The following is a 96076-nucleotide window of genomic DNA, read 5'->3' on the forward strand; positions in this document are numbered from 1 at the left end:
CGCTCCAATCCAGCCGGCCCCTGCTGGTTTCCGCCCCGACAGGGATCGGCAAGACGGTGGCGGCGCTCTATGCCGCCCTGAGGTTCAGCCGCCGCCACGGTCTGTCGGTGTTCTTTCTGACCTCCAAGACCACCCAGCAGCGCATTGTCGCAGACACGCTGAGCCTGTGGGACGAGGCGCGGAGCGAGGAGGATGGATCGGGGCGTCCCTTCACCGGTCTGGTCCTCCGGTCCAAGGAGAAGATCTGCGCCAACGACGTGGTCTGCTGCCACCCCTCCCGCTGCGCCTACGCTCGAGACTTCTACGGCAAGCTGGAGAGCAGCGACCTGAGGAGGAGCCTGGCGGACTTCACCGTGATCACCCCCGATCTGGTATACCAGAGAGCGGTGGAGAACGAAATCTGTCCCTTCGAACTGTCGGTGGAACTCTTGCCGGAAGCCGATCTGGTGCTGTGCGACTACAACTACCTCTACGATCCGCGAATCAGCCTCAAGCGCCGTTTTTCCGGGGACAGCCGTGCGGCCGTGGTGATCATCGACGAAGCCCACAACCTGTATGGGCGGGCTCGAGACTACTACTCCCCCCGCCTGGACCTGGGAAGGGTTCGCAGTCTCAAGAGGAAGATGCAGGCTCTTGCGGGCAAGGCGGATGCTGCCCAGGCGGCCATCGAGTTCGGGTCCAAGGAGAGAGCCGAGAATGCCGGAGGAGAAGATGCCGGCTTCGCCCGGGACGTGGTGGACTGTCTGAACCGTTTGGAGTCCTACTTTGGAGAAGTGCGAGCCGACTTCCGAGAGAGTTCGGAAGGGAACCCCTTTCCCGTCCGCCTGGACAGGTCCTTCTTTGACGATCTGGGGGGCCGCCTCCACGATCTGCTGCGCCGCTACCTGCTGAATCCGAAGCGGCGTGCCGTTCCCCGCGGGGAGGACGAGTTCCTGGAAATGGCCCGCGGCCTGGAAGAGTTCCGCACCGTTCTGGAGATCGAGGGGGAGGAGTTTGTTCATCTCTACGATGAGACCGGGAAGTCCGATCAGCTCCGCATCTTCTGTCTGAATCCCGCCCTGCAACTCCGGAAGCGGCATCGGTCCTTTCACTCGGTGGTGGCCATGTCGGCCACCCTGTCCCCGCTGGAATTCTACCGGGACGTTTTGGGTTTCGAGCCGGACGCCAGGCTGCTTTCCCTGCCTTCCCCCTTTCCCCCGGAGAATCGCAAGGTGGTGGTGGTTCCCGAAGTTTCCACCCGGTACCGGCACCGGGCGGAGACCGCCCCTCGGGTCGGGCGGATCATCGAGCGGGTGGTGGCCATCCGGCCGGGCAACTACCTGGCCTTTTTCCCCAGCTTCGAGTTCCTGGGCGCGGTTCGTTCCTTTCTCCGCCCGGAGGGCTATCGCCTGCTGGTTCAGAAGAGAACCATGGGCGACCATTCCCGCAACGCCCTGTTGGAGGAATTCGCCGGCGGCAGCCGGCCACACCTGTTGCTGGGGGTGCAAGGGGGGATATTCGCCGAGGGCGTCGACTATCCGGGAGATCTGGCCATCGGGGTCATCATCGTGGGGCCGGCACTTCCCCGGGTCGGCCGCGAGCTCGACCTCACGCGGCGGTACTTTGAAGAGCAGTACGGCCGGGGCTTCGAGTACGCCTGCCTGTTCCCCGGGATGAACCGGGTGGTGCAGTCGGCGGGGCGAGTTATCCGCTCCGAGACCGATCGGGGAATCATCGTGCTCATCGGCCAGCGGTTCGGATACGAAAACTACATGAGCCTTTTCCCGGGGGATTGGTACGAGTCGTCGCCGGTCGAGCTGGTCTCCACGGCCTATGAGGCTGAATTGGTGCGGTTTTGGGGTGAGTGCCCGCCTGCAGCCGGTCCGGACCCGCTCCCCCCGCCGTCATTTGACAGCGGTGGGCGCATCGAATAGGATTCAGCGTTTCTTTGGCAGCGCAGTCCCCCGGCCGCGGCCGGGTTCAGCCCATTATCGAGAGGCTCCGGATGGCTGTGAGGAGAATCGCCAGTACCGTGCTGCCGACCGCCCACGGCAACTTCGACCTGCTCGGTTACGAGGCCGGCACGGGCGGGGTCGCCAAGCCCTACGTGGTCTTGTACAAGGGTGCCCTCACGGCAGCATCGGCGCCGCTGGTTCGCATCCAGTCCCAGTGCCTGACCGGTGACGTCTTCGGCTCGATCCGATGCGACTGCGGCGAGCAGCTCAGGTTTGCCATGCAGAGGATTCAGGCGGAAGGGCAGGGAGTGATCATCTACCATCCGGAGGAGGGGAGAGGGATCGGGCTGCTCAACAAGTTGCGTGCCTACGAGCTTCAGGACCAGGGAATCGATACCGTGGAAGCCAACCACAGGTTGGGGTTCGATGCCGATCAGCGCGACTATTCCGTCTGCGCCGAGATCCTCAAGGATCTGGGTATTTCCCGGGTGCGGCTGCTCTCCAACAATCCCGGCAAGCTGAAGGCGTTGGAGGATGCCGGAGTCCGGGTCCCGCAGAGGATTCCTATCGAGATATCTCCCCGAGGCTCTACCCGGAAATACCTCAAGACCAAGAAGGAGAAGCTGGGTCACTGGTTGAACCAGGTGTGAGGTGAAGGAATAGGCGGTGTAGGAGAGAGCCGATGGCCGGCAAACACGGCAGGGTCACTGCAAGTCGTTTCCTCCCAGGCCTGGCGGTTGCAAGTCTGGTCTGTCTGGTGCTGGCGGCCTGTTCCGGCTCCCGCTCCCCCTGCCTCCCCGGGATGGTGGCTCTCGACCGGCCGGCGCCGGAGTTCGCCGTACAGGACCGGGACGGCCAGGTGCACCGGCTGAGTGACTTCAAGGGCAAGGTGGTGCTGATCAACTTCTGGGCCACCTGGTGTCCTCCCTGTATCGAGGAAATGCCCTCCATGGAGTCGCTCCGCAAGGAGATCGACGAGACCCAATTGAAGATCATGGCCCTCAGCGTGGACGATTCCTGGGAACCGATCGACACCTTTCTGGTGAAATATTCCTTTGGTTTCGGAATCTACGCGGACTTCCAGGAGAAAATCGCCAAACTCTACGGCACCCACATGGTTCCCGAGACCTATATCGTGGACAAGCAGGGCGTCATCCTGTGCAAGGTGACCGGGGACCGCGACTGGATGGACCCCGCCACCATCGCCTTCCTCAAGAGTCTGATCGCATCGTAGCCTCTCCCGTCCCCAGGCCGGTTCCTCGCAGGCCGTCCGTCCCCAAACGACCGTCGGTGATCTGAAACAGGGCAGGAAACCTCGACTTCCAGCGCTGGTTGGCAGATGGAATGTACTGGCGGCTGTTGGCTTCAAGCGCGTGAACCCCGGGCAGATGCGCGGCCAGACCGGCGGAGTGGACCAGGGACAATCCCGGGCAGGTAAGGTCCTGAACGCAGAGGTAAGCCCCGTACTTCCGGGCGGCCGCGGCCAGAAGCAGGGACTGGGATTGTCCCTTGCAGGTCTTCAGGGCCACTCCGCTGTAGCCGACTTCGCGGGCAAGCCGAAAGGACTCCATGTCCACCAGGGCCTCGTCGGCCACCAGCGGAACCCTCCGGGCCGCCGGGTGCAGGCGGATCCTGGGAGGTCCGGCCAGATTGCGGGAGGTGGGCTGTTCGACGTATTGCAAACGGGCCGTCACTGACGGCGCCTGGTTCTCGATCTCTCGCAGGAAGTCCAGCAGGTAGTCCACGTCCCGGCATCCCTCATTGAAGTCCAGGGAGTACTTCCAATCCCGGAAATTCCGCTTTTCCTGGCTGACGCTCACCACCCGCTCGATATCCACCATTCGGTTCACGTCCAGGCGGAGGTCGCTCCCGTTCAACTTCACCTTGAAGTGGGTCAGGCCCTCGGCGGCAATCCATTCCGCCAGGGTTTGCGGCAGGCCGTCCTCCACCGCCGGGCCGCCATCAAGCGAATCGAGGGGATCGGAGGCGCCGACCGAGTGGTAAAGGTGCAGGTACGGGGCCGGGCTTTTCCGCAGGTAGCGATTCAGCCACTCCCCCTTGAAGTCTTCTCCCAGGTAGTAGCCGAGGTCCCGGCCCATGAACTCGGGGCCGTAGGCGTGGTAAGTGTTCACGCCGTTGACTTTCCCGAAGGCGTCGTGGATGGCCAGGTCGAATGGGCTGGCGACCACCAGAGCGCAGAGCTTGGGAATGGGTTCGGCCAATCGATTCTCGGTGCCGACCCGGGCGGCAACCCTGAGATAGAGCGGCTCCAGGCTGCGGTTGAGGTCGATGGGATGGGCCCTTCGGGGATGTTCGGCGGTGATGGAGGCGATCCGTTCTGCCAGCACTCGCATCGCTCGCAGTGACTGATCGTGGGTGACCCGGGAGGAAGGGAAGGCCCAGGCGTTGCCCATCGGCATCGAACTCGCTCCCCTGGCCTGCCTGCCGTGCCCGTTCCTGACCAGGACGGAGACATTCAAAAGGGTGAGGTGGGTGATGGTTCGACCGCCGAACTGGTAAGGCATGCGCAGTCGGAAGTCTTCGAAGTCGTGATCGACCTCCAGGACGTGAATGTCGCTGGCCCGAGGGGAGGAGGGGGTCTTGGGGAGGGTCACGAACAATTCCCTCAGGAAAGCGCCAGATCGCGATGGAGCACCTTGGCGGTGTAACCCTTCAGGTTCAGCATCCCGCCGATCTGGTTGGCTATCGCGACCGATCGGTGCCGGCCTCCGGTGCAGCCGAATGCGATGGTCAGATAGCTCTTGCCCTCGATGGCGTAGTTGGGAATCAGGAACAGGAACAGGTCCTCCAGGCGTTGGAGAAACTGCCGGGTCTGATCGAATGATTGAACGTAAGAGGCCACGGCCGGGTCGTTCCCGTTCTTGGGCTTGAGATTGGGCACGAAGTTGGGATTGGGCAGAAAGCGGACGTCGAAGACCAGGTCGGCCTCGGCGGGCAGGCCGTGCTTGAACCCGAAGCTGACCAGTGAAATGAGGAGGGCCGTCGAGTCCCGCTCCTGGAACTTGTCGACCATAAATCGCCTCAGTTCGTGAACGTTGAAAGGGCTGGTGTCGATGACCTGGTCGGCCAGTTTCCTCAAGGGAGCCAAACGGCGTCGCTCTTCGGCCAGGGCGGAGGCAATGGGCTCGTCTCCCTTGAGCGGATGCGGCCGGCGGGTCTCGCTGTAGCGACGGATCAGGGAGCCGGGAGTGGCCTCCAGATAGACCAGGGTGATGGCCAGGGACGTCTTCTTCAGGCTTTCGAAAAGCTGCGGGAACCGGGCCAGTTCGTCGCCCTCGCGCACGTCGATCACGATGGCGGCGCGCTTGATTTGCGCCCGGGCCTGGTTGCAGAGCTCGGCGAACTTGGGAATCAGCTCCAGGGGGAGATTGTCGACGCAGAAATACCCCATGTCCTCAAAGGCCTTCAGGACCGTATCTTTGCCGGATCCGCTCAGACCCGTGATGATGACAAAGGGACTTCCGGCTTGCATCGAGTGTCCTATCCCAGAAATACGCTTACCATCGCCGATGGAGGTTCCACCGGGAAACGGTCGGTAGGAGAGGCCCGTTGCGTTTCACACAACAAGCACCTTCTTGCTACCCCCATTGAGAACCTCCATCGGCCCTCCGGGTTCGGGCGGAACGGCGCCGTCTCCGTCGTCGCTCCTCCTCGCAATGAATCGCATTGGCTCGTCATCGCTCCTGGAATCCGGCGCCGTTGCGCTCCGAAAGATCGCAACCCTATTCCTGGGACAGAGCACGAGCCCGCATTTCTCACCAGGGGGCATGATCATGGCGCAGGAATTTTCCCGTCAGCGCGTGCTCGCGACCGAAGAGCGTAGCGGTCACTACGGTCGAGGGAGCCTGTGCGCGCTGAATGGAAAAGGACCAGTCAGGGCATGCCCAGCGCCGTCTGTTACCTGCAAGCCCTTACCATGGAGCCAATCAAGGTACTGAAAGATAAACTCCCGTTCGTCATGCTACCAGCGACCTGGTGAGAATTGCGGTCTAGGGTTCAATCAGCCCGAAGTTGCCGTCCTTGCGCTTGTAGAGGACGTTGACTTTCTCGGACTCGGCGTTTCGGAAAACCAGGAAATTGCCGTTGCCGCCGTTGACTTCCTGGACGGCCTCCTCGACGGTCATGGGCTTGGCGGCGACAGAGGTTGACTTGATGACCCGTGGGGCTTGCGACGGGGGCCGGTTCGAGCTCGGGGAGTTGGTGGTCGGGCGGGAGGCGGGGTGGCGCTTTCTGGTGAGTTTCTTTCCCTTGTGCTTCAAGGCCTGGCGTTCGGCCTTTTCCAGCACGGCGTTTATGGAGGCGTGCATGTCGTTGGTTTCTTCAAGTCCGTTGATGTCCAGGGATCTGGAATGCAAATGGATCTCCGCGATTTGCCGGTGCTTTTGTACCGTCAGGGTCATGTGAACGTGGATGGCTTCACCCAGAATCTTGCGGATCTTCCTGAGGTGCCCCTCGGTGAAATCCCGCAGCGCAGGAGTGACTTCAATGTTTCGCCCCGTATATGCCACTTGCATCGGGTCTTCTCCAGTGACTCGCCCGTGCCTGCTTCTCATTTGGAGCCGCCCGCTCCACCCGTGAGGAGCTGAGGGCGGCACCGCGGCGGGCGGCTCATTTATTGGCCTGTGCCGACTTGGGACGCGAGAGCGAATTCGTTCTGACACGGCGCTGATGAGTGCTCAGGATCTTCAGGTCTTCGCGGTACTTGGCCACGGTTCTCCGGGTGACCATGATACCTTCGCCGTTCAGTCTCCGCGTGATCTGCTCATCGGTCAGCGGCCTGGTCGGGTCTTCTTCCTGAATGAGCTGCTTGACTCTGCGTCGAGCAGTGGTCAGCGGAATGAGAGTCCCGGCAGGTCCTTGAACCCCCTCGGAAAAGAAAAAACGCAGCTCGTAGACCCCCTGAGGGGTTTGGGCGTACTTGTCGGCCACCGCCCGGCTGACAGTCGAGGGGTGGACGCCCACTTCTTCGGCGACCTCCTTGATCATCATGGGCCTCAGATGGTCGAGGCCGCGGTCCAGAAAGTCGGTTTGCCGCCGCACGATGGACTCGCAGACGCGAATGATGGTCCGCTTGCGCTGTTCGACGTTCCTGATGAAGCGGAGAGCGGAGGAATAGCGCTCTTTCACGTACTCCAGGCCTTCCTTGGAAATACCGCCCCGGCTGATCACTCTCCGGTAGCGCCCGGACACGCGCAATTGCGGCAGGTCGTCCTCGTTGACACTCACCGAATAGCCGTTCTCACCCTTGACGATGAACACGTCCGGCTCGACGACCCGGGTCTCCGGCTTGTTGTAGCGCTGACCCGGCCGAGGGTCGAGATCCTTGATGACCCCTATATGGGACAGAACCTGCTCGAGCGGCTTGTTCAGCGCTCTGGCAATTTCCGCGTAATGCTTGTTTTGCAGCCGCTTCAGGTGATTGCTGACGATCTCGATGGCGACGGACTGGTTCCCGGGCAGATGCTTCAACTGTATCAGCAGGCATTCCTGCACGTCTCGTGCTCCAACGCCTGCCGGATCGAAGGTCTGGATCAGCTGCAGGGCGCCGGCGATTTCCCCGGCGTTATGATTGCCGGTAGCGGAAATTTCTTCGATGTCCGCCGTCAGATACCCGTCCCGGTTGAGGTTGCCGATGATGGAGGCGGCCGCGTTGCGGACGGGCTCCGGGGCCACCGACAGGCTCAGTTGCCACTGCAGGTGGTCGCAGAGGTTGGTGGGTTCTGCCAGAAAGTTCTCAAAGGCAGGACGTTCGGCGACCTCGCCCGATAACTGGGTGCGATAGCCGGGATCCAGGTAGTCGTCGAAAAAGCTTCCAAAGTCGATGTGTTCAAAGGGATCGCTGGGCTCTCCGTTCTGGGAGTCGGTGATCTCGATGATCTCCTTGTCGGCGGGGTCGGATGCCCGCTCCTCCCCGGTGGGACCGTCCTCGTTCGAGTCCGTGAGCTCGGTGGCTTCTTCCAGCACCGGATTTTCCATCAGTTCCTGGGAGATCATTTCCGCAAGTTCGAGTTTATTGAGGGCCAGGACGCTGACCATCTGAACCAGGCTGGGGGTCAGCACCTGCTTTTGGGTGGGTTTGAGGTTGAGCCGCTGCTCCAGGAAAGCCATGGCGGTTATTCCAAGCGAAAGTTTTCTCCCAGGTACAATCGCTTCACCTCTTGATTCAAGGCCAACTCCTGGGGAGTCCCTGCCTGCAGGATCTTTCCGTCATTGATGATGTAGGCGCGATCCGTCACTCTGAGGATTTCCCGAACGTTGTGGTCGGTAATCAGGACCCCGATACCCTTGGCGCGCAGCCGATTGACGATGCGCTGAATGTCCAGCACCGCAATCGGATCGATTCCGGCGAAGGGCTCATCCAAAAGAATGAACGACGGAGAGATGACCAGCGAACGGGCGATCTCGACCCGCCGCCTTTCCCCGCCCGAAAGCGCATCGCCGAGGTTCTTGCGCACATGGATCAGTCCCAGCTCTTCAATCAGGTCATCCAGCCGTTTCCGCCTCTGAGCCCTGGTGTAGGGAAGCGTCTCCAGGATGGCCAGGATGTTGTCGTCAACCGACAGCTTGCGGAAGACGGAAGGCTCCTGAGGCAGATAGCTGATACCGCTCCTGGCCCGGAGGTACATGGGCAGATCGGTAATCTCTCTGCCATCCAGGAATACCTGCCCCCGGTCGGGAGACGTGAGCCCCACCAGGATGTAGAAGGTGGTTGTCTTTCCGGCTCCATTGGGTCCAAGGAGCCCGACCACTTCTCCCTGACGGATCCTGAGCGTGACGTCGTTCACAACCCGTCTGCCCTTGTAGGACTTGACCAGGTTGGCCGCTTTCAAGACTTGCATCCTGGCCTATCTGGACAGACGTTGCGTCGTGACGGCACGATTCTGGGAATTGCCCTCGACGGCAACGCTACCACCCCCAATATCGATTGTCAATCGAGCCCCGGTGGTGGAACCTCGCTCGTAATCCACGACTTGGGGCGACCCTCCCCATAGGACCACCCTGCGCTCGCGGCCGCGATATTCCGCCCATTGCGAGGACGCGGTGCGGTTGGGCTGAGCCATTCTGACGTTTCCCTCTGCCAGGGCCTTGTCCACCGATGTCTGTCCCTTTTCCTGCCGGAGAAAAACCTGAAGTCGGTCCGACTGCAGCCTGCCCTCCGGCGTGGTGGTCGCGACCCCCTCTTCGTACACGATCTTGCGGGCCCCCTCTTCGTAGGTCATCTTTTCGGACCGGACTATGGTGCCGGGGGAGGATTCTGCCTCGCCCGGGCGGTGGAACAGGTTGGTTACCCCACCGGTTGCAACCAACTTCCCCTCGAGGCGATTCAACCGGATGTCCTCAGCGTAAAGGATCCTGTCTTTCTGCCAGAGCCGGGCGTTCTTCCGGTAGCGTCCGATTCCCTCCCGGGTCCGATACTCCATGAACTGGGCCGAGGCAAAGACTGCCGGATGGGCGGCGGGGCCGGACCCGGTGCCGAAATAGGCGGATCGAACCTCGCCCTGCGCCTTGAGCAGATGCCGGTCCCGATGGAATTCAATCACATCGGCCTCGGTCTCACCCTGGGAATCGGTCACCTTGGGGCGTCCCTCCAGCCTGATGAGAGAGGAATCGACCCGGTGGGTGGCCGATTCCGACCAGGCTTGCCTGCCTGGCTCCCGATAGTGGAAGTCTCCGGTCTGCCGGATCTCCGACAACCGGTCGGTCTTTCCGTCGAAAAGAGCCGTCAGGTGGTGACTCCTGGTTTCCCGGACAGTTCCCGAGGCCGAGGAGAATTCCAGTCTTACCTCCCGGTCGGCGGTAAAACGCTCCAGCTGTTCCGAATTCTCTCCGTAGAACAGACTCAGGGCGCGGGCCGACAGCCTCCGCTTTTCCTCTCCGGGTCCTCCGGGGACCTCTTCCAGGGTGCTGGGTCCCAGAGCATCAACCCGGGAGAGGCGGCCGGTTTCAGGCCGGAAGTGAGCGTTTACTCGGGGGGAAGTCAGAATACGCCGCGTGGTCCTATCGGGAGGTTGGGAGGACTCCTCGGTTCCGGTCCGGGTCCCTGCCTGGGAAGGACCCGGCGCCTGGAATTGGACCCGGGCGTCTCCAACGGCCGTTAGCTGCCTGACGGACTGGGACCGGGGCGGAAGAGACACGGTGATTTGCCGGGCGGACAGCTCGCGGAGAGACCGGGCGGTCAACGGACGGGCCACGGCATTCCCCTGGGCGACGATCTTGTCGAGGCCGTCCGGTCCATCCCCGAAGAGGTAGCGGAGGCGGTCGGCCCGAACCTGGATCATGACATCGGGATCCAGGGACCTGGATCGAACCTGGCCCTGGGCCTGGATACGGCTCAAAGTCCAGGCCGGTCTGGCAAAAAACGCCCGCATCACGTCCGCGGTCAATTCGGTGGGGCCCTTTTCCACCCGAACGTTGGAGCGCAGCGCCACCCTGCCGCTCCGTTTGTGGAACTTCAAGCTGTCGGCCCGGATCCGCAGGAGATGATCCCCTTCATGCGCTGGCAGCACCGTCACGTCCACTTCGGAGGGCAATAGGATCACGCCGCTGCGCGGCTGGTAGACCAGTCCCTGGCTGCTTCCGCTCACCCGTCCCCGTTCGAAGCTCACGGCGGCCTCGCTCGTTACCCGATCCCGGGTCCGCGAGTAGGTCATGCGTTCCGCCCTCACGATGGCGGGTATCGACTCGCCGCCGCCGTTGTCGGGGGTATCCAGGGTGACGACCACATTCTCGAGAAAGACCACGTCCTTGCTGACATTGTCCACTTCGCAACGCAAGCTGGTAATGGTGTCAAACTGTCCTTCCTGCGTGCGAAAGACCTTGGCCTTCACCTGCTCGAGAAGACTCTTGCTGTCCCGGAGTCCCAGCTGGACCTTGGCCGTGACTTCAATGGTCGTCTTTCCCTGTTCCGAGTGGGAGACGCTGAACCCTTCGATCAGGTCGGTGGCTTCTTCCGGAAGCGATTCCACTTGCGGGACAGGCCGGGTTCCGGGAGTTCGGGTGCTCCGGTAGTAGCTGATGCAGACAGCCCCGACCACGCTCACCACCACCAGTAGCGGAATGATGCGGCCGAGCTTGAGCAAATTACGTCGCATCGGAAGATTGGTCCTCTATTCGGTCCGAATGTCTCGAACCACCAATTGCAGAGCCCTGAATCCCTGGTAAAGGTTCTCGGACAACTCGAACGCCAGCGAAACCACACCGCCGGACTCTTGAATGGATGGAAGCCGGTCCGCCATGTTCCATGCCACGGCATCCATGGCCTTTCCATCCTGCTCCACCCGAAACTTGAGATGCCTGCCCTTGAGGATGCGTGGTTCGGCGATGAGGGTCAGTTGCCGCGCCACGAACAGGGGGGCCGGATTCTCCTTTCCGAAAGGGGAAAGGCGTTGAGTTTGGCGATAGACCGTATCGTCCAGGTCGGACAAACAAACTTCAGCGTCCACGTTGAGTTGGCGTTCGCCAGGTTTGAAACCGCCGGCCGAGGCGGCATATCGGTTGATTCGCCGCCGCAGTTCGGACACTTTGGACGCGGGAAGCTGAAATCCGGCTGCCTGGGCGTGTCCTCCGAACCGATCCATCAGGTCCCGGCAGCTTTCCAGCGCCTGGAGCAAATGGAATCCCTCGGGAGCCCGACCCGAACCCGAACCCACCCGGTCGATCTTGGAAATGATCAGTGTTGGGCTCTGGAAGCGCTCTGCGATCTTGCTGGCTACGATTCCAAGTACCCCGATGTGCCAATTGTCGCCATCGATCACCTTGATCGGGGAGGCCACCAGATCCGGATCGGAAGCGATTTGGCGCTCGATCGCTCTCAGGATCTGCTCCTCGATGATCTGGCGTTCCCGGTTCAGCCGATTCATCTCGCCGGCAAGGCGCCTGGCTTCTCCCTCGTCGCTGGCGGCAAACAGCTCTACAGCTTCCCTGCTGCCTCCCATGCGTCCGACGGCGTTGATTCTCGGAGCCAATCGGAAGCCCACGTCGGTGCTGGTGATCGACCGTCCCCCCAGTCCGGCGGTTTCAATCAAGGATCTCAACCCCGGATTGGCGGGGGATTGGAGCCCCTCCAGTCCGAGTTTGGCGAAGACCCGGTTTTCGCCAATGAGCGGAACGACGTCGGCAATGGTGCCGATGGCCACCACCTTGAGGAAAGCGGGGAGGTGCTTTTCGTTGCCGGTCTTCATGAACAGAGCCTGAACCAGCTTGAAGGCGATCCCCACCCCGCAAAGGTGCTTGTCCGGGTAGGGACAGTCGGAACGCTTGGGATTGACTACCGCCAGAGCTTTGGGCAGACCGTTTTCCGGCAGGTGATGATCGGTGATCACGCAGTCGAGATTGAGGACTCGGGCACGATCCACGGCCTCGTAAGCCTTGATGCCGGTGTCTACGGTTACCACCAGTTGGACTCCCTCGCGGGCGGCCTTCTCCAGGATCGGAATCCTCATGCCGTAGCCCTCCACCAACCGTTCAGGGATGTGGTAGGAGCACTCGGCGCCCAACATCTCCAGGGCCTTCCTGAGGATGACCACGGCGGTGCTTCCGTCAACGTCGTAGTCGCCGTAGATCAGGATCTTCTGACGCCGGTCGATAGCCTCCCGGATTCGGTTGACGGCGAGTTCCAGGTCACACATGAGGAAGGGATTGTGGAGATGGCTGAACTGGGGGTCCAGAAATTTTTTGGCGAGTTCGGTAGCGTGGAGGCCGCGGTTCAGCAGGAGCGCTGCCAGAATCCCCGAGATATTCAGGGCCCCGGCCAACTCCCTGACCCGGGCGAGGTCCGGTTGGGCGATCTTCCATATCATGTTGTTTTCAAAGCCCTCCGCCGGCGCACTGGCGCCACCGTTCCGATTCACCCTGCGAATTCATTCTACACGAAAGCGGGGGGCCGCAGTCCCCCCACCGCATCAGCCTTCGCCTGACGGCGCTGCTTTGCGGCTCGCGTATGCCCCCCTCCGCATCAGCCACCGCCTGCGGCTCGGCTTCTGCGACTCCCCCTCAAGGGGGGAGTGATTCCTGAGTCATACATACGGAGCTCGAGTATCACTCCCCCCTTGAGGGGGAGTCGGTGAGACAAGGGCTCCGCCCGCAGTCGAACCAGTGGGGGGGCGGAATCGGCGAGATCGCCACATAGGAGAGTCAGCCCGCCTTCGAGCCGGAGGGGGCAGACGCGGCGCTGCGTGAGTGAATGTCGTCGGTACGGGCAGCAACGCGCTGTCGGCCTCGTTCGAGCATTGGGCAGCTGCCGGCGCTATAATGGAGACGCAAGCCGGCCGGTCCGGCGGTCGACCCCCTCGGCATGAGTCATGGCCCATCATCATCACCACCACCGTCCAGGTGAAGGGCGAACCGGCCGGGGGTCTTCGCCTCTCAGGGCGCTACGCATCGCCCTTCTTCTCACCACCACCTATCTGGTGATCGAGTTTCTGGGTGGACTCTATACCGGAAGTCTGGCGCTTATCGCCGACGCTGGGCATATGCTGGTGGATGCGGCGGCTCTGGGCCTGAGCCTGTTCGCTCTCTGGTGCGCGGGCCGGCCGGCCACGGCCTCCAAGACCTATGGGTATCACCGGGCAGAGATTCTGGCGGCCCTGCTGAATGGAGTGGCCCTGGTGGTGATTTCCCTCGGGATCCTCTACGAGGCCTACCACCGGCTCTTGAATCCCCAGGAGGTCAAGAGCGGATGGATGCTGCTGATCGCTTCGTTGGGGTTGGGCGTCAACCTGGCGAGCGCCTACTTCCTGCATGGTTCCCAATCCGCCAGCTTGAACGTTCGCAGCGCCTTCCTGCATGTGGCCGGAGACGCCCTGAGCTCGGTGGGAGCCATTGTGGCAGGCCTGCTGATGGCCTACAAGCAGTGGTACCTTGCCGATCCCCTGGCCAGCATCGTGGTGGCCTCCCTCATCCTCTACAACGCCTGGCGATTGGTCAGGGACTCGGTCAACATCCTGCTGGAGGCGGCGCCCGTGCACATCGACCTGGCTGCCGTGCAGGAAGAGTTGTGCCGGGTCGAAGGCGTCGACTCGATCCACGATCTGCATGTCTGGACCCTCACATCGGGGTTTCACGCCATGAGCTGCCATGCGGTGCTGTCCGGCAACCGGAGAACCCACCAGGTCCTGGAGCGCCTCAGCGCCATCGTGCGGGATCGGTTTCAGATCGAGCACTCCACAATCCAGCTTGAGGAGCGGAGCCTCGAGCATGAGGAGATGGGGACCTGTCATTCCGGGGTCCGTTGAATCTAGCCCGCATTTCTCACCAGGCCGCTGGAGGCATTACAAGAAGCAGATTATCTTCAGCATCTTGATTGGCACCATGTCAAGGGCTTGCGCATCACAGACGGTGCTGGGCATGCCCTGGCTTGTCCTTTTCCCCTCAGCGCGCACAGGCTCCCTCGACCGTAGAAACCGCTACGCTCTTCGGTCGCGAGCACGCGCTGAGGGGAAAGTCCTGCGCCATGATCATGCCCCCTGGTGAGAAATGCGGGCTAGTGTCCTGTCTCAGAAATAGGGCTACCATCTCCGATGGAGGTTCCACCGGGAAACGGTCGGCAGGAGAGACTCGTTGCGTTTCAGCCATGAGGCACCGTTGTGCTCAATCAATCCGGAACCTCCATCGGCCCTCCGGGTTCGGGCGCAACGGCGCCGTCTTCGTCTTCGCTCCTCCCCGCAATGAATGAGCGTTGGCTCATCGTCGCTGCTGGAATCCGGCGCCGTTGCGCTCCGAAAGACGGCAACCCTGTTTCTGAGACAGAACACCAGCCGTAAAAATAAAAGCAGCCAATGTTGACAGGACGTGGCGGCGGACGGAAAATTAAGGATTTTGAATTTCCTCTGATTTTCAATGACCGTTTCCGACCTGGATGTCCTGGACTATCGAGACCTGAAGCGGGTCATCGCCGGGTTTGCCGATTGTCCCCTGGGGTCCCAGCGGTTTGACGGACTGATTCCCGCCGGGGACCTGGAAGAAGTCCGCAAGCAACTCCGAATGGTGCGCGAGTGTCTGGAGATGCTTGAATCGGGGCAACCCTTGCGCTTCCACCGGGTGGTGGAGGTGGGCCCGATCTTCGGCAGGCTCGGGGTGCAGGGCGCCGTCCTGGATCCTGGCGAAATCCGGAAGGTTCTCGATCTGGCCGAGGTGGCCGTGGCCTGCCGCAAGGCTCTTGAGGCCGCCGATCGGCAATTCCCGGCTCTCTCCGGCCTGGCTTGCAGTCAGGTCGGCGACCTGAGCGGACTGATTTCCCAACTGGCCGGAAAGATCGATCCCACAGGCGAGCTTGAGGACGGGGCCAGTCCCCGGTTGCGCACCCTGAGGCGGCAGGTCGGCGGCCTCAGATCCCGCATCTGCCGTTCATTGGTCAACCTGCTGCGGGGAGGGGAGAAGACCGGCTCACTGCAGGATGAGGTGGTGACCGTCCGCAACGAGCGGTTCGTCATCCCGGTGCGCACCGATCGCAAGAGGACTCTTCCCGGTGTGGTCCACGGAAGCAGCTCCACCGGCTCGACCCTCTTCATTGAACCGTTGCAGAGTGTCGAGCTCAACAACCGGCTGATCCAACTCAAGGAACAGGTCGCTGAAGAGGTTCTTCGCGTCCTTCGGGCGCTGACGCAGGCCATCCGGCAGCATCTGCCGGAGTTGCAGGCGGCGGCCGGGTTTGTAGGCGTCCTCGATTTCAGCTTCGCCAAGGCTCGCTTCTGCCGGAAGTTCCAATGCGTTTTTCCCAAGCTCGACACGAGCCCGGTACTTGAGATCGAGAGGGGACGCCACCCCCTGCTGGAGATGCACCTGAAGGAGCAGGGACGGGAGATCGTTCCCGTTTCGGTGAATCTGGGGGAACGCAGCCAGATCCTGGTGATCAGCGGTCCCAATGCCGGCGGGAAGACGGTTGCCCTCAAGACCGTCGGCATGTTGACCCTGATGGCGCTATCGGGAATTCCCATTCCTGCCGTATCGGCCCGGATCGGCCTGTTTCGGCAGATATTCGCCGATATCGGCGACCGCCAGTCCATGACCGATGATCTGAGCACCTTTTCCGCTCATCTCGGAAAGATTCGCAGCATCCTGGAGGAGGTGAGTCCTCCGGCGCTGGTGCTGCTCGACGAGTTGGGTACGGGCACAGATCCGGGCGAGGGAGCCGCTCTGGGATCCGCCATCCTGGAGGATCTCCGCTCCCGAGGCATCCTGACCGTAGTCACTACCCACCTCAACGGGCTCAAGAGGTATGCCTTTCAGACCGACCGGGTGGTCAATGCCAGTGTGGAGTTCAAGCAGGCCGACCTGCGCCCCACCTACAGGCTGATCCAGGGGATTCCGGGCAACAGCAGCGGGATCGACATGGCAAGTCAGCTCGGACTTCCGGAGACGTTGATCGTCCGTGCCCGAGGGCTGGTTTCGGAACCGGAGCTGGAGATTGCCGGATACGCTCGGGCGCTCGGCCAACAGCTCACGGAGGCTACCCGGCTGCGGAGCCAACTGGAATTGGAACAGGCTGGGCTGAAGGATCAGAGGGCGGAGCTTGAAAAAAAGCAGCGGGAACTGGAAGAATCCATGAACCGGGAGATCGCCCGCTGCCGCAAGCAGGCGCGCCAGCGCTTCGAGAAAGAGGCGTCGCAACTCCTGGCGAGAATCCGGGACCGGTTTGAAGAAGCCAGGCTGCGAAGCGAAGTTCGCAGAAGGTCCAGGGACCTGGAAGAGGTCCGGGTCAACGGCTCGCGGCCGGCTGAAAGCGCCGGCCCCGGGTTGCCGGAGAGAGAGAAAGCCCCCGGGGAAGGAATTCGATCCGGAGTCCGGGTCCGAGTGGCCCGCCTGGGTTCGATCGGCACCATCACCGGACCTAGAGGAGACGGCGCTTGGGAAGTGGATGTGGGGGCCTTGAAGTGTGTGTTGAAGGGCGAGGAACTGGAGCCGGTGGGGCCGGACAGCGGTCCGCCGCCTCCGGTGACGGGAGGCTCCCGCGGGGTCTCGATCCGGTTACAGTCCGGGGAGTTGCCCTCCAACGAGATCAATCTGGTCGGGTGCACGGCGGACGAGGCCATTCGGAGGGCCGACAAGTTTCTGGACAGCGCGCTGCTGGCTTCCTTGTCTCCGGTTCGCCTGATTCACGGAAGCGGAATGGGCGTGTTGCGCCGGGCCATTTCCGAGTGGCTTTCCGACCAGGCCCATGTTTCCGAATTTCATCCGGCTGCATCCGATGAGGGAGGAAACGGAGTGACGGTGGTCTCTCTCCATGTCTGACCCGAACTGCGGTGGGTCCGGAACCGGTGAGAAATTCGAGCCTGGATTCCGGTGAGGTGAGCATGAACTTGGCCGGCGATGGAATAGACCGAGTGAAGAGCGCTGCCGACCTGGTGCAGATCGTTGGAGAGCATGTCCGGCTGCGCAAGTCCGGGAGCAACTTCATCGGGCTCTGCCCCTTTCACTCCGAGAAGACTCCATCCTTTCACGTCCACGTGGAACGGCAGTTCTTTTACTGTTTCGGCTGCCACGCCAAGGGAGACGTAATCCACTTCGTGGAGAAGATGGAGGGGTTGACGTTCGCTGATGCCCTTCGATGGTTGGGAGAGCGATACGGTATTCCGATAGACAGTCGGAGTCGCTCGAGCGAACGCAAAGCCGGCGAGCGCCGGACTTTGCTCGAGATTCAGGACAAGGCCGGCCGGTACTTCCGCCGGGAATTGACCGGCGGCGGCGCCCGCCAGGCTCGACGCTATCTGGAAGCTCGGGGTCTGACTTCCGAGTTTCAGAAACGCTTCGGTATCGGCTACGCCCCCAGGCGGTCGGATGGACTGCTTCAGGAACTGAGAGACGGGTATCCCCTGGATCAATTGCGTCTGAGCGGCTTGATCCAGCGAAATGAGCGGGATTCAAGGCACTTTGACCGTTTTCGAGGCAGGGTGATGTTTCCCATCTGGAACGAGGCGGGTAAAATCGTGGGCTTTGGGGGCCGGGCATTGGGAGAGGAGCAGCCCAAGTACCTGAACTCGCCCGAGACTTCTCTCTACAGCAAGAGCCGAACGCTCTACGCCCTCAACCTGGCGCGGGAATCCATTCGACGACAGGGCCGGTCCGTTCTGGTGGAGGGATATCTGGACTGCATCGCACTGCATCAGGCCGGATTTGAAAATGCGGTCGCCGTGTGCGGGACCAGTCTGACCGAAGACCAGGTCCGATTGCTTGGCCGCTTCACCAAAAAGGTGGTGGTGAATTTCGATCCTGACGAAGCCGGGGATTCGGCCACACTTCGATCGCTTGCCGTCCTGTCGCAGGGTGGTTTCGGCGTGCGTGTCCTGGCTCTGCCCGATCGGCTCGATCCCGACGCCTACATCAGGCGCCATGGGGCCGCCGCCTACAGGCAGTTGCTGGAGCGGGCGCCCACCGACTTCGAATACCTGCTGGCACGCGCTCGGGGAAAGTATCCCCTGGAGACCATCGAGGGGAAGGTTGCCGCCATCGAAGAGTTGTTGCCCTACCTGGCCCGCGTCTCCAACCGTATAGAGCGGGAGGAGAAGACCCGGCGGGTGGCGGAGTATTTCCAGGTGGAGGAAACCGCGGTTCGGGCGGAACTGCACAAGGCGGCCGGCGGCGGCCCCAGGAAGCTGGAGCTGGGACGCTCTCGCAAGCCTTCCCTGGGTCCGGCCGAGCGGCAACTGATCAAAGTCATTCTGGACCTCGATCGGAAGGCCGGCGAAATCGTGGAACAACTGGAGCGCTCGCAGGTTCACCTGGGAATGGAGTCGGAAGTCGTCTTTAGCGCCATGGTTGCTCTCTACAGGAAAGAGGGGCGGGTCGAGGCGGAGCGCCTGAGGGAGTCGCTTCCCGGGGACCGCGAGCAGAATTGGATCAGCGAGGCCGTTTTTGAGGAAGTGGACCAGCAGCAGGTCGACGGTTGTCTGGAGTGGCTGGCACGCAAGAAGGTGGAAGACGAGGTTGCCCGCCTGCAACGGCAGATCGTACAGGCTGACCGCGCCGAGGACTTTGAACTGGTTGCCAGTCTTGTTTCGAAAAAAGCCAAGCTCATCTTGTCCATCGCCGGCTGAAGGCGCTCACGGTTGCCTGGGCCTGCAGGGAGAAGGATGAGAAAAAGGATGGTCATGTCCAACATGGAAGAAAACGACGCCATTGAAAACCTCGAGCGCAACCTTAGTGTCAACCTCGAGGACAAGTACGACGAGGTCAAGCAGTTGATCGAACTGGGCAAGGAGAAAGGCTACCTGCTCTACGACGAGGTCAACGATCTGCTTCCCGGCAACGTGACCTCTTCGGAAGAGCTCGACGAGATGTTTGCCGTATTTCGCGCCCAGGGCATTGAAGTCATCGACGGCGATCCCAAGACGACAGGCACGGAGAAGATGGGCTTTGAAAGGGAGACCAACGAGGAGCCCAGTCTGGACTTGACCCCGGGCGTGCTGGACAAGACCAACGATCCGGTTCGGCTCTATCTGCGCGAGATGGGAACGGTCCCCCTGCTCACTCGGGAGGGGGAGGTGGAGATTGCGAAAAAGATTGAACGGGGCCAGTTGAATGTCCTGAAAGCCGTTTCTCGGTCACCCATCGCCATCAAGGAAGTGATCGACCTTGGGCTGCAGCTCCAGCGGCGAGAACGGTCCATCAACGACACCATTACCTTGAATGATGACGTGCTCACCCCGGAGATCCTGGAGGAACGGCTTCGGGAGGCGCTACGCAGCATCAGGCGGATGCAGCGCTGGCGTCGAAAGCACGATCAGATCCTGCAGGGATTGCAGAAGACGCCGAAGTCCAGGCAGGGACGCTCCTATCGAAAGCGGCGCTTTGAGTTCATGCGATACCGGGTTCGGATCTCCAAGGCCTTGCGGGAATTGGGGTTGACCCCCGCCGAGAATATCCGGCTGATCGATCTGATTCGGCGCCATGGGGACTGCCTGCGTCCCTTGGAACTGAAGGCAGCCCACCTGCAGCGGAGGATCTCCCACAGCCGAGGCAAGACGGTGGTCGCGCTCAAGAGGGATTTGAGCCTGATCAGGGAAGAGACCGCCGCCCTGGAGCGCGAAACTCAGACGCGTAGCATTGAGCTCAAGCGGACGCTCCAGGCCATCAAGGCCGGCGAGAGGTTGGCCAGCAGCGCCAAGCGGGAACTGGTGGAGGCGAATCTGCGCCTGGTGGTCTCCATCGCCAAGAAATACACCAATCGCGGGCTCCAGTTCCTGGACCTGATACAGGAGGGCAATATCGGCCTGATGAAAGCGGTGGACAAGTTCGAATACCGTCGAGGCTACAAGTTTTCGACCTACGCCACCTGGTGGATTCGTCAGGCCATCACCCGCGCCATCGCCGACCAGGCCCGGACCATTCGTATTCCCGTGCACATGATCGAGACGATCAACAAGCTGATCCGCACCTCCCGCAGCCTGGTTCAGGAATACGGACGAGAGCCGACCTCGGAGGAGATCGCTGCCCGGATGGACATTCCCGTGCAAAAGGTGCGCAAGGTCTTCAAGATCGCCCAGGAACCCATTTCACTGGAAACTCCCATCGGGGAAGAGGAGGATTCCCACCTCGGCGACTTCATCGAAGACCGTCAGGTCGTCTCCCCGGCGGAAGCCGTTATCAACATCAACCTGAAGGAGATGACCGAAAACGTCCTGCAGACGCTGACTCCCCGAGAGGAAAAGGTCATCAAGATGCGCTTCGGCCTGGACAACGGGAGCGATCACACGCTGGAAGAGGTGGGACAGAACTTTGCGGTCACCCGCGAGCGCATCCGCCAGATTGAAGCCAAGGCCTTGCGAAAGCTGCGTCATCCTTCTCGCAGCCGAAAGTTGAGACCCTTTATGGATGGCTCCACCCAGGAGTAGGCCGCCGGAACCGGTGTCCTGACTCGGAAACAGGATACGGCAACCTTACGCCTGAGACAGAACACAAGCGGTGGACCACCCCTTTTCTCCAGTTTGGGCCCATAGCTCAGTTGGTTAGAGCCGCCGGCTCATAACCGGCCGGTCGTAGGTTCGAGTCCTACTGGGCCCACCATTCCTCCCTGACAGATTCATTCATGCATCCGGTTATAGAAAAACTCATCGAGCTTCAAGAGCTTGAAACTCGAATCCGGCATGCCACCGGCAGGCTCGAGCAGCTACCCCGGCAGATAGCCGCCATGGAGGAGCAATTGGGTGCAATTAGAAGCCTGCTGGACCGCCAGGCGGTGGAGTTGGATCGGATTGCCGCCGAGCGGCGCCAGCTCGAAGGGGAAATACAGATCATCGAAGAACGGATTTCCAAGTATCGTTCCCAGCTTTCCGATGTGAAGACCAATGAACAATACAAGGCGCTCCTGCACGAAATTGACTTTCACGGTGAGCGAATCGGCAAGATGGAGGACGAGATCCTGGACAATATGGAAAAAGAGGAGGGTCTGCGGGAGGAACGGCTGCTGTTGGAGCAGCGGCTTCAGAAGGAAAGTGCTCAGGTCGCTCGGGAAAAGCAGGCGGTGCAAAAAGAGATCGAGGGGACAAGAATCGAGTTGGACCGTCGCCAGGGAGAGGCCGGTGCCCTGATTGCCCGGATTGCCCCGGAGGATTACGGCACCTATCGCAAAATAGCCACGCTGCGCAAGGGTGTGGCTCTGGCTCGAGCCGATGAGATCTGCCAGGGGTGTCACGTGCGGATTCGCCCGAGTGTGCTCGGTCAGGTCATGGCCGGGAAGCAGATCGTTTACTGCGACAGCTGCGGTCGCATTCTCTACTGGGATCCGGACGCATCGATCGAATCGAAATAGGAGGGGAGAAGCGGTTGAAAAGCCTGGTGGCCTACGTCGATGGCGGATCGCGTGGAAATCCCGGGCCTGCCGGCTACGGGGCTCACGTCCTGGATGGGGAGGGTCGGGTTCTGGCGAACCTCTCCGGCTGCCTGGGCGTCCGCAGCAACAACTACGCCGAGTACGCGGGTCTGATTGCGGCGCTCGACTATGCCCTCGCCAATCGTTTCGAGAAAGTGACCGTCTATGCCGATTCGGAGCTGATGGTGCGGCAGATCGGTGGGGTCTACAAGGTCAGGAGTCCCAACCTCATTGGTTCCTTCCGGCAGGCGCGCGCCCTGATTGGGCGGCTCAAGGCATTCTCCATCCGGCACATCCCTCGGTCCCGCAATCCGGAGGCTGACCGTTTGGCCAACCTGGCCATGGACAAGCAGGCCGGCAGGACCTGACTATCGGACGAATTGCAGGGGTTTGGATTCCGCGATCAGCTTCATCTCCCGGGCCAGCCGGTAGAAATGGAGCAACCCGTCCAGGTTTTGCTCGTCCAGTGAGTAATCGATGCACCGGGTAAGGTAGGAGTGAACCTGCTCGGCGGGCATCCGCAGTTGGCGTGATTGCCGGCGGACAATGTCGTCCAGGTGGGCTTGTCCGTAGCGGTAGGACTCCTCGAAGGGGGAACTGTCCTCCAGCCCGCTTTCGGCGCGGCATGCCCAGAAGGCAAACACGAAAGGCTTGCCGGTTTCCTCCAGCCAGGCTTCCGCCAGGTCGTAGCGGTACAGGCCGGCGGTATCGGCGGTCAGGGCGGCATCACCGATCAGGAGCGCGGCGTCGCGCCGCCGCAACATGGAGGCTAGATCCGGCTCATGGGAGTAGAGGGTCGGATCGAGTCGAAATCTCATCCGGAGCAGGATCCGGAGGAGGATCACCGAGGTTCTCGAGGATCGATCCAGGGCGACGCTCCTGATCCGGGCCCACGGCACATTACTGACCAGCAGGACGCTTCGGACGCTTCTCCTGGATGCCACTGAAAGGTTGGGGATGATTCTGAGATTTGGGATGCGCTGGTACTCGATGGCGGGGATCAGACCGATATCCGCCGTTCCGGCCGCTATCTTGTCGGCGCACAGCGCGGGCGGTGAGAATTCCAGCTCGAAACGGTGTTTCGGCCGGTTTTGGATAAAGCCCCAGCACAGCGGCAGCGAATTGATGTAGCTGACGATCGCGAGCTTGAGTTTCCTCACCCGTGCATTCTAGCCGCTTTCAGGAACCGGGGAAAGCGGCGATCTTGAATCGAGTCCGCCGGGCTGCACCCTGGCGATTCCGGAATCCGGAGGGGAGAAACCTGCAGTGCTGGAAGCATTTCCAGTATAATTGCAGTCAAGGAGTCGTTCAGCCTGGAGGCAAAATGAGCTACCGCAACAAGTTCCTGGTGATTCTGGTCTCAACCGTGCTGGTGTTCTATTCCGTGGTGGGAGGTCTGCTGGGGAGAGACGGTGGCGGCGACGGCTATGCGCCACTCAGCATCTTCATTGAAGTGCTGGGCAAGATCCAGGGCGTCTACGTAGAGGATCCGAATCTCTCCAAGGTGATGCACGGGGCCCTGCTGGGCCTGCTGGAGTCTCTGGACCCCTACAGCACCTATCTGACGGCTGAGGAATATCGCCGATACCGGAAGACCAGGACCAGCGGCGAAGGTGACATCGGGCTGGATCTATCCAAGGAAAGGTCGCTCGGCTATATCTGGGTCATTCACCCCATCGAAGGGAGCGCGGCGGAGGAATCGGGCGTGAAACCGGGCGATATCATTGAGTCCATCGATGGAGTCACCACTCGCAATATCGGACTGGTTCAGGCCGGCTACCTGCTTTCCGGGGATGCCGGTTCCGAGGTGCAGCTCAAGATCCGCAGGCTCGGACGATCCGAGCCTGTGCTGATGTCGGTTTCGAGGGAGCATAGTCAGCCCCCTTCGGTCCGGGGGCGCCTGCTGAAAGGCGACGTTGGCTACCTGCGAATTCCCCGCTTTGTGGAAGGAGTGAGCGCCGCCACGCGTGAAAAATTGAAGAGCCTGGAAGCCCAGGGGGCCCGCAAGCTCGTGCTGGATCTCCGAAATTGCGGGGGTGAGGCCTTTGAGGAGGGGGTTGGAGTGGCCAATCTGTTCCTGGACCACGGGGTGATCGCCTATTCCGAAGGGCAGAGGTCTCCCAGGAAGGAGTTCGTGGCCGATCCGGGCAAGGTTGCCTCGAGGTTGCCGCTGGCAGTGCTTCAGAACAAGGGCAGCGCCTCGGCAGCCGAGATCGTGTCGGTGGCTATCAAGGAAAACCGAAGAGGAGATATCGTCGGTGTCCGCAGCTTCGGAAAAGCCTCCGTTCAAAAGCTCTTTGCCCTTCCCGGAGGTGCGGCCGTGCTGCTTTCGGTCTACAAGTACTACTCTCAGTCGGGCCAGGTGATACAGGCCCGAGGCGTGGCTCCCGACCACGAAGTCACCGGGGCTTCGATCCATCCCACCTCCGGAAAGGCTCCCGATGGACCCGATTCCGGACCGAAAGAAAAAGACCTGCAGCTGAAAAAAGCCATCGAGATTCTCAACTCGCCTGCCGTCCCCAAGCGTGAGGCTGCATGACCCGCGATGAATTGTAGATTGCTGATTTCAGATTTTTGATCGGGCTTGAAATCGAAAACAGTCACAAACGACTTTAACTGTATGTCCTGCTGATACTTAAACGATTGCTTGGCACCTCTAACGGGACAATTCTGGTCCACACTGATCCACAATCCAAAATCAACAGAGCCTTTTGCAAAGTTCGGCTGCGGGACGGTTGCCGGGAATGGCCACAAAAGGCACAAAAACATCACCTGTGACTTTTGTGCTTTTTGTGGTTAGGCAGCATTGTTCACCTGGTCGCACCCGATATTGAAAAAGGGCAGAACCTCAGGTTTTCCAGCAAGGTGACCTGCTCCGCTACGAATTTTGCAACAGACTCAACAATCTAAAATCTACAATCCAACGTGTCCGCTCGTGGATAACTCTCCAATCAGGCGCTTCCCTTGAGTTTGGCCTGCGCCTCCTCCCTCAGCCCGTCGACATCGGATCTCATCTTTTTCATGGCTGCGGCATAGCCTGCCGGAGTTGCCGTGGGTGAGTTCAGGTAGTCCAGTACGTTCTGCTCGGCTCGTATGAAGGGCCGGCAAAACTCCAGCAGGTAGGGAGCGATGCGATTGGGGATCGAAACCACGCCGTTGCCGTCGGCATGAATCAGGTCCCCGGGATGGACCTGAAGTCCGCCCACGACCACCGGCAGGTGGAAATCCAGAAACCGGCAGTAACCGTGGGAGACCACGATGGAGGAAGCCCAGCAGGGGAATCGCAACTCACGGACCTGCTCGATGTCCCGTCCGGCTCCGCTGGTGATGATCCCGGTGAATCCGAAGGTCTGAAAGGCGGTGACCATCACTTCCCCGTAAGTGGCCGCCCGGGGCGTCTCGTCCATGTCCTGAACCACCATGATCCTGGGTGCGGGCAGGGAAGCGGCGTCCTGGATGAGCTGTCCCATTCCCCCATAGGAGTCTCCCTTGTCGGCCGGATAGCCGGAGCGGTAGGTTGCGGTGACGGCGTAGCCGACGACCGGAGGCAGTTCCGGATAGATGGCCTTGAGCGAGTGGTTGCTGAAGCCTGCGGCTCGGGAGCGCAGGTTGAACAGCTCGATGACGTTGGCGATGGTCGGCGAATCGAACTGCGTGAGTTCCTCCAGCCGACTGCCGCTGAGTGGAGACGTGCTGCCGGACGGTTGGTCCTGAGCGGATGGGTTCATGGCTGATCTCCTCCTTCAGCAGGAACTGCCCCCACGGATCGAGCATTGTCCTGCTCAACCGGAGGGGGCTGCCCTGCGCGATGATATGGCCGAAACCAGCCTGCTGAGACCGGGTTCGGGCCGCTGAAAAAGCCGAATGCCGGCAATCCCTGCAGCACCCTGCTTGAGACAGTCCAGGTAGTTGTGAAGATCGATCCCCCCCAGTGCGAAAATCGGTCGGTTCGATTGCCGGACGGCCTCTCCCAAGGCCGACGGTGTTACCGGAGATCCGTATTTTCGTTTGGAAGGGGTTGCGAACACGGGGCCGAAAACCAGGAAGTCGGCTCCCTGGCGGAGGGCTTCGTCCACTTCCAAATGGTTGTGGGTGGAGACTCCGATCAGAAATCCCCTTTTCGAAACCCGGCTCCGAACAGCATCGGCCGGCAGGGAGGCCTGCGCCAGGTGGACCCCGTCCAGGTCTGCCGCCAGCGCGATGTCCAAGCGGTCATTGATCAGGATCCTGGTGTTTCCGCCCCGAGCCATGACCCGCGCCTGCAGGGCGAGCCGGTACAGTTCCCGAGCGGGCAGGTCCTTTTCCCGAATCTGAAGAAAATCGACTCCCGCGCGGATGACTTGACGAATCTGTTGAAGAATGGGGACCTCTAAGGTCTTGCGGTCCGTGATGCAGTAGGTCCATGCCATCTATTTGGCGTTGAGCTGGGCCAGGGTTGCCTTGAAGTGAATGGCCTCCCACAGGCCGATGCCGATGTCGACAATTCCCAAACCGGACACGGCCCCCCGAAAATAGTTGCTGATCACCAGTTGCTTCATCAAGGGGAGGTAGTGGAGAAAGAGATTGCGTTCCCAATAGGGTGTCCAGGGGAAGATCACGAGGAAGAGGCCGAGCTCGAAGCAAAAGAATATAAAGACGATAACCAGGATCTTGTTAGCCATGCCCCGCCCTGCGGTACGGATCATTCACTGTGAAACAACGGATACTTCATGGCCGGTCGGGTACAAGGACCCCCTCCGGCTCGAGGGACGCCGCGATTGCCCCCTCCGGCTCGACTGCGGGCTGGCGCTCCCGCAACGCCGCGATTGCCCCCCTCCGGTTCGACTGCGGGCTGGCGCTCCCGCAACGCCGCGATTGCCCCCCTCCGGTTCGACTGCGGGCTGGCGCTCCCGCAACGCCGCGATTGCCCCCCTCCGGTTCGACTGCGGGCGGAGCCCTTGTCTCACCGAAGCCGAGCCGCAGGCGAAGGCTGATGCGGAGGGGGGCATATGTGACGCCGCAAAGCTACGGCTTCCTGAGACGCAGCGTTTGTTTCAAGTAAGTTCCTTCTTCCGGGTCGACTCCGGAGCCCGGATCCGCTGAATTCAGACCACAGACGCCCCGAAAGCTGGCTCGGTGGAGAGGAGTCGGTCCCAGCCGCATCAGGGCTTCCCGATGCTTCCGGGTGCCGTACCCCATGTTGTTTCTCAGGTCATACCCCGGGTACCGCGCGTCCAGGTTCACGATCAAGCGGTCCCTGGCGACCTTGGCCAGGATCGAGGCGGCCGCGATAGAGAGGGAGCGCCGGTCTCCTCCCACGATGGACTGCTGGGGCAAGGGAATGGGCACGACCATATCGCCGTCGCTCAGCAGAAAGTCCGGCCTTGTTTCCAGCTTTTCGACAGCCAGGACCATGGCTCTGCGGGTTGCTTCCAGGATGTTGATCCGATCGATGGTGGATGCGTCCACGAAGGCCACCGCTGACGCTTCAGCCGCCTCTCGGATGTCATCGGCCAGTTTCGACCTTTGCCGGGGACTCAGTGTCTTGGAGTCGTTGATGCCAGAGGGAATGCGCTGGGGGTTCATGATCACTGCGCCGGCACAAACGGGGCCGAACAAGGCTCCGCGGCCCACCTCGTCCAACCCGGCGATCCTGAGGAATCCTCGGTTTTGGGCGTGGACTTCGAATTCTAGATTGCAGTGGGTGGGTTGGCTGTGTCGGGTGGGGCGGGTGGATGCAAGCGGCAGGAGTGCCTCGCAGAATAAACCTGGATTGTCCGCAGGCTCCGGGGAAATCCTCCGAACTCCCTGCCGGCGGGATCGCTCCGGTTCAATAGTCTCTGAGTTCCTTGATTTTGGCTGCTTTTCCTCGACGGCTACGGAGGTAGTAGAGCTTGGCTCTCCGCACGCGACCTTTTCGAACCCGCTCGATTTTGTCGATGATGGGGGAGTGCAAGGGAAAGATTCGTTCCACTCCCTGCCCGAACGATGTCTTTCTGACGGTAAAGGAAGACCGGAGGTCGCCGTCCTTCCTGGCGATCACAGCCCCTTCGAACACCTGCACCCGTTCTTTCTCGCCTTCCCTGATCTTTACGTGCACCCGGACCGTGTCTCCCACCCTGAAATCGGGGTGGTCGGTGCGCAACCGGCTCTGTTCCAACTCGCTCAAGGAATGCATCAGACAATCCGGGGAAACGGGTTACCCCTCGAATTCCGTTTTCAGCAAGCGTTTATCCGCTTCCGACAAGCAGCCGTATTCTAGTAGATCGGGGCGGTTTCTCAAAGTCTTTTCTAGGGCCTTCCTTCGTCTCCAGAGTCTGATTTTTCGATGGTCTCCGGATAGCAAAAGAGGGGGGACGTCCAGGCCCTGGAAGTTTTCCGGACGGGTGTATTGAGGATGGTCCAGGATTGCGGGTTCCAGGATGCGATCGCCCGGATGGGTGGCCGCCGAGGGGCGGGAAAAGGATTCATTGAGGTTGCTGCGATAGTTGTGCAGCACGCCTGGAACCATTCTCACGATGCAGTCGATCAGCACGCAGGCGGCCAGTTCGCCGCCGCTCAGAACAAAATCGCCAATGGAGACTTCATCGGTGACCAGGTGGTCGGTGACTCGTTCGTCCACGCCTTCGTAGCGGCCGCAAATCAGGATGAGGTGCCGGCAGTCAGTCAATTCCCGGACCGTGTCCTGGGTCAGCCTGCGGCCCTGGGCCGAGAGCAGGACGATCCTGCAGGCCGGGAAGGAGAGGTCTTGGGAAGCGATGCTGCCGACGGCCCGGAAGAGAGGCTCCGGCTTGAGGACCATGCCCTCTCCTCCCCCGAAGGGCCTGTCGTCGACCGTCCGGTGGCGGTCACTGGTGTGGTCACGGAGGTTGTGAATCGCGATCGAAATCAGGTTTTTCTTGAGAGCCTGCCTGACCATGCCGAATTCGAACGGTCCCTGGAAGAACTCTGGAAAGATGGTGATGATATCGAATCGGAGGGGAGTCGTTCCGGACACCGGTTGCAGAATCCTCGGGACGTTCTTATGGGAGATCCTCGAGCCCTGGAGGGAGCTCGCAGATCAGCTCCTTTTTGGACAGGTCTACCCTCCGGACGATGTCCTTGGCAAAGGGAACCAACAGCTCCTTTTGGTCCCGCCTCAAGTTGAGCAGGAAATTGCCTCCAACTTCGAGCACCTCGGTGACTCTGCCAAGAATGTGGCCCCGGCTGTCTTTGGCAATGCAGCCTACCAGGTCGAACTGATAGTAGGTTCCATGGGGCAGGTCCAGGAGGTTTTCGCGATCGATTCTCACTTCGTGGCCGCGCAGACCTTCGGCGGTCCCGATATCGTCGATGCCGGAAAATTTCAGGATGATGCGCTGCCTGTGGAACCGGAATGCTTCCAGGTCCAGGGGGAAAGGGCAGTGGTCGTTCTTCTGCAGGTAGACTTTCTGGAGATGGTGAAATCTCTGGGGGTAATCGGTGAGCAGCTCGGCGGCCACCTCACCCTTGTTGCCCTGGGGCTTGATCACCTTGGCAACGCTTACGAGCCGGTTGCGCGACAAATGGTTCTACTCCAGGATCTCGAGTGTGAACCGTTTCTTGAGTTTCATGCCTGCTGCTCCCAGGATGGTACGAATGGAACGGGCCGTTCTCCCCTGCTTGCCGATCACTTTCCCCAGATCGCTGGGAGCCACCCTCAACTCGAGAACAGTAGTCTGCTCGCCCTCGATCGGTTTCACCACGACCTGGTCCGGATGGTCCACCAATGCCTTCGCTATCTCTTCGATCAGCTCCTTCATGGCTACCTCCTTGGTGAATCCTGGTCGACTCGTAGAACCACCACTTCAGGTAAAAGGGAGATGCCGTGGATTACCCGATCTTGCCGAGGAAGCTCTTGACGGTATCGGTAGGCTGCGCTCCCCTGGCTACCCAGAAGTCATATTTCTCCTTGTCCAGATGAATGGAAGCTGGATCGGTCTTGGGATTGTAATGCCCGAGTTGGTCGATATACCTGCCGTCACGCCGTTTGGACTTCTCCAGGACGACAATCCGGAAGGAAGGATGTTTCTTCTTTCCGGTACGGGCCAGTCTAATGGTCAACAATGCGTCTTCCTCCTTGCAGCAACAAATTGAAATCAGGTCAGATGAACATCTCCTCATCCTGGTGGACTTCATTCACCGGGTTGCGCTTGCGGCCGAACAGGGCGTTAAGCCCGCCCGACAACCCGCGTATCAGTGCCGACAACTCCCCGATGGGAGTCAGGATGCTTTCCTGGACAACCTTCGAAGTGGCTTCCATTCTCTTGATGGCGTGGGTGACCACTTCGTCGGCCTTGGAAATCTGCAGGCGGGCCCGATTGGTGGTCTCCTCGATTACGGAGTTGACGTCCCGAATCTGGCTCCGCACCGCTTCCGTGACTCCCGTCAGGTTTTCGGTGGCTGTCCGGGCGCTACGCAGAATGTCCTTGACCTCGCCAAGAACCTCGCGAAGCTCCTTGATGGCCGGGGTTCCCTGTTGTTCCACCATGGCGCGCATCCGATCGAGGTTCCCCCCCATTTTGCGAACCGCAGCCATGAGCACGAACATGGTTCCCAACTGGAGGCAGATGAAGACCGCCACCAGGATCAGCAGCACACCGACCAGATTTTCCAGATTTCCGCCGACTAGATTCTCCACGGTGCTTCTCCGGGTTTTGACGATGCGGTCAGCCGGTCAGGGCCGGACATCGGTTCCGCAGCCCCCCGCCTCTAGGACTCCGCCTCAGACTTGCCCTTTTCTTCCTGATAGGCCTGCTTGCCGGCCGCGATGGCTGCGGAAATCTGGTCTTTTTGGGTGCTGACGGCTTCCCTGCCTTTATCAAGGCCCTTGTCCAGATAATCGGTCACCTTCTCGGAAGTGACGCGGGTTGCCGAGGCGACCCGTTCCCGGCTGTCGGCCGTCCGCTGAGAGATGATATCCCGGGTTTCCCGGCCGGTGCGGGGCGCAAACAGCAGAGCTACGATTGCCCCGATGCCGCCGCCAACCAGGAAGTAAGCCAGTTTTGAACCGCGGCCTGTGCCTTCTCCCATTAACGTGTTACCTCCTCCTGTCGGGTCCTGCTGAGAGGTGTTACCGGATAGCTTGAGTTTAGCACAGTCTCCGGGTCCTTTGTGAGCCAAACACTGGCCAAAAAGAGTTATCCACCAGGGCCACTAAGGGGTTGGAGAAAGCCAAGGTTGCCCCTCAATCTTCGTGTCTATTCGTGGTTCGCCGTTATTGAGGGAACTTTTTGCAATATTCGTAGCGGGCAAGTTCTTTTGCCGGCACAGGTGATGTTCTGCCACTTTCAATTATCGGGTGCCACTTTGTGAGCAATACGGGTTCACCACAAAAAGCACAAAAGTCACAAAATGGATTATCTGATTTCGTTCTGCTCTTTTTGTGCCTTTTGTGGCCATTGCCGGCAAGGGTCCCGCTGCCGAATCTTGCAAGCGCCTACCGTGTATGATCGGCTCCGTCGTCCAGGGCGAGGGGCCGGGCTAAGCGCGTTCGTTCCCCGGAACCAATCGGTCAAGGCTGGGCGTCGGAGGGAAAGAAAAGCCGGGCCGGATGGGTCAACCGCATGGTGGGGGAAAGCGTGGCGCCGAGCCTGGCCTCGATCTCGAACAAGCCGCTGGGCCTCGGAGGGACTTCGAATTCAACCGCATAGAAACTGTCTGCCCATTCAAAGGCTTCCTGGAGAGTGCGGGGAATATCCCCTGTGGACTTGGAAAGGAAGAGCCGGCCCCCTGCGGCGCCGGTCACCTGCACCAGGCCGTCCTGGTAAGTGCGGTTGAGCGAGTCTCTCCCGGGATCCACGTGCACCACCAGCAGGGGGATGGGGAAACGCACCATGGCCGTCGACAGGCGAGAGATCTCATCCTGCAGCGCCCGGCCTTCAAAGCGGCGGCTGAGGTCCCTGCGGTCGCTGCGGTTGATTGGGGGGTTGCTGTATTCGGTTCTGTAGTTGGCCACATCGCTGTCGGTGACCAGAATGACGGCCACCCGGACACTGCTCTTGCGCATCAGGGCAGAGGAGAAGTCGGCCAATGCCTGGATGGATTCGAGAAGGCCGGCCTTGCCGAACTGACGACTCTGTCGGATTTTCTTCAACAGGAGCCGTTTGTCCTTGGTCGGATCCTGGATCACCGAGAGGGTTTCCTGAACTCCGATGAGCCCCACCCAGTACTCCGGTCCCAACTTCCTGACCTCTTGGGCCAGTGACTGCTTGGCGGCGTTTATGGGAGCCTGATCTTCGACCAGGTCGAAGGCCAGAAAGAGAAAGGTAGGGGTGCCCGGTTGCTCCTGCCGAGTAATCTGCAAGGGCTCCGGACCGGCGAAGATGGAGAGGTCCTCGCGGCCCATCCGCGGTTGAACCGGGGCTCCGTCTTTCAATATCCAGAAGGGAATACAAAAGCGAATGCCGTCGGCGCCGGGAGTCTTTTCGACAGGCAGGCCGGAGGGCGACAGCAGGAGGCAAAGCCCCAGTACCGCCAGCCATTTGGCTGATCGAATGCCTCTGGAAGGTACCAGCCCGCATTTCTCGCCGCAGAGCTGGGCACTGGCTTCGAAAGTATTGGTCTTTGGCACTTTGCGGCTTATTGAAACCCCCGGCCTGCGCCCGGAGTTGATCCCTTTGAATAATCCTGTCCCGCGGCAGCGTTGTGGGTCAGGGGAGAGCAGCATAGCTGCGGCTCAGGGTCGCCTGCTGGGCGAACCTGACGGAGCATGTGACGGTTTGCGTTTGGCTGCCAAGTCGGCGTCCTTCCGCGGGCGGAGGCAGGGCCCCGGGGTGGTGTGAAACCTGCACAGCCGCAGCCGCGTACGCGGCGAATCGGATGCGCCCTTCCCGTGCGCACCAACTCTCCAAAATCACGCCCATCACCTACCTCGCTCCCTGCACTTTCCTCGGGAGCCCGGCGACCCGGCGAGCACTGTGGCTAGAAACTCAAACGGAGTCCAAGCTGGACGATGCGTCCGCCGCGGGAGCCGATGATCCTGCCGGCGTTGCTGTTGGGATTTTCGTGGGACCCGATGAAGGTGTCGGGCCGGTTGAGGTTGGCGTGGTTGAGGGCGTTGAAGGCCTCGCCGATCAGCTCCAACGTCCAGTCCTCGCTCACCGGCAACCGCTTGCTCAGGGACATGTCGAGGTTCCAGAAGCTGGGGTTCCGCAAGGTTGGATGATAGCGCGACCCATTTCCCAGGGTGAAGTCGGCCGGCTGCTCGAAGGCCAAAGGATTGAACCAACGCCACGGCGAGCGATCCTCCAGGTGGGGATCGACCCCGGGCACCAGATTGACCCTCAAGGATTCGGCGACTCCGCCGGTGTTGTTGAACAGCGGTCTCAGCTGAATCGGAGTGCCGCTCTGGAAGATGCTCATGCCGCTCATGGTCCATCCTCGCCCCAGGGCGTTGATCCAATTACGGGAGCTGGAGAAACGGCGGCCTTCGCCGAAGGGCAGCTCATAGAGATAACTGGCTCGCAAGCGGTGGGTTCTGTCGTTGGAGGAAAGCGACTTTTCGGCTTGCAGGTTGGTCGAATTCTGGGGAGGCTTGCCTTTCAGCAGGTTGTCGATGGCCTTGGAATAGGAGTATGAGCCGGTGAAGCTGAGACCCCTGGAAAGCCGCTTGTCGACCCGGAGCACCCCACGATGGATGGCGTTCGATCCGGCAGGGTAGCCGTACCCATGGGCGATGCGGCGATACTGGGGAAAGGGTCGCAGCGACTGTCTGAAGTCCAGGTCGTTCAGTTGGTCCCGGAACTGCAGGGCGGAAGGGGGCAGCGGGTTGAGATTCACGTCGTTACCCATGGGGAGATGAGTCCCGCGTTCCCCGAAGTAGCCCACACGCACTGCGAAATCGGAAAAGTCTCTCTCGACTTCGAGCCGCCACTCGTGGACTTCGGGCGTTTCGGCATCGGGCTCGAAGTATGCGGCATCCTGGTGGTTGGCGGCAGTCGAAGTGAGGTCCGGCGGGTTGGCCACCTGAGGGAATCCTTGCCGGAGCAGCATTACCGGCTCCAACTGCCGGTTGGGCGAAGTGAGGAGCGGCGAGGCGTTAAACCCCAAGGTGCCCAGGTGGGTCGGGTCCAGTGGGAGGGAACCGGAATAAAGCCCGTAGTTGGCGCGTATGACCGTCCTGCGATCCCCCCAGGGGCTCACCGCGACGGCGACTCCAGGTTCCCAATTGAGCTGGTTAGGCAAAAAGGATCTTGGCTGGCCATCCCGGCCCGCGAAAACCAGGATCCCCGGTCGCCCGTTCTCTGGGTTCAGACCCTCGAAATCCAAGCTGGAGTGCCGGTCGAATTTTTCGCGAGGCGCCGCGTCGAATTCCAAATTCAACCGAAATGTCCAGGTGAGTTTGGGAGTGATCTGATATTCGTCAGTGACTCCCACCTCATACTGCTCGGATCGCAGGTAGGTGGGGTGCAATACCATCGACTGCTCGGCACGGTCGGGCATCCCCAGCAGGAACTGGGCGGCGGGGCTTCCCGTGTTGTTGATGCCCGGCAGCCCTGTCAGTTCGCCGGAAAAATCGAATCGGCCCGAAGGGTACCGGGAGCGAAAGCTGTTCAACTGTCGCCGGTAGGCCTTGCCGTGCAGCTTCAGATTGTGTTTGTTGTAGCGCAGGCTGATTGCTTCAGACAGAGAATAGTCGGCAATCTGGTAACGGGCCAACGCCCCGGGTCGGGTGCCGATATCGACAAAGCGGCCCAGGCTGAATCGAGGAAAGGCGCCGCTTCCCAGTCCGCTGATCCCGAGCTGTTCCGGGAAATGGGTCCGGTAGATATTTTCCTGGGCACTGGCCAGGGATCGATGCCGCGCCCACAAGGAGAACTGGTTGACCACTCGGGGCGAGACGCTGAAGGTGTGGCTGAACCGTCCACTCCGGGAGCCGACACGGCGCTGGGGCCTGCGCGGGTTGGCCGGGTTGTCGAAAATCGGGGAAGAGCCGTCGATCCCGCTGGAGAAGCGGCCGTTCCAGGTGAGCTTGTGCCTGGTTCCGACATCGTGGTCAAGCTTCCAGGCCGTTCCGTTGGGCGTGTTGGTTTCGGCCGCGTTGGTAAAAAAATTGTTCCGCAGGAATGGGCCGACGCTGGTGTTGGGATGGGGATAGTAGGTCAGGGCTTTCAGGGCGACCGGGTCCAGCCGCTGGGCCGGGATGCGGTTCCCCGGAAAGGGGTCGCGCAGGTACTGCAGATTGGACAAGGACACCGGTTGGCCGGGATCGTATTCGGGGTTGGGCCGGGTGGTGGCCGGGTCGTAGATCTGGACCGGGCGACCGGCGTTGTCGACCAGGTCGGAAAAGTCTCCCGAACGTTGCAGTGGCGTTAGTACGTCTCCCAAAAAGGGTCGCGAGATCCTTTCCCGGGTGCCCTCGTAGACGATGGAGAAGAAGGTCTGCCCCCTGCCGTCGTAGAGCCCCGGAACCGTGACCGGTCCGGTCAGGTTGAAACCGAACTGATTCCGCCGCAATATCGACTTGGTCCCGTTGGCCTGCCGGACCTCGTGGGGCAGGGCATCCAGCGCGTCGTTGCGAAAGTAATGGTAGAGGTTGCCGCGGTAATCCCGCGAGATGCGCCGGGAACCGTTGCCCTTCTCGCCGCCGGGGTAATCCAGCGTGATCCGTTGGATCTGGGCCCGGTATTCACGAATGGCCCTCCGCAGCTCGACGGGAACGGCTGGAGCCGGGGATGCCGACCCCACGGGCTCGAGGGGACCCAGCCCGGCAATGGTCCGCGGAGCCGAGGTCGCGGCGGCAGGTTGCGCCGCAGCCTTCTTCTCCTCCCCCAGAACGGCTGGCGGGGAAGAGGCCAGGCTGAGCAAAGCCAGGGCAAGAAGGGTCCCCGAGTTCCGCAAACAGAATCGATTGAGGTTGCTGAAATCCAAGATCAAGGCAGCTCGTTTTCGCACGCAATTCTCCACCAAACAGGCTAGTATCCACCAACTAACATCGGATTGTCAATAGTTTAGCGGGAATTCGGTTAAACCTGACGGCTCGGTCGCGATCGTCCGTGCCGGATGTTGTGGGGAGGAGACGCCGCCCAAGACCGCCGACACACACTCACGGAGCGCCGCGTTGCCCCCCCTGCGGCTCGTCTGCCGGCTCCGCCGAGCCGAATGGCGAAGGCTGATGCGGTGGGGAGCGATCCCGGACCGGCGCTCCAGGGCTCAATGAATCCGATGCCGCCGCAGCCGCTAAAGTGGCGAATCAGGTCCATCATTCCGGAACCAACCACCTCTCCCTGTCACAACAACTTGTCTCCCCCGACTCATCCGCCGGACCGGAGCTTTATCATCAGGGATTCGTTGGCCGGAGGGAAGCGGTAGTTCCCGAGATCATCGGGAGTCACCCATGCGAAGCGTTGGCATCCCAAAGCCTGAATTTCGCCACCGACGTAACGGCACTTGAAGAATTTCAGGCAAACGGTTTTCTCCGGATAGTCGTATTCAATGGTTTCGAACAACTCTCCTGCAACCACCTCAATGTTGAGTTCCTCCCGTAGTTCGCGGACCAGGCATTCCCGGATGGATTCCTCCTGCTTGCGCTTGCCGCCAGGAAGTTCCCACAGCCCGGAAAGATGGGAGCCCGGCAGCCTCTGGGTAATGAGCAGGCGCCCTTCCCGGAAGAGAATGGCGGCAGCGACTTCGACAGTGGGTTTCACGGGACGGAGGGCCTTGCGGCGGGTTCCCCTATGCTCTTCAGAGGCGATGGTTTGAGGTAAAAGGGACCTTGACCGGAATCCCAGTTTGTGATAATTTTCTCATGCTTTTTCGGCTTCCGGTGGCAGCCGTAAAACGGACTCGGAATCTGGTATGTTCCCGGCCGTTGCCGGGATGAGGTCGCGAATCGCTGAAATATGGAATTGGTGCAGCCAGATCTGTCGGTGCTAGTGGTTATTCTGCTGGTCCTGTCCCTCTATTTCATCTTAAAACGATCATTTTTCAATCCCATCAACAAGATATTGGAGGATCGGGAGGCGGCGATTCATGGTGCGCAGCGAAAAGCCAACGACAGGCTTGGCGAATTCGAGGAGAAGTCTCGCATTTATCAAGACCAATTGAACGCTGCCCGCCAGAAGATCTACCGTCAACAGGAGACCCTTCGCTCGGAAGCCCTCGACCAGAGAGCCGGAATTCTGGCCAGGGGACGTCAGGAGGCGGAGGGACTCATCCAGTCTACCCGAGACGAACTGCAAAACCAGGTTGCTTCCGCCAAGAACGACCTGGAATCCGACTTGACCAAATTCGCAGATGGAATCGTTAAGGCGATCCTGCGCTAGGTTGTCCTCGCCAGGATCTTTTCTCATCGCTCTGACAGGGGTGTCGCTTGCTTTCTGTCTGGTTCTGCCGGTTCCCGGGGCAGCGGCATCGGGCGGTGACGCCGCCGCCGCGGGCGACGATCACGGCAGCCCTCTTTCGAGCGTCTGGAAGTGGGGAAACTTCGTTCTCCTCTTCGGGGGACTGGCCTACTATTTGCGACGGCCGCTGCGGGAGTTTCTCCAAGCGAGGGCTCGGGGTATTGAAGAGGGGCTCGCCAGCGGCAAGCGGGCCCAGGAGGAAGCCGAGGCAAAAACGTCCGCAATCGAGTCTAAACTGGCTCGCCTGGACGAAGAGATCGACGGCTTGAAGCAGCAGGCGGCCCGTGAGTCCGAGGAGGAGAGGCAGCGCGTCATCGACAGTTCCCGGGCCGAGGCGGAAAGAATCGTGGCCATGGCCAGAAGGGAAATCGAGGTGTTGCAGCGTTCGGCGCAAGCGGAGCTCAAGGCTCACGTGGCCCGGTTGGCGGTCGATCTGGCGGAGGAACGGCTGCGAGGGGACCTGGAGCCGAGCCAGAACCAACACATTATTTCCAGGTTTGTTCGTTCTCTGAAGGAAACCCGGTCCTGACTGGGCGCGGGCGAAGCACTTGGGGTTGCGGGATGGCGACCATTGCCAATCGGTATGCCAGGGCGCTGGCGGACGTCAGTTTCAAGCTCGGCCGGCACGAGGCGGTTGAGCGGGAGTTGGAGCAGTTCGGGCGGTTGCTCGATGGCAATCGGGAACTGTCGGCATTTTACGAGGACCCCGCCATCAGCGCGGTCAGAAAAAAGGCCGCCACGAGGCAACTGCTTGCCAGGCTGGATTTCTGCAAGACGACCGGCAATTTCATTCACGTCCTGGTCGAGCGCGACCGGATGGGTCATTTCAAGGAGATGCTGGAAGCGTTTCGGCGGGGGGTCCGGGATCGCCTGGGGATCGTGGAAGTCGGGGTGACCACCTCGACCCAGATCGGCCAGCCGCTTCGGGACCAGTTGACACGGGTCCTGGAGCAGCTCAGCGGCAAGCGGGTCCAGCTCCACTTCCGCACCGACCCGCATATCCTGGGTGGAGTCATCGCGCGTGTGGGCGACACCATCTACGACGGTTCGGTTCGACAGCAGTTGCAGCAGATGAGGGAGCGTCTCAGCACGCAGGGTTGAACTGAGCCAGGGAGAGAACCCGATGGGAATCAAGGCGGAAGAGATCAGTCAGATCATTCGGGCGCAGATCGAGGAGTTCGACGCGGGTCCGGTGGTCAGCGAAGTGGGAACGGTCATTTCGGTCGGGGACGGCATCGCCCGGATCCACGGCCTGGAAAAAGTGATGTACAGCGAGCTGTTGGAGTTCCCCCACGGGATTTCCGGCATGGCGCTCAACCTGGAGGAGGACCAGGTAGGCTCGGTGCTGCTGGGAGAGGCTTCCGAAATCAAGGAAGGCGACCTGGTGAAGCGGACCAGGAAGATCATGGCGGTTCCGGTGGGAGAAGCCATGGTCGGCCGTGTGGTGGATCCCCTGGGGCAGCCGGTCGACGGCAAGGGGCCCATTCCAACCGATCGTCTCAATCCGGTCGAGCGCATCGCGCCGGGAATCGTGGACCGCGAGCCCGTCAAGCAGCCCTTGCAGACGGGGCTCAAATCCATCGACTCCATGATCCCCATCGGACGGGGGCAGCGGGAGCTCATTATCGGCGACCGCCAGACCGGAAAGACGGCCGTGGCCGTGGACACGATCATCAATCAGAAGGACGGCGACGTCATCTGCATCTACGTGGCCATCGGCCAGAAGCGCTCCACCATCGCCCAGGTGGTTCAGACCCTGGTGGACAACGACGCCATGGACTACACCATCGTGGTGTCGGCCTCCGCCTCCGAGCCGGCTCCCCTGCAGTACCTGGCCCCCTACGCCGGCTGCGCCATCGGTGAATATTTCCGCGACAGCGGGCGGCACACGGTCTGCATCTACGACGACCTCTCCAAGCACGCGGCCGCCTACCGGGAGATCTCGCTGCTGCTGCGGCGCCCGCCGGGCCGGGAGGCTTATCCGGGCGACGTCTTCTACCTGCACTCCCGCCTGCTGGAGCGGGCGGCCAAGCTGAACGATTCTCAGGGAGGCGGGTCACTGACGGCCCTGCCGATTATCGAGACCCAGGCCGGAGACGTTTCCGCCTACATCCCCACCAACGTGATTTCGATCACCGATGGACAGATCTACCTGGAAGCCGACCTCTTTCACTCGGGCATCCGGCCTGCCATCAACGTGGGGCTGTCGGTCTCCCGCGTGGGAGGCAGCGCTCAGATCAAGGCCATGCGCCAGATCGCGGGGACCTTGCGGCTGGAACTGGCCCAATACCGCGAGCTGGCGGCTTTCGCCCAGTTCGGAAGCGACCTCGACAAGGCATCGCAGGCCCAGCTCAACCGCGGGCAGCGATTGGTCGAGGTGCTGAAGCAGGGCCAGTACGCACCCCTGCCGGTTGACAAGCAGGTCATCACAATCTACGCCGCCACCAACGGCTATCTCGATTCCCTGGAGGTTGCCGACTGCGGGGCCTTCGAGGAGGCGCTCTACCATTTTCTGGACACCCACCATCCCTCCCTGGGAGCCAGGATTCTGGAGCAGGGGCAGCTCGACGATTCGCTGAGGGCGGAACTCGAGACTGTCCTGGATGAGTTCGGCCGGAAATTCGCTGCCGAAAAGACGCAGCCGGGTTCGAGCGCTGCCTGAGGGGAACATGCCCAACGTCCTGGACATCCGGCGCCGCATTCGCTCGGTCCGCAACACCCAGCAGATCACCAAGGCCATGAAGATGGTCTCCGCCGCCAAGCTGAGGAGAGCCCAGGAGGCCATCTTGAGAGCCCGGCCCTACGCCGGCCAAATCCTCGAGGTGGTCAGGAGCCTGATGGCCCGCTCCGAGATCCGGCGGCATCCCCTTCTGGAAGAGCGGGAGGAAAAGAGCATTCAGTTGGTGGTGGTCACCGCCGACAAGGGGCTGTGCGGCGCCTTCAACGCCAACATCGTGAAGGCGGCGGAAGGATTCATCCGGGAAAAGGGCGACCGTTCGCTCGACCTGTTCTGCGTCGGGCGCAAGGGCCTGGAATACTTCGGCAAACGCACCACCCCCATCCGGCACCGGCAGGTCAACCTCTTTCAACGGGTCGAGTACGCCCACGCCCGCCAGATCACCGGCAAGCTGGTTTCCCAGTTCCTGTCCGGAGAGCGCGACGCCGTCTACCTGCTCTACAACGAGTTCAAGTCGGTCATCCAGCAGCGGATCGCGGTGGAGCGGCTGCTGCCCATTCCGCCGATCGCGCTGTCTCCGGAGCAGAGTCCGGTCGACTACATCTACGAGCAGCCCGCGGCCGTGATTCTCAACACCCTTATGCCCAGGCATGTCGAAGTCCAGGTCTTTCGGGCCCTGCTGGAGTCTTCCGCGGCCGAGCACGGCGCCCGGATGACCGCCATGGACGCCGCCACCAACAACGCGGTGGAGATGATCGAGTCGCTGACCCTCACCATGAACCGGGCTCGCCAGGCGGGAATTACCAAGGAGATTATCGAGGTGGTGAGCGGCGCCGCCGCTCTGACCTAGAGTGAATTGTTGATTTTTGATTTCTGAGGTTTTTGCAAGATTCGCAGCGGGGCAGGACATCTTGCCGGTAAACCTGAGGTTCTGCCTTTTTCAATATCGGGTGCGACCTGGTGAAAAATGCTGTCTAACCACAAAAAGCACAAATAATTTTTTTTGTGCCTTTTGTGGCCATTACCGATAAACGTCCCGCTGCCGAATTTTGCAAAGGGCTCTTGTGATTGTTGAATGAGGGTAAGGACAACGGGTATTGCCTCAATTCTGCAATCCGAAATTCACGAGCTGAAGGGAATCAGGGCCTGGTGGAGCTACGGCTTGGAGATGGCCCCAATTCCAGGAAGGGAGACAAGCGATGAACATTGGCCGTGTGGTTCAGGTGATCGGTCCGGTTGTGGACGTGGCTTTCGAGGAGCAGAAGCTGCCCCCCATCTACTCCGCCGTCCGAATCACCAGCGAGGGTTTTGACGTTCCCGATCCCATCGATGTGATTGCCGAGGTGCAGCAGCACCTGGGAGAGAGTCGGGTGCGTGCGGTCTCGATGCAGCCCACCGACGGCATGGTGCGAGGCATGAAGGCCATCGATACCGGGGCTCCCATCTCGGTTCCGGTGGGCCGGGAGATGCTGGGACGCATCGTGAACGTCATTGGAGAACCCGTCGACGAGAAGGGACCCATCGGCGCCTCCCAGAGCTATCCCATTCATCGGCCGGCCCCCCTCTTCGACGATCAGGATACCAACCTGGAGATGTTCGAGACCGGCATCAAGGTGGTGGACCTGCTGGAGCCCTACCTCCGGGGCGGCAAGATCGGGCTGTTCGGCGGAGCGGGCGTGGGGAAGACGGTCATCATCCAGGAGCTGATCAACAACATCGCCACCAAGCACGGCGGTTTCTCGGTGTTCTCGGGGGTTGGAGAACGCACCCGCGAGGGCAACGACCTCTGGCTGGAAATGACCGAGTCCGGAGTCATCGACAAGGCGGCGCTGGTCTACGGCCAGATGACCGAGCCGCCCGGAGCCCGGCTGAGGGTGGGGTTGACCGGCCTGACCGTGGCCGAATACTTTCGGGACGAGGAGGGGCAGGACGTTCTCCTCTTCATCGACAACATCTTCCGGTTTACCCAGGCGGGCTCGGAAGTCTCGGCCCTGCTGGGCCGCATGCCCTCGGCCGTGGGCTACCAGCCCAACCTGGCGACCGAGATGGGCGAGCTGCAGGAGCGCATCACCTCGACCAAGAAAGGCTCCATCACCTCGGTTCAGGCCATCTACGTGCCGGCCGACGACTATACCGATCCGGCCCCGGCCACGGCCTTCGCCCACCTGGACGCCACCACCAACCTCTCCCGCTCGATTGCCGAGCTGGGGATCTACCCGGCCGTGGATCCGCTGGATTCCACCTCGCGCATCCTGGATCCCCGCATCATCGGGGACGAGCACTACAACACCGCCAGAGACGTCAAGCTCATCCTGCAGAAGTACAAGGATCTGCAGGACATTATCGCGATCCTGGGCATCGACGAGCTTTCCGAGGAAGACAAGTTGACGGTCTCCCGGGCCAGAAAGATTCAACGCTTTCTCTCTCAGCCCTTCTTCGTGGCTACCCAGTTTACCGGGTTGGAAGGGAAGTACGTACCGGTAGGCGAAACCATCCGAGGCTTCCAGGAAATCGTGGACGGCCGCCACGACGAGGTGCCGGAACAGGCCTTCTACATGGTGGGCGGCATCGACGAAGCACTGGAAAAGGCCGAAAAGGCCCGGAAGGCGGCCTGATTCCCATGGCGGACTCGACCTTCAAGCTCTCGGTGGTCTCCCCCGAACGCCTGGTTCTCTCCGAGGAGGTGGAGGAAGCCCAGGTCCCGGGCAAGAACGGCTACCTGGGCATTCTGCCCGGCCATGCCCCCATGATGACGGAGTTGGATATCGGCGAGCTGTCCTATCGCCAGGGGGATCGCACCAGCTACCTGGCAGTGACCTGGGGCTATTGCGAGGTATTGTCCGACCAGGTGATCGTCCTGGCCGAACGGGCCGAGCGGGCCGAGGAAGTGGATCGGGAGCGGGCCCAGGCCTCCATGGAGCGGGCCCGGAAGCGGCTGTCGAACCTGCAGGATCCCGACACCGATTTCCTCAGGGCCGGAACCAGCCTGCAGCGGGCCCTGATTCGGGTGCAGGTGAGCCAAAAAGCCTGAGACATTTGCTGTTTTTGCCATACAATGGAGAGGGTAGGACAAGGCGATAGAGGAGCGGCGGGCCAAGAGTAGCGTGGGGGAGGTGGCCAGCATCGACGAACCCGCGGGAAAGGGGACGCCGCCGAAACCCTTTGGCGATGGCCGTCGAAGGGTTGGTTGAAGGGATGAAGAATCCTTCAACTGTCACCCGGCAGAACGCGGGTGGAGCGCTATCAGGATGACGAGCCAGTGAGCTGGGACATCGGTGAGAGCGGCGCTCTCACCTTTTTTTTGGCCCGCTGCCGGATATTCACGGAAAGAGGTCTGTTCATGTCCATTCAATCCTTCTCGGTGATCGACTCCACGCTTCGGGAAGGCGAGCAGTTCGCCAAGGCCCATTACACCATCGAGGAGAAGATCCGGATCGCCAGGGCGCTGGACGCGTTCGGGGTGGAGTACATCGAGCTGACGTCACCGGCGGCTTCTCCCCAGTCCTTCGAGGACTGCAAGACCATCGCCGGCCTGGGCTTGAACTGCAAGATCCTGACCCACACTCGCTGCCACATGGACGACGCGCGCAAGGCGGTGGCCACCGGGGTGGACGGCGTCGACATCCTTTTTGGCACCTCCTCCTATCTGCGCCGTTTCAGCCATGGCAAGACGATTGACGAGATCATCGAAAGCGCTCGAGTGGTGATCGACTTTATCAAGCAGTCGGGCTGCGAGGTCCGGTTTTCCAGCGAAGATACTTTTAGAAGCGAAGAAGAGGACCTGCTCAGGGTCTACCAGGCCGTGGACGAACTCGGCGTGGACCGGGTCGGACTGGCCGACACCGTGGGCGTGGCCACCCCCCGTCAGCTCTATATCCTGGTGTCGGAACTGAAGAAGCGCCTCAAGGCCGACATCGAGTTTCACGGACACAACGACAGCGGCTGCGCCATCGCCAACAGCTTCACGGCCCTGGAGGCGGGGGCCACCCATATCGACACCAGCGTGTTGGGAATCGGGGAGCGCAACGGCATCACCCCCTTGGGAGGGCTGATTGCCCGACTCTACTCCTACGATCGGGACCTGGTCACCAAGTACCGGTTGGATCAACTGCATCGCCTGGACCGGATGGTCGCTGAAATCGTGGGAATCCAGATTCCTTTCAACAACTACATCACCGGAGAAACCAGCTTCACCCACAAGGCGGGGATGCACACCAAGGCCGTCATGCTCAACCCCGGAGCCTATGAGCCCATCGATCCTCAAGATTTCGGCATGGAGCGAACCATCAGCATCGGCCACCGTCTGACCGGCAAGAACGCCATTCAGAACCGGGCGCAGGAACTGGGACTGCACTTCGGAGACGCCGAGCTGCGGGAGATCACCCTGGAAATCAAGCGCCTGGCCGATGCCGGACCGCTGTCCACCCGCCGGCTGGACGACTTGCTGAGGAGCTGGGTGGTGGCGTAGAGAAGTTTGAAGTTTGAAGGATGAAGTTTGAAGGATGAAGGGTGAATGGTGGAGAGTGGAGTGCGAAGTTTGAAGTTAGAAGTGTGAAGTTTGAAGGGTGGCGTGTGGATAGTTATGTGATCCACACGGAAAGCATCCTGTCGGTCTCGGCGCAGTCATTCAAACAAGCACAGTCAGTTCATCAGGTGCTTGCCTGTTCCCGAAACCCTCCACTGACCACCCGTCCCCCTTCAAACTTCAAACTTCATCCTTCATATTTCAAACTTCATCCTTCAAACTTCACACTTCAAAGGCTACACTTTTTTCATGAGTCTTAAGCAATCTCGAATGTTGATGTTGCGGCGCACGGGGGTCACGGTTGCGACGGCCGTGCTTTTCCTTTTGGCGGCGCCGGGTCCGCTGCCGGGGCAATCCGATTTCCTGCGCCGATCGGAGGAAAGAGCCAGGGAGATTCTGAACAAGACCGTGGAGGCTCTCGGAGGGGAAGCCTACTTGATGGCCCAAAACATCGTCCGCAAAGGGAAGTTCTACCAGTTTCGCCGGGACGTTCTACGGGGCTCCAACGAATTTCGCACGGTGGTGGCGCCCCCCTGGAAACGGCGGGTGGAGTTTGGCAAGAAAGCCCGGATCGTCCACATCAACGACGGCGAGCAGGGTTGGAAGATCGAGTACAAGAACGTCAAGACCCAGACCGAGGAAGAGCTTCGCAACTACCGCATCGACACGAGGCACGACCTGGACCACATTCTCAGGTTCCGGCTTCGGGAGAAGGGCCTGAAGGTACGCTATCTGGGAAAATCGCGGACCCACCTGGAGCAGTTGGACGGGGTTCAGATCATGGATACCTCGGGAGACAAGGTCAGGATCTTCGTCAACTCCAGCACCCACCTGCCCGTAAGGATGGAGTATGAATCCCCTCCCCGCGGCAAGCGCTGGGCCACCGAAGACGAGAAGTTCTTTCACAACTACCACGAGATCGACGGTGTCAGAATTCCCTTCACCGTCATTTTGAATTCCAACGGGTACAAGGCCTTGGAGACACAGCTTTCCTCTGCGCAGATCAACGCCGACCTGTCGGACACCCTGTTTTCATCCCCTTCCAAAAAGTAGAGCGGGCATTTATGGGAGCGGCATTGATCAAAGGCACCACCGTCGTTTGCATACGAAGAAGCGGGCGTACCGCTCTGGCTGCCGATGGCCAGGTCACCCTCGGGGAGACGGTGATCAAGCAGGGCGCCCGGAAGCTCCGCCGCCTCTACAATGGCCAGGTTCTGGCCGGATTTGCCGGGTCCACGGCCGACGCCTTTGCCTTGTTTACCCGTTTCGAGGCCAAGCTGGAGGAGTTTCGGGGTAATCTGGCCCGGGCGGCCGTGGAGTTGGCCAAGGAATGGCGGACCGACCGGGTCCTGCGCCACCTGCAGGCGTTGCTGATAGTGGCCGACAAGGAACGGATTTTCCTGGTCAGTGGCAACGGCGATCTGATTGAGCCAGACGATGCCATCGCGGCCATCGGTTCCGGCGGACCCATCGCGCTGGCCGCCGCTCAAGCTCTGGTCAGGCACTCCGAACTGTCGGCCGCGGAGATTGCCGCCGAAGCCCTGAAGATTGCCGCCGGCATCTGCATCTACACCAACTCGTCGACGACCATCGAGGAGCTGTGAGGGGAATATGGTCATTTACTTGCCTGGAGCGGTGGAATCGGAGGATCAGGTGGAAGCGTTGGATGAGTTGACTCCCAGGCAGATCGTGGCCCACCTGGACAAGCATGTGGTTGGGCAGAAGGCCGCCAAGCGGGCGGTGGCCATCGCCCTCCGCAACCGCATTCGACGGCAAAAGCTCCCCGAGGACATGGCCGAGGAGGTCGTGCCCAAGAATATCATCATGATCGGCTCCACAGGCGTCGGCAAGACCGAGATTGCCCGGCGCTTGTCGAGGCTGGCCAACTCACCGTTTCTGAAAGTGGAAGCCTCCAAGTTTACCGAGGTGGGTTACGTCGGTCGTGACGTCGAGTCCATGATCCGTGACCTGGTGGAAATCGCCATCGACCTGGTGCGAGAGGAAAAGCTGGAGGATGTGGCCGACAAGGCTGAGCAGAACGCGGAGGAGCGGGTTCTCGACCTGCTGCTTCCCCCCGTTCCGCAGTCGGCCCGCAATTCAGCCTCTGCCGAGGAAAAGGCAAGGGCTCAGGAGACCTTCGCCAAGACTCGGGAGAAGCTTCGGGAACAGTTGCGCGGCGGCAAGCTGGATGAACGCATGGTGGAGGTGGAGACCCGCGAGAGAAGCTTGCCGGCCTTCGAGATCATTTCCAGCTCCGGCATCGAGGAAATGGACATCAACGTCAAGGACATTCTGCCGGGCATCTTCGGGCAGAAGACCAAGAAACGAAAGATGCCCGTTGCCGACGCCATGGACCATCTCATTCAGGAGGAGGAGCAGAAACTGATCGATATGGATCAGGTGACTCGCCTGGCGGTGGACCGGGTGGAGCAGAACGGCATCATCTTCCTCGACGAGATCGACAAGATCGCCGGACGGGAGGGGGGGCACGGCCCCGATGTCAGCCGCGAAGGCGTGCAGCGGGATATTCTCCCCATCGTGGAAGGGACTACGGTGAATACCCGCTATGGCATCGTGCGGACCGACCACATCCTGTTTGTGGCGGCGGGCGCCTTTCACGTCAGCAAGCCGTCCGACCTCATTCCCGAACTTCAGGGCCGGTTCCCCATCCGAGTGGAGCTGGATACGCTCACCGTCGAGGATTTCGTGCGCATCCTGACGGAACCCAAGAGCGCACTGATCAAACAGTACGTGGGCCTGATGGAAACCGAGGGAATCAAGCTCTGCTTCACCGAGGAAGCGACCCGCAGCATTGCCGGGTTTGCCGCCCTGGTCAATGAGCGGACCGAAAACATCGGGGCCCGGCGGCTGCAAACCATCATGGAAAAACTCCTGGACGAGATCTCTTTCGAGGGGCCGGATCTGAAACCGAAAGACATCACCATCGACGAGGAGTACGTACAGAAGATGCTGGCCTCCATCGTGGATGACCAGGACCTGACCCGATACATCCTTTAAGCTGCGCCGTGGGGAATGGCTCGGTCGTGGCTTAGTTGAAAAGGAGCGTGCTTGGCATCTCTTCGGCGGGCACTCCGTTCGCGACCGGTGCCCCTGATCCGCCGCCTACGCGGCTGCTACAGCGCCGGGTCCATACGACCCCGGGCTTCCGCCCGGGGCTACCCTAAGCCGCAGCTACGCTGCTCTATAAGGAAGACCCGTAGGAAACGTCACCTCGGCCATCCTGCGTCAACCGCGGCTACGCCGCTCTCCCCTCAACCACGACACTGCCGCGGGGATAGGATTTTCCGATAGATTTTCCCGGGACGCCAAGGCGGCGTCGGCGGGGCGCCGCTCCCAAAAATAGCTAACCTCGTCCATTGCCTTTCCCGTCCCTGCCCATGACCATAACTACATCTTCCGGCCCAAACCTGCGTTTGGGCAGTATTCTCCTATTTCTTTTCCTGACCTCGGCCTGCGGAAAGATTGGAGAGCCGCTGCCTCCGTTGATCCGTATTCCCCAACCAATCGCGGACCTGACGGCCCGGCAGCAGGGGGCGGAGGTGATGCTCAGCTGGACGTTGCCTCACTTGAACACCGACGGCAGCGCAGCCACCACACTGGCCTCGATCGAGATCTATCGGTCGATCCGGGAACCCTCCTCGGCTGCGGGTGCCAGGCCGGCCCCGGGAGACTTGGATCTCTGGCGGGTATTGAAGACCGAGCCTGCCCGGGGGCGGGAGGAGAATAGGAGCATCCGAGATCGCCTGAAGGGCCGGGACTTTTCCGAGGTGTTGGAGGGAGAGTTCAGCTATGCCGTCAAGGTCTTCAATCGGAAGGGGCAGACGGCGGGGCTTTCCAATATCGCCACCCTGTGGCTGCAGCCGGTCCCGCATCCTCCCGGCAGGCCGAGCCTGAACCCTGCCGAAGCGTTTGTCGAGGTTTCCTGGGCGCCGTCCTCCACCAATATCGATGGATCTCCGGTGGCTGCCGGAGTGGCATTCAACCTCTACCGCACTTCATCCGAGAGCCGTTCCACCGGGAGTCCCCTCAATTCGACTCCGGTAGCCGGGACCTCCTACCGGGATGGGTCGGCCCGTCTGGGTAAGACTTACCTCTACCGGGTGCGTGCGCTGCTGGAAACCGATCGAGGACGGGTGGAGAGCCGGGACTCGGAGGAGGCCACCTTGTTCCACCGGGACCTGTACCCACCCGGCCCCCCGCGGCAACTCACCCTGGTGGCGGGCCGGGAGTTCCTGAGCCTGGCCTGGCTTCCCAACTCCGAAGCCGATCTGGCCGGCTACCATGTTTTCCGGCGTCAAGGCCCGGGCGAGTTCCAACCCCTCACCACCACGGCCACCCAACGGACCTCCTACGAGGACCGGGACCTCCAAAAGGGTCCTGTCTATTCCTATCGGGTCACGGCCGCGGACCAGGCCGGAAACCAAAGCAGTTATTCGAATGTCGTAAGCGATACGTTAGAATAGCTGCCTGCGATCAAGCCAGGGAGCCGCCGCTTGTCCACCCATCCACCCCCCACTCCCGGGAAGTCCCCATTGGAAGATCTTCAGCGACTCAATCGGCTGGCCGAGTCCGGCGGGGGCAAGAAGCGCCTGGAGCGGCAGCACGCCGCGGGCAAGATGAGTGCCCGCGAGCGCATCGATCTCCTGCTGGACGCGGAGTCCTTTCAGGAGATGGACAAATTCGTGAAGCACCGCTGCCAGGATTTCGGGATGGAGGGCCAGGAGATCCTAGGAGATGGGGTGGTCTCGGGTCACGGCCGCATCGACGGGAGGCTGGTATACGTTTTTGCCCAGGATTTTACCGTCTTCGGCGGTTCCCTTTCGGAGACCAACGCGGCCAAGATCTGCAAGGTGATGGAGTTGGCGATGAAGGCCGGCGCCCCCATCATCGGTCTCAACGACTCCGGGGGGGCCAGAATCCAGGAGGGCGTGGTCTCGCTGGCCGGCTATGCCGACATCTTCCTGCGCAATACCCTGGCGTCGGGGGTCGTCCCCCAGATCTCGGCCATCATGGGTCCCTGCGCCGGGGGAGCCGTCTACTCACCCGCCATCACCGATTTCGTGGTCATGGTCAAGCAGAGCAGCTACATGTTCATCACCGGCCCTGAAGTGATCAAGGTGGTGACCCACGAAGAGGTCTCGAAGGAAGAGCTTGGGGGGGCCATGACCCACAACTCACAGAGCGGCGTGGCCCATTTCGCCGTCGAGGACGATCGGGAATGCTGCCGTTTCATCAGGGACCTGATCTCCTATCTCCCCTCCAACAACATGGAGAGCCCTCCGCGCAAGGAGACCCGGGATCCCGTGGACCGCTCCGAAGCGAGGCTCGACAGCCTGATTCCGGCCGAGTCCGATCAGCCTTACGACGTCAAGGAGATCATCGGCGCGGTGGCGGATGACGGACACTTCCTGGAAGTCCAGGCGCTCTTCGCCCGCAATATCGTGGTGGGATTTGCCCGGTTGGGAGGTCGTCCGGTGGGAATCGTGGCCAACCAGCCGGCGGTCCTGGCCGGATGCCTGGACATCGACGCTTCCATCAAGGCCGCCCGGTTTGTCCGGTTTTGCGACGCCTTCAACATCCCGCTCATCTGCTTTGAGGATGTCCCCGGGTTTCTTCCCGGGACCTCGCAGGAATTTGGGGGGATTATCAAGCATGGGGCCAAGTTGATCTATGCCTTTGCCGAGGCGACCGTCCCCAAGATCACGGTGATTACCCGGAAGGCCTACGGGGGGGCCTACTGCGTGATGGCCTCCAAGCATCTGCGTACCGACGTCAATCTCGCCTATCCCACTGCCGAGATTGCAGTGATGGGCCCCGAGGGCGCCGTCAAGATCGTCTATCGCAAGGAGTTGGCGGCGGCCGCCGATCTGGAGGCGGAAACGGCTCGGCGGGTCGAGGAATTCCGGGAGAAGTTCGCCAATCCCTACGTCGCGGCAGGACGGGGCTTTGTCGACGAGGTGATTCGCCCGCGTGAAACCCGTCGAAAGTTGATCAGCGCCTTGGCGATGCTGGAGAACAAGCGCGACACGACACCTCCGAAGAAGCATGGGAACATTCCTCTTTAGTGAAGTTTGAAGTGTGAAGTGTGAAGTGGGAAGGGTGGAGAGAGGTTAGCCGTGCCCGCAGTGGGGCAGGTCAATCGAGAAGGATTATAAATTGAACATGGATGCACAGGATAATCAGGACGCGACGCTGCTGCACACGAGGCTGACTCCGGCGATGATCGCGTACGGACTTGCGGATGTTTAGGACTGCAAGCCCACCGTCTCCAGAAAAATCCTGTGCATCCATATCAAAAAACGATCTGCCCTTGCGTGACTTTGAACCGGTTTCCAGCCACCAGGCGCAGGCGTTTGTTTCAGGTAAACCTCGCCGGTGCTTGAAGATGACCCGCGGAAAAAAGTTTGGCCTGTTGGCGCCTCTGGCCTTGGCGAGCGTGCTGGTCTGGGGCTTTCGGCCGCTTTTTGCCTTCGACTCCAGCCGGATAAAGATACTTTCCGACCCCAACCTGGACGTGATCTACCACACCCTGGCCCACTTCAACCTTCCGGGGGACCGCTTCAATCTTTTCTCCGAGGACTACGTTCGGCGGATGGGCCAGGCCAAGCGCGACCTGGAGGTGGGGGAGACTCGGCTGGATCGGGAGGCCGCGGCATTGGAGCAGCCTTACCGGCAACGCCCCCGTCTTCGCTTTCTGATCCAGGCACCCTTTCTGGCGGACGACCTTTCCTCCTTCAAGCAGGCCCTGGCCCTGATCGACTACGATTTCCGCACCCGGACCGTTCCGGTCGGCCCCAAGGGCCAACGCAGGAAGGAACCCTTGATGTTCGGCAACAGCCGCAGGTTGATTCCGGTCTTCAGAAACCACTTTCAAGCCCCCCAGGAGCGGGCGTTTGCCAAGCGGTTCGCCGGCTGCCTGGAGGAGGAGCTCTCGCGTTTCTACATGCTTTATCGCGAGGCCCGAACCGAGTGGGACCAACAAGGCATGCAGTGGTTCACCAGCTTTTGGAAGTCACAGGGCATGAGCATCCTGGAGCCGTGGGCTTCCAGGTCCGAAGTGACCCAATTCAAGGTGTTCCTGACTCCGGTGATGAAGGGGAGGGGGCTGGGCGTGCCGGTGGAACAGGGCGGCGAGGTTCTGTTTCACGTTCTGACCCCACTGCCGGAGAGCCGTCAGGAGGCAATGCACTCCTTTTTCGTGCTGCTCTATGAAACGACGCGCCGTTCCACCGACGCGCTGGCGGTCTTTCCCGGTTCCTCCAGCCCCTCCAACCGGGACTCCATGGAGTCGAGGGTCCGCAAGAATGCCGCCCTTCTTGCCGGCCACCTTTATCTGAAGGCCCGATTCCCCGGGGTCCACCGATCCTATCTGAACTTTTTCCTGAAACTGCCGGCCGGGAAGGCCTCCGATGTGGAATCGCTGGAGCCTCTGTTCGCTCGGCAATTCCCTCTGAACCCCGCCTCCCGAAGGCGGGTGGAGGCGTTCGTTGCCCGGCTCCCTTGAGCAGCCGTGCCATCTGCGACCATGTTCTCGAAGATCCTGATCGCCAACCGGGGTGAGATCGCTGTCCGCGTCATGCGTACCGCCCGCGAGATGAATATCGCAACCGTGGCGGTCTATTCCGATTGCGACCGTGCGGCCCTGCACGTGCGTCTGGCTGACGAGGCTCACGGGCTGGGTGCTTCTCCTTCGGTGGAAAGCTATCTGAATATGGACAGGATCCTGCAGGCGGCCGAGGCCAGCGGCGCCGAAGCCATCCATCCCGGTTACGGGTTTCTGTCCGAAAACGCCGAATTCGCCCGCCGCTGTCAGGACCGCGGGATCTGCTTCATCGGTCCTCCACCGAGAGCCATGGAGTTGATGGGGGAAAAGACGGCTGCCCGAAGATTGGCCGCACAGGCAGGGGTGCCGGTGGTGCCGGGCACCGGACCGCAGCTCGGAGATAGCACGGAAGCGGAACGGGCGGCCCGGGACATCGGTTTCCCGATCCTGGTCAAGGCGGCGGCCGGTGGAGGGGGAAAGGGGATGAGGCTGGTGACCTCTCCCGACCACTTGGCCTCGGCCCTGCGGGACGCCAGCTCCGAAGCTCGGAGCGCTTTCGGGGATGCGGCGGTCTACCTGGAGAAATACCTCCAGAGCCCCCGCCATATCGAGTTTCAGGTCCTGGCCGACAGTCACGGCAACACCCTTCACCTGGGAGAGCGGGAGTGCTCCATCCAGAGGCGCCATCAGAAAGTCATCGAGGAGTGTCCTTCGCCGGTCATGACCGAGGCCTTGCGGGACAGGATGGGCCGGGCCGCCGTCAGCATGGCTCAGGCGTGCGGATACCGCAATGCCGGAACCGTCGAATTCCTGGTGGATGAGCGACAGGACTTTTATTTCCTGGAGATGAACACCCGCCTCCAGGTCGAGCACCCCGTCACCGAGATGGTCACCGGGCTGGACCTGGTGAGAAAACAGATTCAGATTGCCGCTGGACAACCCCTGGGATTGAATCAGGAAGAAGTCTCCTGGCGCGGCGCCGCGCTGGAATGCCGAATCTATGCCGAGGATCCCGAGAAGGGTTTTCTCCCTTCGCCGGGGCTGATCCGGAGCTTGCGGCAGCCCTCCGGCCCCGGCGTCCGCGAAGACAGTGGTATCTACCAAGGGTGGGAAGTGCCCGTATTTTACGATCCGATGCTGTCCAAGCTGGTGACCTGGGCGGAAACCCGCTCCGAGGCCGTCAGCCGCATGGATCGGGCCTTGGCCGAGTACCGGATCTCGGGGATCAAGACGACCATCCCCTTCTTCCGGACCATCCTTGCCCATCCGAAATTTCTGTCGGCGGAGCTGAGCACCGACTTCATCGAAAAGTTCTATCGTCCCGACCGGTCTCTGGCCGGCCGGGAAGAGTTGCGGGAGGTGGCGGCTATTGGCGCCGCCCTCTATGCCAGCCGGGGTCGAGCCTCGAACACCGGCCGCGCCGACCCGCAGGAAAGCCCGTGGAAGTTGTGGGGGCGCTGGAACGGGCTGCGGAGATAGGCTTCGAGCGGAAGAGGGGAGGCGCCCGGTGGAGCGGGTCGTAGCCACTTACGAGCTGGTGCTGGAGGGGCGGCGCCGAAAGCTGCGCCTGGAACGTTCCGAGAGTGGCGCCCGGGTGGAGCTCGGTGGGAAAATGCTTGAAGTCGACGTCTCACAGTTGTCGGAAGATGCTTTTTCCCTGATTCTGGAGGGCCGATCCCACGATGTCAGCGTGAGTCCGAATGCCGGTGGATTTCAGGTGATCGTAGATGGAGAGAGTTTCCAGGTGGGTCTGGTCGACCCGCGACGGGACAGCCCCTCGGCCTCCGGGAGGACGGAAGCCGCCGGACCCGTGGCCGTGTCGGCCCCCATGCCCGGGAAAGTGGTCAGGATCCTGACGGCCGAGGGAGAAGAAGTACGCCAAGGGCAGGGGCTGGTTGTGGTAGAGGCCATGAAAATGCAGAACGAGCTGGGGGCTCCCAAATCGGGCAGGATTCGGGCCGTTCGGGTGGCGGAGGGCCAGGCGGTCAACGCGGGCGAACCGCTGGTGCTGGTGGAGTGATCCGGCCCGGGGTCAAAAGAGTTGTCCACGAGGGGGCGCGAAGGACCGCGAAGGGACATGAAGAATGACTTCTCTCCGTCGCGGAGAGGCGCCCGTGACGAGCCATCGGAATCGGATCAACCCAGGCCGGGGTGACCCGGGACAATTCTTTCCAATCCGTTCAGGTAGGGCTGGAGGTCGGGGGGTATCGCCACGCTGCCGTCCGATTGCTGGTGGTTTTCCACCAGGGCGACCCAGGTGCGTCCCACGGCCAGACCCGATCCGTTGAGGGTGTGAACGAATTCCGGCTTGGCCCCGCGTTCCCGCCGGAAACGGATGTTGGAACGGCGGGCCTGGAAGTCCACGAAGTTGCTGCAGGAGGAAATCTCCCGGTAGGCCTGCTGACCCGGCAGCCAGACCTCCAGATCGTAGGTCTTGGCCGCGGAGAATCCGAGATCGCCGGTGCAGAGGGTGACCACGCGGTAGTGGAGCTGGAGGCGGCGGAGGATTTCTTCGGCGCTCCGAGTCAGGTTTTCCAGCTCGGCATAGGAGTTCTCGGGCCGGGTGAAGTTGACCAGCTCCACCTTGTTGAACTGGTGCTGGCGGATGAGGCCCCTCGTGTCCTTGCCGTGGGCGCCGGCTTCGCTGCGGAAGCAGGGAGTATAGGCCGTCAGCCGAATGGGCAGTTGGTCCGCCTGCAGCGTTTCTCTCGCATAGATGTTGGTAACCGGAACCTCGGCCGTGGGAACCAGCCAGTAATCCGTTTCTTCCAACTTGAACAGATCGCCGGAGAACTTGGGGAGTTGACCCGTCCCCGTCATGCTGGTCGAATTGGCCATGAAGGGGGGTAGCACCTCCAGGTAGCCGTGTTCCCGGGTGTGAACGTCCAGCATGAAGTTGATCAGGGCCCTTTCCAGGCGGGCCCCCGCTCCCGTGTAGAGGCTGAACCGGGCCCCGGCGATCTTGGCGGCGCGCTCCAGGTCCAGAATGCCCAGGTTGGTTCCCAGGTCCCAGTGGGCACGGGGTTGAAAGTCGAAGTCGGGCTTTTGGCCGTGGGTCCGGATTTCGACGTTCTCGGAGGCATCGGCGCCGACCGGGACGCTGTCGTCAGGGAGGTTGGGCAGGGCCAACTGCAGGCTCTTGAGATGTTCCTCGCAGGACCGCAGTTTTTCGTCCAACTGCTTGATCCGAAGCGACAACTCCTTCATTTCCGCAATCTTGTCCGAGGCGTCCTGTCCCGCCTTCTTCAGGGCAGGAATGGCCTGGTTGTTGCGGTTGCGTCGATGCTTGAGCTGCTCGGTCTCCTGCAGCAACTGCCGTCGTTGCCGATCGAAGTTCTCCACCTCCTCCAGCGGCGTCGGGGTGTGGCGCTGGACCAGCTTTCGACGCACCAACTCGGGGTGATTTCGGATGTAGACCGGATCCAGCATAGGGCTCAGTATAGAGGAGGCGCCGAAAGACAGGCAAGGACCGGCCCTGCTTCACACTCCCCACCGCATCAGCCTTCGCCATTCGGCGCTGCTTTGCGACGTCGCGATTGCCCCCCTCCGCATCAGCCTTCGCCTGCGGCTCGGCTTCTGCGACTCCCCCTCAAGGGGGGAGTGATTCTTGAGGCCAGCAAAAGACGCACGAGTATCACTCCCCCCTTGAGGGGGAGTCGGTGAGACAAGGGCTGCGCCCGCAGTCGAACCGGAGGGGGGCATACGCGGCGTTCCTTCGACCACACCGAAGCCCGCCGTCGAGCCGGTGGGGGGCAACGCTACGCCCCGTGAATGACTATCGGTGGCTTCGGCACTTCCGGTAGGCGGCGACTCAGGAACCGGACGCTGAAACGCACTGACTCTCACGAGGGAGGTCAGTATCGCCGCCGCAACTGCGCAGCGGCGGGTGAGTCGTTTCACTGTAACAGGAGGGATCGCTCAGGATGCGGGTTACCAGGTGAGTGTGCAGGGCGTGACCTGCCTTGTGGGCCACTACGCGAGCCAGCAGCGGCTTGCCGATCAATGCCAGGTCGCCGATTCCGTCCAGCACCTTGTGCCGGACAAATTCGTCGTCGAACCTCAGAATGTCGTTCAGGATACCCTGATCGGTCAGGACAATGGCGTTGTCGAGAGAACCTCCTCGAACCAGACCCTTTTTCCTCAAATCTTCCACTTCCCGGTAGAAACCGAAAGTGCGAGCCGGCGCCACCTCCCTGGAGAAGACCTCGGGCGAGGCCTCGAAGTCGAAGCTCTGTCGACCGATCATGGGATGGTCGAAGTCGATGGTGTAGCTGATCTGCAAGCGGTCGGACGGATAAACGGCGATGCTGCGGTCACGGTCCTGGATCTCCAGGGCCTTTTTAACTTTCAGATAGCGGCGCCGGGACGACTGCTGCTGTAGCCCGGTGTGGGCGATCGCTTCCACGAACTCCAGGGCGCTCCCATCCAGAATAGGAACTTCCAGGTTGTCGATTTCGATCAGAGCATTGTCCACACCGAAGATGTAGAGCGAGGAGAGCAGGTGCTCCACGGTGGAAATCAGGACTCCCTGCTTCATCAAGGTAGTGGCGTAGGCCACTCGGGCCACGTTTTGCACCACCGCCTCGATCTCGAAGTCGTCCAGATCCACCCGGCGAAACCTCAATCCGGTGTCGGGAGGAGCCGGCACGACTCTCACTCGCACCGACTCGCCGGTGTGCAGGCCCGGGCCGGAAAATTCGATCGGGCCGGCCAGCGTTTGTTGGGATTCCATGAGGTGGGTTTCTTTCTGACCGGACAGGTACGTCCGGCATTGTCAGCGTCAGCAAGTCTCTTGCCAAAAGAGGGAGTCTGTGGTCAAGCCGTTGATAATCGGTTCCTTACAGGCTTGTTCCGGGGATCCGTCCCGGCCGGGCCCTGTGACCCGGATGCAACACACCAACCAAGTTTTCGTGCTCCATTGCCAACAGTCCCACGGTAATCCGGATGCACCCAGGGATCTCCCGCGCCGCAGCTTGGCGCCCTGGCGTCCGTCCCCCACCGCATCAGCCTTCGCCATCCGGCTCGGCTTCTGCGATTCCCCCTCAAGGGGGGAGTGACAGTGTTCTACTGGAAGCCTTGTGCTGGCCTCAAGCACTCCCCCCTGGAGGGGGAGTCGGTGAGACAAGGGCTCCGCCCGCAGTCGAACCGGTGGGGGGCAAACACTCCGGCCTCCCTTCGCTCGTGTGCCCCTTCGGGCAAAGGGAACTGCCGCTCTTCGGTGGGTTGTGGTGCTGGGAAGCCAAACTCGCCGCGGCAATCCGGAAGGCTGTCCCTACGGACCCACCCGCCGAATCTTAACTGATAAGGGTTGACTTCCGCCGCTGGAGTCCGCATAATGTCTGATGCTAAACCGGACCAAATTGGTCCGATATGGGCCGTCCATGTTAAGACTTTCAAAAAAAACAGACTATGCCCTGATGGCTCTCATCCACCTGGCCCAGAGTTCCGGCCGGGTTGCCTGGAGTGCGCGCGAAATCGCCCGGTCCTACAACATCCCGCCGCACCTGATGGCCAAGGTGCTGCAGAGGATGGCGCAGAGCGGGATCGTGGTTTCGCATCAGGGGACCCGCGGGGGTTACGCCCTGGGTCGGCCTGCCCACCTGATCAATGCTGCCGAAGTGATCGAATCGATCGAAGGGCCCTTTTCCATGACGAGTTGCGTATCGGAGACGGGCTACTGTCTGCAGTTCGAGAAATGCACCATCAAGAGTCCGCTCCAGTTGCTCAGTGACAGCGTGGTGCAGATGCTGAGACGGATGACGGTGGCCCAAATGAGCCTTCACGGCCTGGGGGCGCCGAACTCGAATCGGGAAAAAGATCCGGCTCGCAGCCGAGCGGAGCAAGAAGAGAACTTCTCGCAACTGGTGCAGTTGCGGGGAGATCCACGCGCCTGAGCACCGCACGCGCCGACCTTCCATCTTTCGGTTGGCGGGCGAGCGGCGACGACGCTTAAGGAGTCGACATGCCTTCAGCCAACGAAACCATTCAGGAACTGGCCAACCAGGAGTACAAGTACGGGTTCGTCACCGACATCGAGTCCGATGCCATTCCCCGAGGATTGAACGAAGAGGTCGTTCGCACCATCTCGGCCAGAAAGAACGAGCCGGACTTCCTGCTGGAGTGGCGGCTGCGGGCCTACCGGCACTGGCTCACCATGAAGGAGCCGGCTTGGCACAATGTCCACTATCCGCCGATCGACTACCAGGACATCATCTACTACGCCGCCCCCAAGAGCGGCAAGGACGGCCCCAAGAGTCTGGACGAGGTCGATCCCGAGCTGCTGCAGACCTACGAAAAGCTGGGGATTTCCCTGCAGGAGCAGGAGCGCCTGAGCGGCGTGGCCGTGGATGCCGTCTTCGACAGCGTTTCGGTGGCCACCACCTTTCGCGAGAAGCTGGCGGAGCTCGGCATTATCTTCTGTTCCTTCTCGGAGGCCGTCCAGAGCCACCCGGAGCTGGTGAAGCAGTATCTGGGCTCGGTGGTTCCCTATACCGACAACTTCTTTGCCACGCTCAACTCGGCCGTGTTCAGCGACGGATCGTTCTGCTATATCCCCAAGGGGGTTCGTTGCCCCATGGAGCTCTCCACCTATTTCCGCATCAACGCCAAGGACACCGGGCAATTCGAACGCACGCTGATCATTGCCGACGACGACAGCTACGTGAGCTATCTGGAGGGCTGCACGGCGCCCCGCAGGGACGAGAACCAGCTCCACGCGGCGGTGGTCGAACTGGTAGCCCTGGACCGGGCCCAAATCAAGTACTCGACCGTGCAGAACTGGTATCCCGGGGACAAGGAGGGCAAGGGAGGCATCTACAACTTCGTCACCAAGCGGGGCAAGTGCCGGGGAGTGGAATCCAAGATCTCCTGGACCCAGGTGGAGACGGGCTCGTCCATCACCTGGAAGTATCCGAGCTGTCTCCTGCAGGGGGATCGCTCAATCGGCGAGTTCTACTCGGTGGCGGTCACCAACAATTTCCAGCAGGCCGACACCGGAACCAAGATGATCCACATCGGCCGGGATACCCGGAGCACCATTGTCTCCAAGGGGATATCGGCGGGCCATGGCCAGAACACATACCGGGGGGCGGTCAAGATCCTCAAGGGCGCTGCCGGGGCTCGCAACTATTCCCAGTGCGACTCGATGCTCATGGGGGACGCCTGCGGCGCCCACACATTTCCCTACATCGAGGTCAAGAACAGCACGGCTCAGATGGAGCATGAGGCCTCGACCTCGAAGATCGGGGAAGACCAGATTTTCTACTGCAAGCAGCGAGGCATTGAGGCGGAAGATGCCGTCTCCATGATCGTGAATGGCTTCTGCAAGGAAGTGTTTCGCGAGTTGCCCATGGAGTTTGCGGTCGAGGCTCGCAAGCTGCTGGGCGTCAGCCTGGAGGGCAGCGTCGGATAACCGTCCAGCTCAGCTGCGCCGGTGGGGAGACAGACTAAGGAGGAAGGGGAACGCGGTGCTGAAGATCGAAGATTTGCACGTTGAAGTGGAGGGGAAGCCGATTCTGAAAGGGGTGAACCTGGAAGTGGCTTCGGGAGAAGTGCACGCCATCATGGGTCCCAACGGGTCGGGCAAGAGCACGCTGGCCCAGGTGTTGGCGGGCCGGGAAAGTTTCGAAGTGACCCGGGGCAGGGTTTTCTACAGGGACCGGGACCTGTTGGACATGGAGCCCGAGGAGCGGGCCTGCGAAGGCGTCTTCATGGCCTTTCAATACCCGGTGGAGATCCCTGGAGTGAGCAACGTCTATTTCCTGAAAGCCGCCATGAACGCCATCCGCAATCATCGGGGCGAGGAAGAGCTGGACGCCATGGAGTTCATGAAGGTCGTTCGGGAAAAAATCAAGCTGGTGAACCTGGACCAGAGCTTCATCAGCCGTTCCGTCAACGAGGGTTTCTCGGGCGGCGAGAAGAAGCGAAACGAGATTTTTCAGATGGCGGTGCTCGACCCGACTCTGGCCATCCTCGACGAAACCGACTCGGGACTCGACATCGACGCCCTCAAGACGGTCGCCGACGGCGTCAACGCCTTGCGCCGGCCCGACCGCGCCATCGTGGTCATCACTCACTACCAGCGGTTGCTGAACTACATCGTGCCCGATCGCGTGCATGTGCTTTCGGGCGGGGAGATCGTCAAGTCGGGGGACAAGGATCTTGCCCTCGAACTGGAAGCCAGGGGCTACGGTTGGATCGAAGCTCAGGTTGCCGTGACACCGGCTGAGAGACACGCATGAATCGAAACCCGGCTGAATCGGCCCCCGAGCAGCAACGCTACCTGTCCCAGTTCGACTCTTTTTCTCGCCGCCAGTCGGACCGCGACCCTGCCTGGCTGACTGAGAAGCGCCAGGCGGCGATCCGGTGCTTCACCCGGCACGGATTCCCGACCACTCACCATGAGGCCTGGCGTTTTACCAGCCTCACGCCGCTGACGCGGACTGCCTTTGCTCATGCCGGCGCTACGGATTCCCGGCCCTCCCCGGTTGGCCTGGACTCCCTGACGGGAGCCGACTCTTCGGCCTGCCGGCTGGTTTTCCTGAACGGACGATTCTCTCCGGAACACTCTTCTCTCGGCGAGCTGCCGCCGGGCGTTCGGGTTCAGGGAGCGGGGCAACTCCTCAACGGGGAAACCCCTTCCGTCCGGCAGGCACTGGGTCTCTACGCCGGAAACGGGGAAGAAGTCTTCGCCGCCCTGAATACGGCTTTCCTGCAGGATTTCGCCCTGGTCCATCTTCCCGGAAACACCGTGGTGGAGCAGCCCATACACTTGCATTTTCACTCGGGCAGCGAAGGGGAACCGGTGGTTTCCTATCCGCGATGCCTGGTGCTGGCCGGCGCCAACAGCCAGGCCCGCATCGTGGAAAGCTATTCGGGCGCCCCCGACTCCCTTTACTTCACCAACACGGTGACCGAGTTGGTGGCGCGGGAGGGTGCGGTCGTGGAGCACTACAAGCTGCAGCAAGAGAGCCTCAGGGCCTTTCATATCTCCACCATGCAATTTCAGCTCGGACGCAGCGCCACCGTATCTTCCCATTCCATTTCCCTGGGAGGAGCCCTGGTCCGCAATCACGTCAACGCGGTCCTGGATGGCGAGGGCGCCGAAGCCACCTTGAACGGCTTCTCTCTCACGACCGGCAAGCAGCACGTGGACAACCACACCTCCATCGACCACGCCAAGCCCCATTGCAACAGCTTCGAGCTTTACAAGGGGATCCTGGATGACCGTTCCAGCGGGGTCTTCAACGGCCGCATCATCGTGCGGCCCCACGCCCAGAAAACCGATTCGAAGCAGACCAACCAGAATCTGCTGCTCTCCGAGGAGGCCCTGGTCAACACCAACCCCCAGTTGGAGATCTATGCCGACGACGTGAAATGCACCCACGGGGCCACCATCGGGCAATTGGACCCCCAGGCCGTCTTCTATCTGCAGTCGCGGGGGATCGGCCGGGAGGCTGCCCGCCAGCTCTTGACCTTTGCCTTTGCCAACGACATTGCCTCCCAGATCCGAATCGAGCCCATTCGCGCCCGGCTGGAGAAGACGCTCTTTCACCGCCTGGCGGAGAAGGGACCCAAGGGGTGACCCGGATGAGGAGGGCAACCATGCCATTGGTGCAGCCGGCCGCGCCGCCGCTGGATGTCGACCGGGTGCGCCGCGACTTCCCCATCCTTTCGAACCGCGCCGCCGGCAAACCGCTGGTCTATCTCGACAGCGCGGCGTCCACACAGAAACCGACTCCGGTAATCGAAGCCATGAACGCCTTCTATCGCGAGGGCTATTCCAACATTCACCGGGGCCTCTACGCGCTCAGCATGGAAGCCACCGAGGCCTACGAGGAAGTTCGCTGCAAAGTGCAGCGGTTCATCAATGCCCGGGAGTCCCGCGAGGTCGTGTTCGTCAGGGGAACAACCGAGGCCATCAACCTGGTGGCCGGCACACTGGCCCGCCAGCGGCTCGAGGCCGGCGACGAGATCCTGATCTCGACCCTGGAGCACCACTCCAACATCGTGCCCTGGCAGAGGATCTGCGAGGAAAAGGGCGGGACTCTGCGAGTAGCCCCCATCGATGACAACGGGGAAGTCCGCCTGGAGGCCTTTGAAAAGGCTCTAGGCTCCCGAACCCGCCTGGTGGCCATCGCCCACGTCTCCAACGCCCTGGGAACCGTCAATCCCGTCGCCGAAATGGTTCGGATGGCCCATCGCCGGGAGATCCCGGTGCTGGTGGACGGAGCCCAGGCCGCTCCCCACCTCCAACTGGACGTTCAAGCCCTGGACTGCGACTTCTATGCCTTTTCGGGACACAAGGTCTACGGTCCCACCGGAGTGGGCGTTCTCTACGGGAAAGCGTCCCTGCTGGAAGCCATGCCGCCCTACCAGTGTGGAGGCGAGATGATTCGTTCGGTCTCCTTCGAGCGCACCAGCTACAGGGAGATCCCCTACCGGTTCGAGGCGGGGACGCCCGATATCGTCGGGGTCATCGGACTGGGAGCTGCCCTGGACTACTTGGACGCCATCGACCTGGAAGACATTGCCGCTCACGAAGCTGAGCTCTTGTCCTACGCGACCGAAGCGCTCGCCTCGGTTCCGGGAGTACGAATCGTCGGTCGAGCCGGGCGCAAGGCAGGCGTGCTCTCCTTTGTGGTCGAGGGCGCCCACCCCCACGATATCGGGACCATTCTGGACCGGGAGGGAATCGCCATTCGCGGCGGCCATCACTGCGCCCAGCCGCTGATGGAACGCCTGGGACTGCCGGCCACGGCCCGCGCCTCCTTCGGTCTCTACAACACGCAGGCGGAGGTGGACCGACTGCTGGATGGGGTTCGCAAGGTCAGGGAGATTTTTGGTTCATGTCCGAGTTGATGGACCTCTACCAGGAGGTTATCCTGGACCACACGCGGAAGCCGCGCAATTTCGGCAGCCTGGATAGTGCCACCCACCGGGCCGAAGGCCACAATCCGCTCTGCGGGGATAAAGTGTCGGTTGCCCTGGAGCTCGACGGGGACGTCGTCCGGGACATTCGCTTCCAGGGCAAGGGTTGCGCCATTTCCACCGCTTCCGCCTCCATGATGACCGAGTTGCTGAAGGGCCAAAAAGCCGCTGTTCTCACCACGGTCTTTCGTCAGTTCCAGGACCTGGTGACCGGCAAGACGATCGAGCCGCCGGAAGATCTGGGGAAGCTGGTGGCTTTTGCCGGCGTGGCCGCCTTTCCGGTTCGGGTCAAGTGCGCCACCCTGGCCTGGCACACGGTCAAGGCCGCCCTGGAGAACCGGGAGCAATCCGTTACCACCGAGTAGGCGGAAGCCAAGTTTCCGAGGTCTTGGCGAGCCAGCGCCTCAGACCGACTAACCATTGAATTGTTGATTGCAGATTTCCGGTTGTCGATTCGGCAGTAAGCACAACTGATCTTGCCTCAAATCAAAAATCCGCAATCGAGAATCCGAAATTTAAGGATGCGACCATGACCACCGACACCACCCCCAGCGAGTCCCCTCCCTCGGAAGCGTTGAAGCAGCGGATTATCGAGGTGCTGCAAACGGTTTACGACCCTGAAATTCCCGTCAACATCTACGAGATCGGACTCATCTACGAAATCGATATCGATCCCTCCAATGCCGTCAAGATCCAAATGACCCTCACCTCGCCGGCCTGTCCGGTTGCCGGCACACTGCCGGGCGAGGTCGAATCGAGGGTTGCCGGGGCGGAAGGGGTGTCCTCTGCACAAGTCGAATTGGTTTGGGATCCGCCCTGGAGTCCGGCCAAGATGTCGGAAGCCGCCAAGCTGCAATTGGGGATGCTCTGACCCCGACATTTCCTGTTGAATTCTGCCCCAAAAGAAATCAGACTTTTTGCATGAACCTTCCGAATCTGCTGACCCTGTCCCGCATCTTCGCGGTCCCTCTTCTGGTCGTCGTCCTTCTCACCCGAGTTTACAACCCGGAAAGGCAGGTCGAGAGCCTCTCCGTCATCCTGGCCACCGTGATCTTTCTCGGTGCCTCCATCACCGACTACTTCGACGGCTACCTGGCTCGACGGCGCCGGCAAGTGACCACGCTCGGCATGCTCCTGGATCCAATGGCGGACAAATTACTGATTTCGGCTGCCTTCATCTCGCTGGTGGAGCTGGGTTGGGCGCCTGCCTGGATGGTGGTGATCATCGTGGGGCGCGAGCTGGCCATCACGGGTCTTCGCAGCATCGCGGCCAGGCAGGGACTCACTATCGATGCCTCGGAGCTGGGGAAACTCAAGATGGTCTCGCAGGTGCTGGCCGTTACCCTGATCATTCTGAGCAATCTTGTCTTCTGGTTAAAACCGCTCAGCCTGATCGCGCTTTGGCTGACGGTCATCTTCGCCCTGGCCTCGGCCGTCGACTATTTCCGAAAATTCTGGAAGGCGGTCGGACTCCGCGGCCAGGCGAGCCGCGGTGAAAAGCCCGTACTCCTGAAAAAAAGCCGGAGCGATGTACCCACTCAATAATTCCGCGCGGGACTATCTCCTCAAGGCCGCCCGCTCGACGATTGAAGCCTACCTGCGGTCGGGGGTGCGGCCCGTTCCCGATCCTCCCTCTGCTCGAGAACTTCTCCAGAAACGGGGTGCCTTTGTCACGCTCTACCTCAGGGGGCGTTTGTGCGGGTGCGTCGGCTACGTCTGGCCCTTGACTCCCCTTTACCGGGCCGTGCCGGAGTGCGCCGTGTCTGCTGCCGTCGAGGACGCCCGGTTTCGACCTTTGAACCTGACAGACCTGCCCGAAACCGAAATCGAGCTCTCGGTACTCTCCGGGCTGGACAGGGTCGGCGGCGCTTCCGAGGTCCTGGTGGGAACCCACGGCCTGCTGGTCAGCCAGGAGACACGGCGCGGCCTCCTGCTGCCGAAGGTCGCGGTGGAGCACCGTTGGACCCCTGAGCAGTTTCTGGAACAGACCTGCCTGAAGGCAGGGCTGTCCCCCCAGGCCTGGACGAACGGAGCCACCGTCGAGAGATTCACCGCGACGGTCTTTGGAGATAAGTGGAGAGTGAAGAGTGGAGAGTGAAGAGTTGTCGGACCAGGGTTTCGAGCAAGTTCCGCCCCCGCCCTCGACGACGGGACGGATCATTCGAGAGTGAAACAAGAGAAGTTCATGGCCTGTCGGGAACAAGATGATTGAACATCGATGCACAGGATGCACAGGATTAACAGGATGAGAGCTTCCTGCACGAGAAGCCGGCTCGGGTGACGATCCGGTCCGGGATTGCGGATACCCAGAATTACAGGACACCGGACTCCCAAGACCATATCCTGTGTATTCTGTATATCCTGTGCATCGATGTTAATAATCCCTGTAACTCTTATCGTCCACTCTTGGAAAGCCTTCAACTTGCAGGAGAAAAAAGGCTTATGCTAAACTCGATAGTCAACTGCCGTTCCCGTAACGGAGCAACCTGAAAGCCGCCGCCCATTCACTCCCGACAAGCGCTGCCGGCCCCTCGCCATCCCCCCATGTCTCCATCTCCCAACGGAAAAATATGCACCGTCATCCGGGAGTGCGACCCGGGCGACTTCGAAACGGCTATTCTGGAGAGCCGCCGGGATTCGGATCTGCTGGAATTTCGACTCGACTTCCTGGACCCTTTCCAACTGACCCCGGAACGGATGCAGGACTGGGTCGCCCTGGCGGGTGTGCCTGTCATAGGGACGCTCCGCAGAAAACCGTTTGGAGGACGGTTCGAGGGAGGAGCGTTCGAGCAGCTGGAGGTGCTGGGAAGGATCAGAGGCGCCGGATTTTCCTTTCTGGATATCGAGGTGGAAACGCTGGAGGCAGTGGGTCCGGCTCCATTGAAAAAGATCAGGGACGGGTCCTGGAGGTTAATCGGGTCTTACCATGACTTCCGGGAAACTCCCTCGGATCTGCAGTCCATTTTCCAGCGGATTCTGGCGGTCAATGCCGACGTGGTGAAGATCGCCACCCTTGCGGCCGATTTTGCAGACAATTTGCGTCTGCTGGAGCTGGTGTCACAGGGTCGGCGGCAGGACCTCCCCGTCATTGCGGTGGCCATGGGGGAATTGGGCGTCTATTCCCGCCTGGTGGCTCCCAGCCGGGGAGCCATGCTCACCTACGCATCCACACGGGCGGGCCAGGAGACGGCCCCCGGGCAATTCACCTCCCGGGACCTGAAAGGCGTCTACGGCTTGAATACCATCGATGCCGATACTCTTTTTTATGGGGTGATCGGCCACCCCATCGGTCACTCCCTGTCTCCACAGGTGCATAACCACGCCTTCCGGCATCTCGGACTGAATTGCCGCTACCTGCCCCTGCCCACGCCCAAACTGGAAGCGTTCGCGCCCTATCTGAAACGCTTCGGCGGGCTCAGCGTCACCCTTCCGCACAAGGTCCCGGTGTTGCGGCACGTGGACGAGCAGCATCCGAGCGTGGCGGCATGCGGGGCCGCCAACACCCTGGTCCGGCGGGAAGATGGGCTGTGGGCTTACAATACGGACCTGGACGGCGTTCGCCATGCCTTGCGCGATTGCCTGGATGGCTCGCCAGGCCGGGCCGTGCTGCTGGGAGCCGGCGGAGCTGCCCGCTCCGCCGGCGCCGTGATGAGGGACGCCGGCTGGCGCGTCACCGTCCTTGCGCGGAACAGGTCCAGAGCCGAGGCGCTGGCCAGGGACTTCGGGTTCGAGGCGGACTCGCTGGAGCGTTCCAGCCGTTACAGCGGCGATCTTCTGATCAACGCCACGCCGGTGGGCATGTCCCCAGCCATCCATGAGAGTCCGGTGGCCGGAGAGGCACTGAGGTACGGCACGGTGTTCGATATGGTCTACAATCCCCTGGAGACCCGTTTGCTTCGGGAGGCACGAAATCGGGCCCGGGTGGTGAGCGGCCTGGAGATGTTTGTCGGACAGGCCGCCCGGCAGTGCTTTCTGTGGACCGGCCGCGAGGCCCCCCTGCATGGGATGCGGGAGGTCGTGCTGAGACGAATGATGAATGACGAATGATGAATGGGGAATTGTTTGGTCGATGGGTTGAGCGTGGGGAAAAGGGTTATTCGGGAAGGGACGCGAAGGAATAGGAAGGGGCACGAAGGGGCTGAAAAAGCACTTGGGTGTCGCGTGTTGATTCGTGTCCATTCGGGGTTCGCCTTCACGAACAATCAGTCTCTTCTCCTCGAAAGATCCAATCAGCGGGGCGGGACTCCACCGACCACTGATCACCATCAACTCTCCACTCTCAATTCACCGTTCATCAATCATCATTCATCATTCATCATTCCTCACTCTCCACTCTCCACTGTCTGAAGCAGGGGTGTTTCGAACCAGGACCATTTCCCATGGGCGCTGCCTACTCCATTCAGGTTCCGGCAAGTTCCACCAATCTGGGGGCCGGGTACGACGCTTTGGGGCTGGCACTGGGCCTCTACCTCAAGGTTCAGGTGCAGGAGTCCGGCAGCGGTTCTCCGGAAATCCACATGGAGGGAGAAGGGGCCAGGGAATTGCTCAGTGTCCGCGAGAACCTGATGTGGAAGGTGATCGCGCGGGTGTTTCAGGGGGAGGGGCGGCCCCAGCCTGCGCTCAGGCTGGAGGTGCAGAACCAGATACCTCTGGCCCGCGGGCTGGGCAGCAGCGCGGCGGCCATTGTGGCGGCCCTGGGAACCTACGAGGCCCTGGTGGGGAAGGAGCTGTCTCAAGAGAAGTTCTTTGGCTACGCCCTGGAGTTCGAGTCCCATCCCGACAACCTGACGGCGGCCCGTTTCGGCGGCTTCACCGTCAGCTGCGTCGACGAAGGGGGGAGGGTGTCGTTCTTTCGGACCCGAGTCGCGGACTCGCTGAAGGTCCTGCTGGTGGTTCCCGACATCCAGTTGCCTACCAGCGAGGCCAGGGCAGTGGTACCAGGCCAGCTCAAGATGAATGACGTAGTATTTAACCTGCAGCGCAGCTCTCTTACGGTAGCGGCCTTGATGGCCGGGCAATTTCGGTTCCTGCGGGAATCGCTCCGCGACAAGGTGCATCAGCCCTACCGGGCGCCTCTGATTCCGGGACTGCAGGAGGTCCTGGCGCTCAAGGGGGGAGAGATCCCCGGCCTGCTGGGACTCAGCCTGAGCGGAGCGGGACCCAGCGTGGCGGCTTTCATTCAAGGGGACGGCGGGGATGTGTTCAAGCAGGTCCAGTCCATCTTCAATCGAAACGGCGTGGCCTGCCGGCCGCTCGAGCTGAAGATCGACAACCGGGGAAGGAGCATCCGCCAGAACTGAGGGTGGGCGCCAAGCCTGCAGCGGTCTGCGGCAACCAATGCGATGAAGACCTTGACTCAAGTTCCGCTGGGCACTCAGGTGCTTTTCGGACCGGCGGTGAAACGCCGCCGGCGGCTGGAGAGGCTCGTCTTCTCCATCTTCAGCCGTTGGAAGTACGAGGAGATCATCCCGCCGATCTTCGACTACTACGATGTCTTCTCCAAGGGCATGGGGGCGGAGCTGGAAGAGGCGCTCTATCGCTTCGTCGACCGGGAGGGGAATCTGCTGGCGCTACGCCCGGAATTCACCTCCCTGGTGGCCAAGACCGTGGCCACCCGCCTGCAGGATCGGCCCAAGCCCTTGAGGCTCTGCTATTGCGGCGATGTGCTGCGCTACGAAGCCCCCAGGGGCGGGAGGCAGCGCGAGTCCTTCCAGCTTGGAATCGAGAACATCGGCGGTGAGAGGATCGCCTGCGACGCCGAGGTCATCCAGGTCGCCATGGAAGCCCTGCAGCGAGTGGGCATCGACCGCTTTCAGTTCAACCTGGGCGAGATGGGTTTCTTCGCGGGCCTGGTGGAAAGATTCGGCCTCTCGGCTCAGGAACTCTCCAGAATCAGGAAGCTCATCGACCGGAAAGATCCGGTGGGCCTGCAGGCCGAGATGGAACGCCTGCAGCTGTCCCCCCGGCGCCGCGAGGTGTTGCAGGCGCTGCTTCACCTGACCGGCAACGGCGAAACCATCGACGCCGCCCGCCGGCTGGTGTCCAATGAGAGATCCCTGGCGGCGCTGGACAATCTGGCGGGGCTCTACGCGGAGTTGCAGCGCCGCAAGCTCGCCCAACACCTGACCATCGATCTGAGCGAAGTCAGGGGGTTGGACTACTACACCGGCATCATCTTCAAGATCTATGTGCCAGGGTTGGGGTTCGAGGTGGGCAGCGGCGGCCGCTATGACAACTTGTTGAAGAACTTCGGCTGCGATCTTCCTTCGGTCGGGTTTACCTTCTTCCTGGAACGGCTGATGGCCCTGCCGCTGAAACTGCGATGAGCAAACCGATGAAATCCGAGGAGATCCTCTCCGTGGCTCTTTCCAAGGGCAGGCTTCAGGACGCGACCCTGGAATTGCTGGGTCGGGCGGGCGTGGAGCTGGACACTTCCGAGGCGGATTCCAGAAAACTCATCTTTCGGGACAGGAGCGGGTGTTTCCAGTTCTTCATGCTCAAACCGGTGGATGTGCCGACCTACGTGGAGTATGGCGTCGCCGACCTGGGTATTGCCGGATGGGACGTGTTGCTGGAATCGGAATCCGACGTGCATCAACCTCTGGATCTGGGGATCGGCCGATGCATCATGGCGGTCGCGGGTCCCAGAACCACGGCGCGGAAGAACTACCGCGAATTGTCTGCCGTTCGCATCGCCACCAAGTATCCCCGGGTCACTACCGATCACTTTACGCGGCAGGGCGTCCCGGTGGAGATCATCACCCTCTCCGGCAGCGTTGAGCTGGCTCCCAGGCTGGGACTCTCGGAACGGATCGTCGACCTGGTTGCCACCGGGCGCACCCTGGCCGACAACGGGCTGGAAGTCATCGAGCCGATCTGCGATGTCTCGGCCCGGCTGATTGTCAACCGGGCCAGCTACCAGGTGAAACGCCAGGCGGTGAGCCGTCTTATCCAACGGCTGGCGGACAGTTTGAACCGATGATTCCGATTTACCCGTGGCCCGGCGTCGAGGCCGGCGCTTACCTGGACAAGGTTGGTTCTCGAGGAGGGCAGGCCGACGGGGAGTTGCAGGCGGGCGTTGCCGCCATCCTGGCTTCGGTGCGGGAAAAGGGAGATGCCGCCCTGAGGGAGTGGACCCTGCGTCTGGATGGATTCGAACCCGGCTCCCTGAAGATCGACCCCGAGGAAATTCGCTCCCTGGCCGGCCGGGTGGATGCCGAGCTGCGGGAGGTCCTCCGCCAGGCCCGCGAGAATATTGCTGGCTTTCACCGCCGACAGCGCCAGGAGTCCTGGGAGTTCGAAGCCTCGGATGGGGTCAGGCTGGGGCAGCGAGTCATGCCCCTGTCGAGCGTGGGTCTCTATGTGCCGGGGGGGGCCGCGGCCTATCCGTCCAGCCTGCTCATGAACGCTGTCCCGGCGCAGATCGCGGGAGTGAGCCGGATTGTGGTGACCACTCCCTACGCCCGCTTTCAGGCCAACCCTGTGGTGGCGGCGGCTCTGACCGAACTGGGGCTGGAGGAGGTCTACGGGGTCGGGGGAGCCCAGGCTATCGCCGCCCTGGCCTACGGGACTGAGACCGTCCCCAGTGTCGACAAGATCGTGGGTCCCGGCAACGCCTATGTATCGGAGGCCAAAAGGCAGGTCTTCGGGCAGGTGGATATCGACAAGATTGCCGGCCCTTCCGAAGTCGTGGTGGTTGCCGACGATTCGGCTCATCCGGACTATGTCGCCGCCGATTTGATGGCCCAGGCCGAGCACGACGAGGCGGCGGTGGCGCTGGCCATCGTATTTTCCAGGGTCCAGGCCGAAGCCATCCGGGCCAGCCTCGACCGTCAGATTTTGGAGTTGAGCCGGCAGGCGACCATACGAATGGCGCTGGAAAACTATGGAGCCGTCCTGGTCGTGAGTGAACCCGGTGAGGCAGTCGGGATCGTCAACCGCATCGCGCCCGAGCACCTGGAGTTGTTGACCCGGGATGCCGAGACACTGGGTCGGCAGGTGGAGGCCTGCGGGGCCATTTTTTTCGGTTCCGATTCCTGCGAAGCGGTGGGCGACTACTTTGCGGGCCCCAACCATGTTCTGCCGACCGGCGGCAGCGCCCGTTTCGCCTCGCCCCTGGGCGTCTACGATTTCGTGAAGCGGACCAACCTGGTCAGGTACACTCGTGCGGCTCTACGCAAGCATCATCGGTCCATCGAGCGATTCGCCCTGGCCGAGAAGCTCGATGCCCACGCCCGCAGCGTCCGACTGAGAATGGAGAAAGGCAGTGGTTAGTGATCAGTGGATAGTGGTCAGTTATTTGATCGATGCGTTAAGCCTCGGGAAAAGAGTCATCTACGAAGGACACGAAGTCATGCCAAGGCAACAAGGTTTTTGACCCATTGTTGCGCCGCTGGTCGTTGAAGGAGGTTTGTCTTTATTGGCGATTGGGTGTTTTTCTTTGAATGATCCGCACGGCAGGGCGGAGACCCGGCCAATCACAACTAGCCACTGATCACTAATCACTGCCGTTAAGCCATGTTCAAGAAAACACTCAACTGGGCTGTGCTGGGAGTGGGGCAGATTTCCGAGGTGGTGGCCCCCGCCATCAGGGATTCCGACTGGGCCGTCCCCTATGCCATCGCCAGTCGAACTTTGCACAAGGCCGATGGATTCGCCCGGCGGCACGGTTTTACCAGGAGCTACGGGTGCTATGAAGCCGTACTGGAAGATCCCGCGGTCGATGTGGTCTACAACCCCCTGCCCAACTGGCTTCACTGCGATTGGACCGTTCGCGCCCTGGAGGCGGGAAAGCACGTTCTCTGCGAGAAGCCTCTGGCCGAGGACATGGCCGAGTGCCGGAGGATGGTTGCCGTTTCCAGGCAGTGCGGCAGATCGTTGATGGAAGCCTTTGCCTATCGCTTTCATCCCCAGACCGCCAGGGTCAAGGAACTGGTCAGCCAGGGCCGTGTGGGCGAGCTCCGCCTGATTCGATCCTCCCTGGGATTTCCGCTCGACTTCAGCCGGCCCAATGTCCGGCTCAAGCCGAGTCCCGGCGGCGGAGCCCTGATGGACGTGGGCTGCTACTGCATCCATGCGATGCGCTACCTGACGGACGAAGAACCCCAGACGGTCCTGGGACGGAGCCAGGGTGTCCCGGAGAGCGGCGTGGATCTGACATTCGGCGGGATGCTGATCTTTCCGGGCGGGTGCCTGGGATTGTTCAGCGGCAGCTTCCGCACCGCCCCCGACTTTCATCTGGAGATCGTCGGCTCCCGGGGACGCCTGCTGGTTCCGTCGCCATTCAAGCCCGACCCCAGCCGCAGCGTCCTGCGGTTGGAAGTGGAAGGAGAGGCCCGTGACCTGCCTATTCGAAACGGTGGCAACATGTATCGACTGCAGGTCGACCACTTCAGCCGCTCCGTCTTGGACGGCCGACCCTTGTCCTTGCCCTTCGAGGATGCGCTGGGTAACATGGCGGTGATCGAGGCCCTGCGGAGTTCAGCCCGAACCGGCCGGGAAACCCCGATGGGCGAAGGCAGTTAAGCGCCCCGGGGGCATCGATTCCGTCCCGGTTTCACTCCGCCGGTCCGTCCGCCGGACCCCGGCCTGTCAAGGCCGGCTGCAAGCCAATGATTCCCAAGCTCTCGCCAATGCACGACATCATCATCATCGGCGCGGGGCCTACGGGGTTGGCCTGCGCCATCGAGGCGGAAACGCGGGGACTGGATTACCTGGTGATCGAGAAGGGGTGCATTGTCAATTCGATCAAGAATTTCCCGCTCCAGATGACCTTCTTCACCACTCCGGAACTGCTGGAAATCGGCGGCATGCCATTTGTGACTCCCTACCAGAAGCCGACTCGACTGGAGGCCTTGAAGTACTACCGGCGAGTTGCCGATACCTATCGGCTGAAGCTGCATCTCTACGAAACCGTTTTGAGCGTGGAAGGCCGTGACGGCAATTTTCAGATCAAGACGGAAACTCGGGATCGGCAGGGCCGCCATTACCGGGCCCGCAAGATCGTCCTGGCCACCGGGTACTACGACATCCCCAACTTTCTGAATGTCCCCGGAGAAGACCTGCCCAAGGTAACCCACTACTACAGGGAAGCCCACCCCTACTACGGCATGGACGTGGCGGTGATCGGGGGGAAGAACTCGGCCGCCGTGGCCGCCCTGGATCTCTACCGTGCAGGGGCCCGGGTCACGCTCATCCACCGGGGGAGCCGACTGAGCTCAAGCATCAAGTACTGGATCAAGCCCGATATCGAAAACCGCATCAAGGCCGGGGAGATCCAGGCCCGGTTCGACACTACCGTGGTGGAGATCACTCAGCGGACCCTGGTCTTGCGGCACCGCTCGGAGGAGAATGTCGCCCTGGAAAACGACTTCGTGTTCGCCATGACCGGTTATCGGCCCGACCTGGAATTCTTCCATACCATCGGGGTTCGCCTGGACCCTGAAGATCAGCGGCCCCTGATCGACAAGGAAAGTTACGAGAGCAATGTTGCCGGAGTCTACCTGGCAGGTGTAGTGGTCGCGGGGATGTTCACCAACGAGGTCTTTATCGAGAACGGTCGATTTCATGGTAAAGTTGTGGTGGATCACATCACGGAGCGACTGAAGAAGCGGGCTGTTTCGTGACCTCGGGCCCCCGGCGCAACGCCGGGTGTCGAACCCGGCCGCCTGAAACCGGGAATCCCCGGGGTGCGGTGAGAATAGCCATGGCTGCAGCAGGAGGAGAGGGCACTGGCCGCGGACCTACCGTCATGGCTGGCGGGAGCGACGCAGTGTCGGCTCTCGACTCCAAGGGGGTGCGCGGGCCCAAGGCTGGTCGGGCCGCCGGCTCCAATGGCGAATCGGCGGTTCCGGAGTCCGGACGTCCGGTTTCCCCTTCGTCCCGGCTGCCCCCCGACTTGTCCCTCTCGCCCGGGCTGAAGGAGCGGGTGCTGGAGGCCGCCAGGAATGTGAGGCCCGAAGCAGCCGGTGACCGGGTTCGCACGCTCCCCACATCGCGGGAGGCCTTCGGCTTCCGGGACTGGCTTCCCTGGATCTGCGCTGCCGTGGCAGGTCTGGCGCTGGCGTTCTCCATGGAAAATCTGCGCCGCCTCGACCGGGAAGTTGCCGTCCATCAGGCCGGCATGGTCGAGTTGGCCGGTCAGGTTCGCGAGCTTCAGGCCAAACTGGACCGCGAGAGCGGTGCTCCGCTGTTTCCGAGCGATCCCGGCGTCCGGGCCCTGCTCCTGTTGGGGACCCCCAAGAGTCCCGAGGCCAGGGGAGCGGTGTTCTGGAGCGGCCAGGAACGCAAGGCGCGCCTTTACACCTCCAGGCTCCCGCAACTCTCCCGGGAAAAGACCTACCAACTCTGGCTGATCTCCGACAAACCGGTGGGTGCGGGGACCTTTCGAGTCAATCCCGCCGGACAGGGCTATCTGGAGGTAGTCGACCTTGACGGGACGGCTCCGCCCGTGGAGATCGCCGTTAGCATGGAGCCTGCCGGGGGGGCTCCCCGACTCACGGGGGACGTTTACCTTGCGGGGTCGTTTTAGGGATGCCCGTCCTTGGCAAGAATTTCCGATTTAATCCTTCTTAGTTTTTTTTCGTGGTCCTGCGTGCCCCTTCGCGGAAATCTCTTTTTGTCTCTTCGTGGATGCCCTTCGTCGAGGAGCTTCCTCACTAAGACAATCGTTGCGCTGCCGGCTCTGATCCTTCTCGGTGCCGTCCCGGTCCCGGCGCACGACTTCGCCTTCACCGAGGCCACCCTCCTGATTCAGCGGGAGGGGGCCTACCGGATCGACCTACGGGTGGATGTGGATGCCCTGGCCCTGGGGGTCTCTCCAACCACGGATTCGGCGGAGGTGGTGGCCGAGTTGCAGGCCATGAATCCCGACGAGCTGGCCGAGGCCGTGGAGAATGCCCGGCAGACGGTGCTGCGCCGGGTCAGGCTTCGTTTCGACGGTGTCAAGCAAAGGCCCGAGATCAGCTTTCCCGAGCAGGGAACCGAGCTGGCTCTCGAGAACGAGCTCCCCACTCTACTGGGACTGACGGCCAGGCTTTCGGGAAGGGTGCCCGCCGGGGCCGAAGCCATCACCTTTGGGGCCTCGCGGGCCTTCAAGACGGTCCACCTCACCCTGCTGGATCAACGCACCGGCCGGTCCAGCCGGCAGGTCCTGGGAGTCGGGCAGGACAGTTCGCCCTATTTCCTGCGGGGCGGGGGAGTTGTGGAGGGGATGGGGAGGGTCGCATTCAGTTATCTGATTCTGGGGTTCGAGCACATTCTTCCCGCCGGGGCGGACCACATACTGTTCGTGCTGGGCCTGTTTCTCCTGGGGCGGCGGTTTCGACCGCTTCTGTGGCAGGTGACCGCCTTTACTCTGGCCCACTCGGTGACCCTGGTCCTTTCGAGTTATGACCTGGTGTCGCTGCCTTCACGGCCGGTAGAGGCGCTGATTGCACTCTCCATCGCCTACGTGGCCGCCGAGAACCTGGCCACCTCCGAGCTGAAGCCCTGGCGCCCGGCGGTGGTATTCGCATTCGGCCTGTTGCACGGGTTGGGATTCGCCGACGTTCTGCGAGATCTGGGTCTGCCGGAACAGCACTTCATGACCGCCCTGGTGGCCTTCAACGTCGGGGTGGAGCTGGGGCAGGTCGCCGTCCTGCTGTTGGCCTTTGCCGCGGTGGGATGGTTCCGGAAGGAACCCTGGTACCGCAAGGGCGTGGTCCTGCCGGGTTCGATCCTCATCGGCGCCATCGGCCTCTACTGGTTCCTGGAGCGGGCGTTTGGGTGAGGGGGAATGAAGTTTGAAGTTTGAAGGGTGAAGGTTGAAGGGTGAAGTTTGAAGTTTGGAATGTGGGAAGTGATTTGGAGTGTGGGGAGTGGTCAGGCGAGGGTTCGGGGAGCAGATGGCGTCGTAAGGGACGGGCGCTCGGCAGTTTTGGATGGGTGTCGCGTTTCGGAAGGGTGCTTCTTATTCGCCGCATTCACGGCTGGGTTGGCGCGGAATCCATACGACCCCGGGCTGCCGCCCGGGGCTACCCTGAGACGCTGCTACGCAGCTCTATAAGGATGGTCCGTAGTCAACGTTTCCTTGCCTACCAACTCCAACCGCAGCTACGCAGCTCTCGCCGAATACACGACTCTGCAGGGGGACGGGTATTTTTTGATGACAGTGTTCCAGCCGCCAGCTCGGAGACTCCAGTAAGCCGCGAAGCTCCGCAAGCTAACCCACGGGTCGGAGAGAATGCATGGACGAAGCCAAGGACTGCTCCTACCCCATGGAGTACACCGAAGAGGAGTTGCGGCGGCTTCGGTTTCAGGGACGGTACTGGGGAGGGATCAGCCTGGAAGTGTTAAGGCAGGCCGGTATCGGAACCGGCATGCGCGTACTGGACCTGGGTTGCGGGGCCGGTGATTTCAGCCTGCAGGCCGCCGAGCTGGTGGGCCCCTCCGGGTCGGTCCTGGGCATTGACCGTTCACCCCAGGCAGTGCAACGGGCCGACCGGCGCGCGGCTGCGCTGAAGGTAAACCACCTGCGCTTTCAGGCGGCCGATCTGGAGTCGATCGACCTCCCCCTCACTTTCGACGCCCTCATCGGCCGCTTCATCCTAATGTTCCTGGCCGACCCGACCAATACGCTAGCCAAGATGATTGATCGGTTAGAACCCGAAGGAGTGGTGGCCTTCGTCGAAACCGACTTGTCAGTCGCCCGTTCCATCCCGGCCGTACCCAGGGTCGAGACCGCGCTGGAGTGGATCCGGGAAACCTTCCGGCAGGCCGGGATCACCCTGGACCTGGGTCCGCGATTGTGGCGTCTCTTCCGGGACGCCGGACTGGAAGAACCCCGCCTGGTGGTGCGCCAGAAGTTGCATCCGGCGCCTTGCAGGGACGGGGTCCGGTGGGTCTCGGAGTTGGTGCGGAGCCTTGTTCCCGAGATGGAACGGCTCGGGGTTGCCTCGGCGGAGGAGGTAGGAATCGAGACGCTTGAAGAGGAGTTGCACCAGGAACTGCTGAGCCGGGAGGCTACCCTGTGCACCCCGCTGGTCGTGGGAGCCTGCAGCCGGGTCAGGGCATCGTGAATCTGCTTCCGTTGCACCTGTTAAGCGTAATTGGGGTACCGACATACCTCGCCGTCGCATTCGGGGCCCATCGGAATCGCCGAGCTGGCGCCTGGAACACTATCATCAAAAAATACCCGTCCCCCTGCAGAGTCGTGTATTCGGCGAGAGCTGCGTAGCTGCGGTAGGAGTTGGTAGGTAAGGAAACGTTGACTACGGGCCATCCTTATAGAGCTGCGTAGCAGCGGCTCAGGGTAGCCCCGGGCGGCCGCCCGGGGTCGTATGGATTCCGCACCAACATAGCCGCGAATGCGGCGAATAGGAAGCACCCGTTCGGGAACGCATTACTTCTCCAAAGAAACGCCGCATAGAGCTGCGAAGCTGCGCCCTCGTGTCGCCTGCAGGGTAAGCCAGGAGAAGCTCGGGAAAGGTCGCATTCAGCAGCGAATCCGTTGCATCCTTTCCGGCGGAGGCGGCAGCCCGGGGTCGTATGAGCCCGCGCTGCCTTAGCCGCGAATGCGGAGCATTAGAAGCGTCTTTCCGAGACGCTCTGCCCCTCCCCGACAACACTTCAAGAACTGGCCCGGGCAGCAACCCGACCCTATATCTCCAACACCTTGGGAAACCGTGTCAGGTTGCGATAGCCCCGGGGCGTGATCAGGATCAGATCCTCGATGCGTACGCCACCGACCCCGGGGTAGTAGAGGCCGGGCTCGACGGTGACCACCTGGCCGGCCTGCAGGATCGATTCCTTCCTGGAGCCGATATGGGGCGCCTCGTGGATCTCCAGCCCGACCCCGTGGCCGGTCCCGTGGAAGAAGCCTTGCATGCGTCCCCGCTTCAGGCCGGTAGGAAAGCCCTTCGAATCGAAGAAGTCCCGAACGGACTGGTGAATCTGCCGGCCGCTGGCTCCCGGTCCGGCCTGTGCGAGCGCCAGTGCCTGGCCCTCGGCCACGCAGCGGTAGAGCGCTTGGACCCTTTCGCCGGCTCGGCCCCGGACCACGGTTCTGGTGATGTCTCCCCAGTAGCCGTCCTTCTGCGAGCGCGGGAAGACATCCAGGATGATCGGCTGGTGGGCCGGCAGGGGGCCGTGGCCCTCGTTGTGGGGGTCGCAGCCCTGGGTGCCGCCGGCCACGATGGTGTGGGTGGCGACGAATCCCAGTTTCAGCAGCACGGTGTTGATGGCCTCCTTGACCCGTTCGGCGGTAAGGGCGCCGCCGTCCTGTTCCAGCTTTCCCCGGGAAGTGATCCGGGCCTGGCGGATGAGATCGATGCCGGCCTGAAGGCCGTCTTCGGCGGCTCGTTGAGCTCGGGTGATCTGCCGGACCTCCCGGGCTTGCTTGATCTGGCGCTGGTCGAAGAAGGGCCCCTGCTTGACCCGGACGCGCAATCCGCGCCGGCGCAACTGAAAGGCCAGTCCGGTGGGGAAGTCGAAGGGGACCAGAAGGGTGCGCACTCCCCTGCCGGACAGCAACCGGTGCAGCACCGCCGCTGTCGTGATGGCGCGCCGCCCTTCACCGTGGAGTTCCGCCTGCAGCGCCGACAGCGAAATCACTTCGTCCACCCGGGCCTGGCGGCGGGCCCGATCGATTTCCAGGTCGTTCATCACCACGTGGGAGCGCCCGCCGTGCAGGAAAAAGGCGAAGCGATCGGGGGCGAAGAATCGGGTGGCATAGAGCAGGTCCGCGTTTCGCTCGCTGGCCGCGAACAGCAGCCGGGCCTCGGTGCCAGGGTCTGTCTCGCAATGGTCGGTTTCAGCCATGAGAGGAGGATTTGCCGACCGTCTGCAGCGTATTCACGTTTCGCTCAGTGTTCGTGAGTTCGTAGTCACGTACAAGCACATCGGCTGGAAGGTTCCATTCGATCGACAAGGCCCGGATCATTGCTAGACTGAGCGGGCGGCGCCGATTGAGCACTTCCGAAGCGCGTGGCTGGGAACCAATGAGTGCCGCAAAATCTTTCTGGCGCAAGCCGCGGGACTCCATTACGTGCTCAATCGCCGAGATCGGGTCCGGTGCCTCTATGGTCCACCTCTCAGCCTCGTAGGCCTCCACAAGGGTAACCAGAACCTCGAGTTCGTCGCTTTCAGGGGTGTCGGGTGCTGCCCCCATCAGGCCGTCAATTACGGTCAATACCTTGTCGTAGTCGGCTTCGCTCTTGATCCGTTTGATTTTCATGTCACACTCCCTACTGGAAATGTGATTCAGGGACGCTCCTCAGACCGCCCGGCAGCCGTCGGCGGTTGCAGGCGAGACCCGGCCATGAGCGCACAGATGGCGTCGATGGCGCGGCGTGCCTCCCGCGGCGAACTCCGGGTGTTGTTGGCCATGATGGAAAACGCCATCCGCGTTCCGTCCAGGTTGGTGACGTAGCCGGCGAGAGAGGACACGAACTTCAGGGTGCCGGTCTTGGCCAGCACCCGGGCTTCGGCGGCTGTGCCCTTCATGCGGTTCTTCAAGGTTCCGTCCCGTCCGGCGACCGGCAGGCAGTCCCGGAACCCCGCGGCCTGCGGGTGTCGCTCCATGAACTGCAGCAGACGAACCACCGACGCGGGAGTCAGCAGGTTGGTTCGGGACAGTCCGGAGCCGTCGCTGAAGTCGAGCGACTCGGCGCCGATGCCCGCTTTTTCCAGAAAGGCTTCCAGGGCCTGCAGGCCTGTCTGCAGTGAGCCGATGCCCGACACTTCTGCTCCCAGGCGGCGGAGCAGCATCTCCCCGTAGAGGTTGCGGCTGCTCTTGATCAGTATCCTGAGGTTGTCGATCAGCGGCAGGGACTGCCAGCTTGCCAGCTCCTGCTGCTCCCGGTAGACAAGTTGTCTCTCCCGGACCCTCTCCAGGGAGATTTTTCGGTCCTCGAGGACTTCGATCGGCTGCAGGGCCCTGACCCGAGGTTGGCCGCTGACCGGGATGCCCCGCCGTTCCAGGGAGGTCTTCAGGTAGCGGGCGGCGTTGAGGGCCGGATCCGAAACGGCGAGCGCGTAGCTAAGGGTCGGACCTTTCAGGGGCAGGCTCCCCAGCAGGGTGACCCGCGACCCCGATCGGTCGGCCCCGATCCTGATATCGGGTTTCCCCCCCGGTGGCCCGGTCCCGACCCGGCTCACCACCTCCGGGCTCTGCTGGGGGGGAGTCACCTCCAGCAGCGCCGGATCCCCTGTGGCCGTGCCGGGCGAGAGCGAAATCCGGAAGACGTTCTCGAAGACGGCCAGGGCGCTGGAAGGCGCCCCGTAGTGCCAGAACGTGTCCTCCTGCTCCCAGTCGCCCCCGAAGGGTTCGTCCAGGAAAAAAGTGGTGTCGGCGAGGATGTCTCCCTCGACCCGGCGGATGCCCCGTTCCTCAAGTTGATCGGCTATTCCCTCGATGAAGGGGGACGACTCCTGGATCTGGAGGTCTTTCTCTTCCGGGTCATAGTGACGGCGTTCCGGATTGGGGTCCCCCCGGCCCGCCAGCACCAGGTTGCCGATCACTCGCCCCCGGCCGTCCAGGCGCCCCTCCAGAAAGACCGGAGTCCGGAAGCGGTGGTCCGGTCCCCACAGGTCCAGGGCCGCGGCCGCAATCAGCAGCTTCATATTGGAAGCCGGCTGGAAGCGCTTGCCTGCATTGTGGGCGAAGAGGATTTCCCGGTTGTCGAGGCGTACGACCTGAAGGCCCCAGAAGGCCGGGCGGTGCCGTGGCCTCTCGAGAAGCGAGGTAATCCGTTCCTGAAAGGAGTTTTGGCTGTTTTGGCCGAGAGCCGGCTGGAGAGCCAGGCAGATTAGAAGTAGAAGCAGCACCGCACCGGCCCGGCGACGGCCCGTTATCGGCGCCGGAGAACGGGCGGGCAATCCAGTCCTGCCGGAAGGGGATCGGGGAGTGGCCCTCATCTCAACAACTCTTCCAGGGCCGTGGCCGCATCGGTCCCGCTGTCGCGGTACTTGATAATGACGGGACAGTCGACCTGGAGGCCGTGCCGGGCGGCAAAGTTCCCCCCGGCCGGACGGCTGCCGGGAACGACCACGGCGTTCTCGGGAATGGTGAGAGGACTTTGAGCCGACCTGCGGTAGATGCGCTCGGCCACCAGGTCATAGACCGGGGTGGAGCCCGTCAGGATGGTGCCGGCCCCCAGGACGGCCCGGCTTCCGACGATGGTTCCCTCGTAGATACCGCAGTTGCCCCCGACCAGCACGTCGTCCTCCACGATGACCGGGAGGGCGCCCACGGGTTCCAGCACCCCGCCGACCTGGCTTCCGGCGCTCAGGTGGACTCGCCGGCCGATCTGGGCGCAGGAGCCCACCAGCGCGTGGGAATCGACCATGGTTCCCTCGCCCACCCAGGCCCCCGCGTTGACATACATCGGAGGCATCAGGGTGACGCGCGGGCCCAGGTAGGCTCCCAGTCGAACCGAGGATCCGCCGGGAACCAGGCGAATGCCCGGGGGAGAGTTTCTCAGGTCCTTGAGGGGATAGGTCGCCTTGTCGCTGTACTGGAAGTGTTCATTGACCGAGAAGTCCACCACCGATCCCAGTCTGAACCCCAGCAGGATGCCCTGTTTCACCCAGTGGTTGACTTGCCAGCGCCCCGCTCTCTTCTCGGCGGCCCGGATGTCTCCGCGGTCCAGGCTCTGGATGAAGGCCTCAAACAGAGAACGGGATTCGGCGTCCAGCTCCTGGGGAGACCGGGCGAAGTGCCGGGGAATCAGCCTTTCCAGTTCATCAGGGGTCATGGTCTTACGAACGCCAGGCTCTCAAACCAGGCCGAGCCTCTTGAGAAGGTCTTCCAGCCGCCGCCGGTTCCCGGGCTGCATGGGGACCAGGGGCAGGCGGTAGACCTCTTCGATCAATCCCATCATGGACATGGCCGCCTTGACCGGCACCGGATTGGTTTCCAGGAAGTTTGCCTGCATGAGTTCATAGAGGCGGTAGTGCAGTTCCCGGGCCTGCTTCCAGTCGTCCTCCAGGGCCAGGTGGATCATCCGGGCAAACAGGTCTGGAACCTGGTTGGCAACCACCGAGATGCAGCCGTCGCCTCCCACGGCCATCAGAGGGATGGCGAAGGAATCGTCTCCGGAGAGAACGCTGAAGCCGTCGGGGCGGTTCCTCAGGATCTCCATCATCTGGTCCAGATCCCCCGAGGCCTCCTTGACGCCGGCGATGTTGGGTATCTCGGCCAGCCTCAGCAGGGTTTCGGGCAGTATGTTCACGCCGGTGCGGCCGGGGATGTTGTAGATGATGATGGGCACGTCGGCCGATTCGGCGATGGCCTTGTAGTGCTGGAAATGTCCTTCCTGAGAGGGCTTGTTGTAGTAGGGGCCCACCGAGAGCACGCCGTCGGCCCCCATCCTGGCGGCTTCCCGCGTGAGCTCGATGGCATGGCGGGTGCTGTTGCCCCCACCCCCGACCAGTACCTTGGCTTTCCCCTCGGCGTATCGGACCGTCAACTCGCAGACCCGCAAGTGCTCGTCCAGCTCCAGGGTGGGAGCCTCTCCGGTGGTGCCGCAGGGAGCCAGCCCGTCCACGCCGCCGGCAATCTGTCGTTCGACGATCTCTCTCAGGTGGTCTTCCTCGATCCTGCCCGAGCGGTCGAAGGGAGTCACCAGGGCGGTGATGGCGCCGCGGAAGTGTGGGGATTGGGTCATGGTTTTGTGTCCGCCGTTCCCTGCCCGTCCAATATTTCCTGCAGCATCCGGCTGAAGGAGTAGAACCCCCGGCGCCCCTGGACCCATTCGGCGGCCAGCACGGCCCCCAGGGCGAATCCCAGCCGGGAGCGGGCCCGGTGCACCAGCTCCACGCTGTCGGCGGGGGAGTCGAAAGTCACCGAGTGCGTGCCGGGGAAGTGCCCGGCCCGGCCCGCCAGCAGGTGAAGCTCATCGGGAGCGATGGGACGATTGAGCGAGCCGGTCACGATCCTCCGCTTTCGGGGGATCTGCTCCAGCAGGATCTCCCCGATTCTGCCGGCGGTACCGCTGGGGCTGTCGATCTTCTGGCGATGGTGGGTCTCGTTGGCCAGAACGTCGTAGTCCTCGAAGGAACCGAACAGCCGGGCGGCTCTCTCCACCACCTGGAGGTAGAGATTGAGGCCCAGAGAAAAGTTGGGGGCGTAGACGCAGGCCGTATCCCCTTCCTCCACCACCCTTCTGGCCAGCGGCAGGTCCCGGTACCAACCGGTGGTGCCCACCACCAGCGGCTTTCCCAGCTCGGCGATGCGCCGCAGGTTGGGCAGAGCTGCCTCCGGCCGGCTGAACTCGACGCACACCCGGGCGTGGTTGAGTTCCGACTCCTCTTTTGCGGAGGCGGTTCCTCGGCCCCAGCACGATCCCACCCGGGCCACGATCTCATGGCCCCGCTCCAGGGCGGCCTGCTCGACCGCCCTGCCCATTTTGCCATAACCGATGAGGGCAATCTTCATGGAGTCTCCGGCCGGGACATCCTACCAGAGGAATCCGGCCGACCGGCAGCAGAAAGCGGGGGTGGGCTTGCCGGGAGGCCGGCCACTGGAGGATCGGGCGGTGTCAAGCTGCTCAGGTCCATTTCGATTTCCAGCCCAGCGCCAACGCTCGAATGACCAAATCCATGGTGTTGTCGGGCTCTTCGCCGGACTCGGCGAGCTCGCGCCGGAACAACGGCCAGTCCTGGGGACGCGCGGCGAGCGAGCAGGCCAGAGACGCTGCCTGCTGCCGTAGCGATTCCTTCGCCATCCCGGCAGGCAGCGTTCCGAAGGCGATGCGGTCCAGGACGGCAGCGAAGGCGTAGGCCGCGGCGACTACGCCAGGCTCGAAGAACACGGCCTTCCGGTTCTTCCGGAGAAACGTATGTTGCACCTCGGGGAGTAGCTTGGCAAGGTGGCTGAGCGCCCGCTCCTCGGTGAGCCCAAAGCGTCCCAAAGCGTGGAAGAGCCCGCAGATGCAGGACGGCTCGAGGCCTTTCTGCCAGCGCAACGCCTCTTTCGTCGCGTCCTTGACGGCGACGCCGATGATTTCGCCGAGCTTGACGTGCGGACTGGTCGAATCGCGGGACTTCCGACCGGGATCAAGCGGCGCTGCCAGACAGAACTGGTCCGTGCCGGTGCCGGTCGCGATCGTCGGCGAGTACAGGCTCGGGACAGCGAGCTCGGCCAACACGGCAGACTTCGCCTCGGTCATCGTCACCACGGCGCGCGCCTGGGCCGAGGCGGTGATTGGGCAATTGAGCAGCAGGATGGTGTTGATCGTGCCCTGGTTCGCCAGCTTCCTCCAGCCGTCGTCGGTCTCCGCCCACTGCGCGGGGTCGCTTGCCCTCGCCGCGTTGCCGGAGACGCCGGCGGTGACCAATGCATCGGCCCGGATGTCCTCGAACTCGGCCCAGCGATGCGTGGCGTAGGCCATGTTAACAGCCGTGCCCATCAGCGCTACGTTTTCCGGGTCGACTCCCATCTCTGAACACACGTGGTTGTGATAGCCGACGAGCCCGAGGCGATGCATAAGCTCCTGTCGCGCCACGTCGCCGCGGGCTTCGCAGCTCTGGTGGTTCACCAGGTAGCGCAATTCGTCCTGCTGTCCGCCCCCGCGCGCGGAAGTGCTCAGAACGCGGTGAGCCGTTAGCAACTCGACGACGAGATGGCGGCCGCAGCGGCGAGCGACGAAAAGGTCGGAGGTGTGCAAAGTCTCGGCGGGAAGCCGGTGCGGTGAAGCTGCCATCTCCTGGAACCCTCGATGATGCACGAGCCGACGTCAGGGAAGCCAGCGCTGCACTGCTCCGTTCGCAGCAGCTTCCGGTCCTGTTAATCCTGTTTTTTGATTAACATCGATGCACAGGATTTTTCTGGACTAATTCGCGGCGTCAGGCACCCTGTAGTCCTGGGTATGCCTAGACCCCAAAGCGATCATCGCCGGTGCCGCTTCCCCTGCAGTGGTGTCCCATCCGGGTGATCCTGTGCATCCTGTGCATCGATGTTAAACAAATAGTGCTTCTCGATTGACCTGGCCCGTCGCGACGGCAGCCGCTGGGCCCAACGCCACGTTCCCCGGTCAGCTCTGCCCGTAACAGCTTCCAGGCCTGTCTTTCCTGCTTCATTCTTTCAATCGTTGTTTTTTGGATCCGCCCCCAGGCTCACCAGGTTGGTGAAGAGGCGGATGGCGCCGGCTACTCCCGCCGGGAGCTGTCGAAACCAGGAGTAGGAGGTGAGCACGTACCGCCCCTTGCCGTAGTCCGCTACCAGCAACCCTCCATCCAGGAGTGGCTCCCCGGGATCGTGGGAGGCCAGCAGCGCCCGGAAACGCCCGTCCCGTTCCTGGATGAAGTAGAGCCCCCGTTCCTGCACCCAGCCGGCAAAATCCTTTCGGGTTATCGGATTGGGATAACGGAAGACCCGGTGCTCAGGTTCCAGCAGGGTAACCGGCGCGTTCTCGTCCGTGACCCGGTGGCTTCGGTCCACGATCCTGGCGGGGAAGGGGGCGTATTGACTGCGGTTCCAGGCGTCCGGAGTGTTGTACTGGACAATGAAGATGCCTCCGGCGCGCACATAGTCCAGTAGCCGGGCATTGTGCTCGATCAGGTCGCCACGCACCTGGTAGGCGCGGATGCCGGCAATGATGCAGTCATAGTCGCCCAGTTCGCCCGCGGCCAGATCCTCGGGCCCCAGGGCCGTGATCGAAAAACCCAACTGAGACAGGGTTTCGGAAACCCGGTCGCCGGCCCCCATGATGTAGCCGACTCTCAGCCCCGGGGGGACCTGCAAGTCCAGGACTTCCACCTGGGAGCGGGCAGGGGAGTAGAGCGGATAGCTCCAACGGTCGAAAACCGAGATCATTCGGTACTGCCGAGTGATCTCGGTTTCGCCCATGCCGGCTATCGCCCGGAAGGAGGCTCTGCCGGGCCTGAGGGCTCCCGAGTCGGCCGATACCCGAAAGGGGATCCCCACTGCCTGTCCCGGCCTGGTCAGGGCGAAGGAAGCCTGGGCCGGCTCGACCTTCCATCCGTTCGGAGGCTTCAGCTCCAATCGCCCCTGAAGTTCTTCCGGGGAGTTGTTGCGGATCCGGAGCTGTATGGTTCGCGGTTCCGCGGCCCTGGCCAGGGGGACCAGGTGAAGGGGCGGCGTCACCTCCAGTTGGATCGGGGGGACCAGGTGGATGGGGACAGGCCGGGTCCCCTTGAGGCGGTCCACATCCAGGTACTCTACCGGCTGCTCGATCTCCAGCCGCTCTCCCCCGTAGACGTAGCCGAGGCGCACCTTGGCCAGCGGAGGCGGCGCCGGGGCCAGGGCCAGCGCCGGATCGTCGACGGTGTAGAAATCCTCGACTCCTCGCGGACGCCGCAACTGGGGACGGCTGGGTTTGGCTTCCGGGGGGACTTCGCCGCCAAGCTCCAGGTCGACATTCTGGCCGGGGAGGAGCATGGGCAAAGGGCTCTGGAGGGCGCGGGTCCGCAGAACCTCGCTTTCCACCTGCAGAGACTGAAGCCTGAGGGACCTCCGGGACCGGTTGACCACCTTGACGGAAATTCGGACGGACTGCCCCGGCGTCAGCAGGAGCTGATCACTGTAAGCTCCGAGAGACAGGCCGCTGGCGAGCTGGAATGCCTCCAGAATATCTTGTTCCTTTTCTTTCAGGAAGAAAGCCAGAACCTCGGAGGCGGAAGACGCCTCCCCGGAGCCGGTCCAGTCCCGCTGAATCGCGCGCAACTCTTTCAACGCCATGGTCAGCACCGGCATGCAGCGGGAGGGGTCCGACGGAGAGAACAAGCTTCGGGCACGTTCGACGATAGTGGCCAGCCCCTGCAGCGCCCCTCCCAGGCCGGCACGCTCTGCCGATCCGGCCGGCCACAGTTCCGCCAGCGCGGGCAACTTCAGTTCCAGAGCCTCCTCGAAGGAGGCCTCGGAAGAGCCGGAAAGCGGGGCGAAGGGCGAGATCGCCCCCAAACGGAGTTTGACCGGATGGCTGCCCGGAAGCGCGTGGGCCCTCCCCATGCCCTGGGAGCGGTGGAGGCTGTAGCCCTGTGCTCCGAGCTGGCGGAAGGAGGCGCCCAGCCAGGGATCGTAGGCTCCCGTGTCGATGGAGAAGCTTCCCGGCGGGTCTTCCCCCCTGTTTCTCAGATAGAGTCGGGCGGCCTTCCAGGGCGGCAGTCCCTGGCGGGTGAGCTCTGGAAAGCGGTCGGGCTGACCGGAAATGTCAAAGGCCTCCCGGGCCAGCAGTCCACAAGCCCGGTGGTGGCCGTGTCCGTCGGCCGGCGTGCCGCTGAAGACCGACAGGATGACCAGAGGCCGAAAGGAACGGATGGTGCGAACCAGGTCCTCCAGGGTGCGTTGGCGCCCCCACTTGTCCAGCGTTTCTTCAGCGCTCCTTGAAAACCCGAAATCGAAGGCCCGGCTGAAGTACTGGCTGGCGCCGTAAAACTCGTTGGCCGCCAGCATCTCCGCGGTCCGGACCAGGCCCAGGGCCTCGAACAGGTCGGGACCCACCAGGTTTTGACCTCCCTCGCCGCGGGTCAGGCTCAGGATGGCGGTCCTGGCCCCCAGGCCCCGGCTGACGTATGTCACCAGCCCGGCCGGCTCGTCGTCGGGATGGGCCATGACAAAGAGCACCCGCGAGACCAGGGGCAGCCGCTTCAGGGACTGGGACAGCCCCACCGCCCCGCGGTCCAGGTACAGCTCCTGACTCTGGCCGTAACCACGAGGCAGGAGGAACAGCAGGGAAAGGAGCCCGGGAAGTAACCGGCGCCATCGAAAGCGAGATCGGATGGGATGGGGGAAATTGTGCGCCATGATCGCGTCCCCAGAGGAGAATTGCGGGTTAATGACCGGCCGGCCGGTGACGTTCGTCCAGGGTGCGCCCGAACAGGAGAAAGACCGTCGCGATCATCAGGATAAGAAGCACACCGTAGGCGGCGGCGCTGCCGAAGTTGAACTGCCTCAGTTGGGACAGGATTTCAACCGAGATCGGCCGGCTGTCCACGGTGTAGATGACGATCGAGGAGACGAACTCGCCCAGGGCGGTCACGAAGGCCAGCATCGATCCTGCCGCTGCCGCCGGTAGCAGCAGGGGCAGCAGGATTCGGCGCAAGCTGTAAAACCAGGATGCACCCAGAGAGCGGGCCGCCCAGTGAAGGTTGGGGTCGAGCTGCTCGAAGCCGGCCTGCACGGCGCGGACCACCAGGGGGATATTACGAATGAAATAGGCCAGAGGCAAGATCCAAAAGGTGCCCACCAGCAGGACCCGGGCCTGAAGCGGATCCGAGATGCTGAAGGTGGTTGCCAGGTTGAGGGCCACCACCGTGCCCGGCAGGGCCCAGGGCAGCAGAGTCAGAGCACTCAGCAGGCGCCGCCCCCGGAGCTTCCTTTGAATCAGCAGCCAACCTGCGGCCAGCGCGAAAACCAGGTTGGCGGCCGTGGCCAGCGTGGCCATCTTGAGGCTGTTGAGAATCGGTTCCAGAAAACGGTCGTCGGCCAGCAGTCGCCCGTAGTTGGCGGCCGTGTATCGGGGAGGCAGGATTTGGGTGGTCCAGGTTCCGTCCTGGCTGAAGCTGATCAACACCAGGGTGAGATGGGGCAGCAGCAGGAAGAGCACCGCGGAAATGCCCAGCACCGCCATGGCCAGCCGCAGGCCCTTTCCCCTGAAGGGTCGCAGGCTGGGGCTGGCGCCCTTGCCCACCGCGCGATACTTGCCGGTGGCTTCGTATCGCTGCAACAGGATCAGGAACAGCAGGGAGACCATTGTCAGCACCACCGTCTCCACCAGGGCCATCTCCAGGTCGCCGTTCAGCTTGGAATTGTAGATTTGAAGCGAAAGGACCCGTACCCCTCCGCCGAAGATGTAGGGAGCGCTGAAGCTGGCCATGGAGGTCATGAAGGTGAGCAGAGCGGCACCCACCAAGGCGGGAGTGAGCACCGGCAGCGTCACCCGCAGGAAGGTCCGCGTGCGGGAGGCTCCCAGCGAAAGGGAAGCCTCCCGCAGCGATTCGTCCAGACGCTTGAGCGCGGCCGAGACGAACAGGTAGAAGTAGACGTACATGGTGTAGGCGTGCACCCACAGGATGGCCGGAATGCCTCGCAGGGAAAAGGGAGGCTCGGACAGCCCCAGCAGCATCTGGAGGCTGCGGGTCAGGATGCCGCTCTCGCCATAGAGAAAAAGGAAGGCGATCACCCCGACCAGGGGCGGCAACAGCACCGGCAACGAGGCCAGGGCGGCAAAGATACGCCGTCCGGGAAAGTCGAAGCGGTGGAAGACGAATGCCAGCGGGACGCCGATGAGGGCCGAGAGCAGTACGCTTCCCAGCGAGATGGACAGGCTGTTGCCCAGGGCCTCCATCTGGGAGGGGCTGCTGAAGAAATCCGCGTAGTGTGCCAGCGTGAAGCGGTTGTCGCTGACCAGGCTTCTCCACAGGACAAACAGGTTGGGATAGAGCACCAGCCACAGCAGCAGCCCGAAAACGGGCAGGGTCAATACCAGCGCGGATCTTGGGTTTACGGAAATGCGCACGTGTTTTGCAAGATAGTGAAGCCAGATGAAGTTTGAAGTAGGAAGTTTGAAGGGTGAAGACTAGCTGATCGACACGCCAAGCATCTTGTCAGTCTCGGCGCGGATTCCGCCCCCGCCCTGCCGGGCGAATCATTGGCGGAAGAAACTGCCGATGGTTGATGAAGACGAACCACGAATAAACGCGAAGGCTCATGGACCTCATTTGGCGCTCTTGCTCCTCACCCCCACCCCCCACACTCCAAACTTCAAACATCCTCCTTCAAACTTCAAACTTCAAACTTCCTACTTCAAACTTCAAACTTCCTACTTCAAACTTCCTACTTCAAACTTCAAACTTCAAACTTCACCCCCCGGCAGCAAGTACAACGCCCGGGAAGAACAGAAGAGCTCGATCTCGTCGCCGACCCGGTATCCCGCGGTCGCCGGCGAGTTGGTCCGGCTGGCCAGCACTCGCAGCCCCCTTCCCTCCAGGAGATATTCCGTGCTGGCTCCGGCGAAGCGCCGGGAGCGGACCCGAGCCGGTCCCAGGGCCAGGGAGTCGTCGGTTGGATCGAAAGTCACGTTTTCCGGACGCAGCAGCATGCGCAGGCGGGCGCCCCGGCGCAGCTTCCCGTCTCTCGCGGAGCGGGGAAGCCGCAGCACGGCTCCCGAGGGCAGGGAATAGATCTCGCGGTTCTCGCTGTATTCCCTGAAGGTCACATCCCATAAATTGGATTTGCCGACAAAGCGCGCCACCCTTTCGTTGGCCGGTCGAAAGTAGAGTTGGTCGGAGGTGCCCACCTGCTGCAGCGCCCCGTCCCACAGCAGCGCAATGCGGTCGGAGAGAGCGAAGGCCTCTTCCTGGTCGTGGGTGACGAAGATGGCCGTTATGCCGAGGGTGCGGATGAGTCGGTCGAGCTGGGCGCGTGTCTGCTCCCGCAGGCTGGCGTCCAGGTTGCTCAGCGGTTCGTCCAGTAGCAGGATTTGCGGCTCGATGGCGACGGCGCGGGCCACGGCCACCCGCTGCTGCTCGCCGCCGCTGAGCTCGAAGACCGGACGCTTTCGATGCGGGGAAAGTTCCACCAGCTCGAGTGCCCGCTCCACCTTGCTTCTTGCTGCCTTGCCTGCAATTCCCCGCGCCCTGAGTCCGAAGGCGACGTTCTCGAAGACGTTGAGGTGCGGGAACAGGGCGTAGGATTGAAATACCATCCCCATGTTGCGCTTCTCGGGCGGAATGGGGGCGATATCCCGGCCGTTGACCAGGATCTTGCCCGCGGTGGGCTTCAGGAATCCGGCAATGAGGCGAATGGTGGTGGTCTTGCCGCAACCGCTGGGGCCCAGCAAGGTCAGGATCTCCCCGGGAGCGACCTGCAGGCTGAGCCGGTCGAGCGCGGTGAGTCCCTCGAAGCGCTGGGTCAGATCCTGCAGTTCCAGGTGTGCCATCGGTTGGACTCGCTACGTCGGGCCGATCCCCGCTTCATCAACCGCTGCCCGGGGACCTGCCCGCCGCCGGTCCGGCGGCCGCCTTTCCGGCGTTCCCCTTGTGGCGAATGTGTTCGTCCCAATAGCGCATCCACTCCCGCGAATGCTTCCGCAGGAGATCCCTGTCTAGGGGCATGACCGGGATCGGGGTCTCACCGATCCAGGAGGGCAGCTCGGATGCGGGGATATCGTTTCGCGCGGGGATACGGAAGAACTCCCGGGCCGCCCGGACCAGGCTTGGCGTGGAGGTGACGAACTCGTAATACTCGCGGGCGGCCGGTAGCGGCTCGGACTTGGCCACCAGGGCAATGCCGTCCATGACCACGGGTACGCCGCTGGCGGGCAGCACGTAGGCCAGCGGGTAGTCGTATCGGGCTCGCTGCAGCTCGATGTCGGGCATGTTCCACAGGGTGACCCAGCCCTCGCGGCGGGCAAGCTTCTGGCTCAGGATGGTCAGGTTGGGAACATAGTCCTTGGTGTTGGCGTCCAGCCCCCTCAACCAGCGGTAGCCGCCCTCCGGAGACCCGGTCTTTTCCATCTCCCTCAGGATCATGGCGCAGAAGATGGTTCGCATGGTTCCGGAGGCCAGCGGATCCCTGAGGATGATCTTCCGCCTCCACTTGGGGTCGAGCAGGTCATCCCACTCCTCGGGAGCCTCGTCCGGCTTCAGCAAGGCGTTGTTGTAGGCGATGACTTCAGGGGTCCTGTAGGTCCCATACCAGAAATCCCCCGAACCCCGGGCCTCGGGGGGGACGGTCTCGGCCCAGCTGGGCCGATAGGGCAGCAGCAGTCCTTCCTCTCCAGCCTGCTCGAAGAGGTCGGATGGCGCCCCCCACCAGATATCGGCCTGCGGATTGTTTTTCTCCGAGCGCAGCCGGTCCAGGACGTCCTGGCTTCCCATGTCGAGCCACTTGACGTCGACTCGAGGGTAACGGGCCTCGAATCGGATTTCGTGGTCGGACAGCAGTTCCTTGCCGTGGGGGGAATAGACGATCAGGGAGACCTTGCCGTTCTCTGGCGGGGAACAGGCCGCCAGCAGCAGGCTGCCGGTGATCGCAATGACCAGGAGAGGGCGCGCCATGTTTCCTATCGGGCCGGCCGGTGGTTGGTTCAACCCTGGTCGCAGGTCCTGAAGGCCTGGAGGAGGGCTTCAATGGGATCGCCGACAGGGAGGAATTCGTGACCCACGTATCCGTCGTAGGAGGTTGCCGCAATGGCTCGGCAAATCCCGACGTAGTTGAGTTCCTGGGTGTCGTCGATTTCGTTGCGCCCCGGATTGCCGGCGGTGTGGATGTGGCCGACGTAACCGATCATCTCGCGCAGAGTTCGGATCACGTCGCCCTGCATGATCTGCATGTGGTAGATGTCGAACAGCAATTTCACCCGGGGGCTGGAGACCATTTCACAGACGGCGATACCCCAGTCCGGGCGGTCGCACTGGTAACCGGGGTGGTCGATCTTGGAGTTCAACAGCTCCAGGTTCAGGTTGACCCCTTTTTCTTCGGCGTAGGGCGCCACTCGTTTCAATCCCCGGGCACAGGCGAGGATACCTTCGAAGTCGCTGCGCTCCGGATGGCGGTTGCCGGAAAAGCAGATCAGCCCGGGAATCCGATGCCTGGCTGCCAGCCGGATGGAGTCCCTAAGCTCCTGCTCGATCTGGTCGTGGTTGTCGGGGTGGTTGAGACCGTCCTCCAGGCTCCGGTGACCCGACATCGAGGCCACCTCCAGGTTGTGGCGGCGGGCGGTATCCACCGTTTCCTCGAAATCCTCGTCCCGGTACCACAACTCCACCGCCGGGTAGCCGATCCCGGCCGCGGCTTCGCACAGGGTATCCAGGGAGAGGCTCGGCGGCTTGACCATCGGGAAGCAGACCGATTGCTTGATCCGCATGGAAGGCCTCCGCCTGTTCCGAGCCACCGGGCTTCCACTCTGCGGCGCCGGAAGCCGTTAGTGTTCTGTAACAGGACACTATACCTACTGGGACTCCGGTTCTTCGACGCTGATCTTGAGTGATTTCAGGAACTTGATGTCCTGGGAGGTGATATTGAGTCTGGCTTCGACCTCGTCGCTTTCGGTGAGGACCGGTTCCTCGGCGGATTCCTCGCTCCTCTTGTTGAAGCCTATGGTGGCCTCCAGCACCAGGAAGACATCGTAGCCGGAGTTCCGGATGGTGGCGATGGCGCCGCTGATCGATTCCGAGCTCGACAGGGTATCGTTGATGGCTTCTCCCAACTCCTTCATCATCCGCTTCAACTGCTCGTCCATTGGCTCCACCCGTCCCCACCCGGCCTGCCGTTTGCCTGCATGCCGGGCGCTGATGAAATTGTTACCTGGGCCGCCTTCCCGGAATCCCTGTCCGTGCGCGATGTTACTTCCAACCCGCAGGGGTGTCAAGGAAGGCGGCGGGGCGCCGTAGGCCGACACCTGAGGAGCTCGGAAGATCCACGAAGCAACACGAGGATTTATCCACAGGGGACCACGAAGACCCACGAAAGGGATGGACAGGATAGCCAGGACGAGACGTTGCTGCGCTAGATGCTGACGGAGGAGATGAGCCGTTAGGGATTCGCGGATGCCGAGGAATATTGGGCAACTGACCCCTGAAAAAAATCCTGTGCATCCTGTGCATCGATGTTAATCAAAAAAACAAGGATTGACAGGATGAAGCAGGAATAACAGGAAGAGAAGCTGTTGCACGCGGAGCTGACCGGGAATCGGGCGTAGGGCACAGCGGGCACCCGCGACGGTTCAGGACAATCGAGAAGGACCATTGATTGAAATCGATGCACAGGATTAATAGAACGAGACGCTGCTGCAAATGAAGTTCAGCACAGCCTCATAATTCGCTTGAAGTCTGACTTCGGGGCAAGGCGGCTCGGGACAAAAATCCTGTATATCCTGTTCATCCATGTAGATAAAAACCTAAAAAACATGGATGCACAGGATGGACAGGATAACCAGGACGGGAAGCTGCTGCACGAAAAGCTACGGGGGCAATGATCCGTTATGGATTCGCGCATGCCCAGGAATAGCGGACGATCAACTTCTAAGAAATGATCCTGTGCATCGATGTTGACAAATAATCTCCTCGTGCTTGATGCCGGGAACCGATTTCGTGACCTCGGTGTGATTTCGCGCGCTTCATGTCCCTTTGTGGCCGGTTCCTTCCCCAGGGACGCTGGACTGAGCCCCTCCAATCCCGCCTCTTGCCCTGTGCTATGATGAAGCCCATTTCGAACGAGGGAATACGGCATGGCCGGGAGCTGGCTGGAGCGGGTGAAATCGGCCTTTGGGGAGGTCGGCAGGAGCATCCACAAGCTCTTCCTGGAGGTGACCGGATTTCTGTTCGCCGTCTTCGGCGGATTCCTGTTGCTCAGGGGATACCAGTTTATTTCGGAGCGAGAGGTATTCCAGTTCAAGGACTACTTCATGGTGGGCTCCTTCGCCCTGTTCGGCCTGCTGATGCTGGGCTTCGCCGTTCACTCCTTTATCCGGGTCCGGTCGATGAAGTGAGGCTCAGGCCGGTTTCCCTCTTCCCGGTGCTTGCCGGCCACCTCCTTTCCAGGCCGCGTCAGTCAGCCTGATGTCATCAAACCGCAAATTCGAGACGACCTCCGGAATCCGGCTCGATCCCTTCTTCGGGCCCCGGCACTTGGAAGATTTCGACTACCGGAGGGACCTGGGGGATCCCGGAAGCTATCCCTTCACCCGGGGAGTCAGGTCCGGCATGTACCGGGACCGTCTGTGGACCATGAGGCAGTACGCCGGGTTCGGGTCGGCCCGGGAGTCCAACGCCCGCTACAAGTACCTGTTGGGACTGGGCCAGACCGGACTCTCGGTGGCCTTCGATCTGCCCACCCAAATGGGTATGGATTCCGATGCGGCCATGGCGGCCGGCGAGGTTGGCCGGACCGGCGTGGCCATCGACAGTCTGCGGGACATGGAGGAGCTCTTCCGGGGAATACCGCTCGACCGGGTCTCGGTCTCGATGACCATCAATGCCACCGCCGCGGTGCTAATGGCCCTGCTGGTCGCCTTGGCGCGGAGCCGGCAGGTCCTGCCGGAGCAGCTATCGGGCACGATTCAAAATGACATTCTGAAGGAGTACATCGCCCGGGGCACCTACATCTATCCCCCCGAAGCTTCCATGCGGCTGGTCACCGACCTTATCGGCTACTGCAGCCGTAACCTTCCCCAATGGAATCCGATCTCGGTAAGCGGCTACCACATCCGCGAGGCAGGGTCTTCGGCCGTCCAGGAGCTGGCATTCACCCTGGGCAACGCCATCGCATACGTCGAGGCCTGTCTGAAGTCGGGTCTGGCCATCGATGCCTTCGCCCCCAGAATTTCCTTCTTCTTCAACGTTCACAATCACTTCCTGGAGGAAGTGGCCAAGTTCAGGGCTGCCAGGCGCTTGTGGTCGCGAATCATGAAGGAGCGTTTCGGAGCCCGCAATCCCAGGTCCTGGATGTTGCGCTTCCACGCACAGACGGCGGGAAGCACCCTGACCGCTCAACAGCCGGAGGTGAACACGGTCCGGGTCACCCTGCAGGCTCTGGCCGCCGTGCTGGGAGGCACCCAGTCACTGCACACCAACTCTCGGGACGAAGCCCTGTCGCTGCCCACCGAGGAAGCCGCCGGGCTGGCGCTGCAGACCCAGCAGGTGATCGCCTGTGAGAGCGGAGTGGCCGAGGTGGCCGATCCGCTGGCGGGCTCCTTTGCGGTGGAGTCCCTCACTGATGCCCTCGAGAAAGGGGCCCGGGAGTACCTGGCTCGGATCGAGGCCATGGGCGGCATGATGCAGGCCATCTCGCAGGGCTTCGTCCAGCGTGAGGTTCAGGAATCTTCCTACCGGTACCAGCGTTCGGTCGAGAGCGGCGAAAGCACCATCGTGGGCGTCAACCGCTTCGTTTCCGAAGACCGACCCGGGATCCGGATCCATCAAATCGACCCGGGGGTGGAAAGGGAACAGCGGCAACGGCTGGCCCGGGTTCGGTCTTCGCGGGATGCCAGGGCGGCGGGCCATGCCCTGGACGCCATCGCCGAAGCGGCCCGAAGCGGGGAGAATCTCCTCCCGGTCATGATTCGGGCGGTAGAGTGCGAAGTCACGCTGGGGGAGATTTCCGACCGATTGAGAACCATCTTCGGGGAACATAGGGAGAACCCGCAGATTTAGTGGGGTCGGTGCTGGTCCTACTCGCTCTCGGTGCGCCGCGTTGACCCCCCTCCGGCTCGACTGCGGACGGAGTCTCCTATCTGGCGATCTTGCTAATTCCGTCCCCCCCACCGGTTCGACTGCGGGCGGGGCCCTTGTCTCACCGACTCCTGTACCGTTCTGAGAAGGACCTTTGGCGGATAATC

General features: G+C 61.9%; 84 protein-coding genes, 1 tRNA gene and 1 riboswitch. Of the genes, 48 read left to right on the forward strand and 37 right to left on the reverse strand.

Annotated elements, in window-relative coordinates; translation table 11 throughout:
- The 3 genes from OXI69_03645 to OXI69_03655 form a co-directional block, all read left to right on the forward strand.
- Positions 1-1913: ATP-dependent DNA helicase (locus OXI69_03645; GenBank protein MDE2665224.1), on the forward strand; the 1913-nt coding region annotated here is incomplete at its 5' end.
- Between the two features lie 71 nt (positions 1914-1984).
- Positions 1985-2584 (forward strand): GTP cyclohydrolase II, encoded by a 600-nt coding sequence (gene ribA, locus OXI69_03650; protein ID MDE2665225.1) that lies wholly within the window; start codon positions 1985-1987, stop codon positions 2582-2584.
- Between the two features lie 32 nt (positions 2585-2616).
- Positions 2617-3168: a TlpA disulfide reductase family protein gene (locus tag OXI69_03655; GenBank protein MDE2665226.1), complete on the forward strand. Its 552-nt coding sequence runs from the start codon at positions 2617-2619 to the stop codon at positions 3166-3168.
- Here the strand turns inward: OXI69_03655 and OXI69_03660 are convergent.
- The 7 genes from OXI69_03660 to recJ form a co-directional block, all read right to left on the reverse strand.
- Positions 3146-4549 carry a hypothetical protein gene (locus OXI69_03660; protein MDE2665227.1) on the reverse strand — a complete coding sequence of 468 codons (1404 nt, stop codon included), beginning with the start codon at positions 4547-4549 and terminating at the stop codon, positions 3146-3148. The two genes, OXI69_03655 and OXI69_03660, sit on opposite strands and share 23 nt — an antisense overlap.
- 11 nt (positions 4550-4560) lie before the next feature.
- Positions 4561-5427 carry an RNase adapter RapZ gene (gene rapZ, locus OXI69_03665; GenBank protein MDE2665228.1) on the reverse strand — a complete coding sequence of 289 codons (867 nt, stop codon included), beginning with the start codon at positions 5425-5427 and terminating at the stop codon, positions 4561-4563.
- Positions 5428-5944: 517 nt separating this feature from the next.
- Positions 5945-6469, reverse strand: coding sequence for a ribosome-associated translation inhibitor RaiA (gene raiA, locus OXI69_03670; GenBank protein MDE2665229.1), 525 nt, complete (start codon positions 6467-6469; stop codon positions 5945-5947).
- Positions 6470-6563: 94 nt separating this feature from the next.
- Positions 6564-8063, reverse strand: coding sequence for an RNA polymerase factor sigma-54 (gene rpoN / locus OXI69_03675; protein MDE2665230.1), 1500 nt, complete (start codon positions 8061-8063; stop codon positions 6564-6566).
- A gap of 5 nt (positions 8064-8068) precedes the next feature.
- Positions 8069-8794, reverse strand: a complete 726-nt coding sequence (gene lptB / locus OXI69_03680) for an LPS export ABC transporter ATP-binding protein (GenBank protein ID MDE2665231.1) — start codon at positions 8792-8794, stop codon at positions 8069-8071.
- 6 nt (positions 8795-8800) lie between these two features.
- A complete protein-coding gene (lptC, locus tag OXI69_03685) occupies positions 8801-11047 on the reverse strand; it encodes an LPS export ABC transporter periplasmic protein LptC (protein MDE2665232.1) in 2247 nt (748 codons plus the stop codon).
- Between the two features lie 15 nt (positions 11048-11062).
- Positions 11063-12754 carry a single-stranded-DNA-specific exonuclease RecJ gene (recJ, locus tag OXI69_03690; GenBank protein ID MDE2665233.1) on the reverse strand — a complete coding sequence of 564 codons (1692 nt, stop codon included), beginning with the start codon at positions 12752-12754 and terminating at the stop codon, positions 11063-11065.
- A gap of 501 nt (positions 12755-13255) precedes the next feature.
- Between recJ and OXI69_03695 the strand changes: the two genes are divergently transcribed.
- The 7 genes from OXI69_03695 to OXI69_03725 all read left to right on the forward strand — a co-directional run bounded on the left by OXI69_03695 (position 13256) and on the right by OXI69_03725 (position 22127).
- Positions 13256-14188 (forward strand): cation diffusion facilitator family transporter, encoded by a 933-nt coding sequence (locus tag OXI69_03695; GenBank protein MDE2665234.1) that lies wholly within the window; start codon positions 13256-13258, stop codon positions 14186-14188.
- Positions 14189-14792: 604 nt separating this feature from the next.
- Complete coding sequence (locus OXI69_03700; GenBank protein ID MDE2665235.1) at positions 14793-17183, forward strand: Smr/MutS family protein; 2391 nt, start codon at positions 14793-14795, stop codon at positions 17181-17183.
- 62 nt (positions 17184-17245) lie between these two features.
- A complete protein-coding gene (gene dnaG, locus OXI69_03705; protein MDE2665236.1) occupies positions 17246-18985 on the forward strand; it encodes a DNA primase in 1740 nt (579 codons plus the stop codon).
- A gap of 36 nt (positions 18986-19021) precedes the next feature.
- Positions 19022-20782 carry an RNA polymerase sigma factor RpoD gene (rpoD, locus tag OXI69_03710; GenBank protein MDE2665237.1) on the forward strand — a complete coding sequence of 587 codons (1761 nt, stop codon included), beginning with the start codon at positions 19022-19024 and terminating at the stop codon, positions 20780-20782.
- A gap of 95 nt (positions 20783-20877) precedes the next feature.
- A tRNA-Ile gene (locus OXI69_03715) sits at positions 20878-20954 on the forward strand.
- Positions 20955-20976: 22 nt separating this feature from the next.
- Positions 20977-21699, forward strand: a complete 723-nt coding sequence (locus OXI69_03720; protein ID MDE2665238.1) for a C4-type zinc ribbon domain-containing protein — start codon at positions 20977-20979, stop codon at positions 21697-21699.
- A gap of 14 nt (positions 21700-21713) precedes the next feature.
- The gene (locus tag OXI69_03725) at positions 21714-22127 is read left to right on the forward strand and encodes a ribonuclease HI family protein (GenBank protein MDE2665239.1); all 414 of its coding nucleotides are present in this window, start codon (positions 21714-21716) and stop codon (positions 22125-22127) included.
- Here OXI69_03725 and OXI69_03730 read toward each other — a convergent pair whose 3' ends face one another.
- Positions 22128-22919 (reverse strand): menaquinone biosynthesis protein, encoded by a 792-nt coding sequence (locus tag OXI69_03730; GenBank protein ID MDE2665240.1) that lies wholly within the window; start codon positions 22917-22919, stop codon positions 22128-22130.
- 164 nt (positions 22920-23083) lie between these two features.
- On the opposite strand from OXI69_03730, the gene OXI69_03735 reads away from it, so the two are divergent.
- The gene (locus OXI69_03735) at positions 23084-24298 is read left to right on the forward strand and encodes a S41 family peptidase (GenBank protein ID MDE2665241.1); all 1215 of its coding nucleotides are present in this window, start codon (positions 23084-23086) and stop codon (positions 24296-24298) included.
- Between the two features lie 412 nt (positions 24299-24710).
- On the opposite strand, the gene OXI69_03740 is transcribed toward OXI69_03735, so the two are convergent.
- The 14 genes from OXI69_03740 to mutT form a co-directional block, all read right to left on the reverse strand.
- Entirely contained in the window at positions 24711-25487 is a 777-nt protein-coding gene (locus OXI69_03740) for an RraA family protein (GenBank protein ID MDE2665242.1), read from the reverse strand.
- 54 nt (positions 25488-25541) lie between these two features.
- Positions 25542-26168 (reverse strand): thiamine phosphate synthase, encoded by a 627-nt coding sequence (locus OXI69_03745; GenBank protein MDE2665243.1) that lies wholly within the window; start codon positions 26166-26168, stop codon positions 25542-25544.
- Positions 26169-26420 (reverse strand): hypothetical protein, encoded by a 252-nt coding sequence (locus OXI69_03750; protein MDE2665244.1) that lies wholly within the window; start codon positions 26418-26420, stop codon positions 26169-26171.
- Between the two features lie 343 nt (positions 26421-26763).
- Positions 26764-27381 (reverse strand): ribonuclease HII, encoded by a 618-nt coding sequence (locus OXI69_03755; protein MDE2665245.1) that lies wholly within the window; start codon positions 27379-27381, stop codon positions 26764-26766.
- Positions 27382-27568: 187 nt separating this feature from the next.
- A complete protein-coding gene (rplS, locus tag OXI69_03760) occupies positions 27569-27919 on the reverse strand; it encodes a 50S ribosomal protein L19 (protein MDE2665246.1) in 351 nt (116 codons plus the stop codon).
- 18 nt (positions 27920-27937) lie between these two features.
- Positions 27938-28735 (reverse strand): tRNA (guanosine(37)-N1)-methyltransferase TrmD, encoded by a 798-nt coding sequence (gene trmD / locus OXI69_03765; protein ID MDE2665247.1) that lies wholly within the window; start codon positions 28733-28735, stop codon positions 27938-27940.
- A gap of 25 nt (positions 28736-28760) precedes the next feature.
- A complete protein-coding gene (gene rimM / locus OXI69_03770) occupies positions 28761-29282 on the reverse strand; it encodes a ribosome maturation factor RimM (protein ID MDE2665248.1) in 522 nt (173 codons plus the stop codon).
- Positions 29283-29288: 6 nt separating this feature from the next.
- Entirely contained in the window at positions 29289-29519 is a 231-nt protein-coding gene (locus OXI69_03775) for a KH domain-containing protein (protein MDE2665249.1), read from the reverse strand.
- Positions 29520-29589: 70 nt separating this feature from the next.
- Positions 29590-29880: a 30S ribosomal protein S16 gene (gene rpsP / locus OXI69_03780; protein MDE2665250.1), complete on the reverse strand. Its 291-nt coding sequence runs from the start codon at positions 29878-29880 to the stop codon at positions 29590-29592.
- On the reverse strand, positions 29861-30397 hold the full coding sequence (locus OXI69_03785) for a hypothetical protein (protein ID MDE2665251.1): 537 nt from the start codon (positions 30395-30397) through the stop codon (positions 29861-29863). Before OXI69_03785 ends, rpsP begins: the two co-directional genes overlap by 20 nt.
- 71 nt (positions 30398-30468) lie before the next feature.
- Entirely contained in the window at positions 30469-30789 is a 321-nt protein-coding gene (locus OXI69_03790) for a YtxH domain-containing protein (GenBank protein MDE2665252.1), read from the reverse strand.
- Positions 30790-31270: 481 nt separating this feature from the next.
- Positions 31271-32329 (reverse strand): hypothetical protein, encoded by a 1059-nt coding sequence (locus tag OXI69_03795; GenBank protein ID MDE2665253.1) that lies wholly within the window; start codon positions 32327-32329, stop codon positions 31271-31273.
- 350 nt (positions 32330-32679) lie between these two features.
- Positions 32680-35652, reverse strand: a complete 2973-nt coding sequence (locus OXI69_03800; protein MDE2665254.1) for a hypothetical protein — start codon at positions 35650-35652, stop codon at positions 32680-32682.
- 359 nt (positions 35653-36011) lie between these two features.
- Positions 36012-36404: an 8-oxo-dGTP diphosphatase MutT gene (gene mutT / locus OXI69_03805; protein MDE2665255.1), complete on the reverse strand. Its 393-nt coding sequence runs from the start codon at positions 36402-36404 to the stop codon at positions 36012-36014.
- A 195-nt stretch (positions 36405-36599) separates the two neighbouring features.
- On the opposite strand from mutT, the gene OXI69_03810 reads away from it, so the two are divergent.
- The 16 genes from OXI69_03810 (at position 36600) to OXI69_03885 (ending at position 53886) form a co-directional block, all read left to right on the forward strand.
- Positions 36600-37022, forward strand: coding sequence for an ATP synthase F0 subunit B (locus OXI69_03810; GenBank protein MDE2665256.1), 423 nt, complete (start codon positions 36600-36602; stop codon positions 37020-37022).
- A gap of 1 nt (position 37023) precedes the next feature.
- Complete coding sequence (atpF, locus tag OXI69_03815) at positions 37024-37629, forward strand: F0F1 ATP synthase subunit B (protein MDE2665257.1); 606 nt, start codon at positions 37024-37026, stop codon at positions 37627-37629.
- A gap of 32 nt (positions 37630-37661) precedes the next feature.
- Complete coding sequence (atpH, locus tag OXI69_03820) at positions 37662-38201, forward strand: ATP synthase F1 subunit delta (GenBank protein MDE2665258.1); 540 nt, start codon at positions 37662-37664, stop codon at positions 38199-38201.
- 22 nt (positions 38202-38223) lie between these two features.
- Entirely contained in the window at positions 38224-39762 is a 1539-nt protein-coding gene (atpA, locus tag OXI69_03825; protein MDE2665259.1) for a F0F1 ATP synthase subunit alpha, read from the forward strand.
- Positions 39763-39769: 7 nt separating this feature from the next.
- Complete coding sequence (gene atpG / locus OXI69_03830; GenBank protein MDE2665260.1) at positions 39770-40627, forward strand: ATP synthase F1 subunit gamma; 858 nt, start codon at positions 39770-39772, stop codon at positions 40625-40627.
- 349 nt (positions 40628-40976) lie between these two features.
- Positions 40977-42392, forward strand: a complete 1416-nt coding sequence (atpD, locus tag OXI69_03835; GenBank protein MDE2665261.1) for a F0F1 ATP synthase subunit beta — start codon at positions 40977-40979, stop codon at positions 42390-42392.
- 5 nt (positions 42393-42397) lie between these two features.
- Positions 42398-42808 (forward strand): F0F1 ATP synthase subunit epsilon, encoded by a 411-nt coding sequence (locus OXI69_03840; GenBank protein ID MDE2665262.1) that lies wholly within the window; start codon positions 42398-42400, stop codon positions 42806-42808.
- A 39-nt stretch (positions 42809-42847) separates the two neighbouring features.
- Positions 42848-43028: riboswitch (Lysine riboswitch) on the forward strand.
- Positions 43029-43117: 89 nt separating this feature from the next.
- Positions 43118-44245 (forward strand): homocitrate synthase, encoded by a 1128-nt coding sequence (gene lysS / locus OXI69_03845; protein ID MDE2665263.1) that lies wholly within the window; start codon positions 43118-43120, stop codon positions 44243-44245.
- Positions 44246-44551: 306 nt separating this feature from the next.
- Positions 44552-45355 carry a hypothetical protein gene (locus OXI69_03850; protein ID MDE2665264.1) on the forward strand — a complete coding sequence of 268 codons (804 nt, stop codon included), beginning with the start codon at positions 44552-44554 and terminating at the stop codon, positions 45353-45355.
- A gap of 11 nt (positions 45356-45366) precedes the next feature.
- On the forward strand, positions 45367-45906 hold the full coding sequence (hslV, locus tag OXI69_03855) for an ATP-dependent protease subunit HslV (protein ID MDE2665265.1): 540 nt from the start codon (positions 45367-45369) through the stop codon (positions 45904-45906).
- A 7-nt stretch (positions 45907-45913) separates the two neighbouring features.
- Positions 45914-47320, forward strand: coding sequence for an ATP-dependent protease ATPase subunit HslU (gene hslU, locus OXI69_03860; protein MDE2665266.1), 1407 nt, complete (start codon positions 45914-45916; stop codon positions 47318-47320).
- A gap of 485 nt (positions 47321-47805) precedes the next feature.
- Entirely contained in the window at positions 47806-48786 is a 981-nt protein-coding gene (locus OXI69_03865; protein ID MDE2665267.1) for a hypothetical protein, read from the forward strand.
- Between the two features lie 69 nt (positions 48787-48855).
- On the forward strand, positions 48856-50388 hold the full coding sequence (locus OXI69_03870) for a methylmalonyl-CoA carboxyltransferase (protein MDE2665268.1): 1533 nt from the start codon (positions 48856-48858) through the stop codon (positions 50386-50388).
- A gap of 320 nt (positions 50389-50708) precedes the next feature.
- A complete protein-coding gene (locus tag OXI69_03875; GenBank protein ID MDE2665269.1) occupies positions 50709-51827 on the forward strand; it encodes a hypothetical protein in 1119 nt (372 codons plus the stop codon).
- Positions 51828-51848: 21 nt separating this feature from the next.
- Complete coding sequence (gene accC / locus OXI69_03880; GenBank protein ID MDE2665270.1) at positions 51849-53345, forward strand: acetyl-CoA carboxylase biotin carboxylase subunit; 1497 nt, start codon at positions 51849-51851, stop codon at positions 53343-53345.
- A gap of 28 nt (positions 53346-53373) precedes the next feature.
- Complete coding sequence (locus OXI69_03885; protein ID MDE2665271.1) at positions 53374-53886, forward strand: biotin/lipoyl-binding protein; 513 nt, start codon at positions 53374-53376, stop codon at positions 53884-53886.
- Positions 53887-54002: 116 nt separating this feature from the next.
- Here OXI69_03885 and serS read toward each other — a convergent pair whose 3' ends face one another.
- Positions 54003-55295 (reverse strand): serine--tRNA ligase, encoded by a 1293-nt coding sequence (gene serS, locus OXI69_03890; protein ID MDE2665272.1) that lies wholly within the window; start codon positions 55293-55295, stop codon positions 54003-54005.
- A gap of 382 nt (positions 55296-55677) precedes the next feature.
- Positions 55678-56598: a UDP-3-O-acyl-N-acetylglucosamine deacetylase gene (lpxC, locus tag OXI69_03895; GenBank protein ID MDE2665273.1), complete on the reverse strand. Its 921-nt coding sequence runs from the start codon at positions 56596-56598 to the stop codon at positions 55678-55680.
- 649 nt (positions 56599-57247) lie between these two features.
- On the opposite strand from lpxC, the gene OXI69_03900 reads away from it, so the two are divergent.
- The 19 genes from OXI69_03900 (at position 57248) to OXI69_03990 (ending at position 76852) form a co-directional block, all read left to right on the forward strand.
- Entirely contained in the window at positions 57248-57760 is a 513-nt protein-coding gene (locus OXI69_03900; GenBank protein ID MDE2665274.1) for an Rrf2 family transcriptional regulator, read from the forward strand.
- Positions 57761-57828: 68 nt separating this feature from the next.
- A complete protein-coding gene (gene sufB / locus OXI69_03905; GenBank protein ID MDE2665275.1) occupies positions 57829-59277 on the forward strand; it encodes a Fe-S cluster assembly protein SufB in 1449 nt (482 codons plus the stop codon).
- 55 nt (positions 59278-59332) lie between these two features.
- Positions 59333-60106 carry a Fe-S cluster assembly ATPase SufC gene (gene sufC / locus OXI69_03910; protein ID MDE2665276.1) on the forward strand — a complete coding sequence of 258 codons (774 nt, stop codon included), beginning with the start codon at positions 59333-59335 and terminating at the stop codon, positions 60104-60106.
- Entirely contained in the window at positions 60103-61449 is a 1347-nt protein-coding gene (gene sufD / locus OXI69_03915; protein MDE2665277.1) for a Fe-S cluster assembly protein SufD, read from the forward strand. The genes sufC and sufD overlap by 4 nt, the downstream gene beginning before the upstream one ends.
- Before the next feature lie 20 nt (positions 61450-61469).
- Positions 61470-62726: a cysteine desulfurase gene (locus OXI69_03920; GenBank protein MDE2665278.1), complete on the forward strand. Its 1257-nt coding sequence runs from the start codon at positions 61470-61472 to the stop codon at positions 62724-62726.
- On the forward strand, positions 62714-63160 hold the full coding sequence (locus tag OXI69_03925) for an SUF system NifU family Fe-S cluster assembly protein (GenBank protein MDE2665279.1): 447 nt from the start codon (positions 62714-62716) through the stop codon (positions 63158-63160). The genes OXI69_03920 and OXI69_03925 overlap by 13 nt, the downstream gene beginning before the upstream one ends.
- A 164-nt stretch (positions 63161-63324) precedes the next feature.
- The gene (locus OXI69_03930; GenBank protein MDE2665280.1) at positions 63325-63666 is read left to right on the forward strand and encodes an SUF system Fe-S cluster assembly protein; all 342 of its coding nucleotides are present in this window, start codon (positions 63325-63327) and stop codon (positions 63664-63666) included.
- 50 nt (positions 63667-63716) lie between these two features.
- Positions 63717-64340 carry a CDP-diacylglycerol--glycerol-3-phosphate 3-phosphatidyltransferase gene (pgsA, locus tag OXI69_03935; protein MDE2665281.1) on the forward strand — a complete coding sequence of 208 codons (624 nt, stop codon included), beginning with the start codon at positions 63717-63719 and terminating at the stop codon, positions 64338-64340.
- Entirely contained in the window at positions 64324-64893 is a 570-nt protein-coding gene (amrA, locus tag OXI69_03940) for an AmmeMemoRadiSam system protein A (GenBank protein MDE2665282.1), read from the forward strand. Before pgsA ends, amrA begins: the two co-directional genes overlap by 17 nt.
- A gap of 446 nt (positions 64894-65339) precedes the next feature.
- Positions 65340-66842: a shikimate dehydrogenase gene (gene aroE, locus OXI69_03945; GenBank protein MDE2665283.1), complete on the forward strand. Its 1503-nt coding sequence runs from the start codon at positions 65340-65342 to the stop codon at positions 66840-66842.
- A gap of 332 nt (positions 66843-67174) precedes the next feature.
- Entirely contained in the window at positions 67175-68095 is a 921-nt protein-coding gene (gene thrB, locus OXI69_03950; GenBank protein MDE2665284.1) for a homoserine kinase, read from the forward strand.
- Positions 68096-68137: 42 nt separating this feature from the next.
- On the forward strand, positions 68138-69121 hold the full coding sequence (gene hisZ, locus OXI69_03955) for an ATP phosphoribosyltransferase regulatory subunit (protein ID MDE2665285.1): 984 nt from the start codon (positions 68138-68140) through the stop codon (positions 69119-69121).
- Positions 69118-69777, forward strand: coding sequence for an ATP phosphoribosyltransferase (gene hisG / locus OXI69_03960; GenBank protein ID MDE2665286.1), 660 nt, complete (start codon positions 69118-69120; stop codon positions 69775-69777). Before hisZ ends, hisG begins: the two co-directional genes overlap by 4 nt.
- Positions 69774-71069, forward strand: a complete 1296-nt coding sequence (gene hisD / locus OXI69_03965; GenBank protein MDE2665287.1) for a histidinol dehydrogenase — start codon at positions 69774-69776, stop codon at positions 71067-71069. The genes hisG and hisD overlap by 4 nt, the downstream gene beginning before the upstream one ends.
- A 243-nt stretch (positions 71070-71312) precedes the next feature.
- Entirely contained in the window at positions 71313-72320 is a 1008-nt protein-coding gene (locus OXI69_03970) for a Gfo/Idh/MocA family oxidoreductase (protein MDE2665288.1), read from the forward strand.
- 86 nt (positions 72321-72406) lie between these two features.
- Complete coding sequence (locus tag OXI69_03975; GenBank protein ID MDE2665289.1) at positions 72407-73420, forward strand: YpdA family putative bacillithiol disulfide reductase; 1014 nt, start codon at positions 72407-72409, stop codon at positions 73418-73420.
- Between the two features lie 80 nt (positions 73421-73500).
- Entirely contained in the window at positions 73501-74325 is an 825-nt protein-coding gene (locus tag OXI69_03980) for an anti-sigma factor (GenBank protein ID MDE2665290.1), read from the forward strand.
- An 87-nt stretch (positions 74326-74412) separates the two neighbouring features.
- Positions 74413-75564 (forward strand): HupE/UreJ family protein, encoded by a 1152-nt coding sequence (locus OXI69_03985; GenBank protein MDE2665291.1) that lies wholly within the window; start codon positions 74413-74415, stop codon positions 75562-75564.
- Between the two features lie 457 nt (positions 75565-76021).
- Complete coding sequence (locus OXI69_03990; protein ID MDE2665292.1) at positions 76022-76852, forward strand: class I SAM-dependent methyltransferase; 831 nt, start codon at positions 76022-76024, stop codon at positions 76850-76852.
- Between the two features lie 580 nt (positions 76853-77432).
- Here OXI69_03990 and OXI69_03995 read toward each other — a convergent pair.
- The 13 genes from OXI69_03995 to OXI69_04055 form a co-directional block, all read right to left on the reverse strand.
- Positions 77433-78593 (reverse strand): Xaa-Pro peptidase family protein, encoded by a 1161-nt coding sequence (locus OXI69_03995; GenBank protein ID MDE2665293.1) that lies wholly within the window; start codon positions 78591-78593, stop codon positions 77433-77435.
- A complete protein-coding gene (locus OXI69_04000) occupies positions 78586-79008 on the reverse strand; it encodes a transcriptional regulator (GenBank protein ID MDE2665294.1) in 423 nt (140 codons plus the stop codon). Before OXI69_04000 ends, OXI69_03995 begins: the two co-directional genes overlap by 8 nt.
- Positions 79009-79034: 26 nt before the next feature.
- Complete coding sequence (gene dacB, locus OXI69_04005) at positions 79035-80690, reverse strand: D-alanyl-D-alanine carboxypeptidase/D-alanyl-D-alanine-endopeptidase (GenBank protein ID MDE2665295.1); 1656 nt, start codon at positions 80688-80690, stop codon at positions 79035-79037.
- Positions 80687-81529 (reverse strand): 2,3,4,5-tetrahydropyridine-2,6-dicarboxylate N-succinyltransferase, encoded by an 843-nt coding sequence (locus OXI69_04010; GenBank protein ID MDE2665296.1) that lies wholly within the window; start codon positions 81527-81529, stop codon positions 80687-80689. Before OXI69_04010 ends, dacB begins: the two co-directional genes overlap by 4 nt.
- A 21-nt stretch (positions 81530-81550) precedes the next feature.
- Positions 81551-82441: a 4-hydroxy-tetrahydrodipicolinate synthase gene (dapA, locus tag OXI69_04015; protein ID MDE2665297.1), complete on the reverse strand. Its 891-nt coding sequence runs from the start codon at positions 82439-82441 to the stop codon at positions 81551-81553.
- Positions 82438-83211 carry a 4-hydroxy-tetrahydrodipicolinate reductase gene (dapB, locus tag OXI69_04020; GenBank protein MDE2665298.1) on the reverse strand — a complete coding sequence of 258 codons (774 nt, stop codon included), beginning with the start codon at positions 83209-83211 and terminating at the stop codon, positions 82438-82440. Before dapB ends, dapA begins: the two co-directional genes overlap by 4 nt.
- A 112-nt stretch (positions 83212-83323) precedes the next feature.
- Positions 83324-84478: an adenosylcobinamide amidohydrolase gene (locus OXI69_04025; GenBank protein ID MDE2665299.1), complete on the reverse strand. Its 1155-nt coding sequence runs from the start codon at positions 84476-84478 to the stop codon at positions 83324-83326.
- Between the two features lie 380 nt (positions 84479-84858).
- Positions 84859-87540 carry a PIG-L family deacetylase gene (locus tag OXI69_04030; GenBank protein ID MDE2665300.1) on the reverse strand — a complete coding sequence of 894 codons (2682 nt, stop codon included), beginning with the start codon at positions 87538-87540 and terminating at the stop codon, positions 84859-84861.
- Positions 87541-87568: 28 nt separating this feature from the next.
- On the reverse strand, positions 87569-89254 hold the full coding sequence (locus OXI69_04035; GenBank protein ID MDE2665301.1) for an iron ABC transporter permease: 1686 nt from the start codon (positions 89252-89254) through the stop codon (positions 87569-87571).
- A 336-nt stretch (positions 89255-89590) separates the two neighbouring features.
- On the reverse strand, positions 89591-90676 hold the full coding sequence (locus OXI69_04040) for an ABC transporter ATP-binding protein (GenBank protein MDE2665302.1): 1086 nt from the start codon (positions 90674-90676) through the stop codon (positions 89591-89593).
- Positions 90677-90713: 37 nt separating this feature from the next.
- Positions 90714-91796: an extracellular solute-binding protein gene (locus tag OXI69_04045; protein ID MDE2665303.1), complete on the reverse strand. Its 1083-nt coding sequence runs from the start codon at positions 91794-91796 to the stop codon at positions 90714-90716.
- A 29-nt stretch (positions 91797-91825) separates the two neighbouring features.
- Positions 91826-92605 (reverse strand): TIM barrel protein, encoded by a 780-nt coding sequence (locus tag OXI69_04050; protein MDE2665304.1) that lies wholly within the window; start codon positions 92603-92605, stop codon positions 91826-91828.
- Between the two features lie 84 nt (positions 92606-92689).
- Entirely contained in the window at positions 92690-92980 is a 291-nt protein-coding gene (locus OXI69_04055; GenBank protein ID MDE2665305.1) for a hypothetical protein, read from the reverse strand.
- Positions 92981-93967: 987 nt separating this feature from the next.
- Between OXI69_04055 and OXI69_04060 the strand changes: the two genes are divergently transcribed.
- Both OXI69_04060 and OXI69_04065 read left to right on the forward strand, forming a co-directional pair.
- The gene (locus tag OXI69_04060) at positions 93968-94228 is read left to right on the forward strand and encodes a hypothetical protein (protein MDE2665306.1); all 261 of its coding nucleotides are present in this window, start codon (positions 93968-93970) and stop codon (positions 94226-94228) included.
- Between the two features lie 70 nt (positions 94229-94298).
- Positions 94299-95891, forward strand: coding sequence for a methylmalonyl-CoA mutase family protein (locus tag OXI69_04065; GenBank protein MDE2665307.1), 1593 nt, complete (start codon positions 94299-94301; stop codon positions 95889-95891).
- Positions 95892-96076: the final 185 nt, after the last annotated feature.

This window comes from Acidobacteriota bacterium (genome assembly GCA_028875575.1).
Classification (GTDB): Bacteria; Acidobacteriota; Terriglobia; order Versatilivoradales; family Versatilivoraceae; genus Versatilivorator.

What these genes read in the sequence shown, in the direction of transcription:
- OXI69_03850 (MDE2665264.1), top strand. Translation starts at nt 44,552, where the DNA reads ATGAGTCTTAAGCAATCTCGAATGTTGATGTTGCGGCGCACGGGGGTC.
- hisD (MDE2665287.1), top strand. Translation starts at nt 69,774, where the DNA reads ATGATTCCGATTTACCCGTGGCCCGGCGTCGAGGCCGGCGCTTACCTG.
- hslU (MDE2665266.1), top strand. Translation starts at nt 45,914, where the DNA reads ATGGTCATTTACTTGCCTGGAGCGGTGGAATCGGAGGATCAGGTGGAA.
- OXI69_03790 (MDE2665252.1), bottom strand. Translation starts at nt 30,789, where the DNA reads ATGGGAGAAGGCACAGGCCGCGGTTCAAAACTGGCTTACTTCCTGGTT.
- dapA (MDE2665297.1), bottom strand. Translation starts at nt 82,441, where the DNA reads ATGACCCAATCCCCACACTTCCGCGGCGCCATCACCGCCCTGGTGACT.
- pgsA (MDE2665281.1), top strand. Translation starts at nt 63,717, where the DNA reads ATGAACCTTCCGAATCTGCTGACCCTGTCCCGCATCTTCGCGGTCCCT.
- rpoN (MDE2665230.1), bottom strand. Translation starts at nt 8,063, where the DNA reads ATGGCTTTCCTGGAGCAGCGGCTCAACCTCAAACCCACCCAAAAGCAG.
- OXI69_04025 (MDE2665299.1), bottom strand. Translation starts at nt 84,478, where the DNA reads ATGGCAGCTTCACCGCACCGGCTTCCCGCCGAGACTTTGCACACCTCC.
- dacB (MDE2665295.1), bottom strand. Translation starts at nt 80,690, where the DNA reads ATGAGGGCCACTCCCCGATCCCCTTCCGGCAGGACTGGATTGCCCGCC.
- atpH (MDE2665258.1), top strand. Translation starts at nt 37,662, where the DNA reads ATGGCGACCATTGCCAATCGGTATGCCAGGGCGCTGGCGGACGTCAGT.
- OXI69_03990 (MDE2665292.1), top strand. Translation starts at nt 76,022, where the DNA reads ATGGACGAAGCCAAGGACTGCTCCTACCCCATGGAGTACACCGAAGAG.
- OXI69_03975 (MDE2665289.1), top strand. Translation starts at nt 72,407, where the DNA reads ATGATTCCCAAGCTCTCGCCAATGCACGACATCATCATCATCGGCGCG.
- OXI69_03995 (MDE2665293.1), bottom strand. Translation starts at nt 78,593, where the DNA reads ATGGCTGAAACCGACCATTGCGAGACAGACCCTGGCACCGAGGCCCGG.
- OXI69_03720 (MDE2665238.1), top strand. Translation starts at nt 20,977, where the DNA reads ATGCATCCGGTTATAGAAAAACTCATCGAGCTTCAAGAGCTTGAAACT.
- OXI69_03925 (MDE2665279.1), top strand. Translation starts at nt 62,714, where the DNA reads ATGTCCGAGTTGATGGACCTCTACCAGGAGGTTATCCTGGACCACACG.
- OXI69_03775 (MDE2665249.1), bottom strand. Translation starts at nt 29,519, where the DNA reads ATGAAGGAGCTGATCGAAGAGATAGCGAAGGCATTGGTGGACCATCCG.
- dnaG (MDE2665236.1), top strand. Translation starts at nt 17,246, where the DNA reads ATGAACTTGGCCGGCGATGGAATAGACCGAGTGAAGAGCGCTGCCGAC.
- hisG (MDE2665286.1), top strand. Translation starts at nt 69,118, where the DNA reads ATGAGCAAACCGATGAAATCCGAGGAGATCCTCTCCGTGGCTCTTTCC.
- OXI69_03810 (MDE2665256.1), top strand. Translation starts at nt 36,600, where the DNA reads ATGGAATTGGTGCAGCCAGATCTGTCGGTGCTAGTGGTTATTCTGCTG.
- lptB (MDE2665231.1), bottom strand. Translation starts at nt 8,794, where the DNA reads ATGCAAGTCTTGAAAGCGGCCAACCTGGTCAAGTCCTACAAGGGCAGA.
- lptC (MDE2665232.1), bottom strand. Translation starts at nt 11,047, where the DNA reads ATGCGACGTAATTTGCTCAAGCTCGGCCGCATCATTCCGCTACTGGTG.
- OXI69_03875 (MDE2665269.1), top strand. Translation starts at nt 50,709, where the DNA reads ATGACCCGCGGAAAAAAGTTTGGCCTGTTGGCGCCTCTGGCCTTGGCG.
- OXI69_03970 (MDE2665288.1), top strand. Translation starts at nt 71,313, where the DNA reads ATGTTCAAGAAAACACTCAACTGGGCTGTGCTGGGAGTGGGGCAGATT.
- atpA (MDE2665259.1), top strand. Translation starts at nt 38,224, where the DNA reads ATGGGAATCAAGGCGGAAGAGATCAGTCAGATCATTCGGGCGCAGATC.
- OXI69_03700 (MDE2665235.1), top strand. Translation starts at nt 14,793, where the DNA reads ATGACCGTTTCCGACCTGGATGTCCTGGACTATCGAGACCTGAAGCGG.
- OXI69_04000 (MDE2665294.1), bottom strand. Translation starts at nt 79,008, where the DNA reads ATGAAAATCAAACGGATCAAGAGCGAAGCCGACTACGACAAGGTATTG.
- OXI69_03655 (MDE2665226.1), top strand. Translation starts at nt 2,617, where the DNA reads ATGGCCGGCAAACACGGCAGGGTCACTGCAAGTCGTTTCCTCCCAGGC.
- OXI69_03980 (MDE2665290.1), top strand. Translation starts at nt 73,501, where the DNA reads ATGGCTGCAGCAGGAGGAGAGGGCACTGGCCGCGGACCTACCGTCATG.
- OXI69_03735 (MDE2665241.1), top strand. Translation starts at nt 23,084, where the DNA reads ATGAGCTACCGCAACAAGTTCCTGGTGATTCTGGTCTCAACCGTGCTG.
- OXI69_03740 (MDE2665242.1), bottom strand. Translation starts at nt 25,487, where the DNA reads ATGAACCCATCCGCTCAGGACCAACCGTCCGGCAGCACGTCTCCACTC.
- thrB (MDE2665284.1), top strand. Translation starts at nt 67,175, where the DNA reads ATGGGCGCTGCCTACTCCATTCAGGTTCCGGCAAGTTCCACCAATCTG.
- OXI69_04030 (MDE2665300.1), bottom strand. Translation starts at nt 87,540, where the DNA reads ATGGCGCACAATTTCCCCCATCCCATCCGATCTCGCTTTCGATGGCGC.
- hisZ (MDE2665285.1), top strand. Translation starts at nt 68,138, where the DNA reads ATGAAGACCTTGACTCAAGTTCCGCTGGGCACTCAGGTGCTTTTCGGA.
- OXI69_04065 (MDE2665307.1), top strand. Translation starts at nt 94,299, where the DNA reads ATGTCATCAAACCGCAAATTCGAGACGACCTCCGGAATCCGGCTCGAT.
- OXI69_04045 (MDE2665303.1), bottom strand. Translation starts at nt 91,796, where the DNA reads ATGGCGCGCCCTCTCCTGGTCATTGCGATCACCGGCAGCCTGCTGCTG.
- atpG (MDE2665260.1), top strand. Translation starts at nt 39,770, where the DNA reads ATGCCCAACGTCCTGGACATCCGGCGCCGCATTCGCTCGGTCCGCAAC.
- OXI69_04055 (MDE2665305.1), bottom strand. Translation starts at nt 92,980, where the DNA reads ATGGACGAGCAGTTGAAGCGGATGATGAAGGAGTTGGGAGAAGCCATC.
- OXI69_03745 (MDE2665243.1), bottom strand. Translation starts at nt 26,168, where the DNA reads ATGGCATGGACCTACTGCATCACGGACCGCAAGACCTTAGAGGTCCCC.
- raiA (MDE2665229.1), bottom strand. Translation starts at nt 6,469, where the DNA reads ATGCAAGTGGCATATACGGGGCGAAACATTGAAGTCACTCCTGCGCTG.
- accC (MDE2665270.1), top strand. Translation starts at nt 51,849, where the DNA reads ATGTTCTCGAAGATCCTGATCGCCAACCGGGGTGAGATCGCTGTCCGC.
- OXI69_03900 (MDE2665274.1), top strand. Translation starts at nt 57,248, where the DNA reads ATGTTAAGACTTTCAAAAAAAACAGACTATGCCCTGATGGCTCTCATC.
- dapB (MDE2665298.1), bottom strand. Translation starts at nt 83,211, where the DNA reads ATGAAGATTGCCCTCATCGGTTATGGCAAAATGGGCAGGGCGGTCGAG.
- sufB (MDE2665275.1), top strand. Translation starts at nt 57,829, where the DNA reads ATGCCTTCAGCCAACGAAACCATTCAGGAACTGGCCAACCAGGAGTAC.
- amrA (MDE2665282.1), top strand. Translation starts at nt 64,324, where the DNA reads ATGTACCCACTCAATAATTCCGCGCGGGACTATCTCCTCAAGGCCGCC.
- serS (MDE2665272.1), bottom strand. Translation starts at nt 55,295, where the DNA reads ATGCTGGATCCGGTCTACATCCGAAATCACCCCGAGTTGGTGCGTCGA.
- sufD (MDE2665277.1), top strand. Translation starts at nt 60,103, where the DNA reads ATGAATCGAAACCCGGCTGAATCGGCCCCCGAGCAGCAACGCTACCTG.
- OXI69_03920 (MDE2665278.1), top strand. Translation starts at nt 61,470, where the DNA reads ATGCCATTGGTGCAGCCGGCCGCGCCGCCGCTGGATGTCGACCGGGTG.
- ribA (MDE2665225.1), top strand. Translation starts at nt 1,985, where the DNA reads ATGGCTGTGAGGAGAATCGCCAGTACCGTGCTGCCGACCGCCCACGGC.
- OXI69_03750 (MDE2665244.1), bottom strand. Translation starts at nt 26,420, where the DNA reads ATGGCTAACAAGATCCTGGTTATCGTCTTTATATTCTTTTGCTTCGAG.
- rpoD (MDE2665237.1), top strand. Translation starts at nt 19,022, where the DNA reads ATGAGAAAAAGGATGGTCATGTCCAACATGGAAGAAAACGACGCCATT.
- atpD (MDE2665261.1), top strand. Translation starts at nt 40,977, where the DNA reads ATGAACATTGGCCGTGTGGTTCAGGTGATCGGTCCGGTTGTGGACGTG.
- rpsP (MDE2665250.1), bottom strand. Translation starts at nt 29,880, where the DNA reads ATGAGGAGATGTTCATCTGACCTGATTTCAATTTGTTGCTGCAAGGAG.
- OXI69_03695 (MDE2665234.1), top strand. Translation starts at nt 13,256, where the DNA reads ATGGCCCATCATCATCACCACCACCGTCCAGGTGAAGGGCGAACCGGC.
- OXI69_03930 (MDE2665280.1), top strand. Translation starts at nt 63,325, where the DNA reads ATGACCACCGACACCACCCCCAGCGAGTCCCCTCCCTCGGAAGCGTTG.
- aroE (MDE2665283.1), top strand. Translation starts at nt 65,340, where the DNA reads ATGTCTCCATCTCCCAACGGAAAAATATGCACCGTCATCCGGGAGTGC.
- hslV (MDE2665265.1), top strand. Translation starts at nt 45,367, where the DNA reads ATGGGAGCGGCATTGATCAAAGGCACCACCGTCGTTTGCATACGAAGA.
- lpxC (MDE2665273.1), bottom strand. Translation starts at nt 56,598, where the DNA reads ATGGAATCCCAACAAACGCTGGCCGGCCCGATCGAATTTTCCGGCCCG.
- OXI69_03840 (MDE2665262.1), top strand. Translation starts at nt 42,398, where the DNA reads ATGGCGGACTCGACCTTCAAGCTCTCGGTGGTCTCCCCCGAACGCCTG.
- OXI69_04040 (MDE2665302.1), bottom strand. Translation starts at nt 90,676, where the DNA reads ATGGCACACCTGGAACTGCAGGATCTGACCCAGCGCTTCGAGGGACTC.
- lysS (MDE2665263.1), top strand. Translation starts at nt 43,118, where the DNA reads ATGTCCATTCAATCCTTCTCGGTGATCGACTCCACGCTTCGGGAAGGC.
- OXI69_04050 (MDE2665304.1), bottom strand. Translation starts at nt 92,605, where the DNA reads ATGCGGATCAAGCAATCGGTCTGCTTCCCGATGGTCAAGCCGCCGAGC.
- OXI69_04060 (MDE2665306.1), top strand. Translation starts at nt 93,968, where the DNA reads ATGGCCGGGAGCTGGCTGGAGCGGGTGAAATCGGCCTTTGGGGAGGTC.
- OXI69_04010 (MDE2665296.1), bottom strand. Translation starts at nt 81,529, where the DNA reads ATGACCCCTGATGAACTGGAAAGGCTGATTCCCCGGCACTTCGCCCGG.
- rapZ (MDE2665228.1), bottom strand. Translation starts at nt 5,427, where the DNA reads ATGCAAGCCGGAAGTCCCTTTGTCATCATCACGGGTCTGAGCGGATCC.
- recJ (MDE2665233.1), bottom strand. Translation starts at nt 12,754, where the DNA reads ATGATATGGAAGATCGCCCAACCGGACCTCGCCCGGGTCAGGGAGTTG.